Source organism: Arthrobacter zhaoguopingii, from assembly GCF_009828605.1.
GTDB classification, from domain to species: Bacteria; Actinomycetota; Actinomycetes; order Actinomycetales; family Micrococcaceae; genus Arthrobacter_D; species Arthrobacter_D zhaoguopingii.
Genome location: NZ_WIAE01000004.1, coordinates 55,487 through 170,829, shown reverse-complemented (window position 1 = coordinate 170,829; position 115,343 = coordinate 55,487). Strand labels below are relative to the sequence as shown.

The following is a 115,343-nucleotide window of genomic DNA, read 5'->3' as shown; positions in this document are numbered from 1 at the left end:
TCGCCACGGCAATCCCCAGGCGCTGGCCCATCCCCATCGAAAATCCGCCGACCCGCTTTTTGGCGACCGGCCCGAGTCCGGTCATCTCGATGACCTCGTGCACCCTGCTGTTCGGGATCCCGTGGGTGGCGGCCATCGCCCGCAGGTGGTTGTAGGCGCTGCGCTTGGTGTGGAAGGCCTTCGCCTCAAGCAGTGCGCCCACCTCCCGCAGCGGCGCCCGGTGCTCGGAGTACCGGCGGCCGTTCACGCTCACGGAGCCGGCGCTCGGCGTGTCGAGCCCGACGATCATGCGCATCGTCGTCGACTTTCCGGCACCGTTCGGGCCAAGGAACCCTGTGACCTTGCCGGGCTGGACGGTGAAGGAGACGCCGTTGACGGCCGTCTTGTCGCCGTAGCGTTTGAACAGGCCCTGGGCCTCGATCATGGGAACGTCCTCTGGATTGCCGGGTAAGGGAGGCGCGGTCGGGCAGGGCCCCCGGATGCCACTCTAGGGGGAAACCGCCCGCGCCGGTCAGGCGGATCCAATCCGCCTGACCAGGTGCGGAGAAACGGTTCAGCGGGAGCTGATCGAGGCGAACTTCCGGATGCACAGCGGAACGAAAATCAGCAGCATCAGGATCGCGCCGGCCAGCACCGTCGGCACTGCGTTCTGCATGGGCCAGGCATCCGGGGTGGGCACCGAACCGACATTGCCGAAGAGCTCCCGTGCCGCCTGGACCAGCGCGGAGACCGGGTTCCAGTTGGCGAACGCCTCGAGCGGCGCCGGAAGGGTCTGGCTCTGGACAAAGGCGTTGGAGATGAAGGTGAGCGGAAACAGGATCATGAAGGAGGCGTTGTTGATGACCTCCGGAGACTTCACGCTCATGCCCAGCAGTGCCATGACCCAGCTGAAGGCATAGGAGAACAGCAGCAGCAGCCCGATACCGGCAAGGAAACTGCTGAAGGGCGCGTTCACCCGCCAGCCTACGACGAACCCGGTCGCCATCATGATGAGCATGGAGATGCCGTTGAGCACCAGGTCGCTGTTCGTGCGTCCGACCAGAACCGCCGAAGAGCTCATCGGCAGGGTCCGGAACCGGTCGATGATGCCGTCCTTCAGGTCCTGGGCCATCGCCGAGCCGGAGAAGGTCGAGCCGAAGATCACGGTCTGGGCGAAAATCCCGGCCATGAGGTACTGGGTGTAGTCGGTGCCCTCGACCTGGATGGATCCACCGTAGATCTGGCTGAACAGCAGCACGAACATGATCGGCTGCAGCACGGCGAACACAAGCATGTCCGGGGAGCGCTTGAGCTTCGTCAGATTGCGCTTGGTGACCGTCCATCCGTCGGACAGCCACATCGAGGCGGCGCCGGGCTCGGGCGCGGGCCGGGCCTGCCGGTTTTCGGGGGCCAGGACGCTCATTTCGCGTTCTCCTTCTCAGCAGGGACGTTCTCATCGGTGTTTTCGGCGTGCCGGCCCGTGAGCTTGAGGAAGACATCGTCGAGGCTGGGGCGCCGCATGCCGGCGTCGTGAAGTTCGACCCCTGCCTGCCCCAGGTCACCGAGGACGTACTGCAGGGCGCGCGGCCCGTTGATCACGCCTACCTCGACGGTGCGGCCGTCGGTTCCGACAGTGGCCTCCCCGTCGCCGTGGCGGGCGAGGATTTCCCGGGCCGCTCCGGCGTCAGCCGGGTTCACCAGGGTGACGACCACCCGGTGGCCGCCGATCTGCGCCTTGAGCTCGTCCGCCGTTCCTTCCGCGATGACGCGCCCGCCGTCGATCACGGCGATGTCGTCGGAGAGCTGATCCGCCTCCTCGAGGTACTGCGTGGTGAGCAGCAGCGTGGTGCCGTCGCTGACCAAATCCTTGATGATCCCCCAGAGCGAGAGGCGGCTGCGCGGATCGAGACCCGTGGTGGGTTCGTCGAGGAAGAGCACCTTGGGGTTGATCACCAGTGCCCCGGCGAGGTCGATCCGGCGGCGCATGCCGCCCGAGAAGCCCTTGACCGGCCGGTTGCCCGCCTCCGTGAGTTCGAACTGTTCGATCAGTTGCTGAGCCCTGCGCTTGGCCTCGCGCGCGCTCAGGTGGTAGAGCCGGCCCACCATTTCAAGGTTCTCGAACCCGGTGAGGTTCTCGTCGACGGCCGCGTACTGCCCCGAGACGCCGATGATGCGGCGGGCCGCTTTCGGATTGGCGAGAACGTCGATTCCGTCGACGAAGGCGGTGCCCTCGGTGGGCCGGATCAGCGTGGTCAGTACCTTGACCACCGTGGTCTTCCCGGCGCCGTTCGGGCCGAGCAGCGCCTTCACGGTTCCCCGGGGCACGGATAGGTCCATCCCGGCAAGGGCATGGACCGGGCCGCTTTTTGAGCGGTAGGTCTTCTTCAGACCGGAGGCCTCAATCATTGTCATGCGGAAAAGCTTAGGCGTGCACTCCGCCAGCCCCGCACCATTCAGGTCAGGTTCTGTCCTTATCCAAAATTGCCGTGTGCTCCTCGCTGGCCCGTTCGCGGGCGGCGGGGGCGACGAGGAAGGACGCAAGCACTGCGGCGCCGACGGCGAGCAGCGCCGTCCGGATCCCGACGAGGTCACCGAGGAAGCCCAGCAGGGGCGGACCGGCGAGGAAGGCGGTGTAGCCGATTGTCGAGACGACGGAGACCCGCAGCGCGGCGTGGCGCGGGTCATCGGCGGCCGCGGACATACCCATGGGGAAGCCCAGTGCGGCCCCGGCACCCCACAGCACGGCCCCCACCCCCGCCAGGAGGACATTGGGGGCGAGCACGAACAGGAGGAGGCCCGCGAGGGAGGTTCCGAGGCTCGCCTGAAGCACCCGGACCCGGCCGTGGCGGTCGATGTAGCCCCCGCCCACGAAGCGGACGAGGGTCATGGCAGCGACGAAGACGGCGAACATGAGGGCCCCGACGCTTTCGCTGCTGCCCAGCCCGTCCACGGTGGCCTTGGCCACCCAGTCGTTGGCGGCGCCTTCCGTCAGTGCGGCACCCAGCACCACGAGTCCGATCAGCAGCGTGCGCGGCTCGCGCCAGGCGGAGAATCTGCCGCCCGCCACCGGCGCCTGCTCGGTGTGCCCGGGTGCGGCCACGGGCAGGAAATACCGGGGCATCCACAGGGACACGGCGAGGGACAGGACCGCAATAGCCACCAGGTGCGCCGGCAGGTCGACGTCGACGGCGGCAAGGCCTGCGCCCAGCAGCGCCCCGAGGAACGCACCGCCGCTGAAGGCGGCGTGGAAGCGCGGCATGATGGTGCGCCGCAGCCGGCGTTCGACGTCGGCGCCCTCGATGTTCTGGGCGACGTCCCAGAGGGCCACGCCGGAACCGAAGAGGAACAGCCCCGCCCCGGTCAGCGGCACCGACTGGAACTGCAGGCCGGCCGCGACGGTGGCCGCGGCGAGCGCCGCCGCAGCTCCTCCTACCCGCACGGTGTTCGCCGTGCCGACGCGCGCCGAAATCAGACCCGCAAGGGGCAGGGACAGGACCGAGCCCACCGCCCCAACCAGCAGCAGCGCACCCATCTGGCCCGAGCTGAGCTCAAGCGCTGCCGAAGCAGCGGGGATCCGGGCGGCCCAGCTCGCAAAGACGAGGCCGTTGAGCCCGAAGATGGCGAAGGTGGCCCAGACGGCGGACTTCAGGTTGGGGTTCACCCTGCCACCGTAGCTGTGCGCTCCGGCGGCATTCAAACCGGTCCGCCCGTACTTCACCGGCCCGGGGGACCCACCGGCGGGGACGAACCGGCTGCCGGCATCCGGTGCCCGGCTCAGCGGGCCCGGGTCACGCGCCCCTCGTCCCAGACGGGTTCCTTGGTCTCGTAGACCTTTCCATCGGAACCGAAGACGAGGAACCGGTCGAAGCTGCGGGCGAACCACCGGTCGTGGGTGACGGCGAGAACGGTTCCCTCGAAGGCGTCGATGGCGTGTTCGAGCGCTTCGGCCGAGTGCAGGTCGAGGTTGTCGGTCGGCTCGTCGAGCAGCAGCAGGGTGGCGCCGGAGAGTTCGAGCAGCAGAATCTGCAGCCGCGCCTGCTGCCCGCCGGAGAGCGAGTCGTAAGGCTGTTCGGCCTGTCCGGCCAGGCCGTACCGGTCGAGGACAGCCGAGGCCGCCTCCCGTCCGAGGCCCGAGCGGTGCTCATCGCCGCGGTGCAGGATGTCGAGGAGCGTCCGGCCCAGCAGGTCCGGACGCGAATGGGTCTGGGCGAAGAATCCCGGACGGATGCGTGCTCCGAGCTTGACCGTGCCCTCGTGCGGCACCTCGGCGATGTCGACGTCGGACACCGGCTGGTGTTCCTTATCGGGGTCGGTCCCGCCACCGGCGAGCAGCCGCAGGAAGTGCGACTTGCCGGACCCGTTGGAGCCCAGGACTCCCACGCGGTCACCGAACCAGATTTCGGTGCTGAACGGTTTCATCAGCCCCGTCAGTTCGAGCTTCGAGGCCACCACCGCCCGCTTCGCCGTCCGTCCTCCGCGCAGCCGCATCGACACGTTCTGCTCCATGGGAAGGGCTTCCGGGGGGCCGGCCTCAAGGAATTTCGCCAGGCGCGTCTGTGCCGCGTGGTACCGGTTGGCCATATCGGAGCGGAACGCGGCCTTGTTCTTGTACATGTTCACGAGTTCCTTGAGCTTCAGGTGCTCCTCGTCCCACCGGCGTCGAAGCTCCTCGAACCGCGCGTTCCGGTCCTGCCGCGCCTTGAGGTAGGTTTCGAATCCTCCACCGTGGGTCCAGGCCGACGCGCCGAGGACGCCGGGCTCGAGCGTGACAATGCGGGTCGCGGCGTTGGCCAGCAGCTCCCGGTCGTGGCTGACGAAGAGCACCGACTTGCGCGACTCGGCCAGCTTCGTCTCCAGCCAGCGCTTGCCGGGCACATCGAGGTAGTTGTCCGGCTCATCGAGCAGGAGCAGTTCGTCCGGACCGGAGAAGAGCGCCTCGAGGACCAGGCGTTTCTGCTCGCCGCCGGAGAGGGAGGATGCCGCCCGGTGCTGGGCGCGGTCGAACGGAATGCCGAGGGCCGCCATGGTCACCTCGTCCCAGGTGGTCTCCAGTTCATACCCGCCGCTGTCCCCCCAGTCGGCGATCGCCTGCGCATAGCGCATCTGGGTGGGTTCGTCGTCGGTTTCCATCATGGCCAGTTCGGCGTCATCGACAGCCTTCGCCGCCCGTGCGAGGGCCGGCGGGGCGGCGGAGACCAGGAGGTCGCGGACGGTGGTGTCATCGCGCACCTGCCCAACGAACTGGCGCATGATGCCCAGGGCGCCCGAACGGGTGACGGCCCCTTCGTCGGCGGTCAGGTCACCGGCGATGATCCGCAGCAACGTTGTCTTGCCCGTGCCGTTGGGTCCGATCAGGGCCGTCTTGTGGCCTTCCCCGACCCGGAAGGAGACGGCATTGAGCAGCTGCCGTCCGTCGGAGAGGAAATAATCAATGTTTGAAACGTCGAGGTGGGCCACCCCTAAAGTTTAGCGGCGGGCCGCGGGCCGCTCCGCTCGGGGCCTAGAGTGGTTCGGTAAATGCTCCGCTGGCGCCCCACCGACGCGTGCCCCGGAGCTCCGCAGACCCGAAGGGATATCCGAGATGTACATGGCCAAGCGGATCGGGCGGTCAACCGGCGCGCCCGAAACCCGTGTGCCATCGGCGTCCTTTCCTCTGCGGGCGTCCCTGCGGAAGGCCCTGACCGAGGCGCTCAGGGGGTTCCTCCCCCTCCAGCTCGCCTCCCTGGTCCTCAACGGTGCCACCATCCTGCTGGCGCTTCCTGCCCTGTCGGCACTCTTCCGCCTCGTTCTGGCGGCGTCGGGCCTGCCCCGGATCAGCGACCAGAACCTCGGGATGGTCCTGGCGCACCCCGGGGCGCTCGTGCTGATGATCCTGCTGGTGGTCGCCGCACTCGCGGTGGTGAGCCTGCAGCTTGTCACCCTGATCGTGCTGGTCCACCGCCAGCAGTGCGCCCTGCCCCTGCAGCTGCGGCCGGTGGCAGAGGACGTGGCCCTGGCCATCCGGGCGGTGCTCCACTACCAGTCGCCCCTGCTGATCGTCTATGTCCTGCTGGTCATGCCCCTGGGCGGATTCGGGCTGTTTTCCACGGTCACCCGCGGCATCGCCGTGCCGCTCTTCATCAGCGGCGAGATGCTCAAGGCGCCGGTGAGTGCCACCCTGTACGGGGCGGGACTGGCGGCGCTCCTGTACGTGAATATCCGTCTGATCTTCACCTTCCCGCTGCTGGTGATCGAAGGAAAATCACCGGGCCGGGCCGTGGCCGGCAGCCTGGCCGCGACCCGCCGCCAGTCCTGGCGGATTGCCGCCGCCATCGGAATCGTGGCAGCGGGCGCCGGGGCGCTTTCGACCCTGCTCACCGAGGCGGTGGTGCTCGCCGCCGCACTCGCGGACCGCATCGCCCCGCCAATCGCCCCCGCCGTGGCGGCCGGCGGCTACGGCATCGCCAATGTCGGATCCGCGGTGGTGCTGAGCTTCGCGCTCGTCGTGATTCTCCACGCCCTGACCGCCGCCTATAACAACCGGCGCACTGGCGTTCCGGACCGGACACCGCCGCCTGCCCCGCAGGGCCCTCAGCTCCACCGGAGGGGACGCTCCAGGCGGCGGCAGGCCGCCCTCGTGGTCCTCGGCCTGACAGTGATGGGGGCCACGGCGGTCCAGTCGGCCTCGATCCTCCCGGCGGCCGGAAGCGTGCCGGCAAACTCCGGGTCCACCAAGATCATCGCCCACCGCGGTTTCGTCGGGGGCGGCGTAGAAAACACCATCGGCGCCCTGGAGGCGGCGGCACGGGTGAGTCCGGATTTAGTTGAGATCGACGCCCAGGAGACCAGGGACGGTCGGTTCATCCTCAGCCACGACGTCAACCTGTGGATCGTCTCGGGGCTCAATGTGAACACGTATGAGCTGACCCTCGCCGAGGCCGAGTCGATCGATGTGAGTGTCGGCGGGTACAGCGACTCAATGGTTTCCCTCATCGATTACGTGCTGCGGGCCGAGGAGCTCGGTGTGAAGCTCCTCATCGAGCTCAAGCTGCACGGGCATGAGTCGCCCCAGGTGGTGGACCGGCTCCTGGCGGAGCTCGATTCGATCGGCGCCACGGACCATCACATCTACCATTCCCTGAGCAGCGAGGTGGTCCAGGAACTCGAGCAAAAGCGGCCCGGGCTGCGGGTGGGCTACACCGTGGCAGCCAACGTCGGCACCCTTGAGGGGGAGCCGGGGGATTTCCTCGTGGTTGAGCAGTCCTTCTTCACCGAGGAACTCGCCGCTCTCGCCCGCGGACGCGGGAAGGAGCTGTGGGTGTGGACGGTGAACGACCCCGATGCCATCCGGACGTTCCTGCGGGTGCCGGTCGACGGAATCATCACCGACCGGCCCGACGTCGTGCAGAGCGAGCGCAAAAGCATCGATGACGAGCGGGGGAGCGCGCCGGGGCTGCGTGATGCCCTCGACAAGCTCACCCTGCTGTAGGGCAGGCCGTCAGCGGGCGGTCTCAGCGCACCGGTGTCAGCGGAATGAGCCGGTAGCCTACGCCCCGGACCGTGCGGATGAACCGCGGATTGCTGGTGTCATCGCTGAGCTTCCGGCGGAGGTTCCGGATGTGCACCTCCACGAGGTGGTGGTCGAGCGCCCAGCCATCCCCCCAGACCCGGTCGAGGAGTGCCTCCCGTGACCACACCCGCGACGCGCCGTCGAGCAGGGCCTCGAGGAGGTCGAATTCGATCCTCGTCAGGGCCAGTTCCTCACCGTCGAGGCTCACGGTGCGCCCCTCGACATCCATCAGCAGTCCGTTGTGCCGCAGCAGGGAGCTGTCGTTGCCCACCGCACCCGGGCCGGTGCGCGGCCTGCGGAACATGGCCGAGACGCGCGCCGTGAACTCCCGCGGACTGAACGGCTTTCCAATGAAGTCGTCGGCGCCGGTCTCCAGGCCCAGCAGCCGGTCGATCTCGTCCTGGCGCGCGGTCACCATCACAATGTAGGCATCACTCATCGCCCGGGACTGCCTGCAGACCTCGACCCCGTCGAGGTCTGGAAGGTTCAAATCCAGGGTGATCAGGTCAGGCTGGTGGTCGCGCACCTTTGCGAGGCCCTCATGCCCGGTCGCCGCCTCGAGGATCGAAAATCCCTTCAACCGCAGTGCTGTGCCCAGCAGCTCCCGGATGTCCTCGTCGTCCTCGACGATGAGGGCGGTGCGTGGTTCATGGATATCGGGCATAGCAATACCTTGCCAGAAAATTCGAGAAGCCGCTGGCCAAACTTGAGGATTTCTTGAACTTCGGCGGGTAGAACGCCGGGCTACACTCACCGGATGGTCTCTCGCACTGTCTCAACTGTCCGCCTGCGCGGGCACACCCTCCGCCTCCACTCCTCGCCCGGGCCCACCGGTAGCACCGAGCCGCCGTTTGTTCTGATCCACGGCATCGGCATGTCGCACCGCTACCTTGACCGCCTGCACACCGAGCTCACCGCGACCGCTGACACCTATGCGGTCGACCTTCCGGGGTTCGGTCCCAACCCGGCCCCCGGGCCCACCCTTTCGGTGGAGGACTACGCCGCCGTGCTGCTCGACCTGCTGGCCGAGGCCGGGGCGGCGCCCTGCATCCTGGTAGGGCACTCGATGGGCGCCCAGATCGTTACGGCGGCGGCCCTGCGCGATCCAGCGCGGGTAAGGGGGGTTGTGCTGATCGGGCCGGTGGTGGACCGGCGGCGCCGGTCAGTCTGGCGGCAGGCGGCGGCCCTCGGGCATGACTCACTGCGCGAACTCCCCTCGGCGAATATCATTGTCCTCACCGACTACGTGCGCACGGGCCTGCGCTGGTATCTGAAGGCGCTGCGTCCCATGATGGAGTACCGCCTCGAAGCCGCCATCCGGGCCGTGGAATGCCCCGTGCTGGTGCTGCGTGGCTCCCGGGATCCGGTGGCCCGGGAGCCCTGGTGCAGGGAACTCGCCGAGGCTGCGCCCCATGGGTCCTTCACGGAGATTCCCGGCCAGCCGCATGTCGCCCAGCAGGGCGCTCCGGGCGCGGTCGCCGACGCCATCCGGGTCTTTCTAGCCGGCCACCGCTCCGGGGTCGGCGATCATTCGGGTCCGGAGCCCGAGCATCCCACTTCCTAAGCACCCTTGCTTAAAGCTTTGGGCGGATCACAGGGAAAACTTGAAGATCGGGGTTCATAGTGGAGGTATTGGGTTCTACTAGCGTCTGGAAGAAGTACCGTCATGCCAAACCTTAACGAGTGGTCAACAAGCCGTCTCCTCACCACCGCCGCCCGGCTGGTGGACCATGCGTGGAACGAACGACTCCTCGATATCGGCATCACCCATGCGGGTTACACCACCCTGGGTGTTCTCTCGCGTGAGGGCACCATGACCGGCGCGCGGCTCGCCCTGGCCGTGCACGTCCAGGCCCAGACGATCGGCAAGACGCTGGAAAAGCTGGAGCGCCAGGGCTTCATTTCCCGCATCCGCGACGCACGCGACCGCCGCAGCCAGCGCATCACCATCACCGAGGCGGGGCAGCTGGCTTTGGCCCGGGCCCAGGACATCGAGCGGTCCCTGATGACCGGCGAGGGCCTTGAGTCCGAGGAACTGCGCGGACTGCTGCGCGATATCGTCGTCGAACTCGCCCCGCAGCGGAACAAGTCGGTCCCGGCCGCGGTCTAGGCCGGCCGGGCGGGCGGGACCTGCCCGCTCAGCACTCCACGACGTTCAGGGCGAGCCCGCCCCGGGCCGTCTCCTTGTACTTGTCCATCATGTCCGCGCCGGTGTCGCGCATCGTCTTGATCGCGATATCCAGCGAGACGTGATGCTGCCCGTCCCCGCGCACCGCCATCCGTGCGGCGGTGATGGCCTTGATCGCACCGACCGCGTTGCGTTCGATGCACGGTATCTGCACGAGCCCGCCGACCGGATCGCAGGTCAGACCCAGGTTGTGCTCGATTCCGATCTCCGCGGCGTTCTCCACCTGCTCGGGGGTGCCCCCGAGCACCTCGGCCAGGGCACCGGCCGCCATGGCGCAGGCGGAGCCGACCTCGCCCTGGCATCCCACCTCCGCGCCCGAGATGGACGCGTTTTTCTTGAACAGGGAGCCGACGGCGGTGGCGGCCAGCAGGAAGCGCACCACACCGTCGTCGCTGGCGCCGGGAACGAAGTCGACGTAGTACTTCAGGACGGCCGGAATGATGCCGGCGGCGCCGTTGGTGGGCGCCGTGACCACGCGGCCGCCGGCCGCGTTTTCCTCATTGACCGCCAGGGCGAACAGGGTCACCCATTCCATGGTCCCAAGCCGGTCCTCGGGGTCGTTGGCCTTCTCCAGGAGTTCCAGCTGACGGGCGGCCCGCCGCCGCACGGCCAGCCCTCCGGGCAGGACGCCGCCGGTGCTGGTTCCCCGGCGGATGGTGTCCTGCATGACCTCCCAGATCTGCAGCAGGCCCGCCCGGACCTCCTCCTCGCTCCGGAAGGCCTTCTCATTGGCGAGCACGATCTCGGAAAACGACATATCGTGCTTGCGGCATAGTTCCAGCAGCTGGTCGGCCGTATTGAACGGGAAGGGCACGACGACCTCGGGTTCGGGCTGCGTTTCGACGCCGATCTGGTTCTCATCGAGGACAAACCCGCCTCCGACCGAGAAGTAGTCGCGCGCCCGAAGCAGGGTTCCCGCGGCGTCCCAGGCCTGGAAACGCATTCCGTTGGTGTGATATTCAAGCCGCTTCCGCCGGTGCAGGATGAGATCCCGGTCGGGGTCGAAGCCGATTTCACGTTCGCCGGCCAGGCGCAGCAACTTGAGTTCGCCGATGCGTCCCACCCGTTCGTCCGCGGTGGCGGGATCGACGAGATGGGGCTGGCTTCCCTCAAGTCCGAGCAGGATCGCCTTCACTGTGCCGTGGCCGTGCCCGGTGACGCCGAGGGATCCGAAGAGCTCGACCTGGAGGCGGTCGACCCGCCCGAGCAGCCCTTCTTCCCGCAGCAGTTCCGTATAAAGGTAGGCAGCCGTCATCGGCCCGCCGGTGTGTGAACTCGACGGGCCGATGCCGATCTTGAACAGGTCGAATGCGCTGATGGTCACTGAGGTCCCCCTGATGCCATGGAGCCGTCGAACGGCATCACTTGGCGCGCTTGTAGAACGGTGTCTCCACGACGGTGAAGGGCTCGGGGCGGCCCCGGAGGTCGACCTGGACTTCGGTGCCCGGCTCCGCAAGGGCCGAGTCGACGTAGGCCAGCGCCACCGGATAGCCGAGGGTGGGGCTGGGCAGCCCGGAGGTCACCGTGCCCACGGCCGTGCCGTCCACGACGACGTCGTAGCCGGCGCGCGCGGAACGCCGGCCGGTGCCGCGCAGCCCCACCAAGCGGCGTGCCGGCCCGGTGGCCTTCAGCGGCTCCAGGACGGAGCGGCCCACGAAGTCCTCGGTCTTCTTGAGGCTCACCACCGGGCCGAGGCCGGCCTCGAAGGGGTTGGTTGAGAGGCCGAGCTCGTTTCCGTAGAGCGGCATGCCGGCCTCGAGGCGGAGGGAATCCCGGGCGGCAAGGCCGCACGGGATCAGGCCGGAGCCGGCACCGGCTTCGAGGGCCGCGTCCCAGACGCGCACGGCGAAGGAGTTGCCGACGAACAGCTCGAATCCGTCCTCGCCGGTGTACCCGGTGCGGGCCAGCAGGACCGGCACCCCGGCCAGTTCGACCTCGACGGCGGCGTAGTAGCGCAGCGAGGTGATGGCCTCGGCGTCGTCGGGGGCCGCCAGAGCCAGCAGGATCGCCTCGGCGTTGGGCCCCTGGACGGCCACCAGGGCGGTGGTCTCGGACTGGTCCTCCACCACGGCGTCGAAGTCGGCGGCGCGGTCGTGCAGCTCCGAAGCGACGGTGTCGGCGTTGGAGGCGTTGGGCACCACGAGGAAGCGGTCCTCGGCCAGGCGGTAGGTGATGAGGTCGTCGATCACGCCGCCGTCGGTGTTGCAGATGAGGGAGTACTTCGCCTTCCCCACCGGCATCACCGCCAGGTTGCCCACGAGCGCGTAGTTGAGGAACTCGGCCGCCTGGGGTCCGGTGACCAGGACCTCCCCCATGTGGGAGAGGTCGAACAGGCCGGCGGCGCGGCGCACCGTGTGGTGTTCTTCGAGTTCGCTGCCGTACTTCAGCGGCATCTGCCAGCCGCCGAAGTCGGTGAAGGAGGCGCCGAGGGCTTCGTGCCGGGTGTAGAGCGGGGTCTGCTTGGGCATGGAATCAGTCCTCGAAGGCTTCGATGGGAGGGCAGGAGCACACCAGGTTGCGGTCGCCGTGGGCGCCGTCGATGCGCCGGACCGGCGGGAAATACTTGTCGTGCCGCAGGGAGCGCAGCGGGTACGCGGCGAGCTCGCGCGGGTAGGACTGGTTCCAGTCGTCCCCGATGAGCGTGGTCGCCGTGTGCGGGGCCTGGCGCAGCGGGCTTTCCTCGACGGTCCACTCGCCGTCGGCGACCCGGTCGATCTCGCCCTTGATGGCGATCATGGCGTCGACGAACCGGTCGAGCTCGGCGAGGTTCTCCGACTCGGTGGGCTCCACCATGAGGGTTCCGGCCACCGGGAAGGACAGCGTAGGGGCGTGGAAACCGTAGTCGATGAGCCGCTTGGCGACGTCCTCGGCGGTGACCCCGGTCTTCGCGGTGAGCGGGCGCAGGTCGAGGATGCACTCGTGCGCCACCAGCCCCTGGGCCCCGGTGTACAGCACGGGGAAGTGCTCGTTGAGGCGTGCGGCAACGTAGTTCGCGGCGAGCAGGGCGTGCGCGGTGGCGCTGGTCAGGCCCTCCGCGCCCATCAGGGCCACGTAGGCCCAGGAGATGGGAAGGACCCCGGCCGAACCGTACATCGACGCCGAGACGGGAGCGCCGCCGCCGGCCTCGTCGGTGGCGATGTCCCGGTTCGCGTCACCGGGCAGGAAGTCGATGAGGTGCTCGGCCACGGCGACCGGTCCGACGCCGGGGCCGCCGCCGCCGTGCGGGATGCAGAAGGTCTTGTGCAGGTTCAGGTGCGAGACGTCGCCGCCGAACTCACCCGGCTTGGCCAGCCCGACGAGGGCGTTGAGGTTCGCGCCGTCGATGTAGACCTGCCCGCCGGCCGCGTGCACCTGCTCGCAGACCCAGCGGACATCCTCCTCGAACACACCGTGGGTCGAGGGGTAGGTGATCATGATCGCGGAGAGGTTCTCGGCGTGCTGCTCGATCTTCGCCTTGAGGTCGTCGTGGTCGATATTGCCGTTGGCGGCCGTGGCCACGACGACCACCTTCATACCGGCGAGGACGGCGGAGGCGGCGTTGGTGCCGTGCGCCGAGGAGGGGATCAGGCACACCGTGCGGTTCTCGTCGCCGCGCGAGCGGTGGTAGCCGCGGATGGCGAGCAGGCCCGCGAGCTCACCCTGTGAGCCGGCGTTGGGCTGCAGGGACACCTTGGCGTAGCCGGTGATCTCGGCCAGGCGCTCCTCGAGGTCGGTGATGAGCTCGCGCCAGCCCTCGGTCTGCGCGGTGGGCGCGAACGGGTGGATCGAGGCGAACTCGGGCCAGGAGATCGCTTCCATCTCCACCGTGGCATTGAGCTTCATGGTGCACGAGCCCAGCGGGATCATGGTGCGGTCAAGGGCCAGGTCGCGGTCGGAGAGTCGGCGCAGGTAGCGCAGCATCGCCGTTTCCGAGCGGTGCAGCGAGAACACCGGGTGGGTCATGTAGGCGGAGGTGCGGCGCAGCCCGGCCGGGATCCGGGTTCCGGTGTCCGCTGCCCCGGCACCGGCGTCGCTGCCGGCGCCGAACACGCCGGCGACGGCGGCGAGGTGGTCCGCGGTGGTGGTCTCGTCGCAGGAGATGCCGAGGTGGTCAGCGTCGACGCGGCGCAGGTTGTAGCCGAGTTCCTCGGCACGGTCCGCGAGTTCGGCGGCCCGGCCGGGCACGCGGACCAGCAGGGTGTCGAAGAAGGTGTCGTGGACGATCTGCGCTCCGGTGGCGCTCAGCCGCCCGGCGAGGTCGACGGCGCGGCGGTGGGCCTGCTCGGCGATCGCCTTGAGGCCCTCGGGGCCGTGGTAGACCCCGTACATGCTGGCGGTGATGGCCAGCAGCGCCTGGGCGGTGCAGATGTTCGACGTCGCCTTTTCACGGCGGATGTGCTGCTCGCGGGTCTGGAGGGCCAGGCGGTAGGCGGGGGCGCCGTCGGCGTCCTTGGACACCCCGACCAGGCGGCCGGGCAGCATGCGCTCGAGGCCCTTGCGCACCGCCATGTACGCGGCGTGGGGTCCGCCGAAGAACAGCGGAACGCCAAGGCGCTGGGCGGAGCCGACAGCTATGTCGGCGCCCTGCTCGCCCGGGGCGGTGATCAGGGTCAGGGCCAGCAGGTCGGCGGCGACGGTGACGAGGACCCCGCGTTCCTTGGCGGCGGCGATGACGGCCGTGGAGTCGCGCAGGGCACCGGAGGCGCCGGGCTGCTGGAGGACGACGCCGTTGATGTCGCCCTCGGGCAGGCCCTGGGAGAGGTCGGCGACCTCGACCTCAAAGCCGAGCGCCTCGGCGCGGCCGCGGACCACAGCTACGGTCTGCGGGAGGCAGTCGGCGTCGAGGACGGTGCGGCCTGACTTGTTCTTGCCCGAGCGGCGCATCAGCAGCACGGCCTCGGCGACGGCCGAGGCCTCATCGAGCAGCGACGCGTTGGCGATGTCGAGGGCGGTGAGGTCCTGGACCATGGTCTGGAAGTTGAGGAGCGCTTCAAGGCGGCCCTGGGAGATTTCCGGCTGGTAGGGCGTGTAGGCGGTGTACCAGGCCGGCGATTCGAGGACGTTGCGGCGGATCACCGGAGGGGTGACCGTATCGAAGTAGCCCTGGCCGATCATCTGCACGGCGGTCCGGTTGCGGCCGGCGATCCGGCGCAGCTGCGCCAGCACCTCGGGTTCGCTGAGCGCCGCAGGAAGATCGAGGGCCTTGGCGGACCGGATGCTTGCCGGTACGGCGATATCGACGAGCTTGTCGATGCTGGGGTATCCGAGGACCGACAGCATCTGCGCTGCGTCGGAGGTGCGCGGACCGATGTGGCGGTCGGCGAAGGTGGAAGCCAGGTCGGCATGGGCGGTCATGGAAACTCCGTACGTTCAAGCGCTGAAAGCGCGTCCCTTTTCGAGTTCCTCCCCGCTCTGTGTCTTGGACCTGAGAGTTTCCGCAGGGCTCCGTGCCTGCTTGCACCTTCGGTGAGCGCTGCCTGCCCTCGGGGCCGGTGCGCTGCTTTCCAGAGTTGCCTAACCGCAGCGGTACTGGGCCTGAGAGATTCCTGGGGAGGATTTGCTCCTACGGCGCCTGCCGAGTGGATATTCGCGGCAGGACTCTCCCGCTGCAGGTCAAAGGCATATGAAATTGTGGTTGAAACCACATCGATCCTACCTTGGCAACCCCCGGCCGGGCAAAGACGCGCGGGCCGGCAGCGCCCCGTTCAGAGGCGTTCGTCGGTGGCGGTGTCGGGCAGTGAGTCGAAGTACTTCGCAAGAAGGTCGGAGAACGCGGGCTCGCCGGGGGCCGCCCGGTGGAAGAGAGTCGCGCTCGAATGCAGTTTCCGCGCATCGATGCCGCCGAAGACCGCTTCCGCGCTGTGCCCGGGCAGAGCGGCGGCCGCCGCGGCGCATTCGAGCAGCCGAGGCCCGAGGACGGGGTGGGCGAGATAGGCCTGCGCCTCGGCCAGGGAGGAGATGGCAAACTCGCGGGCCGTCGCGCTGCTCCCAAGGCCCTGGATCTGGGGAAAGACGAACCACATCCAGTGGCTCTGCTTGCGTCCGGCGAGGATCTCGCCAAGGGCTCGCCCGTACGTGCCGCCCGCGTCCTGGGCTGAGACGAACCGTTCCAGGCGGTAAGGGTCGCCTGCGGTCGGTGTGTTGTCCATCGGAGCCTCCTCAGGCGGTGTCCCGGACCGCGGCTGGCGTGCCGGTGGGTCCCGGATCCAGCGCCGGGCCTGTGACAGAATGCACACGACCGGCGGACCCGCCCCCGGGCGGTCTTACCCGCACAAGGTACCAACAGTTAGGACTCCTGGTCGATGGCGACTACCGGCGGCACTCCCCCAACGCCCACAGAGCACGAGGACCGGATCGACGACGACGGCGGCGCTCCCGCGAAATGGAAGCTCGTCGGACCAGGACTCGTGGTTGCCGCCACGGGGGTCGGCGCGGCGGACATGGTGGCTACCCTCGTCGCCGGTTCCCGCTTCGGCTACGGCCTGCTGTGGGCCGTCGTGCTCGGTGTGGTCCTGAAGATCATCCTTGTGGAGGGAGTCGGACGGTTCACCCTCGCCACCGGACGGACGATCTTCGAGGGCTGGCGGTCGCTGGGGCGGTGGACCACCTGGTACTTCGGCCCCTACATCATGATCTGGGGCTTCGTGTACGGAGCCACGGCCATGTCCTCGGCGGCGCTGCCCCTGGCCGCCGTCTTCCCTGTCCTGCCGCTCTGGGCCTGGGCGATCACCATGGGCCTGCTCGGGTTCGTCATGGTCTGGTTCGGCAAGTATGCAACCTTCGAGAAGATCACCGCCGTCCTGGTGGGACTGATGTTCGTCACCGTTGTGGGACTTGCCGTCATCGCCCTGCCCAACATCCCGGCGATGTTCACCGGCCTGCTCCCCAGAATTCCGGACGGCGGGGTTCTCTACACCCTCGCCCTCGCCGGCGGCGTCGGTGGAACCATCACCCTGGCCGCCTACGGCTACTGGCTGCGGGAAAAGGGCTGGTACACCCCGAAATGGATGCGGGTGATGCGCATCGACAACTCAATGGCCTACGTGATGACCGGCATCTTCGTTGTCGCCATGCTCATCGTCGGCGCGGAGGTGGTGCGCTCGGCGGGCGTCTCGATCAGCGCAGGTGACGAGGGCCTGCTGGACCTCTACGGCGTGCTGAAGGACGAATACGGTGACGTCGTCGGCACCGGATTCCTCGTCGGTTTCTGGGCCGCCTCGTTCTCCTCGATCCTCGGCGTGTGGAACGGCGTCTCCCTGATGTTCGCCGACTTCTGGGGAAATATGCGCGGTAAGGAATCAGGCCATCCCGACACCCGGGTGGGCGGCAAGTACTTCCGGTTCTACGTGCTGTGGCTGACCTTCCCGCCGATGATACTGTTCGCCCTGGGCCAGCCCATCGGCCTGATCCTCGCCTACGGAGTCCTGGGTTCGCTGTTCATGCCGTTCCTTGCGGTGACCCTGCTCGGACTGCTGAACGGGAAACGCATTCCCGCCCGCTGGGCCAACAAGCCCTCGACGAACATCGCCCTGGGCATTACGGCGCTGCTGTTCCTGGTCCTCGGCGGCCAGCAACTCGTCAAGGCAGTCGCGCCGCTGGTGGGCGGCTGAGCCTTCAGCCGATCCCGAGTTCGGGCATCCCCAGCCCAAACTCGCGCCGTAAGGCAAGCTTCGCGGCATGGAATCCTGCCATGCCGTGGACGCCGGGCCCGGGCGGGGCCGACTGGGAGCAGAGGTAGACCCCCTTCAGCGGGGTTGCCCACGGGTGGGCCGCCAGCACCGGGCGGGCGATCATCTGGCGCAGGTCGACGGCGCCCGAGCCGAAGTCGCCGCCGACATAGTTTTCGTTGTACTCCCCGAGCTGGGCGGCCGTGGAGGAGTGCGAGTCCACAATCAGGTCGCGGAACCCGGGGGCAAAGCGTTCGATCTGGGCGGTGATGGCTTCGGTCATGTCGGTCGTGGAGCCGCGGGGCACGTGGCAGTAGGTCCAGAGGGTATGCCGGCCGCCCGGCGCCCGGGTCGGGTCGAACAGGGACGGCTGGGAGACAAGGACGTAGGGGCGCTCCGGGTGGCGTCCTGCGTTGACGTCCGCCTCGGCCGCCGCCACCTCAGCGCGGGTTCCACCGAGGTGAACCGTGCCGGCCCGGGCCACCTCGGAGTTGGTCCAAGGCACGGGGCCGGAGAGCAGGAAGTCGACCTTGCAGGCGGCGTTGCCGAAGCGGAACCTGCTCAGCGCCCGCGCGTACCCTCCCGGAAGCCGTCCCCGCGCCATCTCCACCAGTGCGGGCGGGGCAACGTCCAGCAGGACAGCCCGGGCACCGCTGAGCTCCGCGAGGGACCGCACCCTGGAGCCGGTGAGGATCTCGCCGCCGTGGTCCTCGATGTCCCGGGCCATGGCGTCGGCAATCGCCTGTGAACCGCCGACGGGGATGGCCCACCCGCCAGCGTGCGCAAGCAGCCCGAGGACCATTCCGGCTCCGGCGGCCGTAAGCGAGGGAAGCGGTCCGACGGGGTGCGCCATGACCCCGGTCAGCATCGCCGGGGCCTCCTCTCCCCGGAACCTCCGGTTCCAGGCCGGCGAGCCCTGGTCGAGTACGGCCGCCGCGAGCCGTGCCGCTGCCAGCGGGTTCTTCGGAACGCGCAGCAGGTGGTTCAGGGTCAGCGCGAGGATGCCGTCCCGGGAATCGATAAGGGGCTGCATCAGCCGCCGGTACGCCCGGCCGTCAGCGCCCAGCTCGGCCACGGTCCGATCCAGGCTGCGGTAAGCGATTCCCGCCCTTCCGTTATCGAGCGGGTGGGCGTAGGACACCTCCGGGATGGCGAACCCGACGCGGCGGTTCAGTTCGAAGGAGGTGAAGAACTCCGAGGCAAGCGCCATGGGGTGGACCGCCGAGCAGACGTCATGCACGCTCCCCTCCTCCATCAGCGGGAGGGTGCGCGATCCGCCTCCGATGGTCGCCGCTGATTCGTGCACGCGTACGCTCAGCCCGGCCCGGGCCAGCACGACGCCCGCTGCGAGCCCGTTGGGGCCCGAACCGACAACCTCGACGTCAACCATCGGTTCTCGCTTTCCTCAGGCGGGAGGGGCGTCAGTGCCGGGCCGGGCGTCAGTGCCGGGCTGCGCGGGCGCGACGGTGGCCGGCCTGGACCTGGTGGCGAGGGTGCCGCGCGCAGCAACCAGCGCCCTCCGCGCGGCCCGCACCTGTCCCGGCAGGCTCCGCCGGGCGTTGAGGGCCGCGGCGAGCGTCCGGTACTGCAGCGGCCTCAGGGGGAGGTCATACGTTGTGGGCACCACGACGACATTCTTGGAGAAGTTCCGCTTGAAGGTGGTGACATTGGCGAGCTGCGGGTAGTTCTCGCTGACGATGCCCGTCAGGGCGCAGGTGCGGTTGCCCGCGGCCTTGAGTTCCCGGAAGGCTTCCCAGAGCAGGAGGTAGGGGGCGAAGATCTTGCGCGCCTGCTGCGTGCTGCCGGCGAAGTAGTAAACGGCGGCACCCCGGTACTCGCTGGTGATGAGCCAGCTCACCGGCTTTCCGTCGAGGTAGGCGACAAGCAGACGGAGGTAGTCCCCCAGCTCGGTCAGGAGTGTCTCGTAGTAGCCGGACGCGAAACTTTCGAACCCGTCGCGTTCGGCGGTCTCCCTCATGATCGGGAAAAGGTCCTGCCGGAAAGTCTCACTCCATAGCTCGCGAGGAATACTTCGAACCTCTACCCCGGATTTCTGGGCACGGCGGATGCTGTTGCGGGCGTTGGGCTTGAAGCTCCGGAACAGGTCCTTCTCCTCCGGCGTGAGATCGACAACAATCTCCCGCTCGAACCAGCCGTGCTCCAGGGGGCCCTCCGCCGGCGGCTGCGGCGTGGATACCTGCATCCGTATATACAGCGGATCGACCCCCCGATCCGCCGCGAACTGCGAAAGAACAGTGGTCATCAGGGTGCGTTCGGCGGCCGGCGTCCGTTCCGCGAACCATACGGGCCCGTTGACCACCACGAGGGAGGTCCTCAGGCGCCGCTGGATGAGGAGGTAGCTGGCAACGGCAACGGGTGTTTCGCCGTCGTAGTAGGCCCAGATCCCGTAGGGGCGGCGGCCCAGGGCGGTTTCGAACCCGGCCCAGTCCGGGGTCTGCTCAAGCGGAACGACCACGTCGGGGTGCCCGCCGGCGAGCCGGTCGAAGTCCTCCGGGCCAAGTTTTTCGTATCGGAATGAAGCTGCGCTCACGTGGGTTCTTTCGCTGGGAATCCGTGCTCGCCCCAGCCTACCCGAGGCGTCAGCGGCATAGACGGGGCCCGCCCTGGAGCCTCCTGGGCAGGCTGCGGCGGTGGCCATCGACCCAGCCGCCGCCCGCCGGAGCCGTGCCCGGTGAACGGGGAGGCTGCAAGGTTGATAGAGTCCAACCGGCATACGTCCAAATGGACGTAGACTGGACATTCTCTGCCCGACCCTCCATTACGGGGCTGAACGGGCCAATTACACTTCAGCGGGCTTTTTGAGGAGAACTGTGGGAACTAACCCCATCCGGGTGGCAATCATCGGCGTCGGTAACTGTGCCGCGTCCCTTGTACAGGGCGTTCACTACTACCGGGACGCTGATCCGTCGGCCAAGGTCCCCGGGCTGATGCACGTCAAGTTCGGCGACTACCACGTCAGCGACGTGCAGTTCGTCGCGGCCTTCGACGTCGACGGAAAGAAGGTCGGCCACGATCTCGCCGAAGCGATCGGTGCCAGCGAGAACAACACCATCAAGATCGCCGACGTCCCCCCGACCGGCGTGATCGTGCAGCGCGGCCACACCCTCGACGGCCTGGGCAAGTACTACCGCGAAACCATCGTGGAATCCGATGAGGAACCGGTCGACATTGTTGGCCAACTCAAGGCCACCAAGGCCGACGTCCTCGTCTGCTACCTCCCGGTGGGCTCGGAGCACGCCGCGAAGTACTACGCGCAGTGCGCCATCGACGCAGGCGTGGCCTTCGTCAACGCCCTGCCCGTCTTCATCGCGGGGACCAAGGAATGGGCGGACAAGTTCACCGCCGCTGGCGTGCCGATCGTCGGCGACGACATCAAGAGCCAGATCGGTGCGACGATCACGCACCGCGTCATGGCGAAGCTCTTCGAAGACCGCGGCGTCACCCTGGACCGCACGTACCAGCTGAACGTCGGCGGCAACATGGACTTCAAGAACATGCTCGAGCGCGACCGCCTGGAGTCCAAGAAGATCTCCAAGACCCAGGCCGTCACCTCGAACGTGAAGGCCGAACTCCACGCCGACGACGTGCACATCGGCCCCTCGGACTATGTGGCCTGGCTCGACGACCGGAAGTGGGCGTTCGTCCGCCTCGAGGGCCGCAACTTCGGTGACGCCCCGGTGTCACTCGAGTACAAGCTCGAGGTGTGGGATTCCCCCAACTCCGCCGGTGTCATCATCGACGCCATCCGGGCGGCGAAGATCGCCCTCGACCGGGGAATCGGCGGACCGATCCTGTCGGCGTCGAGCTATTTCATGAAGTCCCCGCCGGAGCAGTACGCGGATGACATCGCCCACGAGAAGGTCGAGGCCTTCATCCGCGGCGACATCGAGCGTTAGGCTCCGCCCCAAGGCAGGTCCCGGCCGTCTTCCTGGTTCAGGCAGGCGGCCGGACCGTTTAAGGTTCGGCCGGAGGATGCCCGGCGGGTCCGCTTCCGCCCCCTGAGCGCGGCCGACCGCCGGGCGGGTCCGGGTAGGCCCGCCGATCGGGTCCGGTCGGCGGGCAGGGGCTTAGAAGAGCCCGACCGCGTTGCCGTCGGCGTCGACGTCCATTCCGAGGGCTCCGGGAACCTTCGGCAGCCCCGGCATGGTCATGATCGCTCCGGTGAGGGCGATGATGAAGCCGGCGCCGGTCCTTGGGATGAGGTCCCGGACGTGCACCGTGAACCCGCTGGGTGCGCCGAGCCTGGTTGCGTCGTCGGAGAACGAGTACTGGGTCTTGGCCATGCATACCGGCAGTCCGCCCCAGCCGTTCGCCTCGATCTCGGCGAGCCGGCGCAGCGCGGGCACCGAGAAGTCGACATTGTCGGCCCCGTAAACCTCCTGCACGATGGTCCGGATCTTCTCCTCCACCGGCTGATCCAGCGGGTACAGGTGGCGGAAGTCCGTCGGGCGGTCGAGGGCGGCCAGGACGGCCGCGGCCAGATCGTCTCCCCCGGGTCCGCCGCCGCCCTGGCCCCACACATCGGCGACGGCGGCGGCGATCCCCTGCGAGGCGCACCAGCCCAGCAGCCAGTCGAGCTCGGCGTCGCTGTCGGTGGCGAAGCGGTTGATCGCCACGACCGGGGAATAGCCGAACTTTTCGACATTGCGTACATGCCGCAGCAGGTTGGCGGTGCCGGCCTCGAGCGCCGCGGCATCCGGCCCAGCCAGGTCCGCCTTGTCCACGCCGCCGTGCATCTTCAATGCGCGGATGGTGGCCACGATCACGACGGCGTCGGGTGCGACGTCGGCCGCGCGGGCCTTGATGTCGAGGAACTTTTCGGCGCCCAGGTCGGCCCCGAAACCGGCCTCGGTGACGACGATGTCGGCCAGGCGCCGGGCGGTCTGGGTGGCGACCACGGAGTTGCAGCCGTGGGCGATATTGGCGAACGGCCCGCCGTGCACCAGGGCGGGGGTCCCGGCGATCGTCTGGACGAGGTTCGGCTTGAAGGCGTCCTTCAGCAGCAGGGTCAGCGCCCCCTCGACCCCCAGCTGGGCGACGGTGAGCGGCTTGCGGTCGTAGGAGTAGCCGAAGGTGATGCGTGAGAGCCGCTCCCGCAGGTCGGCGAGGTCGGTGGCCAGGCAGAACACCGCCATGATCTCGGAGGCGGCCGTGATGTCGAAGCCGTCCTGGCGGGGTGTGCCTTCCGCCGGACCGCCGAGGCCCACCACCACGCTGCGCAGGGACCGGTCGTTCATATCGAGGACCCTCCGGAAGGTGACCCGCCGCGGGTCGATGTTCAGCGGGTTGCCCTGATGGATTGAGTTGTCCACGAGCGCCGCGAGCGCGTTGTTCGCCGACGTGATGGCGTGGAAGTCCCCGGTGAAGTGGAGGTTGATCTCGTCCATGGGCAGCACCTGGGAGTATCCGCCGCCGGCGGCGCCTCCCTTCATCCCAAGCACCGGGCCGAGGGAAGGCTCCCGCAGGGCGATCATCACGTGCTGACCGGCCCGGGCGAGGGAGTCGGCGAGCCCCACGGTGCAGGTCGACTTCCCCTCGCCGGCGGGGGTTGGGCTCATGGCGCTCACCAGCACGACCCGACCGGGGCGCCCGGGCCGATCCGCGAGGCGGGTGGGATCGATCTTCGCCTTATACCGGCCGTAGGGCTCCAGGGCGTCCCGCGGGACCCCCGCCGCATCGGCAATGTCCTCGATGGGTCGGATCGCCGCGCGGCGCGCAATCTCCAGGTCGCTCATGGGGCCAACCTATCAGCGCAGTGCCGGCGCTCCGGCAAGCCCTGACCGCTCCAGAACATATTCCGTCAGCGGCACGTACAGGACGGGCGGCACATTGTCGTCGAGTGGAACGGCCACCTCGAGCTGGCCTTCGGCTTCGGACACGAAGAGGCCGGGGTCATTGCAGTCGGCGAATCCGAGTGCCGGCACGCCGGCGGCCGCGGCTTCTCCGGCCCAGCCGTGGTCGGCGACCACGAGCTCAGGCCCCGGCCTGCCGGCGGCGGCGAGGGACTCGAGCACGAGGCGCATCGGCTGCGGGTAGTGGGTGTGCATCAGGTTCCCGTGCTGGTGCCAGGCCAGGACCCCCTGGACCTGGCGGACGTCCCCCTCCCGGAACCGGATCCCGTGCGGTATCTCCATCACCTCGGCGCCGGCCTGTGCGGCCGCGGATGCGAGAGCCGCGTGGACCGGAAGGAGACCCCCGGGATGGCCAGTGGCGAAGAGGATGCGTTCCCCGGCCCGGACGGAGCGGCCCAGCCGGTCCGCTAACCGGTCGAGTGCGGCCACGCACTTGGCGGCGTCGATGGTGTCCTGGCCGGTGGTATGGGACGGGTCGGCGCTGGTGCCGACCTTCTCGTGCATCAGGGTGAAGACCTCGTCGAAGGTCCAGGGGTGCGTGGTGCGCACGCCGAACTCGAGGTGCTCATTCCCGTCGAGGAATCGGCGCATGTGTTCAAGGTTGTTCTCCCGCGGGGTGGCCACCTCCCCGGTGATGCGGACTGAATCGAGGTAGCTGGCAAGTTCTTCGCGGTTCACCGTCCTATCCTAGGGCGGTCGGATCACCGCGCCGCAACGGAGGAGAATCGCTCCACGGCGGTGCGGTAGCTCTGGGCCGTCAGCAGAGCGGTGCGCTGCCAGCCGAAGGCAAGCGCATGCACGGCGGCACCGCGCCCGAGCGCCTCCCGGTAGCCGGTGTCGTCGAACAGTCTCTCCAGGGCGGCGGCCCACCCCCCGGCGGAGTGGCCCTCGACGAGCAGGCCCGTCCGTCCGTCGCTCACGGCCTGGGGCAGCCCGCCCACGTTGGCGGCGAGGACCGGCGTTCCGCAGGCCTGCGCCTCGAGCGCCACAAGTCCGAAGGATTCGCTGAAGGAGGGCATGACGACGACGTCGGCCGCACGGAACCAGTGGGCGAGCTGGGCGGCCTTGACCGGTGGGTACAGCCGCACTATGTCATGGAGCCCGGCGTCATCGATCAGCGGCTGCAGCTTCAGGGCGTCCGAGCCGCTGCGGGAGCCGAGGATGCTGACGGTCAGGGGGATGTCGGGTCGGCGCTCCACGAGCTCGCGCACCGCGGCCACAAGCACCTGCGGTCCCTTGAGCTTCTGGATTCGTCCCGCGAACACCACATGGAAGGAACGCTCGGGGAACTGCAGCAGGGACCGGGAGGCCTCACGCGAGCCGGGATTGAAGGTTTGGAGGTCGACACCGGGGGCCACCACATCGATCCTCTCGGCGTGCGCCCCGTAGAGAGATTCAAGCTCCGAGGCCTCCGTCGAGGTGTTCGCGATCAGGCGTGCGGCGCCCGAGACGACGGCCTGCTCGCCACTGACCCGCACCGGCGGTTCCGCCGTGCCGAGGTTCTTCATCCTCAGGTTCTTGACCTTCGCCATGGTGTGCATTGAGTGGACGAGGGGCAGTTTCAGCCTGCGGGCGACGGTCAGGCCCACCGTTCCGGACACCCAGTAGTGGGAGTGAAGCACGTCGACTCCGCCGCCGGCCAGGGCGCCTGCGACTTCGGTCAGGGCCGCCGTGAAGCTCCCGGTCAGCTGGGGAAGGGCTTCCTTCGGAATGCGGTGGGGCGGACCGGCGGCCAGGTGATGCACCCGGACGCCGTCCGCCATCTCTTCCCAGGAGGGCCGCTCCTCGCCCGCCCTCCGGGTGAAGATGTCGACTTCGACACCCACCCGCGCCAGCTCCAGCGCCACGGAACGCACGTAGACGTTCATGCCGCCGGCGTCACCGGCTCCCGGCTGTTCAAGGGGGGAGGTATGGAGGGACAACATCGCCACACGTCTCACGGGGGGCATCGTTCCTCCTCTCCCCATGGTCCGCTTGCGACTAGCGTCTTGAACGATACAACGCCGCGGGGCGCCTCCACATTCCTCCGGCCGGGAGGCCGGTGCTCACCGGATGTTCAGCAAGTGCTGGGGCAGGAGGAAGCGGTCCGCACTGTCGCGTGCGGATCCGGCTTCGGGGCCCTGGATCCGCTGCCAGCGGGCGAAATTCCGCCGGAGCGCCCTCAGCGTACGCTTCACCTTCCGCTTCCGATGGAAGCCCGGCATGACCGTCGAGTCCTGTCCACCGTGGGAGATGCGGCTGACCGCATCGGATGGCACAGCGGGAAGGACGGTGAATGACCCGGACATAATGAATTGTCCGGCTTTGGGCATTTCTACATTCGAGGGTAATTGGTCATAAAGGGATTGGGACTTGGACACGGTTATCCTTCGACAAGGGAAATTAAAGGGATAGCACTGGTATTCCGCAGCGCGAGAAAACCCGTGAGGGGCAGCGTCAAGAAGGCTGCCGTTCAGATGGGTCGGGCTGCCCCGGAAGGGGGCCGCGCAGGCGCAGGGGCCGCTAGTGGCCGCGGATGACGAAGGTCGGATTGGGTCCGCGGGTCAGAAGGCCGCTCGACATGTTATTCACAATCCCTACCTCCTGTCCGAAAGATAACTAATAGAACCGTTGGCACTGGTCCTCTCTGGGAATGTCCTCGAGGATCAGTGGCTCAACAGTCAATCTACCCCATGCCGAGGCGCCGGCATAGGGTTCGAACTAATTAATTCAAAAATTTCTTGGTTTATTTCACCCTAGAGATTCCACTGAATGATGGCCGGGGTGTGCTTATCCCAGCCCAGGGAGCAGACAGCCGCCGTGCCCAGAACGAACCGCCGTCCCTCCACGGGAGCGAACTCCAGCCAGCGGGCAGCCACCACGCGGAGGAAATGTCCGTGTGCCACCAGCAGGGCGTTCTGCACCGGCGAAGCATCGGGGTCCTGGTCCGCCGGGGTGTGGCAGCCGGCCTGGACGCGCGAGATGATGCGGTCGGCCCGCGCGGCAACCTGCTCGAGGGTCTCTCCGTTGGGGGCGCCGTCCTTCCAGATCAGGTAGTCGGGGTTCTCCCGGCGCACCTGGGCGCTGTTGCGGCCCTCGTTGTCCCCGTAATCCCATTCGTGGGCGTGCGGAACGATCTCGGGTCTGGGGAATCCGGCCAGCTCGGCGGTCCGGACGGCGCGCTGGAGCGGTGAGCTCATCACCAGGTCGAAGTCAATGCCGGCGAGGTGCCGCTTCGCCTCAAGCGCCTGCTCCTCGCCGAAGGGCGTCAGGGGCAGGTCGGTGAGCCCCGTGTAGTTTCCGTCCCGGGACCACTCGGTCTCGCCGTGGCGGAGCAGCCACAGCCGCGGCAGCGGGGTGCCTGCGGGGGTTGGATCGGGCTGGGCTGCCCCTGAGAGCGGACTCATAGTATCTCCTTTGATTCAGGTTGGTGCGACCACCAGCTGCGGAGCCGCGCCTCGGCGGTTGCCGGGTCCAACGGTCCGTGTTCCATGCGCTCCTCGAGTAGATAGCGGTAAGCGCGCCCCACCACAGGGCCGGGTGCGATCCCGAGGAGGGCCATGATCTGCGCGCCGTCCAGGTCGGGGCGGATCATGGCGAGTTCTTCCTGTGCGGCCAGAGCGGAGATGCGGGCCTCAAGGTCGTCGTAGGCAAAGGCAAGCCGTTCCACCTGGCGCCGGTTGCGCGTTGTCACATCCGAGCGGACCAGCCGGTGGAGCCGTTCCAGCAGCGGCCCCGCGTCGGTCACATAACGGCGCACGGCCGAATCGGTCCAGCCGGCCTCACCATAGCCGTAGAACCGCATGTGCAGTTCCACGAGGCGGGACACGGCCTTGATGGTGTCGTTGTCGAAGCGCAGCGCGCGCATTCGGCGGGCGGCCAGCTTCGCGCCCACCGCGTCGTGGTGGCGGAAGCTGACGGCGTTTCCGGGCCCAAACTTCCGGGTGGCCGGCTTCCCGATGTCATGGAGCAGCGCAGCGAAGCGCAGCACGAAGTCGGGTCCCGGAACGGGGCCGGCGGTGTCGGTCTCCGATGCGCAGGCCTGCTCGAGGACGGTGAGGGAGTGCCGGTAGACGTCCTTGTGCCGGTGATGTTCGTCGATCTCAAGCCGCAGCGCGGACACCTCGGGAAGCACATGGTCGGCCAGTCCGGTCTCAACGAGGATGTCGATGCCCCGGCCGGGAGCGCGGCCGTTGATCAGCTTGATGAGTTCGTCCCGAATCCGTTCGGCCGAGATGATTCCGATCCGCTCCGCCATGGCCGTCATCGCCTCGGCCACCTCCGGGGCGACGCTGACTCCGAGCTGCGAGGCGAAGCGGGCCGCACGCATCATCCTCAGCGGATCGTCGGAGAATGACGACGACGGCGCGCCCGGGGTGCGAAGGACGCCGGCGTGCAGATCCTTCACCCCGCCGAAGGGGTCGACGAGCTCCATCGCGGGAAGGGTCAGGGCCATCGCGTTAATGGTGAAGTCGCGCCGGAGCAGGTCCTCCTCGAGGTTCGAGCCGAAGGCCACGGACGGATTCCTTGAACCCGGGTCATACGCGTCGGCGCGGTAGGTGGTGATTTCGATCTGGTGGGAGCCCCGGCGCAGTCCGATGGTGCCGAAGGCCCGTCCGATCTCCCAGTAGGCGTCCGCCCAGCCGCGGATCACGGCGAGGGTCTGGTCCGGATCGGCATTGGTCGTGAAGTCGAGGTCCGGGGAGCTCCGCCCCAGGAAAAGGTCGCGGACCGGTCCCCCGACCAGTGAAAGCTCGTAGCCGGCTTTGCTGAAGAGCTCTCCGAGCTCGGTGACGACCGGCGGGAGCGGCGTGGTCAGGGTCGATTTGTCCAACGGGTGCACCATAGTCCCTTAAGCGTGCCAGATCGGGGGCCAAATTCCATGTCGGGGCCTTCTGTCTCCCACGCTCCGGCCCGCCGGCGGCCCCATCCGTTCCGGCCCGTCCGGCCTGCCGCCGTCATTGCCTGCCGTTAAAGATCGTTAGAGTGGTCTGCATGGACCGACCCGTTCCAAGTGCACCTAAACGCACCCCGTTGACAGTGTCAATGGGAAGCCCGGGCACGCCTGCACCGCAGCACCAGCTGCCCACGGTGGAGGAGGTGTCTGCGGGCGGGATCGTTGTGGACACTACCAGCGGGACCCTGAATGTCGCGATTATCGCGCGCCTGAACCGCGGCGGCAGGCTGGAATGGTGCCTACCCAAGGGCCATCCCGAGAACCAGGAAGACAGCGAGCAGGCGGCGGTCCGCGAGATCGAGGAAGAGACCGGTATCCGCGGCGACATCGTCACCGCGCTGGGCAGCATCGACTACTGGTTCACTGTCAGCGGACACCGGGTGCACAAGACGGTTCACCACTTCCTCCTCGTCGCCACCGGCGGACACCTGACCATCGAGAACGATCCCGACCATGAGGCGGTCGACGTCGCGTGGGTGCCCCTTGACGAGCTGGGGCGGAAACTCTCGTTCCCCAACGAACGGCGCATCGCGGATCTGGCCCGCGAGGTCCTGCCCAATTACCTCTGACGCACCGCGTCACGCAAGGAGACGAACGTTCTCAATGTCCGAAAGCAACACAGCCTCGATCCCGGTGCAGGACACCGGCGTGCTGGCCGGGCCCACCCAGCGCCATTCTGACGGCGCGGCCGCGGGACGGGACGGCGCCGCCGCATCCGGCGGCAGCGGCACGGCAGAAGACACCACCGCCCGCTCCAGCGCCATCATGGCCGCCGGAACCCTTGTCTCGAGGTTTCTCGGCCTGATCCGCGTAGCACTGCTCGCCACGGCAATCGGCACTCTCGGCCAGGTCTCCGATCTGTTTCCCGCGGCCAACAATCTGCCGAACTTTATCTACCTGATGGTCGCCGGCGGCGTCTTCAACGCCGTCCTGGTCCCGCAGATCATCAAGGCAAGCCGCAAGGAGGACCGGGGTGCGGACTACATCAGCCGCCTCATCACCCTGGCGGTGTGCGGGCTGCTGGTGCTGACGGTCCTGGCGACGCTTGCGGCTCCGTTCATCGCGGACCTCGTGAGCAATGTCTCCGGTGCGCGCCTGGCCCTGGTGACCACCTTCGCCTACTGGTGCCTGCCGCAGATCTTCTTCTATGGCCTGTACGCCATCATCGGCCAGGTGCTCAACGCCAACGGCTCGTTCGGCCCCTACACCTGGGCCCCCGTGGTCAACAATGTCATCTCCATCGGCTTCCTCACTGCCTTCATCGTGGTCCTGGACCCGGAAAGCACCGCCGGGCACACCCCGGAGAACTGGACGCTCACCCACACCCTCCTGCTGGCCGGCGGCACCACCCTCGGTGTCGTCGTTCAGGCCCTTGTGCTGTTTCTCCCGCTGAGGAAGCTTGGCCTGGGTCTGAGCCCCCGGTTCGGGTGGCGGGGCGTCGGCTTCGGCCAGACCGGAAAGCTCGCGTCGGTCACCATCATTACGATGCTCGTCGGCAACGGCCTGTACCTGGTGAACCAGTGGGTCGCCACCATCGCCACCGAGGCCCGCGCCGACTACGCCAACCGCACACCACCCCAGCCGATTGCGGGTCTGGCGAACCTTGAGATCGGTTCGCTGGTCTATGTCCTTCCCCATTCGGTCATCGCCGTCTCCCTTGCCACAGTTCTGTTCAACCAGCTCGCAGCGGCGCACGCCGACAACAACCTCGCAGCGCTCAGGGACACCCTCTCGCGCGGGCTGCGCACGATCGGGGTGGCCACGGTGTTCGGAGCCGCGGCACTGCTCACCCTGGCCGTGCCGCTGGGAATGCTCTTCAGCGGTGGATCCCAGGCGAGCGGCGCCATCAATGCGGTGATCATCGCGCTCCTGGCCCTCGGCGCGCCGTTCCTGAGCGCCAACTTCTTCCTTAACCGGGTGTTTTACGCGCGGGAGGACGTCGTCACCCCGCTGAAGATCCAGCTGATCCTCTCGGTGCTGGGAGTCGCTCTCGCCCTCACCGCGGGTGCCTTCCGGCCGGACCTGATCGTGCCGATGCTCGCAGTGGGGTACTCGGTGGGCAATGTGGTGGCGGTGGCCGTAACCCACTTCTTCCTTCGGGGGACCATCGGGCATTACGGCGCCGGGCATATCTTCGACGTCCATGTCCGGCTCACCCTCGCCGGGATCGCCGCAGCGGTCGGCGGCTCGGCTCTTCTCTGGGTGGCGGGCGCATACCGGCCGGACGGATTCGTCTGGCAGTCCGTCCTGCACTCGACATCCGTCCTCATTGTCGGCGGTACGGTGATGGCCCTGATTTACCTCGCCGCGCTGAAGGCCCTGAAGGTCAGCGAGCTCAGCGAATTCCTTTCCCCGCTGCTCGCCCGGTTTAAGCGGTGAGGGAACTGACGCCGTAACCCGGGGAACAGGCGGTCGACCGGTAGCATGGGTAAAAATCAGCCAGCTTGCAGCGGGAGGAACACGTGCCAGAAGCAGTAGACGTCGGTTCAGTGCTAGGGGGCCGATACAAAGTCACCGCCTATGTGCTGGCTTCTGCTGACAAGGACCTTGTGCTCGATGGCGTGGACCAGGTCCTGAACCGCCCCGTCAGCATCCTTGTCGCTTCGCCCGCCAACGCCGGCCAGGTGGCCGCCAGTGCGCGCGAGGTGGCAACCGGTGAGCGTCCCGGATTGATCCAGGTCCTCGACCTGGGAATCACCGAGGGGGGTACCTATCTCGTCACCAACCGGGCCTCCGCTGCGGACCTGCTGGACCTGATCGTGCAGCAGGACGCACCGTACATCGAACCGTTCTTCACCGACACCCTTGGTTCGGAAATCTTTGGGGTGGCACGGTCCACCGAACCGGAGACCTACGATGAGGACCACTACGAGGAGAGGGAACACGCCGAACGCCGCTCACCATTTGCCAACCTGTCGAAGAAGTTCGGCCGGCCGGCGGCGGGAGCCGCCGCGGAGGATGCCCAGCCGGTGACCGCCGGTGGTGCAGGGACCGCCGGTGGTGCAGGGACCGCCGAACAGCGTGCCGTCGGTACCGAATCGACCCCGAAGGCGTCCCGTCCGGTTCCGCCCGCGCCGCCGATGCCACCCGCTGGGTCACCCGGACCTTCCCGCGGGTCGTCGGGCAGCGACTCCCGTCGGCAGGAGAATCCCAACCCGAAAGTGACCCGCCTGCCCAGTGAACCTGAGGCATCGAGCCCGGGCAGGACTGCCGGCGCCGCCCTCGGCGCCTCGGCCCTGGGAGCGTCGGCTGCTGCCGGGCGGCCGGAGCGGGCTCCTTCCCGCTTCCCGGCCTCTCCTCCTGCGGACGCCGACGAGCGGGATGAGTACGAGGACGACCGCCCCGAAGGCAACCGGAAGTTCACCCGCATCCTGGTGGGAGCGGTTCTGTCGCTGCTTTTGATCATTGCCGTGGTCCTCGCAGCGACCACCATCGGCGGGCTGTCCAACCCCACGGCCAATGAGGACCCCACGACCACCGGTGGGGAGACACAGGGAGCGGAAACCACCCCGCCTTCCGGAGCTGCCACCGAGTCCGCCGAGCCCGCCGCTGAAACGGTTCCCCCGGTCATCACCGGCGTGACACGGCTGGTTCCCAGCAACCAGAACCTCGACGCCCCGAACGATGCGAACCTACCCCTGACCGTGGACAATAACCCGGCGACTTTCTGGGGAAGCTATGTCTACGCGAATGACGTCTTCGGCGGACTGGCGCAGAGCCTCGCCCTCGTGGTTGAACTGGAAGAGGAATCGACAATCTCAGAGGTCAAGATTGACCAGCTGAACGGCACCGGCGGAAACTTCTCGGTGTTGCTCAACGACGCCCCCACCCTGGAGGGAGCGGAGCAGATCGCCCAGGGCGGGTTCACCGGGCCGTCCATCACTACGCCCGTTCCGGAAGGTGACGACGGACCGGCCACGGCGCGCTATGTGATCGTCAACTTCACCCAGCTGCCCCGGCTCTCGAACATTCAGGCGCAGTTCCCCTGGGGACTGCGTATCGCCGAGATCGGCGTTTCCTAGGAAGCGCGGTCGCTCCCTCGACACGGCGCCTCCTCCCGGACGCGCTCCTCGGAATAACCCGAGGACAGCCATGGTTGTGCTAGGGGTCCGCGGAGATCCATGCGCAGGCTACTGTAGCGTGCACCCAGATAGGAAGGTTCACCGTAAACGTGACAACTGAAACCCAGACCGCAGCAGGCGGCACGCCCGAAGGCGAGCAGAAAATCCACGATGTCATCATCGTGGGATCCGGACCTTCGGGATACACCGCCGCCGTCTACGCGGCAAGGGCGAACCTGAAGCCGCTCCTGATCGCGAGTTCCGTCAAGGCCGGTGGTGAACTGATGAACACCACCGATGTCGAGAACTACCCGGGATTCCCCGATGGAATCCTCGGCCCGGAGCTGATGGAGAACTTCGAGAAGCAGGCGGCGCGCTTCGGCACCGAAATCCTCTTTGAGGATGTTGTCTCCGTCGAGCTGACCGGTGAGGTCAAGAAGGTGACCATCGGGACGGGAGAGACCTTCGTGGCCCGCGCTGTGATCATCTCCACAGGCTCTGCCTACCGGGAGTTGGGCCTTGAGGATGAGAAGCGTCTTTCCGGGCACGGCGTGAGCTGGTGTGCCACGTGTGACGGCTTCTTCTTCGGCAATCAGGACATTGCGGTCATCGGCGGTGGTGACTCCGCCCTTGAGGAAGCTCTCTTCCTGACCAAGTTTGCCCGCTCCGTCACTGTCGTGCACCGTCGTGACACCCTTCGGGCATCGAAGATCATGCAGGACCGCGCGCTGGCCAACGAAAAGATCCGCTTCATCTGGAACTCCGAAGTTGTCGGCATCCGTGGAGAGAGCAAGGTGACCGGAATCCAGCTCAAGAGCACCGTCGAAGGATCGACCAGCGACCTGGACGTCACCGGCGTGTTCGTCGCCATCGGTAACGACCCGCGCATCGAGCTGGTCAAGGACCAACTGACTCTGACGCCGGAGGGCACCATCGCCGTCGTCGGCAGGACCTCGAAGACCTCCCTGCCCGGCGTCTTCGCTGCGGGCGATGTCATCGACCCCACCTACCGCCAGGCGATCACGGCCGCCGGCTCCGGAGCCGCGGCCGCCATTGATGTCGAGCACTACCTGGCCGACCTGGGCGACGCCGTGAAGACCGCGGCCGCAGTTCCCACGCCGCCGGCCGAAGCCGTGTCCGAGCAGGCTTTCGTCTAATCCACCAAGGGAGATACCAATGAGCACTACCAAAGATGTAAGCGAAGCGACCTTCGAGGCGGACGTCCTCCAGGCTCAGAAACCGGTAATGGTTGATTTCTGGGCGGAATGGTGCGGCCCCTGTCGTATGCTTTCGCCCATTCTCGATGCGATCGCCGGAGAGCACTCCGAGAAGATCGACGTCGTCAAGGTGAACGTCGACGACAACCCTGCCATCGCTGCGAAATACGGAATCACCTCGATTCCTGCGGTGTACGTCTTCAAGGACGGCGAAGTGGCGGCCAAGTCCATCGGCGCAAAGCCCAAGCAGGTTCTTGAGCAGGAATTCTCAGCCTTCATCAACTAGGGCTCAGCAGCCCCTCGCGGCTCACAAGGCCGGCCGCCTCTCGGGGCGGCCGGCCTTTCCTTTTCCCGAGAAGAGCTTCCGGGGACCACCTGTTGACGGGACGGGGACGCGCTCAGCGTTCCACCTCCTCGGTACCTATACCCGCAGCGGGGCGCGGTCCGCCCCTCCCGGATAGGCAACCGGCACGGGAGTCGAGCAGGGAACCCAGCAGGGCACCACGCATGGCACGGGAGGGCGCGGGTCGCCGCACGGCCGCACGCCAGCACCGGGCGCTCGAGGCCATCCGGCTCCCCGGCAGAGTTGGGGGCGCTGACCAGCCTGACTCACCGGCACGCGCGAGAGGCGCACCGGTCGCCCTAGGTCGGCCGGGGACCGCGGGTGGATCGTCGGCCTCCTGGCGCCCGGATGCAGCTGAAGAGCCCGTCCGCCCGTTCCCGCCGGGCATTGCGGGAGGAACGGCTCACCCGGGCTGGAGCGGATATCCCCGGGAGCCGGGCAACCCGTGCTTGTAAGGCTTCGCTGGGACGTTTCTCCGGAGGCCGGCATACGCCTCTGCCTACCAACTGCCGGCCCTCGCCGGACGAGGCGGACACCTGTTTCACGTGAAACCTCGTCTCTTGTAGTCCGCAGGTGTGGAGCTTACCCCCGCCCGGTCAGCCTACTTCGGTTGGTGAACCGTTCGGTGCGGCCCGGTCTCCACCGCGACTGCTAAGAGGGGGCGCGAACTGACCCCCCCGGGAGGTGTACCGAGGCCATGTCCCTGGCCAGGAGGACCAGCAATGCTGCCGAATTGTCACACCCTGGACTTGACCGCGGAACGCCACACCGGGAGCGCGCAGCGGGGACGGGGCGGATTTGCAAACCCGATGGCCACCGAATTCTCGCGCGAGGCGGGCACCGTTTCACGTGAAACACCCTCTCAACTGCCCGGGATGCCCCGGCCGATCAGTCAGCCAATCGCCGGACCTACCTCCGTCCGAGGATGTGACCATTCACCACGCGAGGATCTAGGGGTCGCGCGCCGCCAGTTCAACAATCCTACGATCTATGTGCCGACGGGTGCGGGAGTGCCTGAACAGTTTGGGGGGCACACGCGGCCATTTTCACCTCCACGGCTTAGGCGAGGAATCCACCCGACATGAGCCGTTTGGATTCAAGGCAGCCCTGGGAAGCCCGTTCGCTGGGGGCATCGTTCGCGCGCCGAGTGATCTGTGCAGACTCGGATTCGAACGGCTCAGCACACTCCGACCCACGTCGTTTCACGTGAAACCACTCCAACTGCGATGACGTTGCCCCCATTCGCACATTCCCCGGCTCGTGGGCCGCCTCCATCCACGGGGCCTACTAGTTGTAGAACGGGGGCCCCCAGGGCGCCAGCCGAATAGCCAGCCACGACTGCTCCTGGAGAGCCTGAAGTGCCGATGGGAGGTCCGAGGATGACGTGCAGGGGCCTTGTTGGGATCGACGGAAAGGGTCCGGAAAGCTTCTAAGGGACAAACCCGGCTCTCGACGTTCCACGTGAAACCGGGCGCTCACCCGTCGGTCCGTTCCTTCGGACCTAACCCACGAAAAGAGTAGGAGCGCTCCTCGCTCCACCTAGTCCTCTGTGTGCTGAGCGGTTTTACATAAAGCTCGAAGGGCGGGATCCCACGGCTCGCATGGTGCTCCCTGACTCATGGCCGCCGGTCGGCCGGGCCAAGGGACTGGTCCAGGGCCATCGAGGACGGTGTGCTGGATAGGCTCGCACTCCCGCGGCGATGCGTGACACACTGGTCACCGTCTTCCCGCTGTCGGCGGGCCCGAGCCGCGTGGGTCGGGGCTGGGCGGGAGACTGACCCCGACCCACGATGCCTCTGTGCCGCGATTGGAGGCCTGGCCGCCGCTGGTCGTCTAACTGCTTTCGAACCGTTTCACGTGAAACGCTGCTGTTGCGCCAGCGAGGGCTCACTAGCACGCACTACCCGTGAGAGCCGCGTCGACAGGATCTCGACCCTGTCGCGCTATTCGAACACCCACACTCCGGCCGGGACCCCGGTCACACTGCCCTGCATGGCGGAGGTTTCACGTGAAACACGCCAAATTGCCGACTGGGGACAATAGGAATGGACGCCACGCGCTCCAAACCACGCGACAAAGACGAGTCAGGACGAGAACCCCCGTGCCTAGGCGTCGGAAAAGTGTGGGAGCGTCCCTATTCACTCCCGGCCTCCGTCGGTGGAAGTGCGTTCAGGCGTCACACCCCGACGCGCCGCCTCAGAAACTCCGTCTGCGCGAAGGATGACGTCTCAGGACAGATCGAGCAGAGCAAAACGCCGGCCCGTTTCACGTGAAACGAACCGGCGTTCGGCAGCGGACCGACCCAGACTAGCTTGACGGCGGCGCCAATACGGTCATGATGCGGTTGAGGTCATCGACGCTTGCAAACTCGATGCTCACCTTACCCTTGCGCGCGCCCAGGGTGATCTTCACGCTGGTATCGAGCCGGTCCGACAGTGACGTCGCCAGGTAGTCCAGTCGTTCATGGCGTGCGGCGTTCCGGGGCGTGGTTGGCTTCGCCTGCCTCCGCAGCCCATCGCTCATCGCAACGATCTCTTCGGTGGACCGCACGGAAAGGCCTTCGGCGACGATCCGCTGCGCCAGCTTCTCCATCTCGGCCTGATCCGCCAGACCCAGAAGCGCGCGGGCATGCCCTGCGGACAAAACGCCGGCGGCCAGCCGCCTCTGAACCAGCGGAGGCAGCTTCATCAACCGAAGCGTGTTGGAGATCTGCGGACGTGAACGGCCGATGCGCTCAGCCAGCTCCTCGTGGGAGCAACCGAAGTCGTCTAGCAGCTGCTGGTACGCCGCCGCCTCTTCAAGCGGGTTGAGCGAACTCCGGTGAAGGTTCTCAAGCAGGGCGTCGCGCAGCAGGTCATCATCGGCCGTGGACCGGATGATCGCTGGAACACGTTCGAGCCCGGCCTCGCGGGTCGCGCGCCAGCGGCGCTCACCCATCACCAGCTCGTAGGGGGCATCGCCCTTTTCCGAGGAGGGGCGGACGACGATGGGCTGCAGCACCCCGATCTCGCGGATGGAGTGGACCAATTCAGCCATCTCATCGGCATCGAAGACCGATCGGGGCTGCTTCCGGTTGGGGTGGATGGCATCGAGCGGGAGTTCAGCGAACCGGGCACCCGGAACCTCAAGAAGTCCTCCTGGGTCGCTGTCCACTACGGCCGCCGACTCCGCGTCCCCGTCCGCAGCGGCACCATTCCGAGCCGTGCTGCCGGCGGGCACCTCGGCCTGCGTCGGCGCTTCCCGCCCCTCGACCGTGGCAGGCTCCACTACGGCCGCCTGTTCAGGCTCTACGGGGTTCTGAGCGGCTTGCCCGAGGTCTTGAACGGCTGCGTCGGCCTTCTGCGGGGCGTCCTCCGGTCCGGGCGCATCCACGGCTGTATCGGCGGCTCCGCGGGCGTCAGCAGGTTCCGGCGCCTGACCAGGCTGCGGCCGGGCGTCAGCGGGTGCATCGGCAGCAGCGGCGCCCACCGAGGGGGACGCGGCCTTTTTCCGGCCTTTGGCTCCGGTACTGCGGGCGGTGGACGGCGCGGCGGTGGACGACGGCGCGGCGGGAATGTCTACCGGCGAAGATGAGGATTCCGTTTCACGTGAAACCTCCGCCGGGGTGGACGCCGGCACCGTCTCGGCGGCATCCGCAGCCGGTGGGACCGCAACCCGCTTGGCTGGAGGTGCAGTCTTTGCCGCGGGCTTGCCGCCGTTGCGGCGCGATGGAGCAATCAATGCATCTTTGTTGATTCCGCTGCCCCGCTGCTCCCGCTTCGCCCCGGGGGCACCGTCATGCCCCTGCCCGGAGGTGAAGAAGAGATCGGCTGGACGGCCGGACTGCTTGAGGGACTCGGAGGACACCTCCGCTTCTTCGGCAGGGGCGCTGGGAATGAGCGCCCCCAGACCACGGCCAAGACCCCGGCGCTTTTCCGCCATTGGTTACCCTTTCAGATTGCGAACGGCTTTGGTTCGCGACATACGACGCTAGGAACAGTGTAGGGGCGGCCCAGCCGGCTCCCGTTCAGGCTAACTACGTTCGGCGATTTCCGCTGCGGCCTCAAGGTAGGACAGGGCACCGGACGACGACGGATCGTAGGTCATGACGGTCTGCTGATAGCTTGGGGCCTCGGAAATTCGAACCGAGCGAGGTACGACTGCCTTAAGGACCTGCTTGGGGAAGTGCTCGCGCACCTCAGCGGCCACCTGGGCGGCCAGGTTGGTCCTGCCGTCGTACATCGTCAGCAGGATGGTTGAGACAACCAGATCTGCGTTGAGGTGCTTCTGGATCATCTCGATGTTCTTCAGCAGCTGGCTCAGACCCTCGAGTGCGTAGTACTCGCACTGGATCGGGATCAGAACCTCCCGCGCCGCGACGAACGCGTTGACCGTCAGCAGTCCAAGGCTCGGCGGGCAGTCGATGAAAATGTAGTCAAGGCGGGGCTCACCGTTTTCGGCGCGCTCCTTGGCGTACACGTCGATCGCGCGGCGCAGGCGCTGCTCCCGGGCGACCAGGGACACCAGCTCGATCTCGGCGCCGGCGAGGTGGATGGTGGCCGGTGCACAGATCAGGTTGTCGATATCGGGGCATGGTGCCACCACCTGGCTCAGCGGCAGGTCGTCGATCAGCACGTCGTAGATGCTGTCGACCTCAGCGTGGTGGGGGATCCCCAGCGCCGTGGACGCATTTCCCTGGGGGTCGATGTCGATCACCAGCACGTTGAGACCGGAGGAAGCGAGTGCGGCGGCGATGTTGACGGTGGTCGTGGTCTTGCCGACCCCGCCCTTCTGGTTGCTGATCGTGACCACGCGCGTGGACTCCGGCCGGGGAAGCTTGCGGCCCAGCAGCTTCTCCCGCCGCCGGGTCTCACTTGCCAGCTCCCTGCCCAGCGGGGAGGAATCATCCATTGCTTCCATCACGCTGTTGCCCTTGCCACTCTTCTTGACCGGAGCTTCCGCGGAGTCCGACAGCGAGAAGGTGGTTTCACGTGAAACGATTCCGGTGTTGGCCGGATCGGCAAACACTTCCGGTTGAATTTCCCCGAGCCCTACCGCGAGCGGCGCTCCCGCAACCAACATGGTCGAGTTCCGCTTAGATGCGGTGTCTTTCATAGTCACTCGGTAGCTCACTTCCAACATGCCAGGCACTGTTACTTCTAAGACTAACGGGTTGCCCGGCCGTGCCGGCGTTCCCGCGCGGCGATCCGGCCGCCGGCTCTCCGCTCAGAACCCCTCGGGCGACGCCGGAATCAGCCGACGGTGATGCGCACCACCGTCGTCGGTTCCTCCAGCACACCCTCGCCTGCAGTGACGATCTCCACGCTGCTGCCACCCAGACGGCGGATGACCTTTCGGGCATCGGCAACTTCTTCGGCCGCACTGCGGCCCTTGATCGCGAGGACCTGGCCTTCGCCCTTGAGCAGGGGCATGGTAAGGCCGGCCAGTTTGGACATCGCGGAGACCGCCCGTGCGGTGACCACATCGGCGTCGACGGTTTTGACGGCCTGTTCGGCGCGGGCCCGATGGACCGCCACGTTATCGAGGCCGAGGTCCTCGACGACCTCATTGAGCCAGGCCACCCGGCGTTCGAGTGGTTCAACCAGCACAAGGGAAAGGTCGGGACGGGCGATGGCCAGGGCGATCCCGGGAAGGCCAGCGCCGCTTCCGACGTCGCACACCGACTTGCCGTTCCCGATCAGCTCAGCGACGACGGCGCAGTTGAGCACGTGCCGCCCCCACAGCCGCGGAACCTCGCGGGGACCCAGCAGCCCGCGCTCGATGCCGGAGGTGGCAAGGTGCTCAACAAAGCGCTCCGCCAGGGCGAACCGTTCACCGAACACCGCTTCCGCGGCCTTCCGTTCCGCGTCCGTGGGTAACACTGCCGAAGGCGTTCCGCCTACGGATACTGGAAGGTCCTCAGTCATCGGCAGCGGAAACCACGATGTGCCGGCCGGGGCCTTCGCCCTCGGACTCGCTCGCGAAACCGAGCTCGGCCACGGCATCATGGACGATCTTCCGCTCGTAGGCGCTCATCGGTTCAAGCACTACTTCGGCACCGCTTTCCTTCGCCTCGGCCACAGCATCCTCGGCGATCTTCCGGAGCTCGTCGCCGCGTACGCCACGGTAGCCATCGACGTCGAGGACCAGCCGGGAGCGGTTCGAGGTCGCGGTCAGCACTGACAACCGGGTGAGTTCCTGAAGCGCCTCAAGCACCTCGCCGTCGCGCCCAACCAGGACCTTCAGCCCGTTATTGCTGCGGTCCTCGGAGACGATGGAAATGTAGGTGCGACCGCTGCGTACCTCGATATCGATGTCCCCGTCGATGTCGGCGATGTCGAGGAGCTCTTCAAGATAGTCGGCAGCGACGTCGCCTTCGTCTTCGAGACGGGAGGCCTTGGACGCGTCGTCGCCGCCCTCCTCCGTGGTGTCCGCGGGTTCCGGGCGCTCGTTATCGATGCTCATTTTTTCTTCCTCTTCTTGCGCTGGGGCTGGACCCGCTGGACACGAGGCTGTGCGACCGTCTCGACAACGGGTTCGCCCTTCCGCTCACCGAGCAGCGGGACAGCCGGCAGCCCCTTCTTGGCGCGCCTCTCCGCGAGGGCCTTGGCTGCCGGAGAGCCGGGGGTGGGCATCCTCCGGATGACGTAGAACTGCTGGGCCATGGTCCAGATGTTCGTGGTCGTCCAGTAGATCAGGACGCCGATCGGGAAGTTGATGCCGCCGATGCCGAAGACCAGGGGGAGGATGTAGAGCATGATCTTCTGCTGACGCATGAAGGGGCTCTGCATTGCCTCCTCGGACATGTTCTTCGCCATGATCTGCTTCTGGGTGATGAACTGCGAGGCCGTCATGGCGATGATCATGAGGACCGAGAGGATAATCACGCTCAAGTTGATATTGCCGCCGAAGCTGCCCAGGAAGGTCGAGGACAGCGGCGCACCGAAGATGGTGGCGTCATCAAACTCCCGCACCGCGTCAGGGGAGAGAGCCCCGATCTCTTCACCCTCCCGGCTGGCCTTCGAGATTCCGTTGAGCACTGTGAACAGCGCGAAGAAGAACGGCATCTGGATGAGGATCGGCAAGCAGGCGGCGAAGGGGTTTGTCCCGTGCTTCTTGTACAGAGCCATCTGCTCCTGCGTCATTGCCTGACGCGAAAGCTGGTCGGTCTTCCCCTTGTACTTCTGCTGCAGCTTGCGCAGGTCCGGCTGCAGCGCCTGCATCCCGCGCTGGGCCTTGATCTGCTTGACGAAAACAGGAATGAGGGCGGCACGGATGACGACGACGAGACCGATGATCGACAAGGTCCAGGTCCAACCCGACTCCGGATCCATCCCTAGGAAGGTGAAGCCCTCGTGGAACATCACCATGATCCAGGACACCAGCCACCGGAAGGGGAACAGAATCGTCCCGAAGAAATCCATAATCAGTTAGCTCCTCGAACCGCTCAGGCGGCCTTCGTCATCGTCCGGAATTACCGGGTGGTTCAACACAACTATCGCGGGCACTTTCCCCTCGGGAAACTTCCTGCCGCCCTGTGGCACGTGGTCCACGCCGCCGTCGTTCCAGGGATGGCATCGCAGGACCCTCTTCACCGCAAGCGTACTTCCCCGGAGAGCACCGTGGACGGTGACCGCCTCAAGTGCGTAAGCCGAGCAGCTCGGGTAGAACCGGCAGACCGGTCCATAGAGGGGGGAAACGATCCGCCGGTAAACCTTAAGCAGCAGGATCAGCAGGCCGCGGGGGGCATCGCGCAGGAGGCTCCAGTACCGGGGTCCGGTCGCCGTCACAATCCCGTGTCTCCCTTGTCCCTGCTGCGCCGGAGGGCGCCGGCCGCCGCCTTATCGAAGTCGCTGCTCAAATCATCCCACCCCGCGAGGGCGGAAGCGGGAAGGGCACGGACCACAAGGTCGATCCCCTGCGGGTTGCGCGCGATGAATACCGCGGCCGCGGCACGCAGCCTGCGCTTCACGAGGTTTCGTGTCACGGCGTTCCCGACGTTCTTCCCGACAATAAATCCGCACCGGCTGGGCCCACCCGGACGGGGCAGGGCATATAAGACGACGTTCCGGCGCCCTGAGCGGGCACCGGAACGTACGGTCCGTGCAAAATCTCCGGCGACGCGCACCCGGTGGATCTTCGCGAGCATCGACTGTGCCTTTCCTAAGGAACCGGAAAAGTATCGAACACCGCGCGATCCAGGCTGGGCTTCATCGCGGAAAGGGTTGTACCGCTATGCCGACAGTTCGGTGCGGCCCTTGCTGCGGCGTGCCGACAGAATGGCACGACCTGCGCGGGTACGCATGCGAAGGCGGAAACCGTGCTTTTTGGCACGACGGCGGTTATTCGGCTGAAAGGTCCGCTTGCTCACTGTGTTTACTCCAAGACGATCTTGAGATGCGTCCGGCCCATTGCAACAAGGGGGAAGAACAGACTGACGCGATTAAGGTGCACACCCGCAGAACGCTCGAAACGCCAGCACGCATCCGAGGCCTCTTACTACCCGGAACAGTCGTGATGGCATGCGAAATGCAGACATAAAGGACTACATAACGTTAGGCGACGGGACACAGCAGCGTCAAACCGGCCGGCGGCAGGCTCCATCCACTGCATCATCCACACCTGTGGACATCCGCCTGTGGACAATCACCGGCCTCCGGACGGCGCCGGGTAGCGCCGAAATGCCCCCGCACGCCGTCCCGGGCCCCACTTTGTCCACGGTTTGACCGCTATCTTCTGTAGTTTCCATCCTCTAGTCTTGGCAGGGCCGGTTTATCCACCATCTGTGTACAACCCTGTGGATTACGGCCATTTTCAGGTGCGGATTGTGAAGCTTTGAGGGGTATTAGTGGTGGAAACGGACGAGGTCAACGACGTCGGCAGCTCATGGCGGAAGGTGATCCGTACCCTCGAGCATGACGACCGCGTCACTCCGAGGCAGCGCGGATTCGTCGTTCTGGCCCAGGCCCAAGGGCTGATCGGCACCACGATGCTGGTCGCCGTCCCGAATGAACTGACCCGCGAGGTGCTCCAGACCCAGCTGAAGGCTGCTCTGGACGAAGCCCTGCACGAAGTGTTCAGGGAGGACATCCAGTGTGCGTTCGTCATCGACCCCGATCTCACTCCGGTCGCAGAGGAGGAGCCGGTTCCGGAAGCGGTGCCCTCCCCGGAGCAGCGGGAAGAACCGAAGCCTTCGCCGACGCCGCCGAGCAACTCCCATGAGTTCGGCCGCCTGAACCCCAAGTACATCTTCGATACCTTCGTCATCGGCTCCTCGAACCGGTTTGCCCACGCCGCCGCGGTCGCGGTCGCCGAGGCTCCCGCCAAGGCCTACAACCCGCTGTTCATCTACGGTGACTCGGGCCTTGGCAAGACCCACCTCCTTCACGCGATCGGCCACTATGCCCGGCATCTCTACACCGGCATCCGGGTGAGGTACGTGAACTCCGAGGAATTTACGAACGACTTCATCAACTCGATCCGCGACGACGAGGGCACGAGCTTCAAGCAGACCTACCGCAATGTGGACATCCTGCTCATCGATGACATCCAGTTCCTCTCCGGTAAGGACCGGACACAGGAGGAGTTCTTCCACACCTTCAATGCGCTGCACAACCACAACAAGCAGGTGGTGATCACCTCGGACCTGCCGCCGAAGCAGCTTTCAGGCTTCGAGGAGCGCATGCGGTCCCGGTTCGAGTGGGGCCTGCTCACCGATATCCAGCCTCCTGAACTCGAAACCCGTATCGCCATCCTGCGCAAGAAGGCGATCAGCGACAGCCTGAGCGCACCCGATGACGTCCTTGAATACATCGCGTCCAAGATCGCAACGAACATCCGGGAACTCGAGGGGGCCCTGATCCGGGTCACCGCCTTCGCGAGCCTGAACCGGCAGCCGGTCGACGTAAACCTGGCCGAGATCGTTCTCAAGGACCTGATCTCCGATGACGGTGCGCAGGAGATCACCTCGACGGTGATCATGGCCCAGACCGCTGACTACTTCCAGATCAGCCTCGAAGAGCTGTGCAGCAAGTCCCGCACCCGCACTCTGGTGACGGCCCGGCAGATCGCCATGTACCTCTGCCGGGAACTGACCGACATGTCCCTGCCCAAGATCGGCCAGGAACTCGGTGGCCGTGATCACACCACGGTCATCCATGCCGACCGCAAGATCCGCGAGCTCATGGCCGAGCGCCGGGCCATCTTCAACCAGGTGACCGAGCTGACAAACCGCATCAAACACAAGCAGCGGGAAGCCTGAGACCGCCCGGTCGGGCGACCACCGACCGGGCGGGAAATTAACAGCTGTGGACACAGCTGTGGATAACCCCCGGAACAACCTGCCGAAACCTGAGGAAAACCCCTACCTGCCCTGTGGATCCGCTAAATGACAAGGATTTTCCCCACAGGGGCGGCTTCCGGGGCGCCCTGTGGACGCACAGCTTGTCCACAGGGCAGATCCGCGGATTGCAGGCGGCGGGTGGACTTATCCACAGTTTCCACAGCAGTTATTAACACTACGAACCTTAAACTTCAAAAAGTTCTTCAGATAACACTCTCGTGTTCCTGCACCCCGGTCCGACCTCGGATCCGGGCCCTCCCCGGTCGTGCCGGCCGGTGCCGACCGTTCCGAACGGCACCCATCCACGGGACCCGGCGGCTCAGGCTAAGCTGTGTTCCAAGCAGGGTTGGGGTCAACGGTGCCCTCCCGGATTCTCTTTCCGCACAGACACCGGACCCCGCCCACGTACGTCCATGTCGGTGGTTGTACTCGAGAGGTACTTTGTGAAAGGCGGCTTCCTTCCGTGAAATTCAGAGTTGAGCGGGACGTTCTCGCGGAGGCTGTCTCCTGGACAGCGCGCTCCCTTTCCCCGCGCCCACCTGTTCCCGTGCTGGCAGGGCTGCTCATCAAGGCCGAGGGTGGAGCCCTCTCCCTGGCGAGCTTCGACTATGAGATTTCGGCGCGTCTCGAGATCCCCGCCGACATCAGCGAGGAAGGGACCATCCTCGTTTCCGGGCGGCTTCTCGCCGATATCTGCCGCAGCCTGCCCTCGGCACCGGTCGAGGTGGCCACTGACGGATCGAAAGTCACCCTGACCTGCCGCAACAGCCGGTTCAATTTGGCCACCATGCCCGAAGGTGAATACCCCGAGCTGCCGAAGCTCCCCGCCGTCAGCGGCGTCGTCGATGGTGATGCCTTCGCCCAGGCCGTCTCCCAGGTGATCATCGCCGCCAGCCGCGACGACACCCTGCCCATCCTCACCGGCGTCCGGATGGAGATCGAAGACGACCTCATCACGCTCCTGGCCACCGACCGGTACCGGCTGGCCCTGCGCGAAGTGTCCTGGAAGCCTTCCACACCGGGCATCTCCACGAGCGCCCTGGTCAAGGCCAAGACCCTCAACGAGGTAGCCAAGACCCTCGGCGGCGCCGGCGACCTGAACATCGCCTTTTCGGATGACAGCGAACTGATCGGGTTCGAAAGCGGCGGCCGGCGGACCACCTCGCTGCTGGTCGATGGGGATTACCCGAAGATCCGGTCCCTGTTCCCCGAAACCACGCCGATCCACGCGACTGTCGAAACCAGTGCCCTGGTCGAGGCCGTGCGGCGTGTGTCGCTGGTGGCCGAGCGGAACACCCCGGTTCGGCTGGCCTTTACCCAGGGCCAGGTGGCCCTCGACGCCGGCACCGGCGAGGACGCCCAGGCCTCCGAAGCCATCGAGGCGACCCTTGACGGCGACGACATCACCGTCGCGTTCAACCCGCAGTACCTCAGCGAAGGCCTCGGGGCCTTCCCCAGCAAGTTCGTGCGCTTTTCGTTCACGTCCCCGCCCAAACCGGCTGTCATGTCGGCACAGGAGGAAGCCACAGGCGAGGACCGGGAAGACTACCGGTATCTCCTGATGCCCGTTCGGCTTCCGAACCAGTAAGCACCGGCGCTACGCCGGCCGACCCCCACGGTAGAAAGAGTAAACGCAATGCATATTGGCCTCATCGGACTAGGCAAAATGGGCTTCAACATGAGGGAGCGGCTGCGCCGTGGGGGCGTGACGGTCACCGGATTCGATCGGAATCCGGACCTGACCGATGTGTCCTCCCTGGATGAGCTGATTGCCGCGGTCCCTGCCCCCCGCATCATCTGGGTGATGGTCCCCGCCGGAGCCGTGACCGACAGCGTCATCCGCGAACTGGCGGGCTCCCTGCAGGAAGGCGACCTCGTCATCGACGGCGGCAATTCCCGCTTCACCGACGACCAGGCCCACGGTGCCCTCCTCGCCGAGAACGGTATCTCCTTCCTCGACTGCGGCGTCTCGGGCGGCGTATGGGGCCTCGCGAACGGCTACGGCCTGATGGTCGGCGGCAACGACGCCGAAGTCACCCGGGCCATGCCGATCTTCGATGCGCTCCGGCCCGAGGGCGAGCGGCATGAAAGCTTCGTCCACGTCGGAGACATCGGCGCCGGACACTACGCCAAAATGGTCCACAACGGCATCGAATATGGGCTCATGCAGGCCTACGCCGAAGGGTATGAACTCCTCCAGGCCAAAGACATCATCAAGGACGTGCCCGGAACCTTCACCGCCTGGCAGAAGGGCACCGTCGTCCGGTCCTGGCTGCTTGACCTGATGGTGAATGCGCTGCAGGACGACCCCGACCTGGCCAAGGTGGCCGGGTATGTCGAGGATTCCGGCGAGGGACGCTGGACCGTCGAGGAATCGATCGCCAACGCTGTGCCCACCCCTGCGATCACGGCCTCGGTCTTCGCCCGCTTCGCCTCGCGGCAGGACGACTCCCCGGCGATGAAGATGGTCGCGGCTCTCCGGAACCAGTTCGGTGGACACGCGGTACGCCCGGCCCGCCAGGATCCCGCCTGAGCGGGGGCCGGTGTACATAGAGCACCTTTCGCTCACCGACTTCCGCAGCTACCACCAGCTCGACACCGGGCTGGCCCCCGGTGTGACGGTGTTCGTCGGACCCAACGGTGTGGGGAAGACGAACATCGTCGAGGCCGTCGGGTACCTTGCATCCCTCTCCTCGCACCGGGTCAGCACCGACAAGCCCCTCATCGGTTTCTCCGCTGAAAGGGCCCTGGTGCGGGGGAAGCTTGTCCGCGGGGTGCAGCGGACGAGCGTCGAGGTGGAGATCAACGCCGCCGGCGCCAACCGCGCCCGGATCAACCGGGCGAACCCGGTCCGGGCGCGGGCGGCCGCTGGCATCCTCAAGACCGTGCTTTTCGCGCCCGAGGACCTCGCCCTCGTCAAGGGCGATCCGGCCGTCCGGCGGCGCTACCTCGACGAGGTCCTCGTGACGCTGCTTCCACACCAGGCCGCCCTGCGCGCCGATTACGAACGGGTCCTCAAGCAGCGCAACGCGCTGTTGAAATCCGCACGGGCGGCCGGGCGGTTCTCCGGAGCACACGAGGCAACCCTCGAAGTGTGGGATCAGCACCTCGCCGAAACCGGGGCACGCCTCCTTTCCGCACGGCTGGGCCTCGTCGAAAGGCTCCAGCCGCACCTGGCCCTGGCCTACGCGCAGCTGACCGACGGTTCGAAGGAGGCATCGGCGGGCTACCGCGCCACGGTGACGGGCCTGTTCGACGACGAGGATCCGGACGCCGCCGGGGAGCGCGCCGGGGAACTTCACGGCGCGGATCACGCGGAGTTGACCGAACGTTTCCTCGAGGCGCTGGTACAGCACCGGAAGAAGGAGCTCGACCGGGGCATTTCTCTGGTAGGACCGCACCGCGATGAGCTGGGCCTCATGCTGGGATCTGCCCCGGCGAAGGGATACGCCTCCCACGGGGAAACCTGGTCGATGGCCCTGGCGCTGCGCCTTGCCTCCTACTACCTGCTCAATGAGGAGGACCAGACCCCCGGGGCGACCCCCGTGCTGATCCTTGACGATGTCTTCGCGGAGCTGGACACTCAGCGGAGGAGAAAACTTGCGAAGATTGTCTCCGGCGCGGAGCAGGTGCTTGTCACCGCTGCCGTTTCCGGGGACATTCCGGAGGAGCTGGCAGGGCGGCAGCTCCGCGTCGTTCCTGGAGGAATCGATGCCGAGGCAGGCTGACGGATCGGGCAGCGGACCCACAGGACCGAACGCCGGGGGCACTCCCGCGGACGGGGTGGACGAGGGCGCCGGCCCCGAGCCCGGTTCTCCGGGTACTGCACCCGGCCGGGCCCCGGCCGGGGACGGCGGGCTTCCCGCCGGCGTCGAGCAGAATGCGCCGGAAGCGCTGCTGAACCGGCTTCGGGATGCCTCCCAGTCCCGCGGCACACCACGGGTGCCGGTCGGCCGCCGCGCGCCGGCGGCCTCCCGGCGCCGCTACTCCCCGGCCCCGGTCTACGGCGGGCGGGATCCCGAAGGCCTCGGGAAGGTGTTCAACAAACTGCTCGCCGAACGGGGCTGGAACTCGCCCGTCGCCGTGGGGTCGGTACTGGCGCGCTGGACCGAGCTTGTGGGTTCGGAAATCGCCTCACACTGCCATCCTGAGAGTTTCGACGGGACCACGGTGCTCGTCCGCTGCGACTCCACCGCCTGGGCCACCCAGCTCCGGCTGATCAGCCCGGACCTGCTGCGAAGGTTCGACGCCGAGCTTGGACCCAAGGTGGTCACCCGCATCTCGGTGGTGGGACCGGCGGGCCCGAGCTGGCGCAAGGGCGGACGCTCGGTGAAGGGCCGCGGCCCGCGCGACACCTACGGGTGACCGGCGTCACCGCCGACCGGACGGGCCGGCCGATTCCGGCCCGGTCCGGAAATCGCGTGAGCGGCGGATAGAGGTCCCGGGAGCCTTTCCGACGTATACGGCCCCCACCGGCGTCCTGCTGTTGGCTTAAAAGCGCCATTCTTGGCCGCGGGAGGCGGGTCCGTGCGGGATTGAGCCCTGCCGCAGGGTAGAATAAAGAAGTTTCCCCCGCATAACCACATTGAGGAGTCGACTGCGCCTGTGGCAAACGAGAACGAGTTGAACGCTAGCGATGTCAAAATTGGGGTTGGCGAGTCTCCCGCCCTCTCGGCAGCGACCTCCCACAGCTACGGCGCCAGCGATATCACGGTGCTCGAAGGCCTTGAGGCGGTACGGAAACGCCCAGGCATGTATATCGGATCGACAGGCCCCCGCGGACTCCACCACCTTGTATATGAGGTGGTGGACAACTCCGTCGATGAGGCGCTTGCCGGTCATGCCGACACCATCGAGGTGACCCTCCTCGCGGACGGCGGGGTGCGCGTGATCGACAACGGGCGCGGCATCCCCGTGGACATGCATCCGACCGAGGGCCGGCCCACCGTAGAGGTCGTCATGACCATCCTCCACGCGGGCGGGAAGTTCGGCGGCGGCGGCTACGCGGTCTCCGGCGGTCTTCACGGCGTGGGCATCTCGGTGGTCAACGCCCTCTCGAAGCAGGTCGAGACCGAGGTGCGGCGCCAGGGCTTCGTGTGGCGGCAGTCCTTCGCCGACGGCGGCAAGCCGGTCGGCGAGCTCCGCCGGGGCGAGGAAACCTCGGAGACCGGAACCACCCAGACCTTCTACCCGGACGAGACGATCTTCGAATCCGTTGAGTTCGACTACGAGACGCTGCGCGCACGGTTCCAGCAGATGGCCTTCCTCAACAAGGGACTGCGCATCACCCTGCTCGACGAGCGGGCCGACATCGAGACCGACGAGATCACCGAGCACCACGAGCCCGGCGAAGCGCCGGTGGATGACACCCCCAAGCACCGCCAGGTCGAGTACCTCTACGAGAACGGGCTGCTCGACTACGTCCGGCACCTGAACTCCTCGAAGCGGGTCGAGGTGATCCACGAGGACATCATCGGGTTCGAGACCGAGGACACCGACCGCAAGATCGCCGTCGAGGTCGCCCTGCAGTGGACCACTGCGTACTCGGAGAGCGTCCACACCTACGCCAACACGATCAACACCCATGAGGGCGGAACCCACGAAGAGGGATTCCGGGCCGCCATGACGACGCTGATCAACAAGTACGCGCGCGACAAGAACATCATCAAGGAAAAAGACGACAACCTGACCGGCGACGACATCCGCGAGGGCCTGACCGCCGTCATTTCCGTCAAGCTCACCGAACCGCAGTTCGAAGGCCAGACCAAGACCAAGCTGGGCAACTCCGAGGCCAAGGGCTTCGTCCAGCGGGTCGTCACCGACCAGCTCGGTGACTGGCTTGAGCGGAACCCCGGGCCCGCCCGAGATGTCATCCGCAAGTCCATCCAGGCCGCCCAGGCCCGCCTGGCCGCCCGCAAGGCCCGCGAGTCAACCCGCCGCAAGGGCCTGCTCGAGTCCGGGGGCATGCCGGGCAAGCTCAAGGACTGCCAGTCGAAGGATCCGGCCAAGTCCGAGATCTACATTGTGGAGGGCGACTCGGCAGGCGGTTCGGCCGTCCGCGGGCGCAACCCCGAAACCCAGGCGATCCTTCCGCTGCGCGGCAAGATCCTCAACGTCGAGCGGGCCCGCCTCGACCGGGCACTGGGCAACAGCGAAGTCCAGGCCATGATCACGGCCTTCGGCGCCGGAATCGGCGAGGACTTCGATGTCGCGAAGGCCCGGTACCACAAGATCGTCCTGATGGCCGATGCCGACGTTGACGGTCAGCACATCACCACGCTGCTGCTGACCCTGCTCTTCCGCTACATGCGTCCGCTGATCGAGAGCGGATTCGTGTACCTGGCGCAGCCGCCGCTCTACCGGATCAAGTGGTCCAACGCCCCGCACGCCTACGTCTACAGCGACAAGGAACGCGACGAGACGATCCGGCGGGGCCTTGCCAACAACCTGCGCCTGCCCAAGGACAACGGTATCCAGCGCTACAAGGGCCTCGGCGAAATGGACTACACCGAACTGTGGGAAACCACGATGGACCCCGACCGCCGCACGCTGCTCCAGGTCACCATGGACGACGCCGCCGCTGCCGACCAGGTCTTCTCGGTGCTGATGGGCGAGGACGTCGAATCCCGCCGGAACTTCATTCAGCAGAACGCCAAGGACGTGCGCTTCCTGGACATCTAGGGATCCACCGGATGCCGGTTCGTTCCGGTGCCCGGTGCCCCCTGTCCGCGGTAAAAATTTGAACGAAATGGAATAAGGACTTATGAGCGAGACGCCGAATGACGGAACCGCACCCGACGAGATCCTGGCCGGGGAGGTGCTGACCGACCGCGTTGAACAGGTCGACCTGCAGACCGAAATGCAGCGGTCCTACCTTGACTACGCCATGGCCGTCATCATCGGCCGCGCCCTTCCCGACGTGCGGGACGGGCTGAAGCCGGTCCACCGCCGGGTGCTCTATGCCATGTTCGACGGCGGGTACCGCCCAGAGCGTTCCTTCAACAAGTGCGCACGCGTCGTCGGCGAGGTCATGGGCCAGTACCACCCGCACGGCGACGGCGCGATCTACGATGCGCTGGTGCGCCTCATCCAGGACTGGACGATGCGCTACCCGCTCGCCCTGGGCCAGGGCAACTTCGGGTCCCCGGGCAATGACGGTGCGGCCGCCCCGCGGTACACCGAGACCAAGATGGCTCCGCTCGCCATGGAGATGGTCCGGGACATCGACGAGGAAACCGTCGATTTCCAGGACAACTACGACGGCAAGAACCAGGAACCGACAATCCTGCCGTCCCGGTTCCCCAACCTACTGGTCAACGGCTCCTCGGGCATCGCGGTGGGCATGGCCACCAACATCCCGCCGCACAACCTGCGCGAGGTGGCCGACGGCGTCCAGTGGTACCTGCAGCATCCGGAGGCCTCCAAGGAGGAGCTGCTCGAGGCGCTGATCGTGCGGATCAAGGGCCCTGACTTCCCCACCGGCGCCCAGATCCTCGGGCACCGGGGCATCGAGGATGCCTACCGCACCGGCCGCGGGTCGATCACCATGCGCGCCGTGGTCAATGTCGAGGAGATCCAGGGCCGCACCTGCCTGGTGGTCACTGAGCTGCCGTACCAGGCAAACCCTGACAACCTGGCGATCAAGATCGCCGACCTGGTCAAGGACGGCAAGATCAGCGGCATCGCCGACCTGCGCGATGAGACCTCCGGCCGCACCGGGCAGCGCCTGGTGATCGTGCTCAAGCGCGACGCCGTGGCGAAGGTCGTGCTGAACAACCTGTACAAGCACACCCAGCTGCAGGACAACTTCAGCGCCAACATGCTCGCCATCGTCGACAACGTGCCGCGCACCCTGAGCCTCGATGCGTTCATCCGGCACTGGGTGACCCACCAGCTCGAAGTGATCGTCCGGCGCACCCGCTACCGCCTCCGCAAGGCGGAGGAGGCGGCCCACATCCTGCGCGGCTACCTCAAGGCGCTCGACGCCCTTGACGAGGTCATCGCCCTGATCCGCGCTTCCCAGACGGTGGAGGACGCCCGGGGTGGACTGATGACCCTGCTGTCCATCGACGAGGTCCAGGCCGCGGCCATCCTGAACATGCAGCTGCGCCGCCTGGCCGCCCTGGAGCGGCAGAAGATCCAGGACGAGCACGACAAGCTCGAGCGGGAGATCACCGAGTACCAGCGGATCCTCGCCTCCCCGGAGGTCCAGCGCTCCATCGTCTCCACCGAGCTCCAGGAGATCGTCGACCGGCACGGCGACGACCGCCGCACCGAGATCCTCATGGGCTACGACGGCGACATGAGCATGGAGGACCTCATCCCCGAGGAGGAGATGGTCGTCACCATCACCCGCGGTGGGTACGTCAAGCGCACCCGCAGTGACAACTACCGCCAGCAGGCACGCGGCGGCAAGGGCATCCGCGGTGCGCAGCTGCGCGGCGACGACGTCGTTGAGCACTTCTTCGTCACCACCACCCACCACTGGCTGCTCTTCTTCACCAACCTCGGGCGGGTCTACCGGGCGAAGGCCTACGAACTGGTCGAGGCCGCCCGGGACGCGAAGGGTCAGCACGTGGCGAACCTGCTGGCTTTCCAGCCCGACGAGACCATCGCCCAGGTCCTCGACCTGCGCGACTACCAGCAGGCCCCGTACCTGGTCCTTGCCACCAAGCGCGGCCTGATGAAGAAGACGAGGCTCGAGGACTACGACACCAACCGTTCGGCCGGCGTCATCGCGATCAACCTGCGCGACGGCGACGAGCTGGTCTCGGCCCAGCTGGTCTCCGAGTCAGATGACCTGATGCTCGTCTCCCGCAAGGGGCAGTCGCTGCGCTTCACCGCCACCGACGAGGCGCTGCGCCCCATGGGCCGGGCCACCTCGGGTGTGACCGGCATGAAGTTCAGGGCCGACGACGAACTGCTTGCCGCCGCCGTGGTCAGCGACGACTCCTTCGTCTTCATTGTCACCGAGGGCGGTTTCGCCAAGCGGACCAAGGTCGACGAGTACCGTGTCCAGGGGCGCGGCGGGCTGGGCATCAAGGTGGCCAAGCTCGCGGAGGAGCGCGGTGACCTCGTCGGCGCGCTCGTCGTCCAGGAGAGCGACGAGGTGCTAGTGGTGATGGAGGGCGGGAAGGTCGTCCGTTCGGCGGTCACCGGCGTCCCGGCCAAGGGCCGCGACACCATGGGCGTCATCTTCGCCAAGCCGGACAAGAAGGACCGTATTATCGGGGTGGCGCGCAACAGCGAGCGTTCGATGGCCGTTGATGATGACGCGGTCGAGGAAGCACAGATCCTTGAGGTCGGGCCGGACGGCACGGTGGGCGGCGCTTCGTCGACGGACGCCGATGAAGTACCGTTGTCGACAGATGAAACGGCTGAGCTCGATGCTGAGTCGCCGGAATACGGAGGTAGCGAGTGAGCTCGGCCAACACAAACCCGCGGTCCAGCGGAACGGTGCGTTCGTCTGGAAGCGGTCCGCGGGTCAATGCGCCGGCCCGCCCGGCGCAGCGGCCCTCGGCGGGACAGCCGGCCAGACCGGGGACCCGGCCCGGACTGGTGAAGCCGGCCCCGAAGGCCAAGGCGCGCAAGGCGCGGCTTTTGGTGAGCAAGGTCGACCCCTGGTCGGTGCTGAAGATGGCCTTCCTCCTGTCGGTCGCCCTGGGCATCGTCACGGTGGTCGCCGCCATCGTCATCTGGACCGTCCTGGACCTCACCGGCATCTTCGACGGGGTCAACGACCTGCTGCGTGAGATCGCAGGCACCGAGAGCGGCGGCTTCGACCTGCGGCAGTTCGCGTCGCTGGGACAGGTTGTGTCCTTCGCCACCATCATCGCCGTCGTCAATGTGGTCCTGCTGACGGCCCTGGCGATGCTTTCGGCCGTGTTGTACAACATTTCCTCCGCCCTTGTCGGCGGCATCGGCGTCACCCTCACCGACGACTAGGGTTTCGGGCATCGGGCCGGGGGCGGCGATTTGAGGTTTGCCGAGTTCCTGCTGTAAAGTCGTATCTCGGCCCGATGAGGTATCGGGGCGTATAGCTCAGGCGGTTAGAGCGCTTCGCTGATAACGAAGAGGTCCCAGGTTCAAGTCCTGGTACGCCCACGGATCCACCACTGCAGGTGACTGCTAGGAGACGAATGTGAAGAAGTTGCTGATTGCCGCAGCTGCTGCAGCAGGCGTCTTGGTCTACAAGCGGTGGCAGGATTCAGAGAAGGAAAAGGCAGTCTGGAGCAAGGCGACCGACGAGGTCGGTTAGTTCCGGGCCGCAGCGGTTCGAACGAACCGGCTGAGGCTCACCACGGGGGCATGGCGCAATTGGTAGCGCACCTGCTTTGCAAGCAGGGGGTTCGGGGTTCGAGTCCCCGTGCCTCCACCGAAGAAGGCTCCAACACCGGCACAATCCGGTGTTGGAGCCTTTTGCTTTAAGTACCCTTCCGCCGGTTTTATACAGGCTGTATAGTACGGCCATGGGAGACTACAGCGGACCCGGCAGCGCGCTGCGGGATTGGGAGGCAGTGTTCCGGCAGGGACTGCTCACCTTTTGGACGTTCGTGGCGCTGGACACCGAGTGGCTCGACGTTGCCGGACTCAAGAGTCGGATCAGGCAGCTCACCACCGATACCTACGATCCGGCGGACCAAACCTTGTACCGGCAGCTGCGCCGCCATCTCGACGTCGGCCTGGTGGAACTGCAGCCGGAAAGGAGCCACTCCGGCCCGCCGAGGAAGTTGTACCGGCTGTCGCCGCGTGGGCGCCAGATCCTTGAGGAGTTCGCGTATCGAAACATCCAACCCTTCGCCCAACCCGCGGTCCAAAACATCATCGAGAGGGTCAAGCCATGAACCTACAGCTCATCCTGCGAACCAACCTCAAATGGTTTGTTCTCATCAATACCCTCAGCACCCTGGCCTTCCTACCGGTCCTCAACCACCTCGTTGTCACTGGGGCGACGGCCAGCGCGGGGATCACGGGAGCGGCTTATGGCGCCGTCTGGTTCATCAGCGGGCTCGTGACGGGGATCGCTGACAACGTTGCCGCCCGGCAGCACCATCCACGCATGAGCTACGCTGCCTTCTCCCTGCTGATGGCAATAGTCGTCTTCCTCGCCGGTAAGCTCCTTTGGCCGGCGGTCATGCCGCTGAGTTGGACCGCTGTCCTGCTGTACTCGTTTCTCTGCGCCGCCGCCACGCTCGTAATTCAGCTGAGGATGCGGCGAACCCATCAGGGCTACAGCGGCAAGGACCTGTTCAACTAGACCCGTTGGCCGCCCTCTGGTGAAGCGTGGGGCCCCGAGCTGCCCTGGTTTGCCAGCGCGCGGCCCGTCTCCGCGCAACACCTCTCCGGACGTGGGCTGGCCCCGGCCCCACGAGTGCTGCCATAGGGTTGCAGGGTGATCATTTTCCTCTCGGTGCTCGGTGTCCTCGGTGTGTCGGCGTCCGGCCCCATCATGGCCGCCACCGCGGCGCCGGCCCTCGCCATCGCGTTCTGGCGCAACCTGATCGGCGCATTGATCATGGGAGGGCCCGCAGCCGTCTCGAAGCGCGCGGAGTTCCGCGCCCTGGGCCGCTCGGACCTCCGCAGCCTCTTCACTGCGGCGACGGCCCTGGCCCTCCACTTCGCCTGCTTCATCACCTCGCTCAAGCTGACGTCGGTCGCCGCGGCGACCGCCCTGGTCTGTCTCCAGGTGGCCTGGATCGCCCTGTTCAACGCCGTCCGCGGGTCGCGTCCACCGGCGGTGGTGGTCACCGGGCTCACCATCGCTTTCGCCGGCGTCGTCGTCATCACCGGATTTGACCTGCAGCTCTCCGGTCAGGCGATCCTCGGTGACGTCCTCGCCCTGGCCGGGGGTGCCCTCGCCGGGATCTACCAGATGGCCGGGGCGACGGCCCGGCGGACCATGTCCACCGGGACGTACACCACCCTCTGCTACGGCGGGTGCGCCGTTCTCCTGCTCCTGCTGTGCCTGCTGTTCCGCCAGCCGCTCACCGGATTCTCACCGGCGGCCTGGTTCGGGATCCTCGGGGTGACCCTCGTCGCCCAGATCATGGGCCACAGCGTGTTCAACCACCTGCTGGCCGTGATGAGCCCGCTGGTGATCTCGATGATCATCCTCCTCGAAATTCCCGGTGCGGCACTGCTTGCCGCCGTCTTCCTCGATGAGCAGCTCCCGGCGGGAACCTACGCGGGGCTGCTGCTGATTCTGGTTGGCCTCGCCGTCGTGGTCCGCGGCCAGGCCCGCACGCGTCCGGCGGGCCGCGCGGCCGCCCGTCCGGTCGAGGCACCGCCGGCGCTCGGCGGAGACTGAGGCCGCAGGCCAGGAGGCGGTAACCAGCGGGTTAAACCAAAAAGAGCGGGAAGGGCGGCCGGTATGCGGCTGCCCTTCCCGCTCCCGCGGGACCGTTGGGGTCCTAGCTGGTGGCGTCGTTCGGCTTCGCGGCGTGCTTGGCCGTATCGGAGAGATCGACGGGAGCGTCATTGACCTTCTTGTTAGCGGCCTTTGCCTGCTCAGATGCGGCCGTCAGGTCCGGCCCCGAGGTTCCGGTTCCGGTGGTGGTGGCCGTCGTGGTGGTCGCCGTTGCCGTGGTCGGAGTAACCGGCGTCGTCGTGGTCGACGGCGGGGTGGCGCTTTGGGTCACCGGAGCCGGCGTCTTCCACGGGTCCTCGACTGGCTTGGAGGCCCGCCAGGCGGCGACGCCGGCGGTGACCGCCGCAGCGATGATTCCGACGATCAGCCAGCCCTTGCCCTTCTTGGCCTGCTCCTGCTGGCGCTTCTTCAGCTCCTTCGAGGCCTGCAGACCGGCTGCAACGAAGGCCTTCTGGGCGTTGCGCGCTGCCTTCTTGTCGCCGGTCACGCGGGTGACCATGGAGGCGACGGACGGCGGGATTGTGGCGCCCGCAACCGAGCGGGACGCCGAATCGGCCGCCTCGCCGAGCTTGTAGGACAGGGCGGGGATGTAGCCGTCAACGACCTTCCCCTTGGCCGAGGTGAGGGCGGGACCGGCCTTGCCCAGGGTTTCCTGAACCCGTGGGGTGGTCGTGTCGATGACCTGGGTGATGCGGGGGCCGACCTGGTCCAGTCGCTCCTGGATCAGCGGGCTGACCGTGGCGTATCTGGTGGACACCCCGGTGGCGGCCTTCCTCATGCTCTCCTGAATCATCGGAGAGGCCGTCTGCACCCCCTTGTCCCAACGGGGCTTCGTCCAGCCGTAGGCGGCGCCGACATAGGGGATTGCCCAGCCACGGGCGGCCGCGATGCCCGCCAGAACGCCTTCTTCGAATCCGGGCGCGGTCTTTTCGTTCTTCTTCACAAGTACCTCCAGGAGATCGTGACTCGTCATGGTCAGCCTACGTGCTATCTGCAGGCCTTGCTATTCATCCCTCAGGTTCGCAGGGTTTTCACTGTGCGCGGAATGCCTCGCTCCCAGATTTTTGGCGGGCACCCCGTGAAAGAATGGGCCCATGACTGCTATTCCAACCGCAAAGGCCACCATCCACACCAACCACGGCGACATCGCTGTCAATCTTTTTGGCAACCACGCGCCGAAGACGGTGAAGAACTTCGTGGGCCTCGCCACGGGCGAGATCACCTGGACCCACCCGCAGACGGGCGAGGAAACCTCGAAGCCGCTGTACGACGGAACCATCTTCCACCGCATCATCAAGGACTTCATGATCCAGGGCGGGGACCCGCTGGGCCAGGGCATCGGCGGCCCGGGATACAAGTTCGACGACGAGATCCACCCCGAGCTCGACTTCAACGAGCCCTACAAGCTGGCCATGGCGAACGCCGGGATCCAGGGCGGACGCGGAACGAACGGGTCACAGTTCTTCATCACCTCGGTGCCCACCGGCTGGCTGCAGGGCAAGCACACCATCTTCGGTGACGTCACCGACGAGGCTTCTCGGAAGGTCGTGGACAAGCTGAACGCGATCGGCACCGATATGCGCGACAAGCCCCTCGAGGACGTCGTCATCAGCAGCATCACCGTAGAGCAGCTCTAGACTCCGTGTCCTACGGAGTCCCCGCGGGCAGTCCGTCGCAGGAGGCGCCGGTCTGCCCGCGGCACCCCGACCGCATCAGCTATGTTCGGTGCCAGCGGTGCGGCAGGCCGGCGTGCCCGGAGTGCCAGCGCCAGGCCGCCGTGGGCATCCAGTGTGTGGACTGCATCGCAGAACAGGCACGCAACACCCCCAGGACCACCACCGCCTTCGGCGGCGCAGCGACCTCGGGGCGGCCGGTGGTCACCCTCGTCCTTATCGGCGCCTGTGTCCTGTTGTTCCTGCTCCAGATGGCCGTCCCCGGCCTGACCGCGGCGCTGCAGTATGCCCCGCTGTACACCGCGGGGTATGCCGGGACCATTGAGGCCGAGCCGTGGCGGATGTTCACCGCCGCGTTCCTTCACTCGCCCAATTTCCTGCTCCACATCGCCTTCAATATGTATGCCTTGTGGATTCTGGGCCAGTCGCTGGAGCCGGCGCTCGGGCGCGCCCGTTTCCTGGCTCTGTATCTGCTCTCCGCCCTGGGCGGCTCCGTGGGGGTCCTGCTGCTGAGCAACCCGTTCCAGCCGGTCGTCGGAGCCTCCGGCGCGGTCTTCGGCCTCTTCGGCGCCCTCTTCGTCATTCAGAAGAAGCGGGGCGGGGACGTCCGCCAGATCCTCGTCCTCATCGCCGTCAACGGGGTGCTGGGCTTCGTCGTGCCAGGCATCGCCTGGCAGGCCCACCTGGGCGGCTTGCTGACCGGGGCCGCCGTTGCGGCCGTGCTGGCCTATGTGCCCCGCGGCCGGATGCGCCCGGCACTTCAGTGGAGCGGAGTGGGAGCGGTGACGGCTCTCCTCGCCGTGCTGACGTTCCTCGGATCGGCCCTCATCACGGTGTAGGCGGCATCGACAGCTGTGTACAACGAACCGGTAAGGGATCCGGCGGCCGCTCAGGCCGCCGGATCCCTTCGCTTTATCCACAGGGTTTATCCACACCGGGGAAAACTTACACACATGTAATTCCACAGATGTGGATAACAATGGGGCGGCACTCGGCCGATCGGGAGGATTTTCCCCCAATCTTCTCCACACCTGTGGATAACTTAGTGCACAACGTGTGTACAGGGAATATTGGGACAAATGTGGCTGCTGTCGCTGACGGTCCCGTGCCGGGTTTCCCCATGCCCACGATCTGTTCACAGCGGCCTCTTCGGGGCCCCCATCCCTGATCGGGCGCTCCCGAGCGGACCGCGCTCCCGGCACCCTGGTCGGGTGCTCCCTGGCGGACCGCGCTCCCGGCACTCCGGAGGCCGGTGCTGTGGCGATGGGGCTTCAGGCCCCGGTCCCGCTCCGTGGAGCCGGTTCTCCGGCGCCTGCATGCGATGGGCGGGACTTCCGCCGACGGGCAGACCGTGGGCCGTACGGCCAGGACCGCAGGGCGGCTGCGGTCCGCCACCCGCCGGTCACGCGGTTGGTCGAGGGGTCGGGCGCGAAGACCGTCCCGGCGGCCGGGGAGGTCGACCCCCGGCGGAGGGCCAGGATGTCCATCAGGGGGTGGATGCAGCGCGCATAGAGGCCCGGGAGGAAGGCGGAAAGTGGGATAGCGGCGCCCTGGAGGCGTCCCACCACCCGGACCGGCCTCGGACGGCGCACGGTGCGTACGATGGCGCGGGCGACGCGTTCGGGGGCAACCACCGGAGGAAGGGGGTGGATCTCCCTGCCGGTGTAGTTCGCGGCATGCTGGTAGATGGGTGTGTCGATGGTGGCCGGCAGGACGGCGCAGATGGAAATCTGCGGAGCGTCCCGGTATTCGTGCCTCAGCACCTCGGCGAAGCCGAGCAGTCCGAACTTGCCCGTGACATACGGAGAGATATAGGGGGCGGAGACCTTGGAGAACACCGACCCCACGAGGACGAGGGTGCCGCGGCCCCGTGCGCGGAAGTGTGGAAGGACGGCGCGGGCCCCATGCACCTGTCCAAAGAGTGTGGTCTCGACGATGCGGCGGAAGACGGCTGACGGGGTGTCCTCGAAGGTCCCGTAGCTGTAGGAGGACGCGCACCCGATCCAGGCGTCGACGCGCCCGTAGGCGCGCAGGGCCGCCTCCATCAGGGCCTCGACGTCGGCCTCACGGGTCACATCGGTAGGAACGGCCACGGCCCGCGCGCCGAGCGCGGTGCACTCGGCGACGACGTCTCCGAGGCTTTCGGGCGCGCGGGAGGCGAGGACGAGCCGGGCGCCGTTTCCGGCCAAGGCGTGGGCTGTGGCGCGGCCGATCCCGCTTGAGGCTCCGGTGATGACGACGACGTCCCCGGGCGCGGGCGTCCCCTCAGGAGGGCCGGCGCGCGTCCCCACCGGGCATCGGCTCCGTCAGCGCCAGCGCGTGGTCATCAGGAACCCGACAATCGCGATGCCGAAGCCGGCGACGATGTTCAGTCCTTCCCAGGACCGCACGGGCAGGGTGCCTTCGGAGATGTAGTAGACGATGATCCACAGCAGGCCAAGGATCATCAGCCCGAACATGACCGGCTTGTACCAGACCGGGTTGGGCTTGGGCTCCGCTGCGACAGCAGTCCTGGCCGGTGCGGTCTTCCTGCGGGGCTTTGACTCGGGCACTTATCCTCCTTGACGGGCCGGGCGGGAACGGCCGGCCTTCAATGGCGCGGCGGGGCCGCCCGACGATTTTCCGCGCCGACTCTTGCGGACTCCGGCGCGGGCACGGTTCCTGCTGTCGATTCTAACCAAGAAACCAGCGGCAGGGACGGGGACTGCAGGACCGGCACCGGAGGATGCGCCCAGCACCCCGTCCCACCGCCCCGATGCTGTCGGAAGCCCCGCGCGGTGACACAATTGGATCCATCACCCAAAAACGATTGGCATTTGTGAAATGGCTGATTCAGTCCGGATTCTCGTCGTCGACAACTACGACAGCTTCGTCTACACCCTCGTGGGGTACCTTCAGGAACTCGGGGCGGAGACCACCGTCGTGAGGAACGACGACGTCACGCTCGCCGAAGCCGCGGCCCTCGCCGAGAGCCGCGACGGCGTGCTGGTGTCCCCCGGCCCCGGCACACCCGCCGACGCCGGCGTCATCGTTGACCTCATCCGCTGGTGCGGGGACCATGCGAAGCCGATGCTCGGGGTCTGCCTGGGCCATCAGGCCCTCGCCGAGGCCTACGGGGGCACGGTGACCCACGCACCGGAACTGATGCACGGCAAGACCTCGCTCGTCGAGCACACCTCCGGGAGCGTGTTCGCGGGCCTCCCGTCGCCCCTGACCGCCACCCGCTATCACTCGCTGGCAGCCGTCAGCGACGACCTTCCGGCCGAACTCGAGGTGACGGCCCGCACTGCCAGCGGAATCATTATGGGCCTTGAGCATCGGACCGCACCGCTGTGCGGGGTGCAGTTCCACCCGGAGTCCGTCCTCACCGAGGGTGGCTACCAGATGCTCGGCACCTGGCTCGAGTCCCTGGGCCTTGAGGGCGCAGCGGCGAAGGCCGCCACGCTCAGTCCGCTGATCTCCCGCTGACCGTCCCCGCTGGCCCGCTGACTTTCCCTGCTGGCCGGGTCGACCCGGGTCGGTGCCCGTGCGCCAGGGATCCGGGATTTCCCCCGACTCCGGTTTCGGGGTCGGGTCAGGGATCGTCGGGCTTGGGCGAGGGCTTATCGCTTGGTTTTCCCCCACCCGGAGGGCGGGGTTCGGTCTCGGGTTCGGTCTCGGGGGCGGACGGCGGAGGCGTCGGATCCTCGGTCGGCTCCGGCGCACGCGAAACGGTGAGGACGATTTCGGTCCCCTGGTTCACCTCGGAGGCCGCTGGTGAGCTCTGTTCCAGGACCGTGCCGGGCTCCGAATCCTTGTCCTCGGCGAACTCCACCCGGAAGGGCAGCTTCACCGCGGGATCGGCCAAGGCAGCTTTGGCCTCGGCCTCGGTCAGCCCGATGAGCTGTGGAACGCCCACCCTGCCGTTGGAGAGTACGAGGTTCACCGCGCTGCCGGCGGGAACGGACTGCCCGGCCTGCGGGTCCGTGGAGACCACGCGGCCCTGCGGCACGTCGGGGCTCGGCGTCTCGGTGATCTCCCCGCCCTTGAGGCCGACCGCCTCAAGAGCCTCACGGGCCGAGGACTCGGTCAGGTTGGCGAGGCCCTCGGGTACGGCGATATTGGCCGGACCCTTGGAAATCGAGATGGTCACCCGGGACTTGGCTTCGACCTGCGCGCCGGCGGCCGGGTCGGAGTCGATGACCAGCCCTGCCTCCGTCGTGGCATGGAAGCGTTCTTCGACGATCGGAATGAGGTCGGCTTCATAGAGGGTCGCGACCCCGTCGGCCTCGGTCATGCTGGCCACAGCAGGAACCTCGATCCGGGGTGGAGCCTCCGGCTCCGACCTGCCGACAGAGTAGAGAAGGGCATACCCGGCCGCGAGAACCACAAGCACCGCGGCCAGGACCCACACCACGATCCAGGCCCGGCGGTGTGAGCTCCGGTGGCCCTCGTCGTCATAGTCCTCCCGGGGCGCCGGAAGCAGGTCCTCCTCCCGGTGGGTCAGGGCGGCGAGCGAAGAGGCACCGGAGGAGGGCACCTTCTCCATGGTGCGCGTCGCGGGAGACCCGTCCGCCTCAGCTGGAAAAGTCACTGCCGCTGCCGGCACCATCCGGGTCGCAGGCTCTACGGTCGCCAGAGCCTGGGTGGGCAGCGACCCGGTATCGCTGAAGACCTTGCCGCGGCGGGCATCCTCAAGGGCGGCCGCGAAGGAGGCGGCGTCCTGGAATCGATCCTCACGGTCCTTCGCCAGGGCCTTGGCCAGCACCGAGTCGAGGGCCGGACTGACCTGCGGATTGAAGCTGCTGGCCGGTTTGGGTTCCTCCCGCACGTGCTGGTACGCCACCGACACCGGGCTGTCGCCGACAAAGGGAGGCCTCCCGGCCACCAGCTCGTACAGCAGGCACCCGGCCGAGTAGAGATCGCTGCGGGCATCGACCGTCTCGCCCCGGGCCTGCTCGGGCGAAAGGTACTGGGCCGTGCCCACTACGGCCTGGGTCTGCGTCATGGTTGCCGCCGAGTCGGCGATCGCCCGCGCGATGCCGAAGTCCATGACCTTCACACGGCCTTCGGGGGTCACCATGACATTGGCGGGCTTGATGTCCCGGTGGACGATCCCGGCGCGGTGGCTGTACTCAAGCGCGGAAAGCACACCGGCCAGGTACCGCACGGCATCCTGCTCGTTCAGCTCCCCGGACCTCACCAGGTCCCGCAGGGTGCGGCCTTCCACGTACTCCATCACAATGAACGGCACCCGCACCTCGTGATCGGGCCGGTCGGGGATCTCCTCCTCGCCCGTGTCGTAGACGGCAACAATATTGGGGTTGTTCAGCCCCGCCACCGCCTGCGCTTCCCTGCGGAACCGTGACTGGAACAGCGGGTCCCGGGCGAGGTCCTTGCGCAGGACCTTGATGGCGACCGACCGCCCGAGCCGGATGTCCCGGCCGAGGTGGACGTCGGCCATACCGCCCCGTCCGATCAGGTGCAGGACCTCGTACCGGCCGTTGAGGACACGCTCAGCCGTCATCGGGATTCCCTCCACGGTGGCTCACGATCCCGGGGTCGTCGCGCCGGGCGTGGGCGCAGCCGAAGCCTCGTCGTCCTCGACCGGCGGCGTCGTGGGAGGGGGGCCCGAGGAGACGATGTACCGGACCTCGGAACCCTCGTTGATGTTCGTGCCTTCGGCGGGATCGATCCGGAGGACCGAGCCCTGCGGCTGGTCGGACACCTCGGATCCGGCGTTGACCGGAGCCAGGCCCGCATCGACGAGACGCTGGCGGACCGTTCCCTCGTCCTGGCCCACGAGGCCACCGGGGACGGCGACCTGGCGGGGGCCCTCCGAGAAGGTCAGCTGGATGGTCTGGCCGGGGCTTACGGTGCCGACCGGGTTGATGTCGATCACCGTGCCGGCCGGCTCGAGCGATGGCTCGCCGCTGCGGTTCACCGACAGTCCCAGGGCGGTGAGCTCCGCCGTGACCTCGTCAACATTCCTTCCCAGGTATGCATTCGGGTCAATCACGATCGCCGCGGGCTCCGGTGTCGTCTGCTCCGGCGTCGGAGAAGGCGTCGTCGGCGTGGGGCGCGGACTCGGAGGGGTCGAGCGGGGGGCGGAACTCGTCGTCGCGGGCGCGGGGTCTCCGCGTTCGCCGGTCAGGAGCGGCCAGATGAGGATCGACGCCAGCGCCAGGAGGCCGATGAGCAGAAGGATGATGACGGGGAGCAGCCAGGGGTTGCGGCGGCGCTCCTCGCGTTCCTGCGGGACGCCCGGTTCCACCTCCTCCTCGGTCCAGTCCCGGGAAGCGGCAAGACCGCCGGTCCCTGCGGCGGCCGGAACCGCGGCCGCCGCGGCGACCGTCGGCATCGCGGAGGTCGACGGAGCTGGCACCGCGCGCGTGGCCGCGGTGTCCTGGCGGGGCACGGCGGCGGTCGCCTCGGCGTCGCCTCCGAACAGGAGCATCCCGGGGACCGCGGCCTCGGCGACGCGGATCGAACCGGCCCGGATGGCGTCAACGGCGCGGGACAGGGATTCAGCATCCGCCGGCCGGTCGGACGGGTCCTTTGCGAGCATCGAGGCGATCAGTGCCCGCACCGGGTGCGGGATGTGCTCCGGAAGCGGCGGCGGGGCGTCATTGACCTGGGCCAGGGCGATGGCGATCTGCGACTCTCCGGAGAAGGGGCGCCGGCCGGCCAGCAGCTCGTACCCGATAACGCCCAGGGCGTAGATGTCGCTCGAGCCGGTGGCCTGCTGCCCGGTGGCCTGCTCCGGCGCGAGGTACTGGGCGGTGCCCATCACCTGGCCCGTCGCGGTCAGCGGCACCTGGTCGGCAAGCCGGGCAATGCCGAAGTCGGTGATCTTCACGCGCCCGTCGGGGAGGACGAGGATGTTTCCCGGCTTCACGTCGCGGTGCACGAGTCCCTGCCGGTGCGCGACAGCGAGGGCGGTGGCGGTCTGGCCGATGATCGAGAGGGCGCGGTCCGGGGAGAGCACCCCTTCGCGCTCGATCACCGCCGAAAGGGGCTGGCCGGGCACCAGTTCCATGACGAGGTAGGCCGAGCCTTCCTCCTCGCCGTAGTCGAAGACGTTGGCGATGCCCTCGTGGTTCAGCAGGGCCGTATGGCGGGCCTCGGCGCGGAAGCGGTTCAGGAACGCCGGGTCCCCCGAATATTCCTCCTTCAGGATCTTGATGGCGACTACCCGGCCCAGCACCTTGTCCCGGGCCTTCCACACCTCGCCCATGCCGCCGATGGCAATGCGTTCGGTGAGCTGGAATCTGCCGCCCAGGGTGATACCCGACGTAGGCCTCACTGGTTCAACACCGCCTCAAAGATCTGCTTGGCAATTGGACTTGTGAGCTGCGATCCCGTAGCCAGGTCGACATCCTCCATGACGATCGTGACGGCGACCTGGGGGTCGTCCGCCGGGGCGAATCCGGTGAACCAGGCGTTGTCTCCGCGCCCTTCGACCTCGGCGGTGCCGGTCTTGCCCGCGACCTCGACGCCCGGAATCTGGGCGCCCCGGGCGGTTCCGTTGTCCACAACGTTCACCATCCACTCGGTCAGCTGGTCCGCAGTGCCGGCGCTGACGGATTCGTGGAGGACCTGGGGTGAGGGTGAATCGATCAGCTCGAGGTCGGCGGCCCGCACGGCCTTGATGAGGTTCGGCTTCATCAGGACGCCGTTGTTGGCGATCGCCGAGGTAACCATGGCGATCTGCAGCGGAGTCACCTTGACGTCGAACTGGCCGATGGCCGACTGGGCGAGCTCGGGCTGGCTGAGGTCGCTGGGGAACTGGCTGGCCTCGACGGCCACGGGGATCTGGTGCCTCTCCCCGAAGCCGAACAGCCGGGCCTGTTCCTGGATGGCATCCTCGCCGACGTCCCAGGCGATCTGGGCGAACGGTGTGTTGCAGGACTGCTCGAGGGCGAATTCCAGGTCGGCGGTCGTGCGCGTGGCGCAGGTTCCATTGACGTAGTTGGGCAGGCCGATGGTGGTGCCGGGAAGGGGGAGCACGGGCGGGTTGGGAATCTGGGATTCGGCGTCGTAGTCGCCGGATTCGAGCGCCGCCGCGGCGACCACCAGCTTGAAGACCGATCCCGGGGCCACCAGGGATTCGGTGGCCGGGTTGCGGTAGATCGACAGGCCCGGGACCGCCGAGAGCTGTTCGACGTTCCGGGCAGCGATCTCGGTGTCGTGGACGGCGATCAGGTTCGGATCGTAGGAGGGCTTGGAGACCATGGCGAGGATGTTCCCGGTCTCGGGCTCGGTGACGACGATGGAGCCGCGCTGTCCTTCCGGGATCAGATCCCAGGCAAGCTGCTGGATCTGGGGGTCGATGGTGAGCTCCACCGAGGCGCCCTGGCTGCTGGCGCCGGAGAGGAGCCCAACGACCCGGTCGTAGAACAGCTCGTCGCTGGTGCCCGAGAGCAGGCCGGCCGAGGCCTGCTCGAGCTGCGTGGACCCGTTGACCAGGGAGTAGAACCCGGTCAGGTGGGCGTAAAGGTTCGGCTCCTTGTAGACCCGCTGGTAGTTGAACTGGTCGTTGGAGGGCACCGACTCCGCCACTGCCTTGCCGTCCACGAGGATCGCCCCACGGGGCCGGCCGAAGTCCTGGTAGAGCTGCCGGTTGTTCCAGTCGTTGGTGTTGAGTTCCTCGGCCTCGAAGAACTGGACGTAGGTCAGCGATCCGAGAATGAGGGCGAACATCCCGATCGCCACCACCCATGCGCTGCGGATTGCCTGGTTCAACGTGATCCCTCCTTGGGGCGCCGCGGAAGCGCCCCCCTGCCTGAAACCGACGGAACTGTGGCCGGTTCACTGGGGGCGGCCGTCCGCACCGGTCGGCGGGCGGTCTCCGAAATCAGCAGCAGCAGGGCGACGATGATCCAGTTGGCCAGCAGGGATGACCCGCCCGCGGACATGAACGGGGTGGTGAGCCCGGTCAGGGGAATCAGCCGGGTGATGCCGCCGATGACCACGAAACACTGGAGGGCGATGGTGAAGGAAAGGCCGCAGGCCAGCAGCTTCCCGAACCCGTCCTTGGTGCCTAGGGCCGCCCGGAACCCGCGGGAGACGAGGAGGATATACAGCAGGATGATGGCGAACACGCCGATCATGCCGAGCTCCTCGCCAAGCGCGGCGATGATCATGTCGCTGTTGGCATATGTTACGAGGTCGGGCCGGCCCTGGCCGAACCCGGTCCCGGCCAGCCCGCCATTGGCCAGCCCGAAGAGCCCCTGCACCACCTGCTGGCTTCCGCCCGGGGCCCGGTTGTACACCTCGGGGTCGAAGGCGTTGAGCCAGCTGTCGAAGCGGAGCGCGACATGGCTGAACAGCTGAAGGGCGATGAAGGTGCCGACGCCGATCATGGCGAGCCCGATCAATACCCAGCTCACCCGGCTCGTCGCCACATAGATCATGGCCATGAACAGGCCGAAGAAGAGGATCGAGGACCCGAGGTCGCGCTGCAGGACCAGCACGCCGATGCTCACGAGCCAGGCGGCGACCATCGGGGCAAGGTCCTTGAACCGGGGGAGCTGGAGGGGTCCGAGTTTCTTGCCGGCCAGCAGAATCAGGTCCCGGTTGGTGGAGAGGTACCCGGCGAAGAAGATGGCCAGGGTGATTTTGGCGACCTCACCCGGCTGGAACGTGCCAAAGCCGACATTGATCCAGATGCGCGCACCGTTGATCGGCAGGCCGATCGGGGTCAGCGGCAGCATCAGCAGGATGGCGCTGACGATCAGCGAAATGTAGGTGAACCGGCGGAGGAGGCGGTGGTCGCGCAGGAAGATCAACAGGAATGAGGCCGCAACGATCGCCACCGCCGTCCAGGTCAGCTGCTGCGGCGCCACGGGAACGAAGTCCGGGTTCTCCATCCGGGGCAGGTCGAGCCGGTGGATCATGGCAAGACCGATCCCATTCAGGGCGACGACGATCGGAAGTATTACGGGATCTGCATATTTCGCGCGGATGCGGAGGATGAGGTGGACGAGGATCCCCATGCCCACCAGTGTGGACGCCTGCCTCCAGAAGTAGTCGTTGAAGGGCTCCTCGCGCTCAAGCCCCGCTACGAAGTTGGCACCAACGGCCACGGCGAAGGCGAGCAGCAGCAGGGCCGCCTCCACATTTCGCCGCGAGCGGGGGACGGTCAGGACATCGCTCATTCGAGGTTGCCTCCACAGTCGGCGGTGACGGCTCCGGGGTCCGTCTGAGCATCCGAGGGTGACGGCTGGGCCCGCGGGGTCGACGTCGCGCCCGCGGATGCCGAAGGGGACGCGGACGGGGACGCGGAACGTGATGCCGATGGGGATGCCGTCGGCTTGGGGGACGCGGAGGCGGACGGGCCGGGGGTCGGTTCGGCGCTCGGGCCGTCGGTGGCCTGAGGGCCTCCCTCCGGCGCGCAGCCCACGGCGCGCAGTTCACCCCGCAGGTCCTCAATGATGCGTTCGGCTTCCTGGAGGTCACTGGCGGGCAGGCCGCCCTCCAGCTGGGAGCGCCGGAACTCCGGGAGGTTCGACACCGGAATGGTGGTCCGCTCGTAGACGTGGCTGAGCTGGATGGGACCCAGCGTCTGCGGGACGCCGTTGTAGACGGCCACCCGGTCCCCCGCCGCCGCAACGTAGAACCGGGTCTGCGTCCAGGTGTAGCCGAATCCGAGGACGGCCAGCAGGATCAGCACCCCGAGCGTGACGAAGGCCGGGCCCAGCCAGCGGCGGACCGGGGGCGCCGGTGCCTCCTCGAGGGGGCCGTCGGGCGCCTGGGCCTTGTGGGTGAGCATCAGGGCCGCCCGCCGCTCGGTTGAGCGCTGGGTGACGATCGGGATCTGGCCGGTCTCGGTGGCAAGCGCCGCGGCGCCCACAAGCAGGTGCGGCCGGCTGAGGAGGTCCGCACGGATCAGGTCGGCGCGCACGGCCGGCTCGGCGGGTCCCTCGGAAGCGGCGGCTGAGACGTCGGCGGGTCCCGAGGAAGCCTCGCGCTCCCCTGCCGCCTCACGGGCCGAGGGGAGAACCGGGCGCAGCTCCGGTTCTGGCTCGTCGCCGGTGGTCAGGGCGACCTCGATGACGGCGACCGTGACATTGTCCGGTGACCCGCCGGCCAGGGTGAGCTCCACCAGCGCGTTGACGCACTCGTCAAGGTTCGGGGTCTCCCGAACGATCTGCTCAACCATGCGGTCGTTCAGCACCGCCGTGAGTCCATCCGAACAGAGAAGCCACCGCTCGCCCGGCTCGACCTCAAGGGTCTGCAGATCCAACTCCGGGCTCGCATCGACATCGCCCAGCACCCGCATCAGGACGTTCTTGTGGGGGTGCACATCGGCTTCCTCGGGGCGGAGCCGGCCTTCATCGATCAGGCGCTGCACGAACGTGTGATCGGTGGTGATCTGCTCAAAGACGCCGTTTTTCAGCCGGTAGGCCCTCGAGTCACCGATATGGGCCAGTTCGAGCCGGTCCCCGTTCAGCAGCAGGGCAGTCACTGTGGTGCCCATCCCGGCGAGCTGCGGATTGGTGCTGACGAGTTCCGAAAGCAGGGAGTTGGCGGTCTGGATCTCGTCGGCCAGTTCGGTGCCGGCGTCCCCGCGCTGATGGCTGCGGTCAAGGTGGACCAGGTCCAGGACGGTGGAGGCCGAGGCGATGTTCCCTCCGGCGTGGCCGCCCATTCCGTCGGCAACCACGGCGAGGTAGCGGCCCACATAGGCGGAGTCGTCGTTCTTGGCGCGGACCATGCCCACGTCGGAGCGCGCGGCGAACCGCAGGAAGTAGGCCATGGTTATGGCCTCAATTCGATAACCGTCTTACCGATCCGGATGGGCACGCCGGGGTCGACGGGGAGGGCGCGGGTCAGCTGGTTCCCCGCAAGGTAGGTTCCGTTCGTCGAGCCAAGGTCCTCGATGAACCACCGGCTTCCCTGCGGGAACAGCCTCGCGTGCCGGCCCGAGGCATAGTCGTCCTCGAGCACCAGCGTCGCCTCCTGTGCGCGGCCGAGCAGGATCGGGCTCGCGGCGAGGTCAAGCGTGGTGCCCGTCAGGGGGCCTTCGGTCACCATGAGCCGGCGGGCCTGGGGCCGGGGCGACGCCGGCTCCTCCACCAGTTCCGGGTGCTTCCGGGCCTGCCTCGGGGAGGGCGAGCCGGTCTTGTTGCGCTGGCCCACCACCAGGTCACGGCGAAGGGCGCTGACGGTGCTGATCACCAGGATCCACACAAGAAGCAGGAATCCGTAGCGCAGCAGCGTCACGGTCAGTTCGCTCATATCCGGTGTCCACCGTTCTGGACGGGAACCAGTCGGAAGGTCATGCGGGTGCGGCCCATGGTGATCATCGAGCCGTCGGTGAGTTCGGTCTGGCCCTGGACGCGCTGGCCGTTGACGAAACTGCCGTTGGTCGAGCCGAGTTCGATGGCGACGGCCCGTCCACCGTCGGTGCGGATTTCAAGGTGGCGCCGCGAGACGCCGGTGTCCTCGACGAGGATGTCCGCCTCGGAGGACCTACCCAGGACGATGGACCCGGCGTTGAGTGAGTAGCGCTGGCCTTCGAGTTCGAGGATGGGCTGGTACTGCACGGGCTGGCGCGCGGGAGCCGCCGGCGCGGCGGGCGACCGGGACCCCGGCTGCTTTTCGATACTTGAGTCGACCTCGAAGACGCCGGGCTTCAGCGCCGGATCATTGGCGAAGGAGACGCGCACCGGGCCCTGGAGGGTGTACTGCTGGCTGTTGACGTGCCGGATGACGACGTCGCACAGCTCTTCGGCGAGGGCCGATCCCCACTGTTGGGCCTGTTCGAAGTCAGGGTCCGAGAGGCGGGCAGTGAAGACGTTGGGGGCCAGGGTGCGTCCCTCGGCCAGAACCAGCGACTTGTGGTCGAGTTCGCGCCGCAGGGAGCTGGCGATCTCCACGGGCTGGACCCGGGAGCGGGATCCGGTGCTGAAGGCGCCCCGGACCAGCTTTTCCAAGCCACGTTCAACATTGTCGAGAATGCCCATGTGCCACCTCCTAACCGCTCGCTGCCTGATGTCTTGTCCGGTGCCGTGCTCGTGGACCTGTACGGTACCCAAGGTCCCGGGCGAAAGTGCCCAGGACCGTATCAACGCGGGTGCGTTCCCTTCGATACTACTGGGATGGCCTGGTAATAACCTTATTGAGGGCCCGGCCCGCCGCGGCCGCGCCGCCCGGAAGCCCGCCGGGTGCGGGGAGGGAGAGCCGGCGCCCGCGGACTGCCGCCCTGGCTCGTTTAGGTATTTTCTGGGATGCTCCGTTATGCTTATTTCTGCTGTTCACAAGTGAAACCGGAACGAATCGGTAAGCTTGGAAACTTTTCTGCGCGAGTGGCGGAACGGCAGACGCGCTGGCTTCAGGTGCCAGTATCCGAAAGGGTGTGGGGGTTCAAATCCCCCCTCGCGCACCAGACAAGACACCCCGGCCCGGCGGCCGGGGTGTCTTTTGTTGTCCGGTGCCTTCTGTTGTCTGCCATCCGCGGCCAGGCTCCCATTGGTCAGCGGAAATCCCGGGAGCGCGTGGTCGCCTTGAGCTGGAGCACCTCGATGCGGTCCGCCACCAGGTTCACGACCCCTTCGGCCGAGCGTTCGAGTATGCCGCGGACAATCACACTGCTGGCTTCCCGGGCCACCCGGCGGTGGCGCTGCCACACGCCCACGGAGCAAATCACATTGACCAGCCCGGTTTCGTCCTCAAGGTTCATGAAGGTGATTCCGCTGGCGGTTGCCGGGCGCTGCCGGTGGGTCACCACCCCTCCGGCCTCCACGCGCCGCCCCGGTTCGGCCACCTGCAGTTCGGCCGCGCTAAGGGCGCCCCGGCGCTTCAGCCTCTCCCGCACATGCCGCACCGGATGGTCATCGGGAGTGATCCCGGTGGCCCACAGATCCGAGCCCACGGCGTCGATCCCCGACAGTTCCGGCAGCAACGGGGGCTGGATGTAGACAGCCGTTCCCTTGATCTGCCCCTCCCGTTCGGTGGCGGCCGGGCCGGCGTTCCACAGCGCCTCCCGCCGGGACAGGCCCATTGAATCAAACGCCCCGGCGGCGGCGAGCAGTTCGAGCTGCGCGGCAGTGAGTTCGGTGCGCCGGACCAGGTCGCTCATGTCCTCGAAGGGTCCGGAATGAGTGCGCTCGTCCACGATCCTCCGGGCGACCTTCGCGCCGATGGACTGGACGCTGTCCAGGCCAAGGCGCACGGCGTAGTTGCCGTCGCGCCGGTGCCGGGTCGAATCGAACGGGATGCTGCGGTCGAACGGTTCGACCGGCGGCTGCTGGTCCTCGACGCAGCAGTCGGCCCCGGTGGTGCGGCCCCGGCGTTCCGGCCCGGGGGTGAAGCCGGGAAGGGGCTCAAGGCCGGCGTAAACCCCGGAGTGGAGGATATCCGGGCGCAGCACCTGGACCCCGTGGCGGCGGGCATCGGCGACAAGGGTCTGCGGCGAGTAGAAGCCCATGGGCTGGGCCCGCAGCAGTGAGGCAAGGAAGGCCCCCGGGTAGTGGAGTCTCAGCCAGGCGCTGACGTAGACCAGCAGCGCGAAGCTGATGGAGTGGCTTTCCGCGAAGCCGAAGTTCGCGAACGCCTGGATCTTGTTGTAAATGGCATCGGCCGTGTCCGGGGGGATCCCCTTCGCGGCCATGCCCTCGTACAGCCGGGCCTTCAACGATTCGATCCGTTCCTCGCCGCGCTTGGACCCCATCGCACGGCGCAGGAGGTCGGCGTCGGCCCCTGAACAGCCCCCCACCACCATGGCCATCTGCATCAGCTGTTCCTGGAACAGCGGCACGCCGAGGGTCCGCTCCAGGACGGGTTCGAGGTCCGGATGGAGGTAGCGGACTTCCTCCTCGCCCATTTTGCGTTTGATATAGGGGTGGACGGCTCCGCCCTGGATGGGCCCGGGCCGCACCAGGGCCACCTCGATGACCAGATCGTAGAACTGGCGGGGCTGCAGCCGGGGAAGCATTCCCATCTGGGCCCGGCTCTCCACCTGGAAGACCCCCACCGAATCGGCGAAGCACAGCATGTCGTAGACGCCCTGTTCCTCCTTGGGGATGGTTGCCAGCTCCCATTTCTCGCCGAAGTGTTCCTCCACCAAGTCGAAGTTGTACTGGATCGCGGCGAGGATCCCGAGGCCCAGCAGGTCGAACTTCACCAGCCCCATCCACGCGCAGTCGTCCTTATCCCACTGCAGGACCGTGCGCCCCTCCATCCGTCCATGCTCAATGGGGCATACTTCTCCCACGGGCCGGTCCGTGAGCACCATGCCGCCCGAATGGATTCCCAGATGCCGCGGAAAGGTCAGGATGCTCCGGGCGAGCTCGACCACGGGTTCGGGGATGTCATGGTCGGTGCTGGAGACAAGGCCTCCCCAGCGCTCCACCTGCTTGGACCAGGCATCCTGCTGTCCCGGGCTGTGCCCCAGCGCCTTGGCCATGTCCCGCACCGCGAACTTGGGACGGTAGGTAATGACATTGGCCACCTGGGCGGCGTTGAACCGCCCGTACTTGCGGTAGACGTACTGGATGACCTCCTCGCGCCGGTCCGAATCAAAGTCGACGTCGATGTCGGGCTCCTCATCGCGCATGCTGGAAAGGAAGCGTTCGAAGGGCAGCTGGTACTTGATCGAATCCACGGCCGTGATCTCCAGCAGGTAGCACACGGCCGAATTGGCCGCCGATCCCCTCCCCTGGCACAAGATGCCCTGGCTCCGCGCGAACTGCACCAGGTCGTGGACGATGAGGAAGTAGCCCGGGAAGTTCTTGCTCTCGATCACGTCGAGCTCCCGCTGGATCCGGTCCCGGACCTCCTCCCGGCCGGAATAGAGCCGGTCCGCCCCCTCCCACACAAGCCGGCGCAGGTAGCTCATCTGCGTGTGGCCCTCCGGCAGGTCGAGGTTCGGCAGGCCGGGCCTAACACTGCGCAGCCGGAACGCCAGATCCGCCGCGAGGTCGACGGTGCGCTCCACGGCGCCCGGGTACGCCCGAAACCGCGCCGCCATTTCGGCGCCGCTGCGCAGGTGTGCGGTGCTCGCCGCCGGAAGCCAGCCGTCCATCTGGTCGAGGCTCCGGCGCGCCCGCACCGCAGCCAATGCCGTGGCGGTCCGGTACCGGCCCGGGTCGGCATAGTGAACATTGTTGGTGGCCACCAGCGGCAGGTCCATCCGGGCGGCCAGGGCGGCCAGGGCGTCATTGGTGACGCTGTCCGTGGGATTGCCGTGGTCGAAGAGCTCGACGGCCACGTTGTCCCGGCCGAACAGTTCGGCCAGGTGCCGAAGTTCCGCTTCCGCCGCCGGTGCGCCGCCGGAGGCAAGGGCCTGCCGGACGGTGCCCTTCCGGCACCCGGTGAGGATGAAGAAGTGGCCCGCGGACCGCGCAGCGAGCTCCCCGACGTCGTACCGGGGCCTGCCCTTCTCCGCACCGCGGGAAAGCTGCGCCGCGGTGATGGCCCCGGCCAGGCGGTGGTAGCCGGCCGATCCCCGGGCCAGGACCAGCAGGTGGCTGCCTTCGGGGTCCGCCTCCCCGTTCTGGGGCTTGGACAGCCCGAGGGAGAGCTCGGCGCCGTAGATGGTGGAGAGCCCCTGGTGCTTCTCGGCCGCCTCCGCGAAGCGGACCGCCCCGTACAGTCCGTCATGGTCGGTCAGGGCGAGGCCCTGCAGCCGGAGCCGCCGGGCCTCCTCAATGAGGTGTTCGGGGCTTGAGGCCCCGTCAAGGAAGCTGAAATTCGAGTGCACGTGGAGTTCGGCATAGGGCACCGCGGGCCCGGCATCCGGTTCGGGGCCGGACGGCTGGGTGTAGGGCTGGCGCTTGCGCGACCAGGCCGGACTGTCCCCGCCGTCGGCGCCCGGAGGAGGCAGCCCCGGCCGGGTGGAATCCGAGAGATTCCGCTCAAAGTCCGACCACGGTACGGGCGGGTTGCTCCATCCCATGGTCGGCTCCTGATTGGTGGTGGTGGTGGTGGTGGTGGCGGTTGGGCCGGCGCATCGGCCGGCGGGTCAGTGAATTAGTGGTTAGTGCATTGGTGGTCTGTGCATCAGTCATAGGTGGCTTCGGCCCACCACCGGTGGTCCTCGAGGAGGAACAGCCAGGCCGAGCCCGACGGATCCACCAGCTGGAACCGGTTCAGGACCCGGCCCGCCGGATCCCACCAGCGCTCGGTGATCGGCCAGGGCCCGGCCCAGGACTGCACCGGCCACCGCGGTCCGGTGTTCCGGCCGGCCGAAAAAAACGCGGGGTCCGCGCTGAGCACCCCCCGGCCGTCGACGTCGACGCCGTTTCCCGCGGCATCGACGACGACGGCCGGAACCGGTTCGGCAAACACCGTGGCGGGGACGGGCCCGGGCAGCCTCCCCGGCCAGGGCAGGTTCCGGTCCCGGGGAAGCGTGCCGGCGGAGCCTGGGGCTGCGTCGCCCCAGGGGATGTAGACGCGGCGGTCCGCCAGGAGACGCCCGCCGGCAATAATCGCCGTGAGGACGGCGCCGTGGCCGAGCATGCTCTGGATCCGGGCCAGGCCGTGGTGGACGCTCTCGTCGGGGCCGGTTCCCCAGAGCCCGTCGGCATGGTCGCCGAGGTCCTCCACAGTCACCGGATCCACATGCACCCGGGTAATGCCCGAGCTCAGCCCGCTGTCGGCGTTCCTTCCCCCCTGCAGTTGCCACCGCACCCGGTCGACCACGTCGTCGGCGTCGAACCAGCGGGGGTGCTGCCAGGTGCGCTCCGACACCTCGCCGGAATCACTGCTCAACACCACCCGCAGTGCCGTGCAGACAAGCCCGGCACCCCGCAGCCGGCCGACGAAGGCTTCGGCGGACATCCGGAAGGCAAAGGCAAGCTGGTCGATGCGGACCAGCGGCGGCTCGAAATCGACGGCGGTGTCCAGCTGCGGCGGGGGCAGGCGCGGCACCACGGCCGCGGAGTCGATCCCGCTGGCCATCCGGTGCGCCAGTGCGCCCTCCTCGCCGAACCGGTTGCGGACATCGGCCGCCTCCAGTGCGGCGAAGTCACCGAGCGAGCGGATCCCCAGGCGGCGCAGCAGCACTGCGAGCTTCGGCTGGTCGAGGACGTCCAGGGGAAACGTGCTGAGGAACCAGGGGGAGCGCCCGGGCGGGATGATGCACAGCGGCGCGTCGGCGTCGTCGGTCTCCTCGGCGACCCGGGCCGCCTGCTCGGCGGCGAACAGGCCGTCGGCGATCCCGATCCGCACATCCGTCAGGCCGATGGCGGCAAGGGTGGTGAAGACGACGGAGGCCAGCTTCTCCTCACTGCCGTAGTAGCGGGAGGGGCCCTTGGCCCGGATTGCGCACAGGCCCGGCCGGAGAACCTGCACCCCGGGCAGGATGGCTTCAACGGCGGCGGTGACCGGTTCGAAGCTGCGCTGGTCGAGGTCCGGGTCGTAGGGCAGGCAGATCAGGTGCGGACACCGGGCCTGGGCCTCGCGGACCCGCAGCCCCCGGCGCACCCCGTCCTGGCGTGCGGCCGGGGAGCAGGCAAAAACCTCTCCCTTGGACACCAGGGCAAGGGCCGCATCGGCCTCGAGGGAATGTTCACGCAGGGCGGCCGTGATCGGCCAGTCCGGGCACCACAGCAGGAGGGTCCGGGTGGCGGTGGGCGGGGAGCCGTCTCCGGCGGGTGCGCTGTCCATCAGGAGTTCATCAGGGTGGGCCAGAAGAGGGGATCCCCGCCGTCGGCGGAGCCCGGGGTGCCGTCACCGGCCGGGAGGTACCCGCCGGCCGGGTCCCGCAGCCCGTGCTGCAGGTCGGCAAGCCAGAGATAGGCGTGCCGGGACCGGCCCGAGGGGTGGGTGGCAGTGATCTTCATCCGGCGGGCGCGCAGGTGACCCCTCCCGGAGCCCAGTCCCTCCCATACACTCTCGGCGACACCCAGGGTTGAGTCGCTCTGCTGCCAGCTCCCCAGAGTGATCATGGCGGCCCCGCGCTGCCGGAGCCTCGCCTTGAGCCGGGCCGTATCGGTGGGGGCGAGGTGTTCGGGTGCGCGCGTCAGGACCACCGACACCACATCGACCAGGGCCGCCGTCACCGTGAGCCACTGGGCTCCCGGGGCGGGCACCAGGATCAGCCGGTCAAGGTTGATTCCGAATTCCCGCGCGGCCTCAACGCTGAACTCGGGCAGCCCGACCACCCCGCACCAGGCCCCCTGGGCGGAGGGCCCGGCCAGCAGCGCCATGGCCAGGGCGGCGGAGTTCCGCACCGAGTAGGAGCCCCCGGACTGCAGGCCGCCGCCGGGCAGGATCCTTGCCAGCGCCGGAACCGTGGGAAGCCGCTTCGAGTCCAGCCGGCTGGTCTGCATCTGGTTGATGCGCTGCTGCAGGTCCGCCGGAAGGATGCCCGGGGACGGCGCCGTAACCAGCCGCGGACCGGACGCGCCGGAGCCGGAGAAGGACGGCTCGTCCTGCTCAAGGGCGCCTGCGGCTGGTGGAGTCACGACTCAATATTCGAATACGTGTTCTATTAAGTCAATCGGAGGCCCGGGCCCGGGAAAGGCCTCAAATGTGCTACGCGGTGGAGGAAAACCGTCGTTAAAAGTGGTTATCCGGACAGCGGCTGTTCCTGCGCGGCTACTTCTTGTCCGGCCGTGGAGCGGGGTCCTGCTGGGCCCGCTGGGCGTTGCGCTCCTTGACCCGGGCAGCCTCGGCGCGCACCTCCGCCTGGGTGGAGCGTTCAGTGACGAGCCAGGCCGGGGGATCCTGAAGCAGCGCCGTGATCTGCGCGGTGGTCAGTGCCTCGGTGACGCCGCCGCGGGCGAGCCCGCTGACGGAAATCCCCAGCTTCTGCGCCACCACCGGGCGGGGATGCGGGCCGTTGCGGCGCAGCTCGGCGAGCCACTCCGGCGGGCTCTGCTGCAGTTCGTTGAACTCTCCACGCGTCAGTTCCCGCTCCTGGAATTCCGAGGGGGCGGCGGGCAGGAAAATGCCAAGTTTCTTGGCCGCGGTGGCCGGTTTCATGGTCTGCGGGGTTTTTGCGGGGGTCATGATCCAAGCGTAACCGCCCCCGGCACTGCCCCGGCTGCCGGTGGACTAGGGTGAGGTTGTGCCAGAGTTCAAGCCCCGAAGGCTTTCCGTGGGCTTCGTCGCCGGCGTCACCCCGGGCAAGTGGGTGGGCCGGTGGCGGGAGCGGCACCCGGACGTGCCGCTGGAGCTGCAGCAGTACGGCGACGACGCCGTGGCCGCCCTGCACTCGGCCGCAGCCGACGTCCTCTTCGTCCGGCTTCCCGTGAACCGCGAGAACCTGTTCATCATCCCGCTGTACGAGGAACAGGCAGTGGTGGTCTCCTCCAAGGAGCATGAAATCTCGCTGTTCGACGAGGTGCCGCTGGTCGAGCTCGAGGCGGAGAACCTGCTCGATGTCGAGGAGTGCGGAGGCCCGGCGGGAGCCGTGGAGGTGGCGGCATCGGGAGCCGGCGTCGTGGTGCTTCCGATGTCCCTGGCCCGGCTGCACGCCCGCCGGGACGCGGTGCACCGGCCGGTGCCCGAACTCCCGGGAACCACGATCGGCATCGCCTGGCTTGAAGGGAACGACTCGCAGGACGTCGAGGAGTTCATCGGGATCGTGCGCGGCAGGACCGAACGCAGTTCGCGCCAGCCCTCGGCCGCGGACGGGCCGCGGAAAAGTGCGCCGCAGAAGGCATCGGCGCGGAAGGCGGCCCAGCAAGGGTCAAAGAAGCAGGCCGCACCGTCCGGCGCGAAACGCTCCGGCGCCAAGCCCGAGCCCCGGAAGGGCTCCGGGAAAGCAGGAAAGCCAGGCTCGGGGACACCCCAGAACCGGCGGGGCCGGCGCCGCTGAACCCCTTCCGCGCTAGCCGGCCCGGACCGGTCCCGCGAGTTTGTAGGTAACCACGTTCTGGGCCCTGCGGAGGGTGGTGAGCTGCAGTTTCAGCGGGGCCAGGGAAGAAGATTTCCGCGAGTTTGTAGGTAACCACGTTTTGGGCCCTGCGGAGGGTGGTGAGCTGCAGTTTCAGCGAAGGCGCGGCCGCTTCCGCTCAGGCCTCGAAGTGCGTCTCGGGCTCGCCCTGGCCGATTGATGCCACCACGGAAGCGGCGATGTCGCGGACCTTCCGGTTGCGGCTGCTTGAGACCGACTTGAGGATGTTGAAGGCCTCCTGCTGGCTGCAGCGGTTCTGGGCCATGATGATCCCGATGGCGATATCGATGGCGGTGCGGGATTTCATCGCGGCCTTGAGGTTCGACACCGAGTCGCTGTGCTGGGCCAGGCGGACCGAGAGCATCAGCGCCTTGGAGGTTTGGCGGACAAATCCCTCGGCGGTGCGGATCGACTCCTCGTCGAAGCCTGCGTTCTGCATGGAGTACACGTTCAGCGCCGCCATCGTTCCCGCTTCGAGGTCGAAGGGCACTCCAAGGATCGACTGGACGCCGTGCTGCGAGATGTCGGAGAGGTAGTCGGGCCACCGTTCGTCGGTGGCCACGTCGGCAACATGGACGGTCCGGTGCTCGACGCAGGCGGTCAGGCACGGCCCGTCCGTGTGGCGGTACTGGATCTCGTCGAGCGCCTTGGCCTCGGGGCTGCTGCTGGCCACGGTGCCCGCCCGCCTGCTCCGGAGAAGGGTGACTCCGCAGAGCACCCCGCCGGTGCGGTCAAACAACTGGTTGGCCGAAAACGCCGCGAATTCGTTGAGGAATTCTTCGACATCGTCGGTTTCGAGGATGAGTTCCTGAAGGTAGTCGGTGGGTGTTTGCCCAGCAACCCGGTCGGCCATGATCTCTGGTCCTGTTTCGTTCGGTCGTCCCAGGTGGAGCATCAGCCGCTGGCGCACCCCAGGAATTCAGGGACCGATGCACAAACTCCGGAAGTGTTCGTGATCGGCCTTCTGCTAGACCGTCTAACTAGCCTACACACTATAAAATTGTGGTTTTGTCGAAGGCAGCCGCCGGGTACCCGCCCTGCGGCGGTGTGCCCGGCCCGGATGGCGGCCGTTGCCGACTCGAGCATGCGGACCACGCGGTTAATGGTCTGCTGCGTCGAGATGAGCCCGGCCGGGAACTGGTCGATCGACGTGTTTGAGGCCACTGTGGCGCTGCGGCCGTCGGGCACCGCGCATTAGCCAAATCCAACGGATCTGCATATCCTAAGCGTACTTATTGTTTTGATTATCTTGCGAATCACGTTGAGTCCAAGCCGGCCGCGGACAGCGGTCCCGGCCCCACCCCCAAGGAGGAACGCGTTATGGCAACAGTCCAGGAATCGATTGAAGTTTCGGTACCGGTCAGCACGGCCTACAACCAGTGGACACAGTTCGAAACCTTCCCCAAGTTCATGGGCGGCGTCGACTCGGTGACCCAGCTTTCCGCCACCTCCACCCACTGGGTGACAAGCATCGGCGGCGTGAAGCGGGAGTTCGATGCCGAGATCACCGAGCAGCACCCCGATGAGCGGGTGGCGTGGAAGAGCACCGACGGAGAATCCCATGCCGGTGTGGTGACCTTCCACCGGATCGATGACAACACCACCCGGTTGATGGTGCAGCTCGACTGGCACCCCGAGACCTTCAGCGAGAAGATCGGCTCGGTGGTCAACGCCGACAAGCGCCAGGTGAAGGCCGACCTCAAGCGGTTCAAGGAGTTCATCGAGAAGAGCGGCGGTGAGAGCGGCGCATGGCGCGGCGACATCAGCGCGCCCTCGAGCGGAGTCAGCTCGGAGGCATCGCCGGCCAATGGTGACCTTCCGGACCTGTCCCTCGACGACCCGGAGTCGGGCGGACCTCGCGCCGGACAGTAGGCGCAGAGCCGGCGCACGGACGACGACGGCGGGGCACCAACCGGTGCCCCGCCGTCGTTCTGCCCGGCCCCCGGGAAGGCGCTGTCAGCTCTTCGCCACGGTGATCCCGGCGATCGACTTCATGGCCCGGCGGGAGAGCTCGGCCGAGAGCGGGGCGCTCTTCGCGGCCTCGGCCGCCTCCTGCTGGCCATCCTCGCTCACCGCATACGCGCCGAAGGCCTTGGCCACCTCGGCTGACTGTTCGTTCTCATAGCTCGAGCAGTAGATGTGGTAGGACACCAGCACGAGGGGATACGTCCCCGCGGCCGTCGTCGTGCGGTCAAGTTCGAGGGACATGTCGTAGTCGGGGCGGCCGGGAACCATCGAGGCGAGGTCGACGGCGGCCGCGGCGGCTTCGGCGCTGACAGGCACGTACTCGCTGCCCACGCGCAGGTTCACCCGTCCAAGAGGCGGTCCGACGGCCGAGTCATCGGCGTAGGTCACGGCACCCTCGGTGCCCGAGACGGTGCTGACCACCCCGGAGTTGCCCTTGGAGTTCTCCCCGCCGATGCTTCCGGGCCAGGTTCCGTCGGGTTCATCGGTCCAGATCTCGGGCACCACGGCGTGGAGGTAGTCGGTGAAGTTCTCGGTGGTTCCGGAGTCATCTGACCTGCTGACCGGGGCGATGCGCGTCCCGGGCAGGTCGACCCCAGGGTTCTGCAAGGCGATCTCCGGGTCGTTCCAGACGGCGATCTCACCGCGGAAGATCTTGGCGATGGCCGCCGCGTCGAGGTTCAGCTCAGTGATGCCCGGGAGGTTGAAGGCGATGCTGATGGGGGAGACGTAGGCGGGAATGTTGAAGGCGCCGCCCGGCCCGCACGCCTCTGCGGATTCGGCGAGCTCCTCGTCGCTGAGGTAGGCGTCGGAGCCGGCGAAGGTCACCGCCCCGGCCAGGAGCGCTCCGCGCCCGGCGCCGGAACCATCGGGGGAGTACTGCACCTGAGCGCGTGGATTGACGGTGGCGAAGGCCGCCCGCCAGGCCTCCATGGCAGGTCCCTGCGCCGATGAGCCGGCGCCGGTGATGGCCCCCTGGAGCTTCGAGTCGGCGTTGCGTGCCGCTGATTCCTGCTCCGGGCCCAGGGGATAGTCAGACCCGCAGGCGGCGAGCGTTACGCCGAGGAGAACGGCGGAGAGGGCTGCGGTGAGGCGGGGAGGTACAGGTTTCACCGGGTCAACGTTACAGGCCCGGATGCGGCTTCTCAGAGCGAGCGCCATGCCCCGCTGGTGAGGTGCGACCCTGCCTGCGGGCCCATCAGGAGCATCCCGCCATCCACGACGAACGATGCTCCGTTGACGTAGCTTGCGGCCGGTGAGGCGAGGAAGGCGATGACCGCGGCGACCTCCTTCGCGTCGCCGGGACGGCCCACCGGAATGCCCGGCCGGTCAACGGTTCGGGGATCCACGTCTTCGGCATCGTTCATGGGGGTCGAGATCTCCCCGGGCAGTACGGCGTTGGCCGTGATGCCCTGGTCTGCCAGCTCGAGGGCGATGGTCCGCACCAGCCCGCCCAGCCCGTGCTTGGAGGCGTCGTACGCCGCGGAACCGACCCGGGGCTGCTCCTGGTGCACGCTGGTGACCGCGATGATGCGCCCGCCCCGGCCGGCCTTGACCATTCGGGCCGCCGCCCGCTGGATGCAGACGAACGCCCCGTCGAGGTTCGCGGCGAGGGTGCCGCGCCAGGTATCCCAGTCGGTCTCGAGGAACAGGGTGCCGCCCTTGACCCCGGCGTTGTTGACGAAGACGTCCACGCCGCCGAGCTCCTCGGCCATCGCGTCGACCACGTCGCCGCAGGCAGGGGCGTCGGTGGTGTCGAGCCCGGCGACGACGGCCTTCCGCCCAAGGGCGCGCACTCCGCGGGCGGTCTCCTCCGCCCCCTCCGAGTCCGAGTGCCAGGTGATGCCGACGTCGAGGCCGGCCTCGGCCAGGGCCAGCGCGGTGGCCCTGCCGATTCCCGAATCGGATCCCGTGACGATGGCGGTGGCGGGAGAGAAATCCATCCCGCCATCCTTTCCGCAGGTGATGGTGTTGGCAAGGGAATCCGCTGGCTGAAAAGGCGAAGGCCGGGACGGACGCTCGGTGCGCCCGGCCCGGCCCGGGAAGGGGAGAGCCCTGCGGCTCCTAGGCTTCGACGGTCTTCTGCCCGGATCCGCCCTCAACGGACTCGCCCTTGACGGCCTCGGAATCGGTTCCCGACATGACCTCGATCTTCCGCGGCTTCGCCCGCTCGGTCACGGGGATGTTGACGCTCAGCACGCCGTTCTCGTAACGGGCCGAGATGGCCTCGATGTCAATCCCCTGACCGAGGTTGAGCTGGCGGAGGAAGGATCCGCTCTCGCGCTCGCGGGTCAGCCACTTGACCCCTTCGGCGCCGCGCAGGGTGCGCTCGGCCCGGATGGTGAGCAGCTGGCCGTCGACGTCAATATCGACGGAGCCCGGATCGATGCCCGGAAGGTCGGCGGTCAGGATGTAGTGGTCGCCCTCGCGGTACAGGTCCATGGGCATCAGGCGCAGCCCTTGCCGGGGATCCAGCAGCGCGCCGGCGACGCGGTCCAATTCCCGGAACGGGTCGAACTTCATGGCCATTTGAAAACAACTCCTTCGCACAACGGCCACCGACGGTGGTGGTTATTTCATCTACCAGAGTTGAGCGGGTTCCGCTCAACCTGCAGTTAAATTAGCACTCTCAAGAGGAGAGTGCCAAGTGGTGCGCCAACTTTTTTGAGGTTCGTTCGGGCCGAAGAGGAAAGGCCGGATACGGCCGGCGGGCCGGCCGTGCCAGGGAAGGGAACCCGTCGCAGGAAGGGCCTAAAGGGTGAAGCCCTCCCCCCCCGTGCAAGGGAAGGGAAGCCGTCGCAGGAGGGGCTTAAAGAAAAGCAGCCCTCCCGCAAGGATTGCGGGAGGGCGCAGAGTGCCTGCGCGGGGCCTCGATCCCCGGGCCTTCCGCGTGTGAAGCGGATGCTCTACCAGACTGAGCTACACAGGCAGATGGTTCTCCAATAGCTTAGGGCATTTCCCGCCCGCTCCAAACCCGACCTCCGGGGCGCGGACGGGGGCAGGTAAGCAGGGAGGCGCAGGCGGTGCTCCACGGCGGACTGTTCCCAGTGGCCGTCGGCGGAACTAGGCTTCCCCCAGCGGTTTGCGCCGCGGACGCCCAACGAACCGGAGAGCCGATGCACACCATGGAACCCGCCAGCTCCTGCCCGATCGACGGAGGGTAGGGCGCCATGCGCCCCTCGGTGCTTGTCTTCGATGTCAATGAAACCCTTTCGGACCTCTCACCCATGGCCGGGCACTTCGCCGGGATCGGCTGCTCGGACGGAACCTCCCGGTTGTGGTTCGCATCCCTGCTGCGGGACGGATTCGCGCTGACCGCAGCAGGCATCAACCCCCGTTTCACCGACGTGGCCGAGGATGCCCTCCGGTCCGTGCTGGCCGGGCAGCCCGTCAACCGGAGCGTCGACGACGCCGTGGCGCTGCTGCTTGACCGGTTCCGGAACCTCGGCGTCCACGAGGACGTCATCCCCGGCATCGAAGCGCTGACCGACAGCGGCCACCGCCTCATCACTCTGACCAACGGCGCGGCGGCCATCGCCGAAGGGCTCGCGCAGCGCGCCGGAATCGAGGGCAGTTTCGAGAAGTTCCTCTCGGTGGAGGATGCCCCGCTCTGGAAACCCGCACCCTCGGCGTACGGTTATGCAGCCGGTGCCTGCGGCACCGGGGTCGAGGACATGATGCTGATCGCCTCCCATCCCTGGGACATCGATGGGGCAGCGCGGGCGGGCATGCGGACCGCTTGGCTGAACCGCAACGGCTCACCTTACCCCTCGTCCTTTCGCCGTCCCGATCTGGTCCTCACTGCGCTTCGGGAACTTGCCCGGGAGCTCGAATCCTGATGTTGCATCTGCCACAGGCAGCCGCGTCGGGCCGGCTGCCGGCGGACCCCCCGGTATGCATCACCCGCGCCGCCGGGTAGTCTGGATCACGGTGAGCCGGGAAGTCTGGTCGGCGCTTCCTCAAGCGACCGCCGACAAAAGGAGCTCCTGTGTCCTCCACCCCGTCCCCACCCACCCAGCCCTCGAGTGAATCCACGGCGAAGCGGGTCTTCACCCGGGCCAGCTATCCCGAACACCTGAGGATGTCCTCGATCCTGCGCAAGGAGACGGTGGGCGGTGCGCTCCTGCTCCTCGCGACGACGCTGGCGCTCATCCTCGCCAACACTCCGGCCGCCGATGGATACTTCGCCCTGCGCGACGCCAAATTCGGCTACGAACCGCTGCACCTCGAACTCAGTGTCGGTGCCTGGGCGGCCGACGGCCTGCTGGCAATCTTCTTCTTCCTCGCCGGGCTCGAACTCAAGCGGGAGTTCGTCGCCGGCGACCTCCGCCGCTTCTCCCGTGCCATCGTGCCGGTGGCTGCCGCTATAGGCGGAGTCGTGGTGCCCGCACTGATCTACGTCGCGGTGATCCTGACCAGCGGCTCGGACGCCCTGCGCGGCTGGGCCATCCCCACGGCCACCGATATCGCGTTCGCCCTGGCTGTGCTCGCCGTCGTCGGATCCCACCTTCCCGGGGCCCTGCGCATCTTCCTGCTCACTCTGGCCGTTGTGGACGACCTGATCGCCATCAGCATCATCGCCTTTTTCTATTCCGGGAACATTGCCGCTACGCCCCTGCTGCTGGCGGTGCTTCCGCTTGCCCTCTATGCCTTCCTGGCCCACCGGTTCTCCCGGTTCTTCCAACGGCACGCGATGGCGCCGTGGCTGATCCTGCTGCCTCTCGGTTTCATCGTCTGGACCCTGGTGCACGCCTCCGGGGTCCACGCCACCGTCGCCGGGGTCCTCCTCGGCTTCGCCGTCCCGGTCAAGCCCTCGCGGAAAGCCCAGGCCGAAGGTTCCACCGTGCCGGACGCCGAGGGGCTGGCGGACACGATGGAACACCGCATCCGCCCCCTGTCGGCGGGTGTCGCCGTCCCGGTCTTCGCCTTCTTCTCGGCGGGGGTGACGATCGGCGGCGCCTCGGGGTTCCTCAGCGCCATCACTGACCCGATCGCCGTGGGCATCGTCCTGGCACTGGTGGTCGGAAAGCCGATCGGCATCCTGCTGGCGGTCTGGCTCGTGACCAAGGCCGAGAAGGCTAACCTCGACCCCGACCTGTCCTGGGTGGATATTGCCGGAGCCGCCCTGCTGGCCGGCATCGGGTTTACCGTCTCACTCCTCATTGCGGAGCTCGGTTTCGGCCAGGGCACCCCGGAGGACGACCACGCGAAGGTCGCGGTGCTGATCGGCTCGCTCCTCGCGGCGCTCGCCGCCTCCGTCATCCTGCGCTCACGCAACCGCCACTACCGGCAGATCGAAGCCAAGGAGGCGGTCGACGCCGACCGGGACGGCGTCCCCGACGTGTTCGAGGAACGCTAGCGCCGCGTCAGCCAGGCCAGGGTCAGCGCTCCGGCGGTACGGCGGAACCCGCTGTCACCGTCGGCGGCCTCGAGCGCGGCCCAGATGGCGAGGCAGGCGGTGCTGGCCCGGCCGAGTGCCTCGCTGTTTTCGTCCTTCAGTGCCATCAGGGACGCCGCGCCCAGCCCGGCCCAGGCCAGGATCAGGGCATTGGGGCGCTGGGCGATGCCCTGCCTGCCGCGGGAGTCGGTGAAGAAACCCATTACGCTCCCTTCTTCGAACTGGTCGAGTCCTTCTTGCCGCCGGACTTCTTTTCGCGGTTTTTCTCGAGACTGCGGCGCAGAGCCTCCATCAGGTCGAGGACGTTGGTGTCGTCCTCCTCCGCCGACGCGCCGAAGGTCTCCTCGGTGCTCAGGGTGTCGCCCTTCTCGATCTTCGCATCGATCAGGGTGCGCAGCTGCACCTGATAGTCATCGGTGAAGTTCTCAGGATCGAAATCCGTCGAGAAGGACTCGACGAGGGCCGCGGACATCTGCTTCTCCTTGGCGGAGATGCGCACCTTTTCCTCGAGAGCGGGGAAGGAGGCTTCGCGCACCTCGTCGTCCCAGAGCAGCGACTGGAGCATCAGGACCTCGCCGCGGACCCGCAGCGCACCGAGCCGGCTCTTCTGCCGGAGGGAGAACTGGACGATCGCCGTCCGCTCGGTCTCCTCGAGGGTCTTGCGGAGCAGCACGTAGGCCTTGGTGGAGGCCGAATCGGGCTCAAGGTAGTAGGAGCGGTCGTACATGATGGGGTCGATCTGGTCGCTGGGAACGAATTCGACCACCTCGATCTCACGGCTTTTTTCGACCGGGAGGGAGCCGAGGTCCTCCTCCGTCAGCACCACTGTGTGCTCGCCGTCGTCATAGGCCTTGTCGATGTTCTTGTAGTCGACCACTTCCCCGCAGATCTCACACCGGCGCTGGTAGCGGATCCGCCCGCCGTCCTTATCGTGGACCTGGTGGAGGCCGATGTCGTGGTCTTCGGTGGCGCTGTACACCTTCACGGGCACGTTCACCAGCCCGAACGCGACGGCTCCCTTCCAGATGGCTCTCATGGAACAAGTGAACACCACCGGCAGCACACCTAGCCAGAGCCGGTTTTCCCGCGGTCTACGATGGATAGGTGACTTCCTCCACCGCAGAACCGACAGTCAGCCGCACTACCACCGACGACGGCGCACCTGCCCTGCGCTTCGAGATGCGGTTCGCGGTTCCGCCGGCGGTGCTGTGGAAGCACCTGACGGATCCGGGCAAGCTCAAATACTGGTTCCCCGCCGAAATGGACATCCTGCCCCGCCGGGACGCCGAGGTCATCTTCAAGCTGCCGGGCCAGCGGCCGCTGAAGGGCACGGTCCTTGAGGCCTCCAAGCCCACGGTGCTGGCCTTCTCCTGGGACCGGGAGGTCCTGCGGTGGGAGTTCACGCGCCAGGAGGACGGCGGCACCCTGCTGGCGTTGACGATTTCGCCTGCGGATTCCGCGCAGATCGCCGTTTCCGCCGCCGGCTGGCACCTGACCCTGATGGGCCTCGACGACTACCTCAATGAGCGCAGCCTCGGCCAGGATCCCGCCCTCTGGCAGGTCTACGTCGACCGGTACACCTCCCAGTTTTCGTCCTGACCCGCCGCACCGGGTGAGGCTGCCGGGAGGATCCGAGGCCTCCCGATAGTGGAATTCGGGGCCCATCCGGACAACACTGGGGAAATGGCTCTCCCGGGTTCCCGCAACGTGCAGACCGTCACGGTCGACGGGCGTTCCCTGCGGCTGTCGAGCCTGGACAAGGTGCTGTACCCGGAGACCGGCACCACCAAGGCCGACGTGCTGGCGTACTACGCGGCGGTGGCCGGGCCCTTGATCCGGCATGCCCGCGACCGGCCCGCGACCCGCAAGCGCTGGGTGCACGGCGTCGGGACTGCAGACGCCCCCGGCCAGGTTTTCTTCCAAAAGAACCTCGACGCCGCGGCTCCGGCCTGGCTGCCCCGCCACCCGATCCGGCACAAGGACCACACGAACGTGTACCCGGTGGTGAACGATCTGGCCACCCTCACCTGGTTCGGGCAGATCGGGGCCCTTGAGGTCCATGTGCCCCAGTGGCGGTTCGGCCCGCACTCGGCGGTGGGCAACCCGGACCGGATGGTGCTCGACCTCGACCCCGGGCCGGGAGCGGGCCTGGCCGAATGCGCCGAGGTGGCCCGGTTGGCCCGGGAGATCCTCACCGGTATGGGCCTTGATCCGTGGCCGGTGACAAGCGGCTCCAAGGGCCTCCACCTGTACTGCCGGCTGGACGGGAAGCTGACCTCCGAGCAGGTCTCCGGCGTCGCGCACGAGTTGGCCCGCGCCCTTGAGGCGGACCACCCCGGCCTGGCGGTCAGCGACATGAAGAAGTCCCTGCGCGGCGGGCGCGTCCTGGTGGACTGGAGCCAGAACAACCGGAACAAGACCACCGTGGCGCCGTATTCGCTGCGCGGACGCTTCCACCCGACCGTCGCCGCGCCGCGCACCTGGGCCGAGCTTGACGACCCGGACCTGGCCCACCTCGATTACCGGGAGGTGCTCCGGCGCGTCCAGGACCAGGGGGACATCCTGGCCGGCCTCGATCCGGACCCGCAGGACGGAGCCGGCACGGCCGGCTCCGCCCCGGACCGCCTGACCCAGTACCGGGCCATGCGCGATGCCGGCAGGACCCCGGAGCCCGTCCCGGAAGCCGTCGGACTGCCCGGGGGCAACAGCTTCGTCATCCAGGAACACCATGCGCGCCGCCTCCACTATGACCTCCGGCTGGAGCGCGAGGGCGTGCTCGTCTCGTGGGCTCTGCCCAAGGGCCCGCCCGCCACGCCGGACCGGAACCATCTGGCGGTCCAGACGGAGGACCACCCGCTGGAATACGGGACTTTTGAGGGAAGTATTCCCAAGGGGGAATACGGGGCGGGCGAGATGAGCATCTGGGATGCGGGGACCTACGAGCTGGAAAAGTGGCGCGACGGCAAGGAGGTGATCTGCACCTTGTACGGGAGGCAGGACGGAGGTCTGGCCCGCTCCGGCAGCGCCGTCCGGCGGTACGCCCTGATCAACACCGGCGGCTCCGGGACCGGGGCGCGGAACTGGCTCATTCACCTCATGAAGGACCAGCCGGCCGTCGCCTCCTCCGGTGCAGCTTCCTCCGGTTCCCCTTCCTCCGGTTCCGTCTCTGACGGCGGCGGGCTCGACGCCCCCGCTGGCCCGGACGGGCCTGCCGTTCCGGTTGCACCAACGGAGCTTCCGGTGGCCGGGCGCGGCGCCGCCCCGGACTTCGTGCCGCCCATGCTGGCGACCCTGGCCACTTCAACGATTCTGCCCGATGAATCCGACTTCGCGTTCGAGCTGAAGTGGGACGGGGTGCGGGCCATCGCCGTCGTCGCGGCCGGTGGCGTGCGCCTGATCAGCCGCAACGGCAACGACATGAGCCTGCTCTACCCCGAACTGGGCGACCTCGCCGACTATGTGAACGCCGAGACGGCGGTGCTCGACGGCGAGATCGTGGCCCTCAACGCCGGCGGCCGGCCCGACTTCAGCTTGCTGCAGACCCGGATGAAGCTGACCTCGGCCGCCGAGATCGCCGCCGCCCGGGCGACGACGCCGGTCCGGCTCATGCTCTTCGACCTCCTCGACCTCGACGGCACCTCCCTGCTCCCGCTCGGGTACAGCAACCGCAGGGAGATCCTCGAAGGCGCCGTCAGCGCCCCGGAGGACGGGCATGTCCAGGTTCCGGGACAGCTTGACGCCACCCTGGCCGAAGCGGTCCAGGCCAGCAGGGACCTGGGGCTCGAAGGCATCGTCGCCAAGCGCCGCAGCAGCGTGTACCGCCCCGGAACCCGCACCGAGGCGTGGCTGAAGATCAAGCACCAGCGCACCCAGGAGGTGGTGGTGGTGGGCTGGCGCCCCGGGAAGGGCAACCGCGCCTCGAAGATCGGCTCCCTCCTGGTCGCGGTGCCCGACGGGGTGAACCTGAAGTACCTCGGCCGCGTCGGCTCGGGGCTCACCGACCGGGAACTGGCCGAGGTGGGGGGCCGGCTCAAGAAGATGGCCCGCAAGACGGCGCCGCTGCCCGACGTTCCCGCCCCCGACGCCGCGGACGCGCGCTGGGTGCGGCCCGCGCTCGTGGGCGAGGTGCAGTACAGCGAACGCACCGGCGGGGGCCGGCTGCGGCACCCGGTTTGGCGCGGCTGGCGGCCGGATAAGAAACCCTCCGATGTGACCGTCGAAAACTGAGAACCGGCCGGCGGAGGGCCCTCCGCCGGCGTCGTCCAACCCGAGGAGGAACACCATGCCAGAGCCCGATGTCGACCGGCTGGACGCCTGGTGGCGGGCCGCGAACTACCTCTCCGTCGGCCAGATCTACCTCCGGGACAACCCGCTGCTGAAGCGCCCGCTCGAAGGCGGCGACGTCAAGGCCCGGCTGCTGGGCCACTGGGGGACCACCCCGGGCCTGAACTTCGTGTACGCCCACCTGAACCGGGTGATCCGCGAGCAGCGGCAGGCGATGCTGTTCGTCACCGGGCCGGGGCACGGCGGTCCGGCCAACGTCGCCAACGCCTGGCTTGAGGGAACGTACTCCGAGGTGTACTCCCACATCGGCAGGGACGAAACCGGCCTCAAGGACCTGTTCAAACAGTTCAGCTACCCCGGCGGCATCCCCTCCCACGCCGCCCCCGAGTCGCCCGGCTCCATCCACGAGGGCGGCGAGCTCGGCTACGCCCTCGTCCACGCCTACGGCGCCGTGTTCGACAACCCCGACCTCCTCGCCGTGGCCGTAGTGGGCGACGGCGAAGCCGAAACCGGCCCGCTGGCGGCAAGCTGGCACTCCAACAACTTCCTCAACCCCGCCCTCGACGGCGCCGTGCTCCCGATCCTGCACCTCAACGGCTACAAGATCGCCAACCCCACGGTGCTGGCACGCATGCCCGAGGACCAGCTGCGGCAGCTGATGTCCGGCTACGGCTACGAGCCCCACTTCGTCACCGTCAGCGACCCGCGCGCCACCGCGCAGGCCCACCGGGAGTTCGCGGCGGTCCTGGACGAATGCCTCGCCCGGATCCGGGACATCCAGCAGCAGGCCCGGTCCGGCGGGGACCTCCCGGAGGGCACGCCCCGCTGGCCCATGATCGTGCTGCGCTCACCCAAGGGCTGGACCGGGCCCGACGTCGTCGACGGCAAGCAGGTCGAGGGCACCTGGCGCTCGCACCAGGTGCCGCTGTCCGAGATCCACACGGACCCCGGGCACCTGCGCCAGCTCGAGGAGTGGATGCGCTCCTACCGACCGGAGGAGCTCTTCACCGAAACCGGGGAGCTGCGCCCCGAGCTCGCCTCCCTCGCGCCGGAGGGCGACCTGCGGATGAGCGCCACCCCCTACGCCAACGGCGGTTGGCTGCTGCGCGACCTCAAGCTGCCCGACTACTTCGACCACGCCGTGACGGTGGGCTCACCGGGCAGCGAAAAGGTGAGCCCGATGATCACCGTCGGCGGGTACCTGCGCGACATCATCGCGGCGAACCCCACGAACTTCCGCGTCTTCGGCCCCGACGAGACGGCGTCCAACCGGCTCTCGGCGGTCTACGACGTCACCGACAAGGCGTGGCAGGCACGCACCGAGGACGTCGACGAGCACCTGGCCCGCTCCGGCCGGGTCCTTGAGGTGCTCAGCGAGCACCTCTGCCAGGGCTGGCTCGAGGGCTACCTGCTCACCGGACGGCACGGGGTGTTCAACTGCTACGAGGCGTTTGTCCACATCGTCGACTCGATGTTCAACCAGTTCGCCAAGTGGCTCAAGGTGCACCAGGACCTGTCCTGGCGCCGTCCGATCGCCTCCTTCAACTACCTGCTCTCCAGCCATGTGTGGCAGCAGGACCACAACGGGTTCTCCCATCAGGACCCCGGGTTCATCGACCACGTGGTGAACAAGAAGGCCGACGTGATCCGCGTCTACCTGCCGCCGGACACCAACACCATGCTGGCCGTGACCGAGCACTGCATGCAGACCCGGGACACGGTCAACGTGATCATCACCGGCAAGCAGCCCAATCCCACCTGGCTCGGGCCCGAGGAGGCCCGCCTGCACGTTCGACGCGGCATCGGGGTATGGGACTTCGCCGGCCGCGAGGACGCCGGAGCGGAGCCCGACGTCGTCCTCGGCTGCGCCGGCGACGTGCCGACGCTCGAGACGGTCGCGGCCGCGGGCCTGCTCAAGGCGGGCATCCCGTCGCTGAAGATCCGGGTGGTCAACGTGGTGGACCTGATGCGTCTGCAGGACGACACCGAGCACCCGCACGGGCTGAAGGCGCGGGCGTTCGACAACCTGTTCACCACGGATCGGCCCGTGATCTTCGCCTACCACGGCTACCCGTGGCTGATCCACCGCCTGACCTACCGGAGGACCAACCACGCGAACCTTCACGTCCGCGGCTACAAGGAGGAGGGGACGACCACCACGCCCTTCGACATGGCCATGCTGAACCAGATCGACCGGTACTCACTGGCCATGGACGTGATCGATCGGGTCCCGTCGCTGGGCTCCACCCAGGCCTCGCTGCGCCAGTCGCTGCAGGACCAGCGGCAGCGCGCATGGCAGCACACCCGGGACGCCGGGGAGGACGCCGGCTTCATCACGGGCTGGACCCTCGACGAGTCCTCGCCCGACGACTCCCAGAACCAGTGAACGCCGCCCGGCAGCCGTGCCCCTGCGGCCCGGCACCGCGGAGGGGCCGAAAGCCGCGAAGCGATGCCGGCGGGGATCAGGGGGAGTTTTCCTGAAGGGCCCGGTAGTTCTGCATCGAGCGCATCCTGCGCTGGAGGCTGTCCCGGCGCGGAGTGGGCTCCGCGTCGGGGGCCTCGGCGGTGAGGTCGATGTGGCGCTGTCCGTAGTGCCACAGCAGCATGTCGTCGAGCAGCCGGTCGGGGCCGGGGGAGTACCGGTGGTCGAGGGCCCGGCGCACGGTGGTGATCGTGTCGGCCTGCAGCAGGTCCACGAGTTCGAGGGTGGTCCGCAGCCCGTGGGCGGCAAGGAGTTCGGCGGCCCAGCCCCAGTTGTCGTCGGCCTTGCGGTCGACGTGGGGCAGCAGGGTCTTCCAGACGTGCCGGATGCGGTTGGGGGTCAGCGGTGCACTGCCCTCCCCGGCCTCGTCCCAGAACCCGGTCACCGTCTCATAGCGTTCGTGCAGCTCGGCGAAGGCCGACTCAACGGTCTCGAGCATCGCGGCCGTCCCGGTGAACTGCCGGTCGAAGTAGGGGCTCCACGCCTTGGGATTGGCGGCCTTGAAGCGGATGTCGTGTTCAATCTCCGACCAGGCGTGGGCTAGGACGGTGCGGACCTGCACCTCGAAGAGGTAGCCGCCGCCGGCCTTCGAGTCGGGGTCAAGGGCCTGCTGGTAGCGCCGGACGACGTCGTTGTGGATGCTGCGCATGATCAGGTGCCGGCTCGAGTACCCGTAGGTGCCCGATTCGATCGACCCGATGTCCTTCTCGCGGTCCCCGCGGCAGTCGAAATCCTGCCGCTGGCGCTTGATGAGGTTCGCGGCGAGGTCCACCTCATGCGGGAGGGTGGTGATGACCCGGATCCCGACGAGGTCGGTGAGGTTGCGCAGCGGGTCGGGGAAGACGAGCGCCGGCACCGCACCCGCCTCGGTGGGCGCGAGTGTCCGGGAGGCCTTGTCGCGGAAGGATTCGACGGTCTTGGTGCGCGCGGTGACGAAGAGGGGCCGCAGGTCCGAGGGGTCGAAGATCGCCGAGATGCTGCGGCGCATCTCCTCGGTCACCGCCTCGAGCTGGGGCCGCACCCGCGTGAACTCCCGCGTCGACGCTTCGACCGCCGGGCGCAGGCGGTCGTCGAGGTCATCCCACGCGCTCACTAAAGGGCCTCCTGGTCTCGGCGTTTCTGCAATCCTAGCCGCCGCCCGCGACGGTTATGCTTCCGGTGTGAACCAGCCGGGACGACGCAACGTATTGGCACTCCTCGGAGCGCTGGGCGCCTCGGTGCTGCCCGGCTGCGCCCGCCCGGCCGACCGTGCCGGGAAGCCGGCCGACGGCGCCGCCCGGCGCTACCGCTACGGCTCCGACCCGAGCCAGTTCGCCGACCTCTATCTGCCTTCCGCGGCGTTCAAGCCGGGGGTGGTGGTGATTATCCACGGCGGGTACTGGCGTTCAACCTACGGTGCCGAACTCGGCGAACCGCTGGCCCGGGACCTGGCGGACCGGGGCTACGCCTGCTGGAACCTCGAGTACCGCCGGGTCGGCAACGGCGGCGGCTGGCCGGGGACCTTTGAGGATATTGGAGCCGGGATCGACCTTCTGGCCGAGGCATCGGCGCGGCACGGACTCGACCTTACGACCGTGACGGGCCTGGGCCACTCCGCGGGCGGCCACCTCGCCGTGTGGGCGGCAGGACGCGGCTCTCTTACCGCCGACGCCCCGGGCGCGGGCCCGGCGTCGGTGCCGTTGACGGCGGTCGTGAGCCAGTCGGGGGTGCTCAATCTCGCCCAGGCACACGAGCTGAACCTCAGCAACGGCGCCGTCGAGGACCTGCTCGGCGCTTCTCCGGCGGCCGAGCCGGATCGGTACCGGTGGGCCGATCCCCTGAACGCGGTGCCGCTCCCCGTCCCCGTCTTCGCGCTGCACGGGGAGGAGGACACCACGGTTCCGCTGAGCCAGTCCGAAAGCTATGTGGCTGCCGCCGCCCGGGCGGGCGCTGCGGCAGAGCTCCTGGTGATTCCGGGCGACCATTTCGCGATGATCACTCCCGGCACCGAAGCGTGGGCGCGGGGGGGGGCGGCCGTCGACTCGGCCGCCACCACCCGGCAGGGTTCCGCCGGATGATCCCTAGTTGAGCGGGCGGGTTCCTTCGGGCAGCGACCCGCCGCGAAGCAGCTCCGCCGCGGTGTCCGCGAGGGCGGTCAGGGCGACCCGCTGGGTCCAGGGACCGTAGGAAATGCGGGCGACGCCGAGCTCCTGGAGCCTGGCGGGAGGAAGCGAACCCGGGATCCCGATCACGCTCACCCGCTTGTGCCCGATCCCCTCGACCAGGGCACGCACGGTGTCCTCGTCGAAGAGGCCCGGGACGAAGACGGTCGACGCGCCGACTTCGAGGTAGGCCCTGCCGCGCTCGATGGCCTCGGCCAGGACGTCCTTCGGGTCGCGGCCGGCGCCGCGGACGAACGCGTCGGTGCGGGCATTGAGCACGAAGGGGATGCCCTCCGTCTCGCCGGCCTTCACCGCTGCCTCCATCTTTGCTGCGGAGTCGGCCAGGGGCTCCATCCGGTCCTCGATATTCGCACCGATGATGCCCACGCCGATCGCGCGCCGCACGGTCTCGCCCGCGTCGCCGTACCCGGCGTCGAGGTCGGCGCTGACGGGCAGCTCGGTCGCCGCAGCAACGCGCGAGATGGCATCGATCATGAGATCGAGCGGGACGGTGCCGTCCTGGTAGCCCAGGCTCGACGCGATGGAGTGGCCCGCCGTGGCCAGCGCACGGGTTCCGGGAACGTCGGCGATGGTCTTGGCGGAGATGGCGTCCCACACGTTGACGACCTGCAGGATCTCCGGAGCCCGGTGGAGGTTGAGGAACTCCGTGGCCTTGGCGGACAGGGAAGCGGTTGAGTTGCTCGGTGTAGTCATGATTTCACCTTACGGCTCCACCCGGCTGATCCACAGCGCGGCGGCTGAGAGATCGTCGGCGGTGATTCCGTGGCCTCCCGGGTGGGTGGCGCGCTCGACGTCGGCGCCGCGGGACTGCAGGACACCGGTGAGCCGTTCCACGCTGTCCTGGGGCGCCATGGGGTCCTCGGCGCCGTTGAACAGTGCCACGCGGGTCCCGGCGAGGTCGGCGTCGACGGGGTGCGTATCCAGGGGATACATGCCCGAGAAGGCCACCACCCGGTCCAGCTCCCCGGGGTGGAGCAGCGCGGTGGCGAGGGCGATATTGGCCCCGTTGGAGAAGCCCACCGCGGTCACCGGCCGGTCCCCGAGGCCGTACGCCTCCCGGGCCCAGCCGAGGAAGCCCGCGAGTTCCCCGGCCCGGGCGACCACGTCGGCGGTGTCGAACACGCCCTCGCGCAGGCGGCGGAACCACCGGTTCATGCCGTTCTCGCTCACCGGCCCGCGGGGTGAGAGGATTCCGGCCCCCGGGGACAGGCGCGGGGCCAGGGGGAGCAGGTCGCGCTCGGTGCCGCCGGTGCCGTGCAGGAGCAGCAGCACCGGAGTCCCGGGGTCGCCGGGCTCGAACACGTGGGGCCAGGGGTGCGTGGAGGCGGCCGGGGTCTCAGTCATCGGTTGGCTCCATTGCGGCGTCCCCGGTGGCCCCGGGAAGCTCCGGGTTGTTTTCCTCGGGCAGGGCCAGCGGGGCCACGGCGGCGGCGATGGCCTCGCGGCTGGGCTCGAGCCACGGCGGCAGCTTCAGTCCGCGTCCCAGCTCAAGCAGCGGCTCATCGATATTGAAGCCCGGGGTGTCGGTGGCGATCTCGAACAGGGTTCCGCCGGGTTCGCGGAAGTAGATCGAGGTGAAGTACTGCCGGTCGAGGATCTCGGTCACCGCGTGCCCGCGGGAGGTCAGCTCGTCCCGCCAGGCCTCCTGGGTGGCCTTGTCCGGGACGCGGAAGGCAACGTGGTGCACGGTGCCCCCGGCGATCAGGCCACGCTCGGCGCGGGGGTCGGCGATCACGTCGACCACCGTGCCCGGCTCGCCGGCGCCGGTCGAGAGCCGGTACCTGTCCGCACCCTCCGAGAGGATGCCCAGGCCGAGGTCCTGGGTCAGGGTCGCCAGGGTGCCCTCGGGGTCGGCCACCGTCAGCACCGAGGAGTGCTGTCCGCGCACGGCGTACTGTGCCGGGACCGACGCCGAGTCCCACGGGTCGCGGGGATCCTCAAGGGAGGATGCCACAAGGTCGATCTGCAGCCCGTCCGGATCCTTCAGCGACAGGCGCTCCTCCGCCGAGGAGCTTCCGGTGATCTGCGATTCGACGCCGAGGTTCTTAAAGTGGCTTTGCCACCAGCCCAGGGTGCCCTGGGGCACCGAGAATGCCGTGGTCGTCGACTGCCCGGCGCCGATCCTGCCCGCCGGAACCCCCTTCCAGGGGAAGAAGGTCAGCAGCGAGCCCGGACGGCCGGATTCGTCGCCGTAGTAGAGGTGGTACGTGCCCGGGTCATCGAAGTTCACCGTCCGCTTCACCAGGCGCAGCCCGAGGCCACGGATATAGAAGTCGACATTGCGCTGCGGGTCCCCCGCAATCGCCGTCACATGGTGCAAACCGCTCGTATTTGCCGTCACCGTCAAACCCCTCTTCGAAGAACTTCACCCCCGGCCGGAGGTTTATATGCAAACGAATGTACTTTAACTTTTGTTCCCGCGCTCTCCACTCCATGGGGGGATCGGCCCGTCGAATTCATTCAGTATGGTGTGTCATCCTGTGTTAATGGCCGCAAAAATCAGGGTGCATGGATGGGTGCGGCGCACCGGCATCGAAGTGACCGGCTGGACCTGCGTGGTTGTTGGTTGCGCAGCGCTTGTCCTTCCCGGCCCCGGCCTGCTGATGCTCGTCGGCGGTCTCGCCATCCTCTCGCAGCAGTACGCCTGGGCGCGCCGGCGGCTTGACCCCATGAAGGCACGGGCCTTCCACGCGGCAGCCATCGGCGTCAAAACCATCCCGCGCATCGCCCTGAGCTGCCTCTGCGCCTTTGCCGTCATGGGGTGCGGAGTCGTCTGGACCGTGCAGCCCGCGGTGCCGGCCTGGTGGCCCCTTGAAACCAGGTGGTGGCTCTTCGGGGGTTCGGCCACCGGCATCAGCATGGTGTTGTCCTCCCTGATTGCCCTGGCCCTTATCGTCTACAGTGTCCGGCGCTTCCGGGGCAAGCCCCCGCCGGGAAAAACAACCGTTCAGGCGGGCGGATAGCTCCAGCCGGGAGTGTGCGTCATTCCAAGCGCGCGTTCAGCCCGGACTGGTAGTTTGAATTGGTGCTCACCGTAATCGGGGAAACCCTCATCGACGAAGTCGTCAGCGACACCGCCCCGCCCCGCGTGCATGTGGGGGGAAGCCCCATGAACGTCGCGGTGGGCCTGGCCCGGCTGGGCCACCCCGCGCAGTTCATCGGGCGTTACGGCGATGACGACTACGGGCACCTGATCCGCAGCTACCTTTCGGACAATTCGGTGCTTTTCCCGATCGGCCCCGACTCTAAGCCCACGAGTGTCGCAACGGCCCGCCTCGACCCCGCGGGCGGGGCGGCGTACCAGTTCCAACTCGTCTGGGAGCTGCCCGGGCTCCTCGAGCGCCGGGAGGCGCTGCTGCAGGGAACCACTCTGCTGCATGTCGGATCCATCGCCACAATGCTGGCCCCCGGGGCCGACGACGTGCTCGCCCTGGTCGAGGTGGCCCATCCGCTGGCCACCATTTCCTATGACCCCAACTGCAGGCCAAGCATCATTGCGGACCGCGGGTTCGCCAGCAGCCAGGCCGAACGGTTCGTGGCGCTGTCCGACGTCGTGAAGGCCTCGGACGAGGACCTCGAATGGCTCTACCCGGGCCGCCCTGCCCTCGAATCGGCACGGGAGTGGCTGGCCCTTGGCCCGTCGGTGATGATTGTCACCCGCGGCTCGAAGGGGCCGTGGGGTATCTGCGCCGCCGGAAGCGCCGAGGTCACCGCGCCGGTCACCAGCGTCACGGACACCGTGGGTGCCGGGGATTCCTTCATGGCGGCCCTCCTCGGCGCCCTCGTCGACCTTGAGTTCGACGGGGCACACCGGCGCAGCGACCTGCGGCGCATCACGACCGCGCAGCTCACCGACGTCCTGGCCTACGCGGCGCGCGCCGCGGCCGTGACCGTCTCCCGGGCCGGAGCGAACCCTCCCACCCGGCACGAACTCACCGACCACTGACAACTGGCGCCCGCTCCGGTTACCCGCCCGGGCGGGGGTAGGGTTGATGTCCCATCTTTTTTGAAGGAGTAACGCATGCGCCTCGTGGCGAGCGACCTTGACGGCACGATCGTCGGCCACGACGGCAGGATGAGCGAACGGACGGTCCAGGCCTTCCAGGACTGCGCGGCCGCCGGAGTCGAGGTGGTCTTCGTGACCGGCCGGCCTCCGCGCTGGCTCGATCCGCTGCGGGAGCAGCTGCAGCACCAGGGCACGGTCATCTGCTCGAACGGAGCGGTGACCTACGATCTGGGGGCCGAACGCGTCCTGAATGCCCATCTCCTCGACACCGGGAGCATTCTCGAGGCACGCGACCTCATCCGCGGGCTGTACCCGGCGGCGGGATTTGCCGCCGAAACGATCAACGGCTTCAAGATCGAGTCGGGTTTCGCCGACCCCGGCACCTCCGAACTGCTCGGGGGCGTGCAGGCCCTGCCGTTCGAGGAGTCGCTGCCCGGCGAACAGGTGATCAAATTCCTTGCCCGGGAGCGCGAGGTGACACCCGATGAGTTCCTGCAAACCGTCGCCCCCGCCGTCGAGCACCTGGTCTCCACCACCCACTCGGCGCCGAGCATCGCGCTGCTGGAGATGGCGGTGCCCGGCATCAACAAGGCCGTGACCCTCTCCCGCTACGCGGAGGGGCTGGGCATCGCGGCGGAGGACGTCGTCGCCTTCGGCGATATGCCCAACGACATCCAGATGCTGAAGTGGGCCGGATCGGGCTACGCCATGTCTTCGGGCCACCCTGACGCCCTTGCCGCAGCCAACCTCCTGGCCCCGGCCTTCGAGGACGACGGCGTAGCGCAGGTCCTGGAACTGCGCCTGGAGGCGCTCCGGACCGCCTGATCAGGGAATGGGTGGCGCAGTAGGGTTGCACCCATGACGCTCGCCTACTTCCAGAACACGGGCCCTGACGGCAGGCAGCGCCCGCTGGGGTTCTCCCACCGAGGTTTCTCCCCGGCCGGCGCCGAGAACTCGCTGTCCGCTTTCGCCGATGCGGCCCGGCTGGGATTCGGGTACCTCGAGATCGACGTGCGGAGCACCCGGGACGGGGTGGTGATGGTCTTCCACGACGAAACCCTCGACCGCGTCACCGATGCCCGCGGCCCGATCGCCGCCCGGACCCGCGCGGAACTGGCCGGGGTGAGGATCCGGGGCGGAGAGCCGATCCCCACCCTCGAGGAGGTCCTGCTCCGGTGGCCGGAGATGCGGTTGAACATCGACATCAAGGACGAGGGGTCGGTGAAACCGTTCGCGGACCTCATCAATCGGCTCCGCGCCCACGATCGGGTGCTCGTCGCCTCGTTTTCGGACTTCCGCAGGCTCCGGGTGCTGCGGCGTCTCGAGGCACGGACGGCATCCTCGGCGGGCATGGCCGTGAACGGGCTGATCCGCCTCGGCGGCCACCTCGGGCTGACCGGGCCGCTGCGCCGGGTGGCACGGGTGGACGCCGTGCAGGTTCCCCTGAGCTACCGCAGGATCCCGGTTGTCACGCCGGGCTACGTCCGGCGGTGCCGGAAGGCCGGGCTCCAGGTCCACGTCTGGACCATCAACGAACCGGCAGCGATGGAACGGCTCCTCGACCAGGGCGTCGACGGCCTGGTCTCCGACCGCGCCGACCAGCTGGCCGATGTCCTGAACCGGCGCGGGTCATGGCCGCAGGGCCGGCCGGCTCAAACTGACCCGCCAGCCGCATCAGACTGACCCGCCGCCCGCCCGGCGACGGCGCGGCTGCGCACCAGCCGGGGATAGATGACCCACAGCAGCACCAGGATGACGAGGAGGCCGGCGGTGACGAGGAAACCTGCCCCGCGGCCGAGGACGATGTCGAAGATGAACCCCGCCGTTCCGGACAGGACCAGACCCGTCAGGCCGATGCTGGCCCGCATGATGCGGTCGCCGCTGCGGACCAGCGCCGCCTTGACCTGGAGGCCGAAGAGGACGCGGTGGAGGTTCACCGCGCTCAGCACCACGGCGGTGATGATGGCCGAGAGCGTGACCAGGACCAGGTAGACGACGACCTGGAACCGGTCGAGCTCATCGAACCTGCCCTGAAAGGGCAGGGTCAGCAGGAATCCGGTGAGGATCTGGATGCCGGTCTGCATGACCCGCAGCTCCTGGAGCAGCTCGAGCCAGTTCCGGTCGAGGCGCTGGTTGGTGCTCTCTCCGCGGCCGTCCTCCTGCCGTTCGGCGGCTCCCCTCCGCGGCGGCATCAGGGAGTGAGGTCGGGCCTCGTGGCGTCGGACTGGTTCTCGAAGGGAGGATCGGCCACGACGCCGGGTTTTCCGCCGCTTGGGCCGGTGACGTCGGCATGGCGGCCGGCGCCGCCCTCGTGCCTGGCATCCTTGTTCAGCACGCCGGAGAGCGCGTCCTGGGCCTTCTTCACGGCGCCGCCCGCCTGCTCCTGGACTGCAGGCAGCTTGTCCTTGAGGACCCCGGAGGCCTCGGAGACCCTCTCCTGGACGCGGGGGTTGTTCCACAGGCTTTCCGCCCGGGCCTTAAGCACCTCATAGCTCTCCCGGCCTGCCCGCGTGCCGAGGACGTATCCGGCAGCCACTCCTGCTGCGAAGACGATCTTGTTCTTCATGCTGCATACCCCTGTCTACGGTTCGACGGTGTGCCCCGACCCTAGCCGGAACCGGCCGGTTTTGTCACAGGACCGCCGGTTCACGCCGACAGGATCGGCGTGGTCAGGTCAGCAAGGTATCCAAGCGCACCCGGGCCGTAGGTGCTCATCGAGGCGTCATCGGCATAGACGAGGAGCCGCAGCCACGCTCCGTAGCGGTGGACCCGCCCAAGGTAAAGCGCGGAGTCGAGGGATGCCTGCAGGGCGGGAAGCGGCGCGAAGTCGGTCCACTGCTCGAGGTAGGCCCCCACCGCCAGCCGGACGCGGGGATCCGCCGGCGTCGTCGCCCACTGCTCGCACATGAGGGTGATCGGCACGAGCAGGGCACTGAACGGGTGGGCCCAGTACGCGTCGGCGAAGTCGAAGAAGCGCAGCGGTTCGGTGCTCGAGCCGGGAAGGAACGCATTGCGCGGGTGGAGGTCGTTGTGGTCGAGCGAGAGCGGAACGCCGAGGGCGCGCAGGGTCTCCACCGCGGCCCGGATCCGGGGCAGCTGGGCCAGTACGTGGTCGGCGCCCTGATGCGAAAGGAACATCGGATGTTCGGGGGGCAGTCCGGTGTGGAGCAGCAGCTGGTTCTCCACGAAGTTCGCCGCCACCTCCGGGTTCATGTTCACCAGCCCGGCGGCGGTGAGCCGGTCGGCATGCGGAAGAAGCGCTTTCTGGAGGTCCGCGAAGTCGGTCAGGACCCGGGCCCACAGCTGGTAGTCGCTGGACCTCAAGGACGCGAGGGTGGCCCCGTGGTCGGGAGTGATCATCCAGCCGCGGCTGGGTTCCACCGCGAGGGGCTTCACCACGTGGTCCGGCACCAGCTCGGCCAGGGCCGCGACCACCGAGGCCTCGGCGAGCTGCCCGGGATTGTTCTCCTTGAACCACAGCACGCCCAGGTCCGTCGGCACGGTGAGCTGGGTGGACCAGAACCGGATGCGGGGCTGCTCGATGGGCCCGGTCTGCCGGACTGAGAAACTTTCGAGCACCAGCTGAATCCACTGCTCGGCCTGGCTGCGCCACTCGGGGCCGGCCCAGAGGGCCTGCAGGTCGGTCATCGGGCCGCCCGCTGGGGGCCGGCGTGCCCGGACGGGGAGGACGCGCGTCGAGGAGTGCCAGTCATTTCCTCATCCTACTCAGCACTCCGTCCGCAGCGGACGCCGGAGGTTCTTACACAAAAGGCAGCGAGATCGTCATCTCCCTGCCGCCTTCAGAATACAGCGCCGGGGGGATCTTGCCGCAAGGCCCCCTCCCACGGGCACAATAGCGAACTGCGGCCGGACGACAGGGCGTGCGATTTCGAACGGCGTAGGGACGCCGGCCGCCGCGCCAATTGCTGAAGGGGACCTCATGATCGATGTAATCATCGCCGGCGGTGGACCGACCGGGATGATGCTGGCGGGTGAACTGCGGCTCCACGGTGTGGATGTCGTGGTGCTCGAGAAAGACGCCGAACCGACCACGCAGGTCCGCTCCCTCGGCCTGCATGCCCGCAGTATCGAGATCCTGGCCCAGCGCGGGCTGCTCGACCGTTTCCTCGCCCACGGCCGGCAGTATCCGGGCGCCGGCCACTTCGCAGGGATCGACAGACCGTGGCCCGAACACCTGGACACCGCCCACGGCTACGTTCTCGGCATCCCGCAGCCGGTCACCGACCGCCTGCTCGCCGAGCATGCGGCCGGCCTCGGCGCCGATATCAGGCGCGGCAGGGAGGTGGCCGGCCTGCAGCAGGACCCCGGAAGCGTGATGGTGGACCTCACCGACGGAACGCAGCTGCGCGCACGTTACCTCGTTGGCTGCGACGGCGGCCACAGCCGGGTCCGCAAGCTGCTCGGTGTCGCTTTTCCGGGGGAGCCGGCCGGTAACGAATGGCTTCGGGGCGAGATGGAACTGACTGCCCCGGCGGAGGAAGTGAAGGCCGTCGTGGAGAAGGTCCGCAGAACCCAGAAGGGGTTCGGGGTCGGCCCGGCGGGAAACGGCCTGCACAGCGTCGTCGTCCCCGCCGCCGGCGTCACCGAGGACCGGGCGGTACCTCCAACGCTTGGGGAGGTGAAACGCCAGCTGCGGGCCATCGCCGGCACCGACTTCGGTGTCCACTCGCCCCGCTGGCTCTCCCGGTTCGGTGATGCCACCCGCCAGGCCGAGCACTACCGGGTCGGACGGGTGTTCCTGGCGGGCGACGCCGCGCACGTCCATCCTCCGCTCGGCGGTCAGGGACTGAACCTCGGTATCCAGGATGCGTTCAACCTTGGTTGGAAGCTGGCCGCCGAACTCCAGGGGTGGGCACCGGCCGGCCTGCTGGACAGTTACCACGCCGAGCGGCACCCGGTGGCCGCCGATGTCCTCAACAACACCCGCGCGCAGAGCGAGCTGATGTCCCCAGGGCCCGGCCCGCAGGCCGTCCGCCGGTTGCTGACTGAACTGATGGACTTCGACGTGGTGAGCCGCTTCCTGGTCGGAAAGATCACGGCCATTGGGATCCGGTACGACTTCGGGGCCGGACCGGACCTGGTCGGCAGGCGGCTCCGTGACCTGCCCCTGGAGCGGGGGCGGCTGTACGGGCTGATGCACGGAGGGCACGGCCTGCTGCTCGACCGGACCGGAAGGCTGTCCGTCCGCGGCTGGGAGGACCGGGTGGACGGTGTCGCGGACCGGGTGCTGGATGGCAGCGACGAACTTGACGCACCGGCCGTGCTGATCCGGCCGGACGGGCACGTAGCCTGGGCCGGCGCGGACCAGCCGGGCCTCGACGCACAGCTGCTGCGCTGGTTCGGCACGCCGTCCCCCGACGCCCCCAGGGCGTCGGCCCGTTGAAGGAGAGCATGCTGAAGAAGGGCCCGTTGAAGCACGGCCCGCCGACGGGCGGGGCGGCACTTCAGGAGGCGGACGAGGCATCCGGTCCGGGCGCACCTGCGTCGTGCCTGTGGGTATGCTGACCGCAGGACGCAGCACCGATCTCCACCAAGCCAGTCCCCCAGAGACCTCCAAGGAGAACAAGCATGGACGCATTGCAGGGCACCGAACGCTTCGCCGTTGCGCAGAAAATCACCCTGATGGTGAACCGCTACGAAATCCGTGCCGTCGATGGGAACGGGCAGCCGGCCGGGCTGCTCGCCGTCGCCCAGCAGAAGCGGGCGGCCTTCAAGGAACAGGTGACCTTCTACGCCGACGAGTCGCGGAAGACCCCGATCTTCTCCTTCAAGGCAAGGCAGCGCTTCGACCTCGGTGCCACCTACGACGTCCTCGACGCCGCCGGTGCCCCGATCGGCAGCTTCCGGAAGGACTTTGGCAAGTCGCTGCTGCGCTCCACCTGGCACATCGACGCCCCGGGGGTGCAGGCCGTGGGAAGCGAACGCAGCGCCGGGGTGGCCATCGCGCGCCGTCTCTGGGAGCTGGTACCGCTCACCGAGGCCCTGCCCGCACCATTCGTGTTCCACTTCGACTTCGTCGATGCCTCCGGTCAGGTGGTGATGACCTCCGAGCGCGGACGTTCACTGCGGGACCGGTACGACGTCACAGTGCCGGGCGCACGCCTCGACGGCAGGGTCGCGGCCGCCATGGCAGTGGCACTGGACGCCCTGCAGGACCGCTGACCGAAAACCGGTCCGCCGGGCGTTGAACCGCCCACCCGTCCTTTACGTGTGGAGGTCGTGACACCACCTAACGGGTTTCCGCGCGCCCTGAGACGCTCCCGCACCGCTGCCCTCCGCCTCGCCCAGCTGGCCGTGCTCACCGCCGTCCTCACCGGAGGGCCTCCGGTGCTGGGAAGCCTTCCTCCGGCGGCGGGAGCCTCCCTTCCGGCACAGGACCAGGGCCAGGACCAGGAGCGGGGACGGGAGGTCAAGGTCGCCATCGTCCGCGCCGCCGGCCAGAACGGCGGCGCTCCTGACTCCCTCGGTCAGGTCGCCGGACGCACCCTCGGGGACCCCGGCCGGGCGCAGGAGATCTTCGACCTCAACGCGGGCCGCCGTCAGTCCGACGGGTCTGCGCTGATCGACCCGGTGGCCCTGAAGGCCGGCTGGATCCTCATCCTGCCCGACGACGCGCAGGGCCCCGACGTCCGCGCAGCGCTGCTGGACGACCCCGGCAACGCCTCCACCGGGTCCGGCGGGGCGGCAGCGGACACCGGGGACGCCGCCGATGAACCCGGTGGCGAACCGGGCTCCGGAAACGCGGCCAATCAGTCCGGCGGCGAAGCGGACCAGGCGGCAGGGGACGCTGCGGACAATGGAGCATCCAACGCCCTCCTGGACCGCCTCCGGTGGCCGATCGTGCTCGCCGTCGTGGGTGGCCTTGGCGTGGCGGTGCTGACGACGGCGATCGTGCTGCGCCGCCGCATCCGGCTGCGCCTGCGCCGGCTCCGCGCCCTGATCCGGGCCGCGCGCGCCTGGGTGGTGGCCGGCTGGCGGCGTCGTGCTTCGCTGCGCCGCCGCTCCGAGATGCTCGACCTCTGGCGGCAGGACGCGGCCGCAGCTGCCGCCGCGGCGGCCGCCTTCAGCAGCTTCACCTCCCTTCCCCCGGCGGTGGCGGTCACCGTGCGCGCCGGGGGAGCCGCGGTGCTCGGATCCTCCGGGGACTCTCCGGAGGATCCGCTGCCGGGGCACCCCGGCACCCGGCCCCTTCCGGCCGCTACCGGACCGGGCTCACCCGCCGTCGCCCGCGTCGGCGGGGACCCCGCCGAGCAGGTCTTCCTCGACTTCGCCCAGTGCCGCGGAGCCCTGGGCATCGGGGGGGACCCCGCGCTCGCCCTCGACATCGCCCGCTCCGTAGTGACCCAGCTCGGCATGGCCGCGCCGCAGCTCGTTCTCCTGTCCCTTGGTCCCTCCGATCTTCCCCGCTCGGCGTCCGTCGCCACCGTTGACGACCTCGACCGGTTCGGGCTCCACCCGCCACCGCTTCACAGCCCCGGGCGGGCCGGCCTCATCACCAGCACCTCGATCCTCCAGCAGCTGACCGGGGTGCTGCTGATCCAGCCGGGCCGGTCCCGGCAGGAACTCGACGACGTCGTGGCCCGCTGCTCGGCGCCGGGCAGCGGCTGGCTTGCGGTGTACCCGGGTCCCCTGCGCGGCGCTCACTGGCGGTGGAGCGTCTCCCGGGACGGCATGCTCACCGTTCCCATCCTCGGCCGGACGCTGACGGCCACCGGCGTGTGAGCCCTTTCCACATCAAACCGGTCCGGCGTTGAACCGGAAACGGATGGCCCCCGTGTACTAGGTGACCGACACCAGCCGGACCCCCGGCCCAACCGAAGGAGAAACCAATGCCCAAGTTCGACGTCGACAGCGAGGCCACCGAAAGCACCTCAAGCGAAATGATGAACCACTTCGCCGAACTGCAGGCCAAGCTCACCGTGGTCCGCAGCAAGATCGACGGTCTGCTGGCCGAGGGCTACCGGACCCCAGCGGCCCAGCAGCGCTTCCAGCCGTTCTTCGAGGAGTTCGCCCGGGGCTTCGACCAGGTCAACCAGAGCCTCGAAGGCATCGGCCAGTACGTCCGCAACGTGGGCCAGGCCTTCAACGAGACCGACAACCAGCTGGGTGCAACTCTCAGCCGCTGACCGGCCTCCCGATCCGCACCGACCCGCCCCGACAGAGAGACTCCATGCGCTTCGCCGTCACCGCCTTCCAGCCGTCCTCGGTTGTCCCCATCCCGCTTGAGGTGGACGCCGATCCGACGACGCCGGTGGGAAGCCTCACAGCGGCGATGGCCGAGGAGCTTGGATGCCCTTCCCAGGGCCCACTCTTCGCGGGCGGGTCGATGCTCGATCCCGTCCAGACCCTGGCCGGTGCCGGTCTTTACGACGGCATCGCCCTCGGCCTTGGAGGCCCCGCGCCCGACGAGGCCACCTCTCCCGGCCTCGTCGAGGTCCGGATCGTCGGCGGGCAGGACGCCGGGGTCACCTACCGGCTCGCGGCCGGCCACTACGACGTGGGCTCCGGGCAGCACTCCCTCATCCGGACTCCGGGAGGCAGCGACATCGCTGCCTCCATCATCGTTCAGGCCTCCGGCGCTGCCCGGGTATCCGCACGCACCACCGGCGTCGAACTTTCGGGGGATCCGCTGGCACCCGGTGCCGAGGCGGCATGGGACCAGGGCACCCTGCTCTCCATCGACGGGCTGCTGCTCGACGTCGCTTCCCGCACGCTGCGCGTCGCCTCGGTCAGCGTGGCCGACGACGGCCTGGGACGCGAGTTCAACCGGCCGCCGCGGCTGCGCCACACTCCGCCGGCCACCCGGTTCCGGCTTCCCCGCAAGCCCGGGGAGCCTCCCCGCAACGCCATCCCGCTGCTGCCCCTGGTGCTGATTCCCATTGTGGCCTCGCTGCTGACGGTGGTCATCACCGGCAACTGGCGGTTCATCCTGTTCGGCCTGCTGTCCCCGGTCGCCGCCCTGCTGAGCCGCAGCGGCAACCGCAAGAGCCAGCTGCAGGACCATGAGCGGCGGGTCACCGACTACCGGGAGACCACCGAACGGATCGGAGAGGACATATCCGCGGCGGTGCTCCTCGAACAGCGCATCCTCCGCTCGGTGCACCCCGACCCCGCGGCGCTGCTCGCAATGGCGGCAACGCCCACCGACCGGCTCTGGGAGCGGCGACTCTCCGACATCGACTTCCTCGTCCTGCGCGCCGGAACCGGAAGCGTGCCCTCAAGCATCCTTGTCGAGGACGCCAACGAGGACGAGCACCGGCGGGCGACCTCGCCCCGCCTGGCCGAGGTGCCGGTGACGGTGGACCTGCAGGCGGCCGGTGTCACCGGGATCGCCGGCGGATCCGACCCGGCATGCTGGCTCGTGGCCGAGGCCGCGGTCCTTCACAGCCCCAACGACCTCGACCTCTACATCCTGACGGGCGGCAAACCCGATTCCGCACCCACATGGGACTGGACCCGCTGGCTGCCGCACGTGCGGCGCGAGGGACAGCCCGGAGCATTCCACCTCGGAACCACCGCCGACTCCACCGCCCGTCGGGTGGCCGAACTCGTTCAGCTCGTTGAGGCACGCCAGGCGGCCCGGACCGGTGCGCAGGACCCTGCCACCGACGAAAACCGGATCCTTGTCGTGCTCGACGGGGCCCGGCGCCTGCGCTTCCTGCCCGGTATCGTCACCCTGCTCCGCGAGGGACCGGGCGTCGGCGTCTTCTTCCTCTGCATCGACCGCGAGGCGGAGCGGCTGCCCGAGGAGTGCTCGGTCGTTCTATCGGTGGGCGAGGACGGCCGCGGCGAGGTGCTCGGCGCGGACGGAACCGCCCAGACGATCCGCGCCGACGCGCCCCGCCCCGCCTGGTATGAGACGGTGGCACGCAGCCTGGCGCCCCTGCGCGCCGTCGGCGACAGCGACGGCACTGTGCTGCCCAAGGCCGTCCGGCTCGTCGACCTGCTTGGCCTGTCAGACTCAGTCGCCGACGAGGTCGCCGGACGGTGGCTGCTCTCGGCCCGGAGCACCCAGGCCCGGCTCGGGGTAGGGCTCGACGGTGCCTTCGTCGTCGACCTCGAACGGGACGGCCCCCACGGCCTCGTGGCCGGGACGACGGGCTCCGGAAAATCGGAACTGCTCCAGAGCCTCGTTGCATCGCTCGCCGTGGCGAACCGGCCCGACGAGATGAACTTTGTCCTCGTCGACTACAAGGGCGGCAGCGCCTTCGCCGAATGCGCCGACCTGCCGCACACCGTCGGCATGGTCACCGACCTCGACACCCACCTCGTCGAGCGGGCCCTTACGTCCCTCAACTCGGAGCTGCGCCGGCGCGAACACCTGCTGGCCGACGCCGGGGCCAAGGACCTCCCGGACTACCTTGACCGGCGCAGCGTCGACCCTTCCCTTCCCGCCCTGCCGCGCCTGGTCATCGTGATCGACGAATTCGCGTCAATGGTCCGCGAGCTTCCCGACTTCGTCAGCGGCATGGTCAACCTCGCCCAGCGGGGCCGGTCGCTCGGACTTCACCTCATCCTGGCGACCCAGCGCCCCTCCGGGGCGGTCTCGGCCGACATCCGCGCCAACACGACCCTGCGCATCGCCCTGCGCACCACCGACGCCTCGGAAAGCCGCGACATCATCGATGCCCCGGACAGTGCAACCCTCTCGCCGTCCACTCCGGGACGGGCCTTCGCGCGGATGAGCGCCGCGGTCCTCCTGCCGTTCCAGGCCGCCCGCGTGGGCGGTCGCCGGGCCTCGGCCCGCCCGGCCGGTGCCGCCGCGGTGGCGGCAGCCGCGGTCGGAAGGGTTCCCTGGGCGGAACTGGGTGACGGCATTCCTCCGCTGGCTCCCCCCGCCCCGGGGGTCGGCCACCCCGGGGCCTCCGCGGGCACCGCGAGGACGGGTGGGGCCTCCGCGGGCACCGCGGGGGCTGGTGGGGCCTCCGGCGGCGCCGACCCGTCGTCGGCCGGTGAACTGACCACCGACATGGCGTTCCTCGCCGACGCGCTGACGCGGGCCGCCGGCCAGCTGGGGATCGCCCCGCCGTCCCGGCCGTGGCTGCCGCCCCTTCCCCAGCGGATCGAACTGGCAGGGGACACCGCGGCCCCTTCCCGGGGAGCCGGACGCACCGATGCCTCCCTCGCCCCGGCGGTCTGGGGCCTCATCGACGATCCGCAGCTCCAGCAGCAGCTGCCGCTGCAGTTCGACCTCGACACCATGGGGCACCTCCACCTGATCGGTGCGCCGCAAAGCGGACGCTCCCAGGCCCTTCGGACGCTCGCCGCGGCCATCGCTACGGCCGTGAGCACGAAGGACGCCCACCTCTACGGGATCGACTGCGGGACCGGCGCGCTCAACGCGCTGACCGACCTGCCGCACGTCGGGGCGGTGATCGACCACCGCTCCCCGGAACGGCTCGGACGCCTGATCACGCGGCTGACCGACGAACTCCACTCCCGCCAGCGGATGCTCGGCGCCCGCGGCGTCTCCGACCTCCACGAACTCCGCAGCCAGCTGCCCGAGGAGGAGCGGCCGCCCCACCTCGTCGTCCTGGTCGACCGATTCGAAGTGTTCGACCGCGAATACGCCAACTACGACAACGGGTCTCTCCTCGAGCGCCTCACCACCATCCTGCGTGACGGAACCGCCGTCGGGCTGCACCTCGTCCTCGCCGGAGACCGTTCGCTTGCCTCGAGCCGCTATGCCGGCACCACCGAGGAGAAACTCGTCCTCCGGCTCAACGACTCCGCCGACTGGTCGATGGTGGGGATCCGCCCAAAGGCCGTGCCCGAGAACATGCCGCCGGGCCGTGCCCTGCGCCCGAGGGACGGTGGAGAGGTTCAGATCGGCGTCCTCCCGGCGCTCCAGGGTACCGAAGAGGTCAGCGGTGCCGCCCAGGCACTGGCCCTCGAGCAGCTGGGGTCCCGCCTGCGGGAACGCGACCGGAATGTCCCGGACGGGATGCGCCCGCGTCCGCTTCGAGCCCTGCCCGACCGCATCAGCTACGCGGAGGCCGGTGCGCGGGCCGCCACGGCTCTTACGCCCGACCGGATCCTGGTCGGCCTGGGCGGCGACGACCTGGTCCCGCTCGGTCCCGACCTCGGTGATACGCCCACCTTCCTTGTCGCCGGGCCGCCCAAGAGCGGCCGCAGCACGGCGCTGCTCACCATGGCCCTGGAGGCGCTGCGGCGCGGCGACGGCATCGTGGTCATCGCGCCCCGGCGCAGCCCGCTGCGCGCCCTGGAGGGACACCCAGGCGTGGCGGCGGTGCTTGTCGATCCGGAAACCTCGTCAGCAGACCTCCGCCAGGCCCTCTCCCAGGTTCCCCAGGAGCGCGGGATGCTGATCATCGACGACGCGGAGATGGTGCTTTCCAACGACTTCTCCGCGGATGTCCAGGCTCTGGCGCGCGGCGCCGCCGGGGAGGGCTGGGCGGTCCTCGCAGGAGGCAACGCAGAGGCCCTCGGCAACGCGATCGGGGGATGGGTCGCCCTCGCGAGGCGGAACCGGCAGGGGCTGCTTTTGGCCCCGCAGTCGATCGCCGACGGCGAACTGATCGGCGTTCGGCTCGGCCGCGGCGTCGTGGGCACCCCGACGACCTCCGGGCGGGGCCTCCTTCATCTTGGCGACGGGCAGCTCATCGCCGTGCAGGTTCCCGAAACCAACGCGCCAACCACCCCCGAACCGATTCCCGCTTTTCCGCCTGCCGGCCCGGCCGGTACTACAAGAGAGGACACATAGATGCCACGCCGTCATGTCAATGGCTTCGAGGTATTGGGCCTCGACGCCGACCCCGCCCCCGGGGACCCCGAGGCCCTGCTGGGGAAGCTCGTTCCCACGTACACCAGCCTGGGCGACGACGCCGCCGCCGCAGCCGACGTCCTCACCAGCCAGGAAGTGACCGAGGGGCGCGGAGAGGCGATGGAGAAGCTGAGGGAGGTGGTCGGCACGAAGTATCCGGAGAAGCTGCGCAAGGCGGCGACGTCCTTCCGGGAGGCGGCGGAGGCCTACTCGGCCTACGCCCGGACGCTTTCCGAGACCCAGGGCGAGATCGACCGCGCCATGGACCAGGCGCTGCCCGTCGCGACCCTGGCGGCGGAAGCTCCGCCCCAGCCCGCCCCGGACGCCAGCGCCGATGACCGCCGTGCAGCCCAGCAGCGCGGAGCACAGATCGACGACGCACGCGGCGTGCTCACCGGAGCCCGGAGGCTGGCCGCCGACGCCAAGGCACTGCGCGAGCAGGCCGCTGGGAAACTGCGCGACGAGCTCGAGCACGTCACCGTGGTGCCCGCCCGCAGCCTGTTCCAGAAGTTCCTCGAATGGTTCAAGAACAACCCCGTACTCCAGATCATCCTGGGCATCGTGGTCGGCATCGTCAGCATCTTCTTCCCCATCGTCGGATTCGCCCTGGGGGCGCTCACCTTCGGGCTTCTCACAGCGTTCAATACCCTGGCCACGGGCAAGCTCGACGTCGGCGCGCTCGTGGTCGGATTCCTGACCCTCGGATTCGGCGGAGGCATGGCCGCCATCCGCCTGATCCCTTCGATAGGGGCGAAGGTGGGCAGCGCGACCTCCAGTGCAGGCCGGTTCCTGACGTCGCTGCCTGGCCCCATCGGGCCCGGCCTCCGCTCGACCGGAGACTTCCTCCGCAACTCGCCGGTGCTCAAGAAGGCCCTGCTGGGGTCAACCGAAGGTTTCGTGCCGGGAGCTGTAATCAACTCGATCGGTGGTGCGATCAACGCCAAGGACGGCACACCGTTCAACGCCGCGGTGATCTTCAGCGGTGCGCTCGCCGGTGGCTTTGCCGGTGGCGCCGGCGGGGCGCTGGCCACCCGCTTCGGCCCGGGGCTCAACTCGGTCTTCGGCAAGACGGGCTCTTCCACTCCGCCGGCGACGAGGAGCGCGCCGCCCGGAGAGGCGGCGCCTGCGCCTACCTCTGCTCCAGCCCCAGCCCCAGCCCCAGCCCCAGCCCCAGCCCCAGCCCCTGGCCCTGCCCCTACCCCTGGCCCTGCCCCTACCCCTGGCCCTGCCCCTACCCCTGCCCCTACCCCTGCCCCTGCCCCTGCATCTGCCACTGCCCCAGCCCCCGCACCGGCGGCCGCCACGCCTGTCACCACCCCGGCGCCGTCCCGGCCCGCCACGCCCGAGGTCCAGCCGGCACCGGGATCGCCCGCCCCGTCGCGTCCTGGCTCGCCGGCGTCCTCCACGGAGTCGGATTTCCAGACGGCGCCGTCGAGCCCTGTAACCGGCACGCCGGGTCCGTCGCGCCCTGCGTCTCCTGCGCCTTCCAATGAGTCGGAGTTTCAGACGGCGCCGTCGAGCCCTGTAACCGGCACTCCGGCCCCTGCTCCGGTTCCGGCCCCCGTTCCGGCTCCGGCTCCGGCCCCCGCTCCGCCTCCGGCCCCCGCTCCGGCTCCGGCCCCCGCTCCGGCTCCGGCCCCCGCTCCGGCTCCGGCCCCCGCTCCCGCTCCGGCCCCGGCGCCCGCACCTGCGGCGCCCGCGAACCCGGCCCCCGGCCCTTCCACCGTGGACAAGGCGGCCAACAGCACCGTCATCGGCGTCTCGGTCGGCGCCGACGGCGGAACCAAGGTCCTGGTCACCGAGCGCCAGAACTCTGAGAAGCACGGAGGGCAACTCGTGGGCCAGGAAGCCACAGGAGGCCAGGCTGGCCTCGCCGCAGGAAGCCCGACCAACCGGACCGAACCCATCACCAAGGGCCCGGGCGGCATCGGACGGGTCGGCCGATGACCCGACTCCACCCCGCGGGCCCCGACGCCCGACCCACGAAAGGGAAATCCCAATGACACACATCACGGTGCCCCTGGAAGAGCTCGAGGAGGCTGCCAGGGACCTCGACAATGTTCTATCCCTGCTGGAGAACGGCACCCGTCAGCTCGACCTCGAACAGATGCTGGGCAACGCCCCCGACGTGATGGGCGCGGCACGGACGTTCGACCGCCGGTGGTCGGACGGCCGGAAACAGCTGATCGGCGAAGGCCAAAAGATCCGGGACAAGATCCGGGAGGCCACCAAAGCCTTCGTGGACACCGACAACCACCTCGCCGAGGCACTCGACCAGGACCGGAAATGACGAATCCCAGCACCACGACGCGGAAGTTGACCTAATGCCAAGCTTTGATCTGCCCACCCGCCCCGGCCGCTTCGCGGTCGCCGTGCCGGAGCACTGGGCCACCTTCGACGTCGCCCGCGAGCAGTTGGTGACCGCATGGCGGTCGGCGATGGCCGGTGCGGATTCAGCGCAGGAGCGACTCCAGATCGACGAGTTTTTCGCCCACGCCAAGCGGGTGACGTCGGCCGCACGGAAGGCCGGGGCGCTGTGGGGCGCCGGCACGGCGACCGTGTACGACGACGGCTTCTTCGTCGGGCAGGTGATGCTGTTCGCGGTCACGGCGCCGGATCCGGCCACCTTCACCACACCGGCGATGTCGGCGGCGCTCGGCGGCGGACGCGGCGCGGGGAACGCGGCCGACCTCCCGCCGCGCACGGTCACCGCCGTCCGGCTGGCGGACGGGACGGTGGCGACCCGCGTCTGCGGGCAGGAGGAGGTGCAGGCGACCGATGCCCAGCGCGTGCGCGTCCTGGTCTCCCACACCTTCGTTCCGGTTCCGGGAACGGGCGACGAGTTCATCCTGATCACCGGACTGTCCCCAAACCTCGCGCTTGAGGAAGAGGTGCTCGACCTCTTCGACGCCATCGCCGGGACCTTCCGCTTCCTCCCGGCCTGATTCCACCGGGCCGGGGCCTCAGTGTCCGGACAGGTCCAAAGCCACCGCGCGCACCGGCGACCCGTCCATGCCTGCCAGCGGCAGGGGCAGGGCCGAGACCAGCGGATCCTCCCAGGTGACGGCCGCGAGGTTCGTGAGGTTTTCGATGATCACGCCGCCGGCGCCCAGGAAGGCCGTGTGGAACGGCAGCCGGCCCCCGTTGGCGAGGGTCGGGTCGGGGTTGAGCGTGTCGACGCCGACCACCGAGACCCCGGCGGCCAGGAGCGCTTCGGCGATCTCGGGGGAGAGGACCGGGTGCGCGAGGTAGTCCGCG

General features: G+C 68.1%; 98 protein-coding genes, 4 tRNA genes, 1 pseudogene and 1 riboswitch (2 of these 104 running past the window's edge). Of the genes and pseudogenes, 48 read left to right on the top strand and 55 right to left on the bottom strand.

The features are described from left to right. The 5 genes from GVV77_RS06980 to GVV77_RS06960 form a co-directional block, all read right to left on the bottom strand. Window positions 1-424, bottom strand: partial view of an ABC transporter ATP-binding protein gene (locus tag GVV77_RS06980; protein WP_159617419.1) — the 5' portion only. It extends 530 nt beyond the left edge of the window; 424 of the gene's 954 nt are visible here — the first part of the coding sequence; its start codon is at window positions 422-424; its stop codon lies beyond the left edge, outside the window. Between the two features lie 129 nt (window positions 425-553). Then, window positions 554-1,402 (bottom strand): ABC transporter permease, encoded by an 849-nt coding sequence (locus GVV77_RS06975; protein WP_159617418.1) that lies wholly within the window; start codon window positions 1,400-1,402, stop codon window positions 554-556. Further along, window positions 1,399-2,391 (bottom strand): ATP-binding cassette domain-containing protein, encoded by a 993-nt coding sequence (locus GVV77_RS06970; protein WP_159617417.1) that lies wholly within the window; start codon window positions 2,389-2,391, stop codon window positions 1,399-1,401. Before GVV77_RS06970 ends, GVV77_RS06975 begins: the two co-directional genes overlap by 4 nt. A 46-nt stretch (window positions 2,392-2,437) precedes the next feature. Further along, window positions 2,438-3,640: an MFS transporter gene (locus GVV77_RS06965; RefSeq protein ID WP_246199678.1), complete on the bottom strand. Its 1,203-nt coding sequence runs from the start codon at window positions 3,638-3,640 to the stop codon at window positions 2,438-2,440. Window positions 3,641-3,753: 113 nt separating this feature from the next. Further along, window positions 3,754-5,436: an ABC-F family ATP-binding cassette domain-containing protein gene (locus GVV77_RS06960; protein WP_159617416.1), complete on the bottom strand. Its 1,683-nt coding sequence runs from the start codon at window positions 5,434-5,436 to the stop codon at window positions 3,754-3,756. A 124-nt stretch (window positions 5,437-5,560) separates the two neighbouring features. Here GVV77_RS06960 and GVV77_RS06955 point away from each other — a divergent pair, with 124 nt between their 5' ends. Continuing rightward, a complete protein-coding gene (locus tag GVV77_RS06955; RefSeq protein WP_159617415.1) occupies window positions 5,561-7,447 on the top strand; it encodes a glycerophosphodiester phosphodiesterase in 1,887 nt (628 codons plus the stop codon). 22 nt (window positions 7,448-7,469) lie between these two features. On the opposite strand, the gene GVV77_RS06950 is transcribed toward GVV77_RS06955, so the two are convergent. Further along, window positions 7,470-8,192: a response regulator transcription factor gene (locus GVV77_RS06950; protein ID WP_159617414.1), complete on the bottom strand. Its 723-nt coding sequence runs from the start codon at window positions 8,190-8,192 to the stop codon at window positions 7,470-7,472. Between the two features lie 93 nt (window positions 8,193-8,285). Between GVV77_RS06950 and GVV77_RS06945 the strand changes: the two genes are divergently transcribed. After that, window positions 8,286-9,092: an alpha/beta fold hydrolase gene (locus tag GVV77_RS06945; protein ID WP_159617413.1), complete on the top strand. Its 807-nt coding sequence runs from the start codon at window positions 8,286-8,288 to the stop codon at window positions 9,090-9,092. 102 nt (window positions 9,093-9,194) lie between these two features. Further along, window positions 9,195-9,638 (top strand): MarR family winged helix-turn-helix transcriptional regulator, encoded by a 444-nt coding sequence (locus GVV77_RS06940; RefSeq protein ID WP_159617412.1) that lies wholly within the window; start codon window positions 9,195-9,197, stop codon window positions 9,636-9,638. A 28-nt stretch (window positions 9,639-9,666) separates the two neighbouring features. Here the strand turns inward: GVV77_RS06940 and GVV77_RS06935 are convergent, their stop codons facing one another. The 4 genes from GVV77_RS06935 to GVV77_RS06920 all read right to left on the bottom strand — a co-directional run bounded on the left by GVV77_RS06935 (window position 9,667) and on the right by GVV77_RS06920 (window position 15,844). Continuing rightward, entirely contained in the window at window positions 9,667-11,040 is a 1,374-nt protein-coding gene (locus GVV77_RS06935) for an L-serine ammonia-lyase (protein WP_159617411.1), read from the bottom strand. A 37-nt stretch (window positions 11,041-11,077) separates the two neighbouring features. Next, window positions 11,078-12,184 carry a glycine cleavage system aminomethyltransferase GcvT gene (gcvT, locus tag GVV77_RS06930; protein ID WP_159617410.1) on the bottom strand — a complete coding sequence of 369 codons (1,107 nt, stop codon included), beginning with the start codon at window positions 12,182-12,184 and terminating at the stop codon, window positions 11,078-11,080. A 4-nt stretch (window positions 12,185-12,188) separates the two neighbouring features. After that, window positions 12,189-15,050, bottom strand: coding sequence for an aminomethyl-transferring glycine dehydrogenase (gene gcvP / locus GVV77_RS06925; RefSeq protein ID WP_159617409.1), 2,862 nt, complete (start codon window positions 15,048-15,050; stop codon window positions 12,189-12,191). Window positions 15,051-15,209: 159 nt separating this feature from the next. Beyond that, window positions 15,210-15,311: riboswitch (glycine riboswitch) on the bottom strand. 89 nt (window positions 15,312-15,400) lie between these two features. After that, on the bottom strand, window positions 15,401-15,844 hold the full coding sequence (locus GVV77_RS06920) for a DUF1810 domain-containing protein (RefSeq protein WP_159617408.1): 444 nt from the start codon (window positions 15,842-15,844) through the stop codon (window positions 15,401-15,403). Window positions 15,845-15,997: 153 nt separating this feature from the next. Here GVV77_RS06920 and GVV77_RS06915 point away from each other — a divergent pair, with 153 nt between their 5' ends. Beyond that, window positions 15,998-17,305: an Nramp family divalent metal transporter gene (locus GVV77_RS06915; protein WP_159617407.1), complete on the top strand. Its 1,308-nt coding sequence runs from the start codon at window positions 15,998-16,000 to the stop codon at window positions 17,303-17,305. A 4-nt stretch (window positions 17,306-17,309) separates the two neighbouring features. Here GVV77_RS06915 and GVV77_RS06910 read toward each other — a convergent pair whose 3' ends face one another. Both GVV77_RS06910 and GVV77_RS06905 read right to left on the bottom strand, forming a co-directional pair. After that, window positions 17,310-18,752, bottom strand: a complete 1,443-nt coding sequence (locus GVV77_RS06910; RefSeq protein ID WP_159617406.1) for a phytoene desaturase family protein — start codon at window positions 18,750-18,752, stop codon at window positions 17,310-17,312. A gap of 15 nt (window positions 18,753-18,767) precedes the next feature. Next, window positions 18,768-19,913 (bottom strand): lipid II:glycine glycyltransferase FemX, encoded by a 1,146-nt coding sequence (locus GVV77_RS06905; RefSeq protein WP_159617405.1) that lies wholly within the window; start codon window positions 19,911-19,913, stop codon window positions 18,768-18,770. A gap of 280 nt (window positions 19,914-20,193) precedes the next feature. Here GVV77_RS06905 and GVV77_RS06900 point away from each other — a divergent pair, with 280 nt between their 5' ends. After that, on the top strand, window positions 20,194-21,279 hold the full coding sequence (locus tag GVV77_RS06900) for an inositol-3-phosphate synthase (RefSeq protein ID WP_159617404.1): 1,086 nt from the start codon (window positions 20,194-20,196) through the stop codon (window positions 21,277-21,279). Window positions 21,280-21,450: 171 nt separating this feature from the next. Here GVV77_RS06900 and GVV77_RS06895 read toward each other — a convergent pair whose 3' ends face one another. The 6 genes from GVV77_RS06895 to GVV77_RS06870 all read right to left on the bottom strand — a co-directional run bounded on the left by GVV77_RS06895 (window position 21,451) and on the right by GVV77_RS06870 (window position 28,060). Continuing rightward, window positions 21,451-23,118 carry a formate--tetrahydrofolate ligase gene (locus tag GVV77_RS06895; RefSeq protein ID WP_159617403.1) on the bottom strand — a complete coding sequence of 556 codons (1,668 nt, stop codon included), beginning with the start codon at window positions 23,116-23,118 and terminating at the stop codon, window positions 21,451-21,453. 12 nt (window positions 23,119-23,130) lie between these two features. Continuing rightward, window positions 23,131-23,913 carry a phosphatase gene (locus GVV77_RS06890; RefSeq protein WP_159617402.1) on the bottom strand — a complete coding sequence of 261 codons (783 nt, stop codon included), beginning with the start codon at window positions 23,911-23,913 and terminating at the stop codon, window positions 23,131-23,133. A 23-nt stretch (window positions 23,914-23,936) separates the two neighbouring features. Continuing rightward, window positions 23,937-25,184 (bottom strand): D-inositol-3-phosphate glycosyltransferase, encoded by a 1,248-nt coding sequence (gene mshA, locus GVV77_RS06885; RefSeq protein ID WP_159617401.1) that lies wholly within the window; start codon window positions 25,182-25,184, stop codon window positions 23,937-23,939. A gap of 96 nt (window positions 25,185-25,280) precedes the next feature. Continuing rightward, a complete protein-coding gene (locus tag GVV77_RS06880; protein WP_159617400.1) occupies window positions 25,281-25,547 on the bottom strand; it encodes a hypothetical protein in 267 nt (88 codons plus the stop codon). A gap of 423 nt (window positions 25,548-25,970) precedes the next feature. Then, window positions 25,971-26,621 carry a histidine phosphatase family protein gene (locus GVV77_RS06875; protein ID WP_159617399.1) on the bottom strand — a complete coding sequence of 217 codons (651 nt, stop codon included), beginning with the start codon at window positions 26,619-26,621 and terminating at the stop codon, window positions 25,971-25,973. Further along, entirely contained in the window at window positions 26,618-28,060 is a 1,443-nt protein-coding gene (locus tag GVV77_RS06870; RefSeq protein ID WP_159617398.1) for a CCA tRNA nucleotidyltransferase, read from the bottom strand. The genes GVV77_RS06875 and GVV77_RS06870 overlap by 4 nt, the downstream gene beginning before the upstream one ends. Before the next feature lie 149 nt (window positions 28,061-28,209). Here GVV77_RS06870 and GVV77_RS06865 point away from each other — a divergent pair, with 149 nt between their 5' ends. From GVV77_RS06865 to trxA, 5 genes are all read left to right on the top strand, one after another. Continuing rightward, entirely contained in the window at window positions 28,210-28,740 is a 531-nt protein-coding gene (locus GVV77_RS06865) for an NUDIX hydrolase (RefSeq protein WP_120165932.1), read from the top strand. A 34-nt stretch (window positions 28,741-28,774) separates the two neighbouring features. Beyond that, complete coding sequence (gene murJ / locus GVV77_RS06860; RefSeq protein ID WP_159617397.1) at window positions 28,775-30,550, top strand: murein biosynthesis integral membrane protein MurJ; 1,776 nt, start codon at window positions 28,775-28,777, stop codon at window positions 30,548-30,550. Between the two features lie 83 nt (window positions 30,551-30,633). Continuing rightward, window positions 30,634-32,193: an ABC transporter substrate-binding protein gene (locus GVV77_RS06855; protein ID WP_159617396.1), complete on the top strand. Its 1,560-nt coding sequence runs from the start codon at window positions 30,634-30,636 to the stop codon at window positions 32,191-32,193. A gap of 149 nt (window positions 32,194-32,342) precedes the next feature. Continuing rightward, window positions 32,343-33,389 (top strand): thioredoxin-disulfide reductase, encoded by a 1,047-nt coding sequence (gene trxB / locus GVV77_RS06850; RefSeq protein WP_159617395.1) that lies wholly within the window; start codon window positions 32,343-32,345, stop codon window positions 33,387-33,389. A gap of 19 nt (window positions 33,390-33,408) precedes the next feature. Further along, window positions 33,409-33,735 (top strand): thioredoxin, encoded by a 327-nt coding sequence (gene trxA, locus GVV77_RS06845; protein WP_159617394.1) that lies wholly within the window; start codon window positions 33,409-33,411, stop codon window positions 33,733-33,735. A 2,364-nt stretch (window positions 33,736-36,099) separates the two neighbouring features. On the opposite strand, the gene GVV77_RS06840 is transcribed toward trxA, so the two are convergent. The 8 genes from GVV77_RS06840 to rpmH all read right to left on the bottom strand — a co-directional run bounded on the left by GVV77_RS06840 (window position 36,100) and on the right by rpmH (window position 42,142). Further along, window positions 36,100-37,260 carry a ParB/RepB/Spo0J family partition protein gene (locus GVV77_RS06840; protein WP_425483347.1) on the bottom strand — a complete coding sequence of 387 codons (1,161 nt, stop codon included), beginning with the start codon at window positions 37,258-37,260 and terminating at the stop codon, window positions 36,100-36,102. A gap of 543 nt (window positions 37,261-37,803) precedes the next feature. Then, entirely contained in the window at window positions 37,804-38,691 is an 888-nt protein-coding gene (locus tag GVV77_RS06835; protein ID WP_159617503.1) for a ParA family protein, read from the bottom strand. A gap of 332 nt (window positions 38,692-39,023) precedes the next feature. Next, a complete protein-coding gene (gene rsmG / locus GVV77_RS06830) occupies window positions 39,024-39,698 on the bottom strand; it encodes a 16S rRNA (guanine(527)-N(7))-methyltransferase RsmG (protein ID WP_159617393.1) in 675 nt (224 codons plus the stop codon). Next, on the bottom strand, window positions 39,691-40,236 hold the full coding sequence (locus tag GVV77_RS06825) for a Jag family protein (protein WP_159617392.1): 546 nt from the start codon (window positions 40,234-40,236) through the stop codon (window positions 39,691-39,693). The genes rsmG and GVV77_RS06825 overlap by 8 nt, the downstream gene beginning before the upstream one ends. Further along, entirely contained in the window at window positions 40,233-41,195 is a 963-nt protein-coding gene (yidC, locus tag GVV77_RS06820; RefSeq protein ID WP_159617391.1) for a membrane protein insertase YidC, read from the bottom strand. Before yidC ends, GVV77_RS06825 begins: the two co-directional genes overlap by 4 nt. A 6-nt stretch (window positions 41,196-41,201) precedes the next feature. Then, entirely contained in the window at window positions 41,202-41,564 is a 363-nt protein-coding gene (gene yidD / locus GVV77_RS06815; RefSeq protein ID WP_159617502.1) for a membrane protein insertion efficiency factor YidD, read from the bottom strand. Further along, a complete protein-coding gene (gene rnpA, locus GVV77_RS06810) occupies window positions 41,558-41,920 on the bottom strand; it encodes a ribonuclease P protein component (protein ID WP_159617390.1) in 363 nt (120 codons plus the stop codon). The genes yidD and rnpA overlap by 7 nt, the downstream gene beginning before the upstream one ends. A gap of 84 nt (window positions 41,921-42,004) precedes the next feature. Continuing rightward, entirely contained in the window at window positions 42,005-42,142 is a 138-nt protein-coding gene (gene rpmH / locus GVV77_RS06805) for a 50S ribosomal protein L34 (RefSeq protein WP_055854070.1), read from the bottom strand. A 480-nt stretch (window positions 42,143-42,622) separates the two neighbouring features. Between rpmH and dnaA the strand changes: the two genes are divergently transcribed. The 14 genes from dnaA (at window position 42,623) to GVV77_RS06740 (ending at window position 56,420) form a co-directional block, all read left to right on the top strand. Further along, on the top strand, window positions 42,623-44,032 hold the full coding sequence (gene dnaA / locus GVV77_RS06800; RefSeq protein ID WP_159617501.1) for a chromosomal replication initiator protein DnaA: 1,410 nt from the start codon (window positions 42,623-42,625) through the stop codon (window positions 44,030-44,032). A gap of 544 nt (window positions 44,033-44,576) precedes the next feature. Next, window positions 44,577-45,701, top strand: a complete 1,125-nt coding sequence (gene dnaN, locus GVV77_RS06795; protein ID WP_120165921.1) for a DNA polymerase III subunit beta — start codon at window positions 44,577-44,579, stop codon at window positions 45,699-45,701. Between the two features lie 48 nt (window positions 45,702-45,749). Further along, window positions 45,750-46,646 carry a phosphogluconate dehydrogenase (NAD(+)-dependent, decarboxylating) gene (gnd, locus tag GVV77_RS06790; RefSeq protein WP_159617389.1) on the top strand — a complete coding sequence of 299 codons (897 nt, stop codon included), beginning with the start codon at window positions 45,750-45,752 and terminating at the stop codon, window positions 46,644-46,646. A gap of 10 nt (window positions 46,647-46,656) precedes the next feature. Beyond that, window positions 46,657-47,841 (top strand): DNA replication/repair protein RecF, encoded by a 1,185-nt coding sequence (recF, locus tag GVV77_RS06785; RefSeq protein WP_159617388.1) that lies wholly within the window; start codon window positions 46,657-46,659, stop codon window positions 47,839-47,841. Continuing rightward, window positions 47,825-48,478: a DciA family protein gene (locus GVV77_RS06780; protein ID WP_159617387.1), complete on the top strand. Its 654-nt coding sequence runs from the start codon at window positions 47,825-47,827 to the stop codon at window positions 48,476-48,478. Before recF ends, GVV77_RS06780 begins: the two co-directional genes overlap by 17 nt. A gap of 240 nt (window positions 48,479-48,718) precedes the next feature. Next, window positions 48,719-50,794 (top strand): DNA topoisomerase (ATP-hydrolyzing) subunit B, encoded by a 2,076-nt coding sequence (gyrB, locus tag GVV77_RS06775; RefSeq protein ID WP_159617386.1) that lies wholly within the window; start codon window positions 48,719-48,721, stop codon window positions 50,792-50,794. Window positions 50,795-50,876: 82 nt separating this feature from the next. Next, on the top strand, window positions 50,877-53,534 hold the full coding sequence (gene gyrA, locus GVV77_RS06770; RefSeq protein WP_159617385.1) for a DNA gyrase subunit A: 2,658 nt from the start codon (window positions 50,877-50,879) through the stop codon (window positions 53,532-53,534). Next, window positions 53,531-54,058 carry a DUF3566 domain-containing protein gene (locus GVV77_RS06765; RefSeq protein WP_159617384.1) on the top strand — a complete coding sequence of 176 codons (528 nt, stop codon included), beginning with the start codon at window positions 53,531-53,533 and terminating at the stop codon, window positions 54,056-54,058. Before gyrA ends, GVV77_RS06765 begins: the two co-directional genes overlap by 4 nt. Window positions 54,059-54,143: 85 nt before the next feature. Then, window positions 54,144-54,217 (top strand) — tRNA-Ile (locus GVV77_RS06760). A gap of 37 nt (window positions 54,218-54,254) precedes the next feature. Then, entirely contained in the window at window positions 54,255-54,371 is a 117-nt protein-coding gene (locus GVV77_RS18200; protein ID WP_210252841.1) for a DLW-39 family protein, read from the top strand. Window positions 54,372-54,415: 44 nt separating this feature from the next. Next, a tRNA-Ala gene (locus GVV77_RS06755) sits at window positions 54,416-54,488 on the top strand. Between the two features lie 94 nt (window positions 54,489-54,582). Next, window positions 54,583-54,957 (top strand): PadR family transcriptional regulator, encoded by a 375-nt coding sequence (locus tag GVV77_RS06750; protein WP_159617383.1) that lies wholly within the window; start codon window positions 54,583-54,585, stop codon window positions 54,955-54,957. Next, window positions 54,954-55,370: a hypothetical protein gene (locus tag GVV77_RS06745; RefSeq protein WP_159617382.1), complete on the top strand. Its 417-nt coding sequence runs from the start codon at window positions 54,954-54,956 to the stop codon at window positions 55,368-55,370. Before GVV77_RS06750 ends, GVV77_RS06745 begins: the two co-directional genes overlap by 4 nt. 135 nt (window positions 55,371-55,505) lie before the next feature. Beyond that, window positions 55,506-56,420, top strand: coding sequence for a DMT family transporter (locus GVV77_RS06740; protein ID WP_159617381.1), 915 nt, complete (start codon window positions 55,506-55,508; stop codon window positions 56,418-56,420). Window positions 56,421-56,523: 103 nt separating this feature from the next. On the opposite strand, the gene GVV77_RS06735 is transcribed toward GVV77_RS06740, so the two are convergent. Further along, window positions 56,524-57,453 carry a hypothetical protein gene (locus GVV77_RS06735; protein WP_159617380.1) on the bottom strand — a complete coding sequence of 310 codons (930 nt, stop codon included), beginning with the start codon at window positions 57,451-57,453 and terminating at the stop codon, window positions 56,524-56,526. A 121-nt stretch (window positions 57,454-57,574) separates the two neighbouring features. Between GVV77_RS06735 and GVV77_RS06730 the strand changes: the two genes are divergently transcribed. After that, window positions 57,575-58,117 carry a peptidylprolyl isomerase gene (locus GVV77_RS06730; protein WP_159617379.1) on the top strand — a complete coding sequence of 181 codons (543 nt, stop codon included), beginning with the start codon at window positions 57,575-57,577 and terminating at the stop codon, window positions 58,115-58,117. Between the two features lie 5 nt (window positions 58,118-58,122). Continuing rightward, complete coding sequence (locus GVV77_RS06725) at window positions 58,123-58,992, top strand: rhomboid family intramembrane serine protease (protein ID WP_159617378.1); 870 nt, start codon at window positions 58,123-58,125, stop codon at window positions 58,990-58,992. A gap of 432 nt (window positions 58,993-59,424) precedes the next feature. On the opposite strand, the gene GVV77_RS06720 is transcribed toward GVV77_RS06725, so the two are convergent. Next, window positions 59,425-60,444: an SDR family NAD(P)-dependent oxidoreductase gene (locus GVV77_RS06720; RefSeq protein ID WP_159617377.1), complete on the bottom strand. Its 1,020-nt coding sequence runs from the start codon at window positions 60,442-60,444 to the stop codon at window positions 59,425-59,427. 15 nt (window positions 60,445-60,459) lie between these two features. Next, window positions 60,460-60,705 (bottom strand): cell division protein CrgA, encoded by a 246-nt coding sequence (locus GVV77_RS06715; protein ID WP_133404290.1) that lies wholly within the window; start codon window positions 60,703-60,705, stop codon window positions 60,460-60,462. 271 nt (window positions 60,706-60,976) lie between these two features. On the opposite strand from GVV77_RS06715, the gene GVV77_RS06710 reads away from it, so the two are divergent. Beyond that, a complete protein-coding gene (locus GVV77_RS06710) occupies window positions 60,977-61,621 on the top strand; it encodes an anthranilate synthase component II (RefSeq protein ID WP_159617376.1) in 645 nt (214 codons plus the stop codon). A gap of 106 nt (window positions 61,622-61,727) precedes the next feature. Here the strand turns inward: GVV77_RS06710 and pknB are convergent, their stop codons facing one another. Genes pknB through GVV77_RS06675 form a run of 7 tightly spaced genes read right to left on the bottom strand, consistent with a single transcriptional unit; the run spans window position 61,728 to window position 71,103 of the window. Further along, entirely contained in the window at window positions 61,728-63,659 is a 1,932-nt protein-coding gene (gene pknB / locus GVV77_RS06705) for a Stk1 family PASTA domain-containing Ser/Thr kinase (protein WP_159617375.1), read from the bottom strand. A gap of 21 nt (window positions 63,660-63,680) precedes the next feature. After that, window positions 63,681-65,438: a protein kinase domain-containing protein gene (locus tag GVV77_RS06700; protein WP_159617374.1), complete on the bottom strand. Its 1,758-nt coding sequence runs from the start codon at window positions 65,436-65,438 to the stop codon at window positions 63,681-63,683. Then, window positions 65,435-66,877, bottom strand: coding sequence for a peptidoglycan D,D-transpeptidase FtsI family protein (locus GVV77_RS06695; protein ID WP_159617373.1), 1,443 nt, complete (start codon window positions 66,875-66,877; stop codon window positions 65,435-65,437). Before GVV77_RS06695 ends, GVV77_RS06700 begins: the two co-directional genes overlap by 4 nt. Then, the gene (locus GVV77_RS06690) at window positions 66,874-68,292 is read right to left on the bottom strand and encodes an FtsW/RodA/SpoVE family cell cycle protein (RefSeq protein WP_159617372.1); all 1,419 of its coding nucleotides are present in this window, start codon (window positions 68,290-68,292) and stop codon (window positions 66,874-66,876) included. The genes GVV77_RS06695 and GVV77_RS06690 overlap by 4 nt, the downstream gene beginning before the upstream one ends. Continuing rightward, window positions 68,289-69,893 carry a PP2C family protein-serine/threonine phosphatase gene (locus tag GVV77_RS06685; protein WP_246199676.1) on the bottom strand — a complete coding sequence of 535 codons (1,605 nt, stop codon included), beginning with the start codon at window positions 69,891-69,893 and terminating at the stop codon, window positions 68,289-68,291. Before GVV77_RS06685 ends, GVV77_RS06690 begins: the two co-directional genes overlap by 4 nt. A gap of 2 nt (window positions 69,894-69,895) precedes the next feature. Further along, window positions 69,896-70,375 (bottom strand): FHA domain-containing protein FhaB/FipA, encoded by a 480-nt coding sequence (locus tag GVV77_RS06680; RefSeq protein WP_159617371.1) that lies wholly within the window; start codon window positions 70,373-70,375, stop codon window positions 69,896-69,898. Further along, on the bottom strand, window positions 70,372-71,103 hold the full coding sequence (locus tag GVV77_RS06675; protein WP_159617370.1) for an FHA domain-containing protein: 732 nt from the start codon (window positions 71,101-71,103) through the stop codon (window positions 70,372-70,374). The genes GVV77_RS06680 and GVV77_RS06675 overlap by 4 nt, the downstream gene beginning before the upstream one ends. A 336-nt stretch (window positions 71,104-71,439) precedes the next feature. On the opposite strand from GVV77_RS06675, the gene GVV77_RS06670 reads away from it, so the two are divergent. Next, window positions 71,440-71,525: transfer RNA gene (locus GVV77_RS06670), tRNA-Leu, on the top strand. A gap of 87 nt (window positions 71,526-71,612) precedes the next feature. Here GVV77_RS06670 and GVV77_RS06665 read toward each other — a convergent pair. The 4 genes from GVV77_RS06665 to GVV77_RS06650 form a co-directional block, all read right to left on the bottom strand. Next, complete coding sequence (locus tag GVV77_RS06665; RefSeq protein WP_159617369.1) at window positions 71,613-75,035, bottom strand: error-prone DNA polymerase; 3,423 nt, start codon at window positions 75,033-75,035, stop codon at window positions 71,613-71,615. Between the two features lie 104 nt (window positions 75,036-75,139). Then, the gene (locus GVV77_RS06660) at window positions 75,140-76,747 is read right to left on the bottom strand and encodes a DNA polymerase Y family protein (protein WP_159617368.1); all 1,608 of its coding nucleotides are present in this window, start codon (window positions 76,745-76,747) and stop codon (window positions 75,140-75,142) included. Further along, window positions 76,747-77,547 (bottom strand): hypothetical protein, encoded by an 801-nt coding sequence (locus tag GVV77_RS06655; protein ID WP_159617367.1) that lies wholly within the window; start codon window positions 77,545-77,547, stop codon window positions 76,747-76,749. Before GVV77_RS06655 ends, GVV77_RS06660 begins: the two co-directional genes overlap by 1 nt. A gap of 133 nt (window positions 77,548-77,680) precedes the next feature. Continuing rightward, complete coding sequence (locus GVV77_RS06650; RefSeq protein WP_159617366.1) at window positions 77,681-78,094, bottom strand: DUF5997 family protein; 414 nt, start codon at window positions 78,092-78,094, stop codon at window positions 77,681-77,683. Between the two features lie 58 nt (window positions 78,095-78,152). On the opposite strand from GVV77_RS06650, the gene GVV77_RS06645 reads away from it, so the two are divergent. After that, window positions 78,153-78,905: a LysR family transcriptional regulator substrate-binding protein gene (locus GVV77_RS06645; RefSeq protein WP_159617365.1), complete on the top strand. Its 753-nt coding sequence runs from the start codon at window positions 78,153-78,155 to the stop codon at window positions 78,903-78,905. Window positions 78,906-79,101: 196 nt separating this feature from the next. On the opposite strand, the gene GVV77_RS06640 is transcribed toward GVV77_RS06645, so the two are convergent. After that, complete coding sequence (locus GVV77_RS06640; protein WP_159617364.1) at window positions 79,102-79,836, bottom strand: GAF and ANTAR domain-containing protein; 735 nt, start codon at window positions 79,834-79,836, stop codon at window positions 79,102-79,104. Between the two features lie 467 nt (window positions 79,837-80,303). Here GVV77_RS06640 and GVV77_RS06635 point away from each other — a divergent pair, with 467 nt between their 5' ends. Then, on the top strand, window positions 80,304-80,855 hold the full coding sequence (locus tag GVV77_RS06635; RefSeq protein WP_159617363.1) for an SRPBCC family protein: 552 nt from the start codon (window positions 80,304-80,306) through the stop codon (window positions 80,853-80,855). A gap of 84 nt (window positions 80,856-80,939) precedes the next feature. Here GVV77_RS06635 and pstS read toward each other — a convergent pair whose 3' ends face one another. From pstS to GVV77_RS06615, 4 genes are all read right to left on the bottom strand, one after another. Then, complete coding sequence (gene pstS, locus GVV77_RS06630) at window positions 80,940-82,061, bottom strand: phosphate ABC transporter substrate-binding protein PstS (RefSeq protein WP_159802011.1); 1,122 nt, start codon at window positions 82,059-82,061, stop codon at window positions 80,940-80,942. 32 nt (window positions 82,062-82,093) lie between these two features. Beyond that, entirely contained in the window at window positions 82,094-82,891 is a 798-nt protein-coding gene (locus GVV77_RS06625) for an SDR family oxidoreductase (protein WP_159617361.1), read from the bottom strand. 121 nt (window positions 82,892-83,012) lie between these two features. Continuing rightward, window positions 83,013-83,477 carry an Hsp20/alpha crystallin family protein gene (locus GVV77_RS06620; protein WP_159617360.1) on the bottom strand — a complete coding sequence of 155 codons (465 nt, stop codon included), beginning with the start codon at window positions 83,475-83,477 and terminating at the stop codon, window positions 83,013-83,015. A gap of 326 nt (window positions 83,478-83,803) precedes the next feature. Beyond that, a tRNA-Val gene (locus GVV77_RS06615) sits at window positions 83,804-83,877 on the bottom strand. A 241-nt stretch (window positions 83,878-84,118) separates the two neighbouring features. On the opposite strand from GVV77_RS06615, the gene GVV77_RS06610 reads away from it, so the two are divergent. Beyond that, window positions 84,119-84,787, top strand: coding sequence for a haloacid dehalogenase type II (locus GVV77_RS06610; protein WP_159617359.1), 669 nt, complete (start codon window positions 84,119-84,121; stop codon window positions 84,785-84,787). 149 nt (window positions 84,788-84,936) lie between these two features. Beyond that, on the top strand, window positions 84,937-86,307 hold the full coding sequence (gene nhaA, locus GVV77_RS06605) for a Na+/H+ antiporter NhaA (protein ID WP_159617358.1): 1,371 nt from the start codon (window positions 84,937-84,939) through the stop codon (window positions 86,305-86,307). Here nhaA and GVV77_RS06600 read toward each other — a convergent pair. Next, complete coding sequence (locus GVV77_RS06600; RefSeq protein WP_159617357.1) at window positions 86,304-86,549, bottom strand: hypothetical protein; 246 nt, start codon at window positions 86,547-86,549, stop codon at window positions 86,304-86,306. The two genes, nhaA and GVV77_RS06600, sit on opposite strands and share 4 nt — an antisense overlap. Next, window positions 86,549-87,382: a non-homologous end joining protein Ku gene (gene ku, locus GVV77_RS06595; protein WP_159617356.1), complete on the bottom strand. Its 834-nt coding sequence runs from the start codon at window positions 87,380-87,382 to the stop codon at window positions 86,549-86,551. Before ku ends, GVV77_RS06600 begins: the two co-directional genes overlap by 1 nt. A 68-nt stretch (window positions 87,383-87,450) precedes the next feature. Between ku and GVV77_RS06590 the strand changes: the two genes are divergently transcribed. From GVV77_RS06590 to GVV77_RS06580, 3 genes and pseudogenes are all read left to right on the top strand, one after another. Then, a complete protein-coding gene (locus tag GVV77_RS06590; protein WP_159617355.1) occupies window positions 87,451-87,945 on the top strand; it encodes an SRPBCC domain-containing protein in 495 nt (164 codons plus the stop codon). Window positions 87,946-88,029: 84 nt separating this feature from the next. Next, the gene (locus tag GVV77_RS06585; RefSeq protein ID WP_159617354.1) at window positions 88,030-90,573 is read left to right on the top strand and encodes an ATP-dependent DNA ligase; all 2,544 of its coding nucleotides are present in this window, start codon (window positions 88,030-88,032) and stop codon (window positions 90,571-90,573) included. 46 nt (window positions 90,574-90,619) lie between these two features. Continuing rightward, window positions 90,620-93,016, top strand: a pseudogene (locus tag GVV77_RS06580) (phosphoketolase family protein); the annotation flags it as partial. Window positions 93,017-93,092: 76 nt separating this feature from the next. On the opposite strand, the gene GVV77_RS06575 reads toward GVV77_RS06580, so the two are convergent. Then, on the bottom strand, window positions 93,093-94,205 hold the full coding sequence (locus GVV77_RS06575; protein ID WP_159617352.1) for a GTP pyrophosphokinase: 1,113 nt from the start codon (window positions 94,203-94,205) through the stop codon (window positions 93,093-93,095). A 127-nt stretch (window positions 94,206-94,332) separates the two neighbouring features. On the opposite strand from GVV77_RS06575, the gene GVV77_RS06570 reads away from it, so the two are divergent. Continuing rightward, window positions 94,333-95,169, top strand: a complete 837-nt coding sequence (locus GVV77_RS06570) for an alpha/beta hydrolase family protein (RefSeq protein WP_159617499.1) — start codon at window positions 94,333-94,335, stop codon at window positions 95,167-95,169. Between the two features lie 3 nt (window positions 95,170-95,172). Here GVV77_RS06570 and GVV77_RS06565 read toward each other — a convergent pair whose 3' ends face one another. Genes GVV77_RS06565 through GVV77_RS06555 form a run of 3 tightly spaced genes read right to left on the bottom strand, consistent with a single transcriptional unit; the run spans window position 95,173 to window position 97,615 of the window. Continuing rightward, entirely contained in the window at window positions 95,173-95,967 is a 795-nt protein-coding gene (locus tag GVV77_RS06565) for an isocitrate lyase/PEP mutase family protein (protein WP_159617351.1), read from the bottom strand. Between the two features lie 9 nt (window positions 95,968-95,976). Then, a complete protein-coding gene (locus GVV77_RS06560; protein ID WP_159617350.1) occupies window positions 95,977-96,618 on the bottom strand; it encodes an alpha/beta hydrolase in 642 nt (213 codons plus the stop codon). Next, window positions 96,611-97,615 carry a ring-cleaving dioxygenase gene (locus GVV77_RS06555; protein ID WP_159617349.1) on the bottom strand — a complete coding sequence of 335 codons (1,005 nt, stop codon included), beginning with the start codon at window positions 97,613-97,615 and terminating at the stop codon, window positions 96,611-96,613. The genes GVV77_RS06560 and GVV77_RS06555 overlap by 8 nt, the downstream gene beginning before the upstream one ends. Window positions 97,616-97,760: 145 nt before the next feature. Between GVV77_RS06555 and GVV77_RS06550 the strand changes: the two genes are divergently transcribed. From GVV77_RS06550 to GVV77_RS06535, 4 genes are all read left to right on the top strand, one after another. Then, entirely contained in the window at window positions 97,761-98,237 is a 477-nt protein-coding gene (locus tag GVV77_RS06550) for a PGPGW domain-containing protein (RefSeq protein WP_159617348.1), read from the top strand. 62 nt (window positions 98,238-98,299) lie between these two features. After that, window positions 98,300-99,220 (top strand): carbohydrate kinase family protein, encoded by a 921-nt coding sequence (locus GVV77_RS06545; RefSeq protein WP_159617347.1) that lies wholly within the window; start codon window positions 98,300-98,302, stop codon window positions 99,218-99,220. 75 nt (window positions 99,221-99,295) lie between these two features. Continuing rightward, window positions 99,296-100,105, top strand: coding sequence for an HAD family hydrolase (locus GVV77_RS06540; protein ID WP_159617346.1), 810 nt, complete (start codon window positions 99,296-99,298; stop codon window positions 100,103-100,105). A gap of 33 nt (window positions 100,106-100,138) precedes the next feature. Then, window positions 100,139-100,963, top strand: coding sequence for a glycerophosphodiester phosphodiesterase family protein (locus GVV77_RS06535; RefSeq protein ID WP_159617345.1), 825 nt, complete (start codon window positions 100,139-100,141; stop codon window positions 100,961-100,963). Here GVV77_RS06535 and GVV77_RS06530 read toward each other — a convergent pair. The 3 genes from GVV77_RS06530 to GVV77_RS06520 form a co-directional block, all read right to left on the bottom strand. Next, window positions 100,933-101,472, bottom strand: coding sequence for a DUF6328 family protein (locus GVV77_RS06530; RefSeq protein WP_159617344.1), 540 nt, complete (start codon window positions 101,470-101,472; stop codon window positions 100,933-100,935). The genes GVV77_RS06535 and GVV77_RS06530 overlap by 31 nt on opposite strands. Beyond that, the gene (locus GVV77_RS06525) at window positions 101,472-101,846 is read right to left on the bottom strand and encodes a YtxH domain-containing protein (protein ID WP_159617343.1); all 375 of its coding nucleotides are present in this window, start codon (window positions 101,844-101,846) and stop codon (window positions 101,472-101,474) included. The genes GVV77_RS06530 and GVV77_RS06525 overlap by 1 nt, the downstream gene beginning before the upstream one ends. A gap of 80 nt (window positions 101,847-101,926) precedes the next feature. Then, entirely contained in the window at window positions 101,927-102,928 is a 1,002-nt protein-coding gene (locus tag GVV77_RS06520) for a phosphotransferase family protein (RefSeq protein WP_159617342.1), read from the bottom strand. 292 nt (window positions 102,929-103,220) lie between these two features. Here GVV77_RS06520 and rox point away from each other — a divergent pair, with 292 nt between their 5' ends. From rox to GVV77_RS06480, 8 genes are all read left to right on the top strand, one after another. Next, entirely contained in the window at window positions 103,221-104,684 is a 1,464-nt protein-coding gene (rox, locus tag GVV77_RS06515; RefSeq protein WP_159617341.1) for a rifampin monooxygenase, read from the top strand. A 185-nt stretch (window positions 104,685-104,869) separates the two neighbouring features. Further along, window positions 104,870-105,463, top strand: coding sequence for an LURP-one-related family protein (locus tag GVV77_RS06510; protein WP_159617340.1), 594 nt, complete (start codon window positions 104,870-104,872; stop codon window positions 105,461-105,463). A gap of 57 nt (window positions 105,464-105,520) precedes the next feature. Next, window positions 105,521-107,023, top strand: coding sequence for a hypothetical protein (locus GVV77_RS06505; protein WP_159617339.1), 1,503 nt, complete (start codon window positions 105,521-105,523; stop codon window positions 107,021-107,023). A 107-nt stretch (window positions 107,024-107,130) separates the two neighbouring features. Then, window positions 107,131-107,427 (top strand): WXG100 family type VII secretion target, encoded by a 297-nt coding sequence (locus GVV77_RS06500; protein ID WP_133404328.1) that lies wholly within the window; start codon window positions 107,131-107,133, stop codon window positions 107,425-107,427. Between the two features lie 44 nt (window positions 107,428-107,471). Continuing rightward, window positions 107,472-112,025 carry an FtsK/SpoIIIE domain-containing protein gene (locus tag GVV77_RS18485; RefSeq protein ID WP_159617338.1) on the top strand — a complete coding sequence of 1,518 codons (4,554 nt, stop codon included), beginning with the start codon at window positions 107,472-107,474 and terminating at the stop codon, window positions 112,023-112,025. Then, on the top strand, window positions 112,026-114,032 hold the full coding sequence (locus GVV77_RS18105; RefSeq protein WP_201293193.1) for a hypothetical protein: 2,007 nt from the start codon (window positions 112,026-112,028) through the stop codon (window positions 114,030-114,032). It abuts the gene before it with no gap. 52 nt (window positions 114,033-114,084) lie between these two features. Beyond that, window positions 114,085-114,375, top strand: coding sequence for a hypothetical protein (locus GVV77_RS06485; RefSeq protein ID WP_159617337.1), 291 nt, complete (start codon window positions 114,085-114,087; stop codon window positions 114,373-114,375). A gap of 34 nt (window positions 114,376-114,409) precedes the next feature. Next, window positions 114,410-115,030, top strand: coding sequence for a hypothetical protein (locus GVV77_RS06480; protein ID WP_159617336.1), 621 nt, complete (start codon window positions 114,410-114,412; stop codon window positions 115,028-115,030). Between the two features lie 18 nt (window positions 115,031-115,048). Here the strand turns inward: GVV77_RS06480 and GVV77_RS06475 are convergent, their stop codons facing one another. After that, window positions 115,049-115,343 carry the final stretch of a cyclase family protein gene (locus GVV77_RS06475; protein WP_159617335.1) on the bottom strand. Its footprint extends 359 nt past the window's final position, so the window shows 295 of its 654 coding nt (coding positions 360-654); its start codon lies off the right edge, out of view — the gene reads right to left on this strand; its stop codon occupies window positions 115,049-115,051.

Bases quoted from the DNA above. Each gene is read 5' to 3' on its own strand.
- GVV77_RS06975 (WP_159617418.1), bottom strand. From the start codon at position 1,402: ATGAGCGTCCTGGCCCCCGAAAACCGGCAGGCCCGGCCCGCGCCCGAG.
- GVV77_RS06970 (WP_159617417.1), bottom strand. From the start codon at position 2,391: ATGACAATGATTGAGGCCTCCGGTCTGAAGAAGACCTACCGCTCAAAA.
- GVV77_RS06955 (WP_159617415.1), top strand. From the start codon at position 5,561: ATGTACATGGCCAAGCGGATCGGGCGGTCAACCGGCGCGCCCGAAACC.
- GVV77_RS06950 (WP_159617414.1), bottom strand. From the start codon at position 8,192: ATGCCCGATATCCATGAACCACGCACCGCCCTCATCGTCGAGGACGAC.
- GVV77_RS06945 (WP_159617413.1), top strand. From the start codon at position 8,286: ATGGTCTCTCGCACTGTCTCAACTGTCCGCCTGCGCGGGCACACCCTC.
- GVV77_RS06940 (WP_159617412.1), top strand. From the start codon at position 9,195: ATGCCAAACCTTAACGAGTGGTCAACAAGCCGTCTCCTCACCACCGCC.
- gcvT (WP_159617410.1), bottom strand. From the start codon at position 12,184: ATGCCCAAGCAGACCCCGCTCTACACCCGGCACGAAGCCCTCGGCGCC.
- gcvP (WP_159617409.1), bottom strand. From the start codon at position 15,050: ATGACCGCCCATGCCGACCTGGCTTCCACCTTCGCCGACCGCCACATC.
- GVV77_RS06920 (WP_159617408.1), bottom strand. From the start codon at position 15,844: ATGGACAACACACCGACCGCAGGCGACCCTTACCGCCTGGAACGGTTC.
- GVV77_RS06915 (WP_159617407.1), top strand. From the start codon at position 15,998: ATGGCGACTACCGGCGGCACTCCCCCAACGCCCACAGAGCACGAGGAC.
- GVV77_RS06910 (WP_159617406.1), bottom strand. From the start codon at position 18,752: ATGGTTGACGTCGAGGTTGTCGGTTCGGGCCCCAACGGGCTCGCAGCG.
- GVV77_RS06895 (WP_159617403.1), bottom strand. From the start codon at position 23,118: ATGAGCGACCTGGAGATTGCGCGCCGCGCGGCGATCCGACCCATCGAG.
- mshA (WP_159617401.1), bottom strand. From the start codon at position 25,184: ATGCCCCCCGTGAGACGTGTGGCGATGTTGTCCCTCCATACCTCCCCC.
- GVV77_RS06880 (WP_159617400.1), bottom strand. From the start codon at position 25,547: ATGCCCAAAGCCGGACAATTCATTATGTCCGGGTCATTCACCGTCCTT.
- GVV77_RS06875 (WP_159617399.1), bottom strand. From the start codon at position 26,621: ATGAGTCCGCTCTCAGGGGCAGCCCAGCCCGATCCAACCCCCGCAGGC.
- GVV77_RS06870 (WP_159617398.1), bottom strand. From the start codon at position 28,060: ATGGTGCACCCGTTGGACAAATCGACCCTGACCACGCCGCTCCCGCCG.
- GVV77_RS06865 (WP_120165932.1), top strand. From the start codon at position 28,210: ATGGACCGACCCGTTCCAAGTGCACCTAAACGCACCCCGTTGACAGTG.
- murJ (WP_159617397.1), top strand. From the start codon at position 28,775: ATGTCCGAAAGCAACACAGCCTCGATCCCGGTGCAGGACACCGGCGTG.
- trxA (WP_159617394.1), top strand. From the start codon at position 33,409: ATGAGCACTACCAAAGATGTAAGCGAAGCGACCTTCGAGGCGGACGTC.
- GVV77_RS06835 (WP_159617503.1), bottom strand. From the start codon at position 38,691: ATGGAAGCAATGGATGATTCCTCCCCGCTGGGCAGGGAGCTGGCAAGT.
- rsmG (WP_159617393.1), bottom strand. From the start codon at position 39,698: ATGACTGAGGACCTTCCAGTATCCGTAGGCGGAACGCCTTCGGCAGTG.
- GVV77_RS06825 (WP_159617392.1), bottom strand. From the start codon at position 40,236: ATGAGCATCGATAACGAGCGCCCGGAACCCGCGGACACCACGGAGGAG.
- yidC (WP_159617391.1), bottom strand. From the start codon at position 41,195: ATGGATTTCTTCGGGACGATTCTGTTCCCCTTCCGGTGGCTGGTGTCC.
- rnpA (WP_159617390.1), bottom strand. From the start codon at position 41,920: ATGCTCGCGAAGATCCACCGGGTGCGCGTCGCCGGAGATTTTGCACGG.
- gnd (WP_159617389.1), top strand. From the start codon at position 45,750: ATGCATATTGGCCTCATCGGACTAGGCAAAATGGGCTTCAACATGAGG.
- GVV77_RS06780 (WP_159617387.1), top strand. From the start codon at position 47,825: ATGCCGAGGCAGGCTGACGGATCGGGCAGCGGACCCACAGGACCGAAC.
- gyrA (WP_159617385.1), top strand. From the start codon at position 50,877: ATGAGCGAGACGCCGAATGACGGAACCGCACCCGACGAGATCCTGGCC.
- GVV77_RS06750 (WP_159617383.1), top strand. From the start codon at position 54,583: ATGGGAGACTACAGCGGACCCGGCAGCGCGCTGCGGGATTGGGAGGCA.
- GVV77_RS06745 (WP_159617382.1), top strand. From the start codon at position 54,954: ATGAACCTACAGCTCATCCTGCGAACCAACCTCAAATGGTTTGTTCTC.
- GVV77_RS06735 (WP_159617380.1), bottom strand. From the start codon at position 57,453: ATGACGAGTCACGATCTCCTGGAGGTACTTGTGAAGAAGAACGAAAAG.
- GVV77_RS06730 (WP_159617379.1), top strand. From the start codon at position 57,575: ATGACTGCTATTCCAACCGCAAAGGCCACCATCCACACCAACCACGGC.
- GVV77_RS06710 (WP_159617376.1), top strand. From the start codon at position 60,977: ATGGCTGATTCAGTCCGGATTCTCGTCGTCGACAACTACGACAGCTTC.
- pknB (WP_159617375.1), bottom strand. From the start codon at position 63,659: ATGACGGCTGAGCGTGTCCTCAACGGCCGGTACGAGGTCCTGCACCTG.
- GVV77_RS06690 (WP_159617372.1), bottom strand. From the start codon at position 68,292: ATGAGCGATGTCCTGACCGTCCCCCGCTCGCGGCGAAATGTGGAGGCG.
- GVV77_RS06685 (WP_246199676.1), bottom strand. From the start codon at position 69,893: ATGGCCTACTTCCTGCGGTTCGCCGCGCGCTCCGACGTGGGCATGGTC.
- GVV77_RS06680 (WP_159617371.1), bottom strand. From the start codon at position 70,375: ATGAGCGAACTGACCGTGACGCTGCTGCGCTACGGATTCCTGCTTCTT.
- GVV77_RS06675 (WP_159617370.1), bottom strand. From the start codon at position 71,103: ATGGGCATTCTCGACAATGTTGAACGTGGCTTGGAAAAGCTGGTCCGG.
- GVV77_RS06665 (WP_159617369.1), bottom strand. From the start codon at position 75,035: ATGGGATGGAGCAACCCGCCCGTACCGTGGTCGGACTTTGAGCGGAAT.
- GVV77_RS06660 (WP_159617368.1), bottom strand. From the start codon at position 76,747: ATGGACAGCGCACCCGCCGGAGACGGCTCCCCGCCCACCGCCACCCGG.
- GVV77_RS06650 (WP_159617366.1), bottom strand. From the start codon at position 78,094: ATGACCCCCGCAAAAACCCCGCAGACCATGAAACCGGCCACCGCGGCC.
- GVV77_RS06640 (WP_159617364.1), bottom strand. From the start codon at position 79,836: ATGGCCGACCGGGTTGCTGGGCAAACACCCACCGACTACCTTCAGGAA.
- GVV77_RS06635 (WP_159617363.1), top strand. From the start codon at position 80,304: ATGGCAACAGTCCAGGAATCGATTGAAGTTTCGGTACCGGTCAGCACG.
- GVV77_RS06625 (WP_159617361.1), bottom strand. From the start codon at position 82,891: ATGGATTTCTCTCCCGCCACCGCCATCGTCACGGGATCCGATTCGGGA.
- GVV77_RS06620 (WP_159617360.1), bottom strand. From the start codon at position 83,477: ATGGCCATGAAGTTCGACCCGTTCCGGGAATTGGACCGCGTCGCCGGC.
- GVV77_RS06610 (WP_159617359.1), top strand. From the start codon at position 84,119: ATGCGCCCCTCGGTGCTTGTCTTCGATGTCAATGAAACCCTTTCGGAC.
- GVV77_RS06600 (WP_159617357.1), bottom strand. From the start codon at position 86,549: ATGGGTTTCTTCACCGACTCCCGCGGCAGGCAGGGCATCGCCCAGCGC.
- ku (WP_159617356.1), bottom strand. From the start codon at position 87,382: ATGAGAGCCATCTGGAAGGGAGCCGTCGCGTTCGGGCTGGTGAACGTG.
- GVV77_RS06585 (WP_159617354.1), top strand. From the start codon at position 88,030: ATGGCTCTCCCGGGTTCCCGCAACGTGCAGACCGTCACGGTCGACGGG.
- GVV77_RS06565 (WP_159617351.1), bottom strand. From the start codon at position 95,967: ATGACTACACCGAGCAACTCAACCGCTTCCCTGTCCGCCAAGGCCACG.
- GVV77_RS06560 (WP_159617350.1), bottom strand. From the start codon at position 96,618: ATGACTGAGACCCCGGCCGCCTCCACGCACCCCTGGCCCCACGTGTTC.
- GVV77_RS06550 (WP_159617348.1), top strand. From the start codon at position 97,761: ATGGCCGCAAAAATCAGGGTGCATGGATGGGTGCGGCGCACCGGCATC.
- GVV77_RS06540 (WP_159617346.1), top strand. From the start codon at position 99,296: ATGCGCCTCGTGGCGAGCGACCTTGACGGCACGATCGTCGGCCACGAC.
- GVV77_RS06535 (WP_159617345.1), top strand. From the start codon at position 100,139: ATGACGCTCGCCTACTTCCAGAACACGGGCCCTGACGGCAGGCAGCGC.
- GVV77_RS06530 (WP_159617344.1), bottom strand. From the start codon at position 101,472: ATGCCGCCGCGGAGGGGAGCCGCCGAACGGCAGGAGGACGGCCGCGGA.
- GVV77_RS06525 (WP_159617343.1), bottom strand. From the start codon at position 101,846: ATGAAGAACAAGATCGTCTTCGCAGCAGGAGTGGCTGCCGGATACGTC.
- GVV77_RS06520 (WP_159617342.1), bottom strand. From the start codon at position 102,928: ATGACCGACCTGCAGGCCCTCTGGGCCGGCCCCGAGTGGCGCAGCCAG.
- rox (WP_159617341.1), top strand. From the start codon at position 103,221: ATGATCGATGTAATCATCGCCGGCGGTGGACCGACCGGGATGATGCTG.
- GVV77_RS06510 (WP_159617340.1), top strand. From the start codon at position 104,870: ATGGACGCATTGCAGGGCACCGAACGCTTCGCCGTTGCGCAGAAAATC.
- GVV77_RS06500 (WP_133404328.1), top strand. From the start codon at position 107,131: ATGCCCAAGTTCGACGTCGACAGCGAGGCCACCGAAAGCACCTCAAGC.
- GVV77_RS18485 (WP_159617338.1), top strand. From the start codon at position 107,472: ATGCGCTTCGCCGTCACCGCCTTCCAGCCGTCCTCGGTTGTCCCCATC.
- GVV77_RS18105 (WP_201293193.1), top strand. From the start codon at position 112,026: ATGCCACGCCGTCATGTCAATGGCTTCGAGGTATTGGGCCTCGACGCC.
- GVV77_RS06485 (WP_159617337.1), top strand. From the start codon at position 114,085: ATGACACACATCACGGTGCCCCTGGAAGAGCTCGAGGAGGCTGCCAGG.
- GVV77_RS06480 (WP_159617336.1), top strand. From the start codon at position 114,410: ATGCCAAGCTTTGATCTGCCCACCCGCCCCGGCCGCTTCGCGGTCGCC.